113 protein-coding genes (2 of these 113 cut by a window edge) are annotated in these 111,915 nt (G+C 67.4%); 46 read left to right on the top strand and 67 right to left on the bottom strand.

The window, feature by feature from the left end; all coding sequences use genetic code 11:
* The 3 genes from QRN67_RS12720 to orn all read right to left on the bottom strand — a co-directional run.
* Positions 1-631 carry the 5' portion of an NAD/NADP-dependent octopine/nopaline dehydrogenase family protein gene (locus tag QRN67_RS12720; RefSeq protein ID WP_285412054.1) on the bottom strand. 443 nt of this gene lie to the left of the window's left edge, so the window shows 631 of its 1,074 coding nt (coding positions 1-631); it begins with the start codon at positions 629-631; its stop codon lies beyond the left edge, outside the window.
* Positions 632-841: 210 nt separating this feature from the next.
* On the bottom strand, positions 842-2,743 hold the full coding sequence (locus tag QRN67_RS12725) for a DEAD/DEAH box helicase (RefSeq protein WP_285412055.1): 1,902 nt from the start codon (positions 2,741-2,743) through the stop codon (positions 842-844).
* A 248-nt stretch (positions 2,744-2,991) separates the two neighbouring features.
* Positions 2,992-3,588, bottom strand: a complete 597-nt coding sequence (orn, locus tag QRN67_RS12730; RefSeq protein WP_106935248.1) for an oligoribonuclease — start codon at positions 3,586-3,588, stop codon at positions 2,992-2,994.
* A 60-nt stretch (positions 3,589-3,648) separates the two neighbouring features.
* Between orn and QRN67_RS12735 the strand changes: the two genes are divergently transcribed.
* The 3 genes from QRN67_RS12735 to rsgA are packed head-to-tail and all read left to right on the top strand — an operon-like array spanning position 3,649 to position 6,273.
* Positions 3,649-4,908, top strand: a complete 1,260-nt coding sequence (locus QRN67_RS12735; RefSeq protein WP_285412056.1) for a M48 family metallopeptidase — start codon at positions 3,649-3,651, stop codon at positions 4,906-4,908.
* Between the two features lie 33 nt (positions 4,909-4,941).
* Positions 4,942-5,301 (top strand): 4a-hydroxytetrahydrobiopterin dehydratase, encoded by a 360-nt coding sequence (locus QRN67_RS12740; protein WP_285412057.1) that lies wholly within the window; start codon positions 4,942-4,944, stop codon positions 5,299-5,301.
* A gap of 12 nt (positions 5,302-5,313) precedes the next feature.
* The gene (gene rsgA / locus QRN67_RS12745) at positions 5,314-6,273 is read left to right on the top strand and encodes a ribosome small subunit-dependent GTPase A (protein ID WP_081266922.1); all 960 of its coding nucleotides are present in this window, start codon (positions 5,314-5,316) and stop codon (positions 6,271-6,273) included.
* 9 nt (positions 6,274-6,282) lie between these two features.
* On the opposite strand, the gene QRN67_RS12750 is transcribed toward rsgA, so the two are convergent.
* The 8 genes from QRN67_RS12750 to rpsP all read right to left on the bottom strand — a co-directional run bounded on the left by QRN67_RS12750 (position 6,283) and on the right by rpsP (position 12,442).
* Complete coding sequence (locus QRN67_RS12750; RefSeq protein ID WP_285412059.1) at positions 6,283-7,326, bottom strand: hypothetical protein; 1,044 nt, start codon at positions 7,324-7,326, stop codon at positions 6,283-6,285.
* Positions 7,323-8,417 carry a histidinol-phosphate transaminase gene (gene hisC, locus QRN67_RS12755; RefSeq protein WP_285412061.1) on the bottom strand — a complete coding sequence of 365 codons (1,095 nt, stop codon included), beginning with the start codon at positions 8,415-8,417 and terminating at the stop codon, positions 7,323-7,325. The genes QRN67_RS12750 and hisC overlap by 4 nt, the downstream gene beginning before the upstream one ends.
* A gap of 22 nt (positions 8,418-8,439) precedes the next feature.
* Positions 8,440-9,441, bottom strand: coding sequence for a CobD/CbiB family protein (locus QRN67_RS12760; RefSeq protein WP_081266924.1), 1,002 nt, complete (start codon positions 9,439-9,441; stop codon positions 8,440-8,442).
* Positions 9,442-9,471: 30 nt separating this feature from the next.
* Positions 9,472-10,191 carry a CoA pyrophosphatase gene (locus QRN67_RS12765; protein ID WP_285412062.1) on the bottom strand — a complete coding sequence of 240 codons (720 nt, stop codon included), beginning with the start codon at positions 10,189-10,191 and terminating at the stop codon, positions 9,472-9,474.
* A 162-nt stretch (positions 10,192-10,353) separates the two neighbouring features.
* The gene (rplS, locus tag QRN67_RS12770; protein ID WP_081266925.1) at positions 10,354-10,734 is read right to left on the bottom strand and encodes a 50S ribosomal protein L19; all 381 of its coding nucleotides are present in this window, start codon (positions 10,732-10,734) and stop codon (positions 10,354-10,356) included.
* 110 nt (positions 10,735-10,844) lie between these two features.
* Positions 10,845-11,591, bottom strand: a complete 747-nt coding sequence (trmD, locus tag QRN67_RS12775; protein WP_081266926.1) for a tRNA (guanosine(37)-N1)-methyltransferase TrmD — start codon at positions 11,589-11,591, stop codon at positions 10,845-10,847.
* A gap of 16 nt (positions 11,592-11,607) precedes the next feature.
* Positions 11,608-12,162 (bottom strand): ribosome maturation factor RimM, encoded by a 555-nt coding sequence (gene rimM, locus QRN67_RS12780; protein ID WP_285412063.1) that lies wholly within the window; start codon positions 12,160-12,162, stop codon positions 11,608-11,610.
* A gap of 16 nt (positions 12,163-12,178) precedes the next feature.
* Positions 12,179-12,442: a 30S ribosomal protein S16 gene (gene rpsP / locus QRN67_RS12785; RefSeq protein WP_007831311.1), complete on the bottom strand. Its 264-nt coding sequence runs from the start codon at positions 12,440-12,442 to the stop codon at positions 12,179-12,181.
* Between the two features lie 179 nt (positions 12,443-12,621).
* Here rpsP and QRN67_RS12790 point away from each other — a divergent pair, with 179 nt between their 5' ends.
* The gene (locus QRN67_RS12790) at positions 12,622-13,146 is read left to right on the top strand and encodes a GNAT family N-acetyltransferase (protein WP_285412066.1); all 525 of its coding nucleotides are present in this window, start codon (positions 12,622-12,624) and stop codon (positions 13,144-13,146) included.
* A gap of 7 nt (positions 13,147-13,153) precedes the next feature.
* Complete coding sequence (locus tag QRN67_RS12795; protein ID WP_081266929.1) at positions 13,154-13,600, top strand: TM2 domain-containing protein; 447 nt, start codon at positions 13,154-13,156, stop codon at positions 13,598-13,600.
* Positions 13,601-13,619: 19 nt separating this feature from the next.
* Here QRN67_RS12795 and QRN67_RS12800 read toward each other — a convergent pair whose 3' ends face one another.
* From QRN67_RS12800 to hda, 6 genes are all read right to left on the bottom strand, one after another.
* Positions 13,620-14,630: an inorganic phosphate transporter gene (locus tag QRN67_RS12800; RefSeq protein WP_081266930.1), complete on the bottom strand. Its 1,011-nt coding sequence runs from the start codon at positions 14,628-14,630 to the stop codon at positions 13,620-13,622.
* A 14-nt stretch (positions 14,631-14,644) separates the two neighbouring features.
* A complete protein-coding gene (locus QRN67_RS12805) occupies positions 14,645-15,289 on the bottom strand; it encodes a DUF47 domain-containing protein (RefSeq protein WP_081266931.1) in 645 nt (214 codons plus the stop codon).
* 126 nt (positions 15,290-15,415) lie between these two features.
* Positions 15,416-16,024: a trimeric intracellular cation channel family protein gene (locus tag QRN67_RS12810; protein ID WP_285412069.1), complete on the bottom strand. Its 609-nt coding sequence runs from the start codon at positions 16,022-16,024 to the stop codon at positions 15,416-15,418.
* Positions 16,025-16,030: 6 nt separating this feature from the next.
* Positions 16,031-16,678 (bottom strand): 2-amino-4-hydroxy-6-hydroxymethyldihydropteridine diphosphokinase, encoded by a 648-nt coding sequence (folK, locus tag QRN67_RS12815; protein ID WP_350226858.1) that lies wholly within the window; start codon positions 16,676-16,678, stop codon positions 16,031-16,033.
* Positions 16,675-18,315, bottom strand: a complete 1,641-nt coding sequence (gene pcnB, locus QRN67_RS12820) for a polynucleotide adenylyltransferase PcnB (RefSeq protein WP_106935255.1) — start codon at positions 18,313-18,315, stop codon at positions 16,675-16,677. The genes folK and pcnB overlap by 4 nt, the downstream gene beginning before the upstream one ends.
* A 28-nt stretch (positions 18,316-18,343) precedes the next feature.
* A complete protein-coding gene (gene hda / locus QRN67_RS12825) occupies positions 18,344-19,030 on the bottom strand; it encodes a DnaA regulatory inactivator Hda (protein WP_285412070.1) in 687 nt (228 codons plus the stop codon).
* Between the two features lie 141 nt (positions 19,031-19,171).
* Here hda and purM point away from each other — a divergent pair, with 141 nt between their 5' ends.
* The 5 genes from purM (at position 19,172) to QRN67_RS12850 (ending at position 23,631) form a co-directional block, all read left to right on the top strand.
* Positions 19,172-20,212, top strand: a complete 1,041-nt coding sequence (gene purM / locus QRN67_RS12830) for a phosphoribosylformylglycinamidine cyclo-ligase (RefSeq protein ID WP_285412071.1) — start codon at positions 19,172-19,174, stop codon at positions 20,210-20,212.
* Positions 20,213-20,310: 98 nt separating this feature from the next.
* Entirely contained in the window at positions 20,311-21,354 is a 1,044-nt protein-coding gene (locus tag QRN67_RS12835; protein WP_285412292.1) for an AI-2E family transporter, read from the top strand.
* Between the two features lie 128 nt (positions 21,355-21,482).
* On the top strand, positions 21,483-22,043 hold the full coding sequence (locus QRN67_RS12840; RefSeq protein ID WP_285412072.1) for an isochorismatase family protein: 561 nt from the start codon (positions 21,483-21,485) through the stop codon (positions 22,041-22,043).
* Positions 22,040-22,666, top strand: coding sequence for a DJ-1/PfpI family protein (locus QRN67_RS12845; protein WP_285412073.1), 627 nt, complete (start codon positions 22,040-22,042; stop codon positions 22,664-22,666). Before QRN67_RS12840 ends, QRN67_RS12845 begins: the two co-directional genes overlap by 4 nt.
* On the top strand, positions 22,627-23,631 hold the full coding sequence (locus QRN67_RS12850) for a GlxA family transcriptional regulator (RefSeq protein WP_285412075.1): 1,005 nt from the start codon (positions 22,627-22,629) through the stop codon (positions 23,629-23,631). The genes QRN67_RS12845 and QRN67_RS12850 overlap by 40 nt, the downstream gene beginning before the upstream one ends.
* 24 nt (positions 23,632-23,655) lie before the next feature.
* On the opposite strand, the gene QRN67_RS12855 is transcribed toward QRN67_RS12850, so the two are convergent.
* The 5 genes from QRN67_RS12855 to murJ all read right to left on the bottom strand — a co-directional run bounded on the left by QRN67_RS12855 (position 23,656) and on the right by murJ (position 28,424).
* Positions 23,656-24,948: an RNA polymerase sigma factor gene (locus tag QRN67_RS12855; protein WP_503010894.1), complete on the bottom strand. Its 1,293-nt coding sequence runs from the start codon at positions 24,946-24,948 to the stop codon at positions 23,656-23,658.
* Positions 24,949-24,976: 28 nt separating this feature from the next.
* On the bottom strand, positions 24,977-25,408 hold the full coding sequence (locus QRN67_RS12860; RefSeq protein ID WP_081270629.1) for a YciI family protein: 432 nt from the start codon (positions 25,406-25,408) through the stop codon (positions 24,977-24,979).
* 139 nt (positions 25,409-25,547) lie between these two features.
* Entirely contained in the window at positions 25,548-25,976 is a 429-nt protein-coding gene (locus tag QRN67_RS12865) for a bleomycin resistance protein (protein ID WP_081270630.1), read from the bottom strand.
* 1 nt (position 25,977) lies between these two features.
* On the bottom strand, positions 25,978-26,829 hold the full coding sequence (locus tag QRN67_RS12870) for a SirB1 family protein (RefSeq protein ID WP_106935263.1): 852 nt from the start codon (positions 26,827-26,829) through the stop codon (positions 25,978-25,980).
* Between the two features lie 41 nt (positions 26,830-26,870).
* Positions 26,871-28,424, bottom strand: coding sequence for a murein biosynthesis integral membrane protein MurJ (gene murJ / locus QRN67_RS12875; protein ID WP_285412077.1), 1,554 nt, complete (start codon positions 28,422-28,424; stop codon positions 26,871-26,873).
* Between the two features lie 129 nt (positions 28,425-28,553).
* On the opposite strand from murJ, the gene rpsT reads away from it, so the two are divergent.
* The gene (rpsT, locus tag QRN67_RS12880) at positions 28,554-28,868 is read left to right on the top strand and encodes a 30S ribosomal protein S20 (protein WP_007831346.1); all 315 of its coding nucleotides are present in this window, start codon (positions 28,554-28,556) and stop codon (positions 28,866-28,868) included.
* Positions 28,869-29,005: 137 nt separating this feature from the next.
* Here rpsT and QRN67_RS12885 read toward each other — a convergent pair whose 3' ends face one another.
* Positions 29,006-29,335 (bottom strand): DUF3579 domain-containing protein, encoded by a 330-nt coding sequence (locus QRN67_RS12885; protein ID WP_081270633.1) that lies wholly within the window; start codon positions 29,333-29,335, stop codon positions 29,006-29,008.
* 160 nt (positions 29,336-29,495) lie between these two features.
* Between QRN67_RS12885 and QRN67_RS12890 the strand changes: the two genes are divergently transcribed.
* From QRN67_RS12890 to QRN67_RS12925, 8 genes are all read left to right on the top strand, one after another.
* Positions 29,496-30,704, top strand: coding sequence for an aspartate aminotransferase family protein (locus tag QRN67_RS12890; protein WP_081270634.1), 1,209 nt, complete (start codon positions 29,496-29,498; stop codon positions 30,702-30,704).
* A complete protein-coding gene (gene argF / locus QRN67_RS12895; protein ID WP_081270635.1) occupies positions 30,701-31,636 on the top strand; it encodes an ornithine carbamoyltransferase in 936 nt (311 codons plus the stop codon). Before QRN67_RS12890 ends, argF begins: the two co-directional genes overlap by 4 nt.
* Before the next feature lie 28 nt (positions 31,637-31,664).
* Entirely contained in the window at positions 31,665-32,222 is a 558-nt protein-coding gene (locus tag QRN67_RS12900; protein WP_285412079.1) for a hypothetical protein, read from the top strand.
* Positions 32,219-32,533: a YkgJ family cysteine cluster protein gene (locus QRN67_RS12905; protein WP_285412080.1), complete on the top strand. Its 315-nt coding sequence runs from the start codon at positions 32,219-32,221 to the stop codon at positions 32,531-32,533. Before QRN67_RS12900 ends, QRN67_RS12905 begins: the two co-directional genes overlap by 4 nt.
* Positions 32,534-32,611: 78 nt before the next feature.
* A complete protein-coding gene (gene kynB / locus QRN67_RS12910) occupies positions 32,612-33,262 on the top strand; it encodes an arylformamidase (protein WP_081270638.1) in 651 nt (216 codons plus the stop codon).
* 10 nt (positions 33,263-33,272) lie between these two features.
* Entirely contained in the window at positions 33,273-34,550 is a 1,278-nt protein-coding gene (kynU, locus tag QRN67_RS12915; RefSeq protein ID WP_285412081.1) for a kynureninase, read from the top strand.
* Positions 34,547-35,395 carry a tryptophan 2,3-dioxygenase gene (kynA, locus tag QRN67_RS12920; protein WP_285412082.1) on the top strand — a complete coding sequence of 283 codons (849 nt, stop codon included), beginning with the start codon at positions 34,547-34,549 and terminating at the stop codon, positions 35,393-35,395. The genes kynU and kynA overlap by 4 nt, the downstream gene beginning before the upstream one ends.
* Before the next feature lie 103 nt (positions 35,396-35,498).
* Positions 35,499-36,749 carry an SMI1/KNR4 family protein gene (locus QRN67_RS12925; protein ID WP_285412083.1) on the top strand — a complete coding sequence of 417 codons (1,251 nt, stop codon included), beginning with the start codon at positions 35,499-35,501 and terminating at the stop codon, positions 36,747-36,749.
* A gap of 18 nt (positions 36,750-36,767) precedes the next feature.
* On the opposite strand, the gene QRN67_RS12930 is transcribed toward QRN67_RS12925, so the two are convergent.
* The 11 genes from QRN67_RS12930 to QRN67_RS12980 all read right to left on the bottom strand — a co-directional run bounded on the left by QRN67_RS12930 (position 36,768) and on the right by QRN67_RS12980 (position 49,018).
* On the bottom strand, positions 36,768-37,952 hold the full coding sequence (locus QRN67_RS12930; protein ID WP_285412084.1) for an FAD-dependent monooxygenase: 1,185 nt from the start codon (positions 37,950-37,952) through the stop codon (positions 36,768-36,770).
* Positions 37,953-37,957: 5 nt separating this feature from the next.
* Positions 37,958-38,248: a DUF6587 family protein gene (locus tag QRN67_RS12935; protein WP_285412085.1), complete on the bottom strand. Its 291-nt coding sequence runs from the start codon at positions 38,246-38,248 to the stop codon at positions 37,958-37,960.
* Positions 38,249-38,378: 130 nt separating this feature from the next.
* Positions 38,379-40,274 carry a ferrous iron transporter B gene (gene feoB / locus QRN67_RS12940; RefSeq protein ID WP_285412087.1) on the bottom strand — a complete coding sequence of 632 codons (1,896 nt, stop codon included), beginning with the start codon at positions 40,272-40,274 and terminating at the stop codon, positions 38,379-38,381.
* Entirely contained in the window at positions 40,267-40,566 is a 300-nt protein-coding gene (locus tag QRN67_RS12945; RefSeq protein WP_081270644.1) for a FeoA family protein, read from the bottom strand. Before QRN67_RS12945 ends, feoB begins: the two co-directional genes overlap by 8 nt.
* A gap of 204 nt (positions 40,567-40,770) precedes the next feature.
* The gene (gene efeO, locus QRN67_RS12950) at positions 40,771-41,607 is read right to left on the bottom strand and encodes an iron uptake system protein EfeO (RefSeq protein ID WP_106935274.1); all 837 of its coding nucleotides are present in this window, start codon (positions 41,605-41,607) and stop codon (positions 40,771-40,773) included.
* Between the two features lie 52 nt (positions 41,608-41,659).
* A complete protein-coding gene (efeB, locus tag QRN67_RS12955) occupies positions 41,660-42,985 on the bottom strand; it encodes an iron uptake transporter deferrochelatase/peroxidase subunit (protein WP_081270645.1) in 1,326 nt (441 codons plus the stop codon).
* A 19-nt stretch (positions 42,986-43,004) separates the two neighbouring features.
* A complete protein-coding gene (efeO, locus tag QRN67_RS12960) occupies positions 43,005-44,195 on the bottom strand; it encodes an iron uptake system protein EfeO (protein ID WP_285412088.1) in 1,191 nt (396 codons plus the stop codon).
* A gap of 8 nt (positions 44,196-44,203) precedes the next feature.
* Positions 44,204-45,040, bottom strand: coding sequence for an iron uptake transporter permease EfeU (gene efeU, locus QRN67_RS12965; RefSeq protein ID WP_081270647.1), 837 nt, complete (start codon positions 45,038-45,040; stop codon positions 44,204-44,206).
* A gap of 113 nt (positions 45,041-45,153) precedes the next feature.
* Positions 45,154-45,618, bottom strand: a complete 465-nt coding sequence (locus QRN67_RS12970) for a metallophosphoesterase family protein (protein WP_285412089.1) — start codon at positions 45,616-45,618, stop codon at positions 45,154-45,156.
* 4 nt (positions 45,619-45,622) lie between these two features.
* Positions 45,623-48,490 carry an aconitate hydratase gene (locus tag QRN67_RS12975; protein WP_285412090.1) on the bottom strand — a complete coding sequence of 956 codons (2,868 nt, stop codon included), beginning with the start codon at positions 48,488-48,490 and terminating at the stop codon, positions 45,623-45,625.
* Positions 48,491-48,604: 114 nt separating this feature from the next.
* Positions 48,605-49,018 (bottom strand): hypothetical protein, encoded by a 414-nt coding sequence (locus tag QRN67_RS12980; RefSeq protein WP_285412091.1) that lies wholly within the window; start codon positions 49,016-49,018, stop codon positions 48,605-48,607.
* A gap of 120 nt (positions 49,019-49,138) precedes the next feature.
* On the opposite strand from QRN67_RS12980, the gene QRN67_RS12985 reads away from it, so the two are divergent.
* The gene (locus tag QRN67_RS12985) at positions 49,139-50,002 is read left to right on the top strand and encodes a helix-turn-helix domain-containing protein (RefSeq protein ID WP_285412092.1); all 864 of its coding nucleotides are present in this window, start codon (positions 49,139-49,141) and stop codon (positions 50,000-50,002) included.
* On the opposite strand, the gene QRN67_RS12990 is transcribed toward QRN67_RS12985, so the two are convergent.
* The 6 genes from QRN67_RS12990 to QRN67_RS13015 all read right to left on the bottom strand — a co-directional run bounded on the left by QRN67_RS12990 (position 49,890) and on the right by QRN67_RS13015 (position 58,503).
* Positions 49,890-52,166, bottom strand: coding sequence for an acyl-CoA dehydrogenase (locus QRN67_RS12990; RefSeq protein ID WP_285412093.1), 2,277 nt, complete (start codon positions 52,164-52,166; stop codon positions 49,890-49,892). The genes QRN67_RS12985 and QRN67_RS12990 overlap by 113 nt on opposite strands.
* Positions 52,167-52,444: 278 nt before the next feature.
* The gene (locus tag QRN67_RS12995; protein ID WP_081270653.1) at positions 52,445-55,030 is read right to left on the bottom strand and encodes a bifunctional aconitate hydratase 2/2-methylisocitrate dehydratase; all 2,586 of its coding nucleotides are present in this window, start codon (positions 55,028-55,030) and stop codon (positions 52,445-52,447) included.
* An 80-nt stretch (positions 55,031-55,110) separates the two neighbouring features.
* On the bottom strand, positions 55,111-55,683 hold the full coding sequence (locus QRN67_RS13000) for a hypothetical protein (protein WP_106935283.1): 573 nt from the start codon (positions 55,681-55,683) through the stop codon (positions 55,111-55,113).
* 34 nt (positions 55,684-55,717) lie between these two features.
* Entirely contained in the window at positions 55,718-56,716 is a 999-nt protein-coding gene (locus tag QRN67_RS13005; protein WP_285412095.1) for an HpcH/HpaI aldolase/citrate lyase family protein, read from the bottom strand.
* Positions 56,713-57,504 (bottom strand): trans-aconitate 2-methyltransferase, encoded by a 792-nt coding sequence (tam, locus tag QRN67_RS13010; RefSeq protein WP_285412096.1) that lies wholly within the window; start codon positions 57,502-57,504, stop codon positions 56,713-56,715. The genes QRN67_RS13005 and tam overlap by 4 nt, the downstream gene beginning before the upstream one ends.
* Before the next feature lie 12 nt (positions 57,505-57,516).
* Positions 57,517-58,503: a malate dehydrogenase gene (locus tag QRN67_RS13015; protein ID WP_081270657.1), complete on the bottom strand. Its 987-nt coding sequence runs from the start codon at positions 58,501-58,503 to the stop codon at positions 57,517-57,519.
* A gap of 183 nt (positions 58,504-58,686) precedes the next feature.
* Here QRN67_RS13015 and QRN67_RS13020 point away from each other — a divergent pair, with 183 nt between their 5' ends.
* The 18 genes from QRN67_RS13020 to accD all read left to right on the top strand — a co-directional run bounded on the left by QRN67_RS13020 (position 58,687) and on the right by accD (position 78,019).
* A complete protein-coding gene (locus tag QRN67_RS13020) occupies positions 58,687-59,445 on the top strand; it encodes a GntR family transcriptional regulator (protein WP_106935286.1) in 759 nt (252 codons plus the stop codon).
* A gap of 226 nt (positions 59,446-59,671) precedes the next feature.
* Positions 59,672-60,118 (top strand): succinate dehydrogenase, cytochrome b556 subunit, encoded by a 447-nt coding sequence (sdhC, locus tag QRN67_RS13025; RefSeq protein WP_081270659.1) that lies wholly within the window; start codon positions 59,672-59,674, stop codon positions 60,116-60,118.
* Positions 60,119-60,131: 13 nt separating this feature from the next.
* The gene (sdhD, locus tag QRN67_RS13030) at positions 60,132-60,497 is read left to right on the top strand and encodes a succinate dehydrogenase, hydrophobic membrane anchor protein (protein ID WP_081270660.1); all 366 of its coding nucleotides are present in this window, start codon (positions 60,132-60,134) and stop codon (positions 60,495-60,497) included.
* A 7-nt stretch (positions 60,498-60,504) separates the two neighbouring features.
* A complete protein-coding gene (sdhA, locus tag QRN67_RS13035; protein ID WP_081270661.1) occupies positions 60,505-62,313 on the top strand; it encodes a succinate dehydrogenase flavoprotein subunit in 1,809 nt (602 codons plus the stop codon).
* Between the two features lie 16 nt (positions 62,314-62,329).
* Entirely contained in the window at positions 62,330-63,031 is a 702-nt protein-coding gene (locus tag QRN67_RS13040) for a succinate dehydrogenase iron-sulfur subunit (protein ID WP_081270662.1), read from the top strand.
* 31 nt (positions 63,032-63,062) lie between these two features.
* Positions 63,063-63,377, top strand: a complete 315-nt coding sequence (locus tag QRN67_RS13045) for an FAD assembly factor SdhE (protein WP_081270663.1) — start codon at positions 63,063-63,065, stop codon at positions 63,375-63,377.
* Positions 63,378-63,401: 24 nt separating this feature from the next.
* Positions 63,402-64,712, top strand: a complete 1,311-nt coding sequence (gene gltA / locus QRN67_RS13050) for a citrate synthase (RefSeq protein WP_081270664.1) — start codon at positions 63,402-63,404, stop codon at positions 64,710-64,712.
* A gap of 177 nt (positions 64,713-64,889) precedes the next feature.
* Positions 64,890-65,834, top strand: a complete 945-nt coding sequence (locus QRN67_RS13055) for a LysR family transcriptional regulator (RefSeq protein ID WP_285412097.1) — start codon at positions 64,890-64,892, stop codon at positions 65,832-65,834.
* 61 nt (positions 65,835-65,895) lie between these two features.
* The gene (gene leuC / locus QRN67_RS13060) at positions 65,896-67,317 is read left to right on the top strand and encodes a 3-isopropylmalate dehydratase large subunit (protein ID WP_081270666.1); all 1,422 of its coding nucleotides are present in this window, start codon (positions 65,896-65,898) and stop codon (positions 67,315-67,317) included.
* Between the two features lie 24 nt (positions 67,318-67,341).
* The gene (leuD, locus tag QRN67_RS13065; protein WP_081270667.1) at positions 67,342-67,998 is read left to right on the top strand and encodes a 3-isopropylmalate dehydratase small subunit; all 657 of its coding nucleotides are present in this window, start codon (positions 67,342-67,344) and stop codon (positions 67,996-67,998) included.
* 37 nt (positions 67,999-68,035) lie between these two features.
* Positions 68,036-69,124 (top strand): 3-isopropylmalate dehydrogenase, encoded by a 1,089-nt coding sequence (leuB, locus tag QRN67_RS13070; RefSeq protein WP_081270668.1) that lies wholly within the window; start codon positions 68,036-68,038, stop codon positions 69,122-69,124.
* 90 nt (positions 69,125-69,214) lie between these two features.
* The gene (gene asd / locus QRN67_RS13075) at positions 69,215-70,384 is read left to right on the top strand and encodes an aspartate-semialdehyde dehydrogenase (RefSeq protein WP_106935289.1); all 1,170 of its coding nucleotides are present in this window, start codon (positions 69,215-69,217) and stop codon (positions 70,382-70,384) included.
* Between the two features lie 169 nt (positions 70,385-70,553).
* Entirely contained in the window at positions 70,554-73,394 is a 2,841-nt protein-coding gene (locus QRN67_RS13080; RefSeq protein ID WP_285412098.1) for a FimV/HubP family polar landmark protein, read from the top strand.
* A 30-nt stretch (positions 73,395-73,424) separates the two neighbouring features.
* Positions 73,425-74,237 (top strand): tRNA pseudouridine(38-40) synthase TruA, encoded by an 813-nt coding sequence (truA, locus tag QRN67_RS13085; RefSeq protein ID WP_285412099.1) that lies wholly within the window; start codon positions 73,425-73,427, stop codon positions 74,235-74,237.
* On the top strand, positions 74,234-74,941 hold the full coding sequence (locus QRN67_RS13090; protein ID WP_285412100.1) for a phosphoribosylanthranilate isomerase: 708 nt from the start codon (positions 74,234-74,236) through the stop codon (positions 74,939-74,941). Before truA ends, QRN67_RS13090 begins: the two co-directional genes overlap by 4 nt.
* A 48-nt stretch (positions 74,942-74,989) precedes the next feature.
* A complete protein-coding gene (trpB, locus tag QRN67_RS13095) occupies positions 74,990-76,276 on the top strand; it encodes a tryptophan synthase subunit beta (protein ID WP_081271182.1) in 1,287 nt (428 codons plus the stop codon).
* On the top strand, positions 76,276-77,121 hold the full coding sequence (gene trpA / locus QRN67_RS13100; protein WP_285412101.1) for a tryptophan synthase subunit alpha: 846 nt from the start codon (positions 76,276-76,278) through the stop codon (positions 77,119-77,121). Before trpB ends, trpA begins: the two co-directional genes overlap by 1 nt.
* A 25-nt stretch (positions 77,122-77,146) precedes the next feature.
* Positions 77,147-78,019, top strand: coding sequence for an acetyl-CoA carboxylase, carboxyltransferase subunit beta (gene accD, locus QRN67_RS13105; protein ID WP_012746558.1), 873 nt, complete (start codon positions 77,147-77,149; stop codon positions 78,017-78,019).
* A gap of 68 nt (positions 78,020-78,087) precedes the next feature.
* Here the strand turns inward: accD and QRN67_RS13110 are convergent, their stop codons facing one another.
* Positions 78,088-78,648 carry a YggT family protein gene (locus QRN67_RS13110; RefSeq protein WP_081271184.1) on the bottom strand — a complete coding sequence of 187 codons (561 nt, stop codon included), beginning with the start codon at positions 78,646-78,648 and terminating at the stop codon, positions 78,088-78,090.
* Between the two features lie 49 nt (positions 78,649-78,697).
* On the opposite strand from QRN67_RS13110, the gene QRN67_RS13115 reads away from it, so the two are divergent.
* The 4 genes from QRN67_RS13115 (at position 78,698) to QRN67_RS13130 (ending at position 82,833) form a co-directional block, all read left to right on the top strand.
* A complete protein-coding gene (locus QRN67_RS13115; RefSeq protein ID WP_234382732.1) occupies positions 78,698-79,342 on the top strand; it encodes an LON peptidase substrate-binding domain-containing protein in 645 nt (214 codons plus the stop codon).
* 151 nt (positions 79,343-79,493) lie between these two features.
* Complete coding sequence (gene lysS, locus QRN67_RS13120; protein ID WP_285412102.1) at positions 79,494-81,041, top strand: lysine--tRNA ligase; 1,548 nt, start codon at positions 79,494-79,496, stop codon at positions 81,039-81,041.
* Positions 81,042-81,043: 2 nt separating this feature from the next.
* Positions 81,044-82,318, top strand: coding sequence for an Hsp70 family protein (locus QRN67_RS13125; protein ID WP_285412103.1), 1,275 nt, complete (start codon positions 81,044-81,046; stop codon positions 82,316-82,318).
* The gene (locus QRN67_RS13130) at positions 82,318-82,833 is read left to right on the top strand and encodes a YgjP-like metallopeptidase domain-containing protein (protein WP_081271187.1); all 516 of its coding nucleotides are present in this window, start codon (positions 82,318-82,320) and stop codon (positions 82,831-82,833) included. The genes QRN67_RS13125 and QRN67_RS13130 overlap by 1 nt, the downstream gene beginning before the upstream one ends.
* An 18-nt stretch (positions 82,834-82,851) precedes the next feature.
* Here the strand turns inward: QRN67_RS13130 and nagZ are convergent, their stop codons facing one another.
* From nagZ to QRN67_RS13240, 22 genes are all read right to left on the bottom strand, one after another.
* Complete coding sequence (gene nagZ, locus QRN67_RS13135; RefSeq protein WP_285412104.1) at positions 82,852-83,934, bottom strand: beta-N-acetylhexosaminidase; 1,083 nt, start codon at positions 83,932-83,934, stop codon at positions 82,852-82,854.
* Entirely contained in the window at positions 83,931-84,323 is a 393-nt protein-coding gene (acpS, locus tag QRN67_RS13140) for a holo-ACP synthase (RefSeq protein ID WP_081271189.1), read from the bottom strand. Before acpS ends, nagZ begins: the two co-directional genes overlap by 4 nt.
* A 13-nt stretch (positions 84,324-84,336) precedes the next feature.
* Entirely contained in the window at positions 84,337-85,098 is a 762-nt protein-coding gene (locus QRN67_RS13145) for a pyridoxine 5'-phosphate synthase (RefSeq protein ID WP_285412105.1), read from the bottom strand.
* The gene (gene recO, locus QRN67_RS13150) at positions 85,095-85,865 is read right to left on the bottom strand and encodes a DNA repair protein RecO (protein ID WP_081271191.1); all 771 of its coding nucleotides are present in this window, start codon (positions 85,863-85,865) and stop codon (positions 85,095-85,097) included. The genes QRN67_RS13145 and recO overlap by 4 nt, the downstream gene beginning before the upstream one ends.
* Positions 85,866-86,001: 136 nt before the next feature.
* Positions 86,002-86,967, bottom strand: coding sequence for a GTPase Era (gene era / locus QRN67_RS13155; protein ID WP_081271192.1), 966 nt, complete (start codon positions 86,965-86,967; stop codon positions 86,002-86,004).
* A gap of 7 nt (positions 86,968-86,974) precedes the next feature.
* Positions 86,975-87,661 (bottom strand): ribonuclease III, encoded by a 687-nt coding sequence (gene rnc, locus QRN67_RS13160; RefSeq protein WP_081271193.1) that lies wholly within the window; start codon positions 87,659-87,661, stop codon positions 86,975-86,977.
* Between the two features lie 17 nt (positions 87,662-87,678).
* A complete protein-coding gene (locus QRN67_RS13165) occupies positions 87,679-88,047 on the bottom strand; it encodes a DUF4845 domain-containing protein (RefSeq protein ID WP_081271194.1) in 369 nt (122 codons plus the stop codon).
* A gap of 34 nt (positions 88,048-88,081) precedes the next feature.
* Positions 88,082-89,047, bottom strand: a complete 966-nt coding sequence (lepB, locus tag QRN67_RS13170; RefSeq protein ID WP_081271195.1) for a signal peptidase I — start codon at positions 89,045-89,047, stop codon at positions 88,082-88,084.
* 7 nt (positions 89,048-89,054) lie between these two features.
* Positions 89,055-90,866 (bottom strand): translation elongation factor 4, encoded by a 1,812-nt coding sequence (lepA, locus tag QRN67_RS13175; protein ID WP_285412106.1) that lies wholly within the window; start codon positions 90,864-90,866, stop codon positions 89,055-89,057.
* A gap of 523 nt (positions 90,867-91,389) precedes the next feature.
* The gene (locus tag QRN67_RS13180; RefSeq protein WP_285412108.1) at positions 91,390-92,871 is read right to left on the bottom strand and encodes a DegQ family serine endoprotease; all 1,482 of its coding nucleotides are present in this window, start codon (positions 92,869-92,871) and stop codon (positions 91,390-91,392) included.
* Between the two features lie 103 nt (positions 92,872-92,974).
* A complete protein-coding gene (locus QRN67_RS13185; protein WP_503010896.1) occupies positions 92,975-94,075 on the bottom strand; it encodes a MucB/RseB C-terminal domain-containing protein in 1,101 nt (366 codons plus the stop codon).
* Positions 94,076-94,102: 27 nt separating this feature from the next.
* A complete protein-coding gene (locus QRN67_RS13190) occupies positions 94,103-94,780 on the bottom strand; it encodes a sigma-E factor negative regulatory protein (RefSeq protein WP_081271199.1) in 678 nt (225 codons plus the stop codon).
* Between the two features lie 17 nt (positions 94,781-94,797).
* Positions 94,798-95,472, bottom strand: coding sequence for an RNA polymerase sigma factor RpoE (gene rpoE / locus QRN67_RS13195; RefSeq protein WP_081271200.1), 675 nt, complete (start codon positions 95,470-95,472; stop codon positions 94,798-94,800).
* A gap of 10 nt (positions 95,473-95,482) precedes the next feature.
* Positions 95,483-95,965, bottom strand: coding sequence for a hypothetical protein (locus QRN67_RS13200; RefSeq protein WP_285412111.1), 483 nt, complete (start codon positions 95,963-95,965; stop codon positions 95,483-95,485).
* A gap of 13 nt (positions 95,966-95,978) precedes the next feature.
* Positions 95,979-97,223, bottom strand: a complete 1,245-nt coding sequence (gene fabF / locus QRN67_RS13205; RefSeq protein ID WP_081271202.1) for a beta-ketoacyl-ACP synthase II — start codon at positions 97,221-97,223, stop codon at positions 95,979-95,981.
* A gap of 99 nt (positions 97,224-97,322) precedes the next feature.
* Complete coding sequence (gene acpP / locus QRN67_RS13210; RefSeq protein WP_007830471.1) at positions 97,323-97,562, bottom strand: acyl carrier protein; 240 nt, start codon at positions 97,560-97,562, stop codon at positions 97,323-97,325.
* Between the two features lie 99 nt (positions 97,563-97,661).
* Positions 97,662-98,405, bottom strand: coding sequence for a 3-oxoacyl-ACP reductase FabG (gene fabG / locus QRN67_RS13215; protein WP_081271203.1), 744 nt, complete (start codon positions 98,403-98,405; stop codon positions 97,662-97,664).
* A gap of 28 nt (positions 98,406-98,433) precedes the next feature.
* On the bottom strand, positions 98,434-99,387 hold the full coding sequence (gene fabD / locus QRN67_RS13220) for an ACP S-malonyltransferase (RefSeq protein ID WP_106935308.1): 954 nt from the start codon (positions 99,385-99,387) through the stop codon (positions 98,434-98,436).
* A 53-nt stretch (positions 99,388-99,440) separates the two neighbouring features.
* Positions 99,441-100,421, bottom strand: coding sequence for a beta-ketoacyl-ACP synthase III (locus QRN67_RS13225; protein WP_106935309.1), 981 nt, complete (start codon positions 100,419-100,421; stop codon positions 99,441-99,443).
* Positions 100,421-101,518 (bottom strand): phosphate acyltransferase PlsX, encoded by a 1,098-nt coding sequence (plsX, locus tag QRN67_RS13230; RefSeq protein WP_081271206.1) that lies wholly within the window; start codon positions 101,516-101,518, stop codon positions 100,421-100,423. Before plsX ends, QRN67_RS13225 begins: the two co-directional genes overlap by 1 nt.
* Positions 101,519-101,579: 61 nt before the next feature.
* Positions 101,580-101,762 (bottom strand): 50S ribosomal protein L32, encoded by a 183-nt coding sequence (gene rpmF, locus QRN67_RS13235; protein ID WP_007830466.1) that lies wholly within the window; start codon positions 101,760-101,762, stop codon positions 101,580-101,582.
* Positions 101,763-101,908: 146 nt separating this feature from the next.
* Positions 101,909-102,478, bottom strand: a complete 570-nt coding sequence (locus tag QRN67_RS13240; RefSeq protein WP_285412125.1) for a YceD family protein — start codon at positions 102,476-102,478, stop codon at positions 101,909-101,911.
* An 82-nt stretch (positions 102,479-102,560) separates the two neighbouring features.
* Between QRN67_RS13240 and QRN67_RS13245 the strand changes: the two genes are divergently transcribed.
* From QRN67_RS13245 to QRN67_RS13255, 3 genes are read left to right on the top strand one after another with little or no spacing between them, the layout of a single operon-like run.
* A complete protein-coding gene (locus QRN67_RS13245) occupies positions 102,561-103,142 on the top strand; it encodes a Maf family nucleotide pyrophosphatase (RefSeq protein WP_285412126.1) in 582 nt (193 codons plus the stop codon).
* Positions 103,139-103,900 (top strand): SAM-dependent methyltransferase, encoded by a 762-nt coding sequence (locus QRN67_RS13250; RefSeq protein WP_285412127.1) that lies wholly within the window; start codon positions 103,139-103,141, stop codon positions 103,898-103,900. Before QRN67_RS13245 ends, QRN67_RS13250 begins: the two co-directional genes overlap by 4 nt.
* Positions 103,901-103,902: 2 nt before the next feature.
* A complete protein-coding gene (locus QRN67_RS13255; protein ID WP_081271210.1) occupies positions 103,903-105,054 on the top strand; it encodes an MFS transporter in 1,152 nt (383 codons plus the stop codon).
* Between the two features lie 4 nt (positions 105,055-105,058).
* Here the strand turns inward: QRN67_RS13255 and QRN67_RS13260 are convergent, their stop codons facing one another.
* Genes QRN67_RS13260 through QRN67_RS13275 form a run of 4 tightly spaced genes read right to left on the bottom strand, consistent with a single transcriptional unit; the run spans position 105,059 to position 108,231 of the window.
* Positions 105,059-106,075: a S49 family peptidase gene (locus tag QRN67_RS13260; protein ID WP_081271211.1), complete on the bottom strand. Its 1,017-nt coding sequence runs from the start codon at positions 106,073-106,075 to the stop codon at positions 105,059-105,061.
* 1 nt (position 106,076) lies between these two features.
* Entirely contained in the window at positions 106,077-106,445 is a 369-nt protein-coding gene (locus tag QRN67_RS13265) for a Rieske (2Fe-2S) protein (RefSeq protein ID WP_285412130.1), read from the bottom strand.
* A gap of 21 nt (positions 106,446-106,466) precedes the next feature.
* Complete coding sequence (locus tag QRN67_RS13270; protein WP_081271213.1) at positions 106,467-107,138, bottom strand: HAD family hydrolase; 672 nt, start codon at positions 107,136-107,138, stop codon at positions 106,467-106,469.
* Complete coding sequence (locus QRN67_RS13275; RefSeq protein ID WP_081271215.1) at positions 107,131-108,231, bottom strand: RluA family pseudouridine synthase; 1,101 nt, start codon at positions 108,229-108,231, stop codon at positions 107,131-107,133. Before QRN67_RS13275 ends, QRN67_RS13270 begins: the two co-directional genes overlap by 8 nt.
* A gap of 554 nt (positions 108,232-108,785) precedes the next feature.
* Between QRN67_RS13275 and QRN67_RS13280 the strand changes: the two genes are divergently transcribed.
* Positions 108,786-111,915, top strand: partial view of an Rne/Rng family ribonuclease gene (locus QRN67_RS13280; protein ID WP_285412131.1) — the 5' portion only. Its footprint extends 125 nt past the window's final position; only the first 3,130 of its 3,255 coding nucleotides appear in the window; the start codon lies at positions 108,786-108,788; the stop codon falls past the right edge of the window.

Here is a 111,915-nt window from a genome sequence, read left to right on the forward strand (position 1 = left end):
GCTGCAGCGGCGCGGCGTTCATCACCATCAGCGGGGGATGGATGACGGGGCCGGCATTCATGAGCGCGCCCGAAAGCGCGTCGCCGCAGCCGTGCACCGACGGGTAGGCGCGGCGGATCACCTCGATGGCCTGCACCTCCTTGCGGGCCGGATACACGCCCGTGGGCAGCCGGATCGCGCGGATGGTGACGTTGACCTCGCGCTCGCCATGCTTGCGCGCGAGGTACGGCAAGGTGCCGGTCTCGGCCCAGGCGACGTCGGCACGGCTGCCGGCTTCTTTCACCGTCCTGGCCATCACGTAGCTGCCGAAGGTGCCCGGCGGCAGGAACACCACCTGCCCGTCGGCCAAATGCGGGGCCATCGCGAGCGCGATGTCGTGCTGGGCGATGGCGGGCGTGGGGATGACGATGAGCTCGGCGTCCTTCAGCGCCGCGCCGATGTCGGCAGTGGCGAGCGCGATCGGTACTTCGCGTGCGCCTTCGGCATCTTTCAGCGTGATCGCTCCGGCGCGCACCACGGGTTCCAGCGCCGCGGCATCGCGGCGCCACAGGCGCACCTCGTGGCCGGTTTCACACAGGTCGGCGGCGGCCGCATAGGCACCGTGACCACCCCCAAGAATCGCAATTTTCATGTCGAAAGTCGAAAAGCAGGTGTCGATGAACCGGCGGCCGCAGGACGGACCCGGGGAAGCAATGCGCTATTACATTACTTTTCATCGATTCAGGTGTCAATCAAATTCGACGACACCGGGCTGCTCGGAAACCCGAAATGAAAAAGCCCGCGTTCGTGAGAAGCGCGGGCTTTTGGGGCGAAACGGCCGTCAGGCCGTTCGGATGCGGGATCAGCGGGTGGGCTTGAACGCGCGCTTTTGCGCGTCGCGGGGCACGAACACCTTGCCCGGGCCGCCGTGGCCGGCGCCGTTGCCGCGGGGCGCAAAGCCCTCGCGAGGCGCGAAACCTTCGCGGGGAGCGAAATCGCCACGGCCACCGCCGTTGCCGCCGCGCGGGGCGCTGTCACCCCAGCCCGGCTTGCGGCCATAACCGCCGCCGCCGTTGCCTTCGTCACGGCCGCCGCCGAAACCGGCGTTCTGGCCGCCGAAGCCGCCAGTACGCGGGCCCGGAGCGCGCGAACCGCGGTCGTTGAAGCCGCTGGCGCCGGCGTAGTTGCTGTTGCCGCCGCCGAAGCCGCCGGCATTGCCACCACGATGGCCGCCACCGCCGCCACCGAACTTGCGGTCGCGCGAATGGTTGTCACGGCCGCGGCCGCCGAAGTCGCCTTGCGGGCGGGATTGCGGCATGCGCTGTTGCGGCTCCATGCCCGGCACCACTTCCGCCTTGAACTGCTGGCGGCTGTATTGCTCGATGTCCATGATCTTGCGGCGATCGCGGAACTCGGCAAACGTGATGGCCAGGCCATCGCGGCCGGCACGGCCGGTACGGCCGATACGGTGGGTGTAGTCCTCGGCCTTCATCGGCAGGCCGAAGTTGAAGACGTGGGTGATGGTCGGCACGTCGATGCCGCGGGCGGCGACGTCGGTCGCCACCAGGATCTGGACCTGGCCCTGGCGCAGCGCCATCAGGCGGCGGTTGCGCAGACCCTGGCTCAGGGCACCGTGCAGCGCCACGGCGCTGAAGCCTTCTTGCTGCAGGTCGTTGGCGAGGCCGTCGCATTCGACCTGCGTGCTCGCGAACACGATGGCCTGGTTGATGCTGGTGTCACGCAGCCAGTGGTCGAGCAGCTTGCGCTTGTGCTGGGCGTTATCGGCCCAGAACAGCACCTGCTTGATGTTGGCGTGCTTTTCCTGCGGGCTGTCGATGGTCACGCGCTGCGGCTCGCGCATCACGCGGGTGGCCAGTTGCTGGATGCGCGGCGCGAACGTGGCGCTGAACATCATGGTCTGCTGGCGCTCGATGGTGAGCTGGTTGACTTCCGCCAAATCGTCGGCGAAGCCGAGGTCGAGCATGCGGTCGGCTTCGTCGACCACCAGGAACTTGACCTGGTCGAGCTTGATCTGCATCGAGCGCTGCAGGTCGAGCAGGCGGCCCGGCGTGGCGACGACGAGGTCGGCGTTCTGCAGGCGGGCGATCTGGAGCTGGTAGGGCATGCCGCCCACCACGTTGGCGATGCGCAGGCCGCGGCAGTGGCGAACCAGTTCGATGGCGTCATGCGCGACCTGCTGCGCGAGTTCGCGCGTCGGGCACAGGATGAGGGCGCCGGGGGTGGCGGCCTTGAAATGACGGGCGTTGGTCGGGTCCTTGCGCTTCGGCTTCTTCGGCACGGTTTCGCCGCGGGCGGCGGCTTCGGCGGCCAGGCGCTGGAATTCGGCCTTGGCTTCGGCTTCGGCTTCGGCCTGGCGCTTGATCAGCGTGTGCAGCACGGGCAGCAGGAAAGCGGCGGTCTTGCCCGAGCCGGTCTGGCTGGACACCATCAGGTCGACGAAGCGTGCCGATTGGGCGGTGCCTGCCTGCTCGCCCATGGCGATCGGAATGACCTTTTCCTGGACGGTGGTGGGCTGGGTGAAGCCCATGTCGGCCACGGCGGCGATCAGCTCGGGCGCGAGGCCTAGCTTGATGAAGCCGTTGGGCTTGGCGGGCTCTTCGGCCACGGCCGCTTCGGGGGCGGCGGCGTCGAGCGCCTCGAGGATGGGAGCCTCGGAAACAGTGTCCACGGCAGCGGTGAACTCGTTGTGGGTAGCGGATTGCACAGGCGCGAATTCGCCCTGCGCTTCAAAAGCGTCGGTCATGTATGTCAATCTCAAACGCGAGCGCTGCCGTAGGCGGCGCCCCGTTGGTGGTTAAAAACATCAACCATCCAACGACATTCAGCTTCAGGCTTTCGCCTGGGGCTGCGGCCCTTTTTGATCAGCGGATGCGATCGGGCGCGGTGTGCAAGATAGGGAGATGCAAGAGACGCTGGCCGGGCCTGGAACACATGGCCTGATCAGCGAAGCCCGCAATTATGGCACGAATCCGGGTTTTTACCTAATCAAGATCAATCCGCAAGACGAAGGAAGGTTTCGCGGTAGTGCGCGAGTTCCTCGATGGACTCGTGCACGTCGGCCAGGGCGGTGTGCGCCTGCTGCTTCTTGAAGCTGCTGTAGGCCGTGGGCTTCCAGCGCTTGGCCAGTTCCTTCAGCGTGCTGACGTCGAGGTTGCGATAGTGGAAATACGCCTCGAGCTTGGGCATGTACTTGACCAGGAAGCGCCGGTCCTGGCCGATGGTGTTGCCGCACATGGGCGAGCCGCTGCGCGGGATGTACCTGGCGATGAATTCCAGCAATTGCTGCTCGGCGGCGGCTTCGTCGAGCGTCGAGGCCTTGACCTTGTCGATCAGGCCGCTGCGGCCATGGGTGCCCTTGTTCCAGGCATCCATGCCGTCGAGCACGGCGTCGCTCTGGTGGATGACGAGCACGGGGCCGTCGATGCGAGGCGTGAGGTCGGGGCCGGTAACGACCACCGCGATTTCGAGCAGGCGCTCTTTCTCGGGGTCGAGGCCGCTCATTTCACAGTCGAGCCAGACCAGGTTCTGGTCGCTTTTCTTGAGGGTGGGCACTGCGGCCGGGGACGTCGGGTCAAGGGATTCGGGCATCGCAGGATTGTCGTCGAAGGTCTGCGGCCCCAGATAGCGAGGGCTAAACTCGCCGCTCCTATGTCCTATTCGCTCATCTTCACCATTGCTTTCGCGGTTGCGCTGGTTGCGGGGCTGCTCGTGAAGTTCTGGCTCGCCTCCCGGCAGGTGCGCCATGTGGCGCAGCATCGCGGCACCGTGCCGGCCGCTTTCGCGCAAACCATCACCCTCGCCGCCCACCAGAAGGCGGCCGACTACACCATCGCCAAGGCCCGCTTCGGCTTGATCGAAATGGCCTGGGGCACCGCGCTGCTGCTCGGCTGGACGCTGCTCGGCGGGCTCGACGTGCTCAACAAGCTGCTGCTGGCCTGGATCGGCGGCGGCATGGTGCAGCAGCTCGCGCTGCTGGCGGCATTCGCGGCCATCAGCGGGCTGCTGGAACTGCCTTTCACGCTCTGGCAGACCTTCCGGCTCGAGGAGCGCTTCGGCTTCAACAAGATGACCTGGAAGCTCTGGCTGGCCGACACGGTCAAGTCGACGCTGCTGGGCGCGGTGATCGGGCTGCCCATTGCGGCGCTCATTCTGTGGCTCATGGGTGCCGCGGGCCAGCTGTGGTGGCTCTGGGCCTGGGGTGCCTGGATGGGCTTCAACCTGCTGCTGATGCTGATCTATCCGACCTTCATCGCACCGCTGTTCAACAAGTTCAAGCCGCTCGACGACCCCACGCTGAAGGCGCGCGTCACCGCCCTCATGAAGCGCTGCGGCTTTGCCGCCAAGGGCCTGTTCGTGATGGACGGCAGCACGCGCAGCGCGCATGCCAACGCCTACTTCACAGGCTTCGGCGCCAGCAAGCGCGTGGTGTTCTACGACACGCTGCTGCGCCAGCTCAACGCGAGCGAGGTCGAGGCCGTGCTCGCCCACGAGCTCGGCCACTTCAAGCACCGCCATATCGTGAAGCGCCTGATCGCCATGTTCGCGCTGAGCCTGGCCGGCTTCGCGCTGCTGGGCTGGGTGTCGACGCAGGTCTGGTTCTACACCGGCCTGGGCGTGCAGCCCAACATGGCCGCGCCGAACAGCGCACTCGCGCTGCTGCTCTTCATGCTCGCGGTGCCGGTGTTCGGCTTCTTCGTGGCGCCGCTGCCAGCGCGCCTGTCTCGCAAGCACGAGTTCGAGGCCGACGCCTACGCGGTGGCGCAGACCAGCGGCGCCCACCTGTCGGCCGCGCTGCTCAAGCTCTACCAGGACAACGCATCGACGCTCACGCCCGACCCGGTGTTCGTCAGCTTCTACTACTCGCACCCGCCGGCCTCGGAGCGCCTTGCGCGCATGACGGCCGCCTGACCGCCCCCATCACATCATTCAGAAGAAGCCTCCATGAGCAGCATGTTCAAGCCCAAAGACTGGAAGAACCTCCCTCCCCGCAAGGCGCTGAGCGCCACCGAGATCGTCGCCGGCCTCGCGCGCCTGGACGGCTGGAAGCTCACCGGCGACGGCGCCGATGTCGCCATCGAAAAGACCTACACCTTCGCCAATTACTTCGAGACCATCGCCTTCGTGAACGCGCTGGCCATGGTGGCTCATACGCAGGACCACCACCCCGACCTGTCGGTGCACTACAACCGCTGCGTGGTGCGCTTCAACACGCACGACGTGAGCGGCCTGTCCGCCACGGATTTCGACTGCGCGCGCCAGGCCGACGCGCTGGTGGCCGCTCCGGCAGCCGCTGCCGCATGACGGTACCCGCCCTTGGCTAAGCCGGGCCGCCGCGCCGCGCCAGCAGCAGCCGCAACGGCTGCGAAGGCCCTCCAGGACGGCCTCGTCGTCGCCAGCCACGGGCGTCACTGCCTGGTCGAGACGCCCACGGGCGAGCGGCTGATCTGCCATCCGCGCGGCAAGAAGAGCCAGGCCGTGGTCGGCGACCGGGTGCACTGGCAGGCCAGCGAGGACGAAGGCACCATCGAGCAGGTGCTGCCGCGCCGCAACCTGTTCTACCGGCAGGACGAAATCCGCACCAAGTCTTTCGCGGCCAATCTCGACCAGGTGCTGATCCTGATCGCGGCCGAACCGGAATTCTCGGAGCACCAGCTGGCACGCGCGCTGATCGCGGCGGAGGCCGAACGCATCAAGCCGATCATTGCCCTGAACAAGAGCGACCTGGCAGAGCCCTTCGAGCGCGCCTGGACCAAGCTGGCACCCTACCGGCGCATGCACCACGGCGTGCTGCCGCTGTCGCTGAAGGCCTCGGGCGAGGCCGACTACGCCTCGCTGATGAAGCTGTTGGCGGGCAAGTCGACGCTGGTGCTCGGTCCGTCGGGGTCGGGCAAGAGCACGCTGACCAACCTGCTGGTGCCGGGCGCGAGCGTGCTCACCCAGGAGATTTCGCAGGCGCTGAATTCAGGCAAGCACACGACCACCAGCACCACCTGGTACTGGATCGACGAAGCGCGCACCACCGGCCTGATCGACTCGCCGGGCTTCCAGGAATTCGGCCTGAACCACATCGCGCCGATGCAGCTCGCGGGGCTCATGCCCGACATTGCAGAGCACGCGAACGACTGCAAGTTCTACAACTGCACCCATCTGCACGAGCCGGGCTGCGGCGTGATCGCGAATGTGGCATCGGCCGATGGGCAAGGGGCCATCAGCGCGAGCCGCTACAAGATCTACGGCGAACTGTTCGCCGAACTGAGCCAGAAGCGGTACTGAGCCAGCGCCTCAGCCGACCCAGGTCCGGTACGAGTTCCAGGTCGGATCGAAGGCCAGGTCGAGCCTTACCGGCAGTTCCGAGTTCTCCTGGATGGATTGCGCATGCGCAATCGCCGCTTCGGGCTGCGCCACATGGAAGTTGATGGTGCGCACGCCCTCTTCCAGCACGACGTGCGTGCAGCAGCCGTCCTCGTGCGTCTGCAGCAGCGCCGTCAGCTGGTCGCCGAAGAGGCGCGCTTCTTCCAGCTCCTCGCCCGATTCGACCGGCACCGCGGCCGAGAGCCGGTGGCACAGGTCGGCGCGCCCCACCAGCGCGGCGGCGGAGTCGTTGCGCATGACGATCAGCTCTACCTCGCCGCCGTCCTCGGTGTCGCGCGTGGCGCTCAGCGCGGACCATGCATGCTCGCCCACCGGAAACAAGCCGGTGTGGCCGAGCTCCTCGCGCCAGCAGCTGTCGAAAAGCGGCACGAAATCATCGAGCGGCACGCCGTCGAAAGCAGCCTGCTCGCCAGCGTCGACATAGTCGACCGGACCGACCTTGATGGCCGTGTCGTACTCGCCCAGGATGTGGTCGAGCATGATCAGGCTCATGTGGCGGGCTTGGTCCTGCATGTCCATGGGGATGGGCTTGGCAAAGCCGATCTCCAGCGCCACCAGGCCCTTGTATCGCTCGTGCTTGACCAGCACGTCCGCGCTAGAGAGCTCGAAGTCGTCCATGCGGATGCTGAAGCCCTTGCCCATTCGCTGCCGGAAGGCCTCGACCTCCACCCGGGGCAGCGCCGGCGCGCTTTGCACCAGCATCATGACGTCGTCGAAGTCCTCCACCGATCCATGCGCTGTGACCACGAGCGTGAATGCGGGCGAATCACCCGCCACCTCCACCGCAAGCTTCGGAAAGGAGGGCTCCAGCAGCCCGTTCAAGGCTTCCATCAGCTCCCGGCCGGGCAATGCGCGCAGGCTGTCGAGCTGGCTGCTCACGGCTTGCCAGAAGCTGGCGCAGGCGGCTGAGCGCGGGTCGGCGTCGAGGGTCGGCATCGGCAGGGCTTCCTTCATGCGGCGGGGGCCTGGAGGATGTCTTGCAGATGCTGGACCAGCAGGCTGCACTGCTCGCGCGTGCCGATGCTGATGCGCAGGTATTGCGCTACGCGCTGCTGCCTGAAATGCCGCACCAGCACCGCGCGTTCGCGCAGCAGCGCGGCCAGCTCGGCCGCATCGCGCTGCGGATGGCGCGCGAAGACGAAATTGGCCTGCGAAGGCAGCACCTCGAAGCCCAGGTCCTCGAGCTGCAGCGTGAGGCCTTCGCGGGTGTCGATGACCTTGTCGCAGGCGGTGCGAAACGCGGCTTGGTCCTCGAGTGATGCCACCGCGCCGGCCAACGCGAGCCGGTCGATCGGGTACGAATTGAAGCTGTCCTTGACGCGCACCAGGCCGTCGATCAGGTGCGACTGGCCGCATGCGAAGCCGACGCGCAGCCCGGCCAGCGAACGCGACTTGGAAAGCGTCTGCACCACCAGCAGGTTCGGGTACTTGCCGACCAGCGACAGCGCGCTCTCGCCGCCGAAATCGACATAGGCCTCGTCGACAAGCACCACGCGGTCGGGGCACGCCTGCAGCAGCTGCTCGATGCGCGAAAGCGGCAGGCCTATGCCGGTGGGCGCGTTCGGATTGGCGATGACGATGCCACCGCAGCCTTCTCGTGCCCGCGCGGCAAGCAAGTCGATGTCGATGCGCAAGCCCTCGTCGACCGGCTGCAGCTCGCAGGCAATGCCGTAGATCTGCGCGTAGACCTTGTAGAAGCTGTAGCTCACGTCGGGCATCAGCAATGGTTCGGCTTGCTGGAAGAACGCGAAGAACGCATGAGCCAGCACCTCGTCGGAGCCATTGCCCGCGAACACCTGGTCGGCGCGCAGGCCGTGGCGCCGCGCCACGGCCTCGCGCAGCGCGAGCGAGGTCGGGTCGGGGTAGAGCTCCAGGCCGTTCGCCGCGGCACGCTGGATGGCCTCGACGACATCCGGCGAAGGCGGATACGGGTTCTCGTTGGTGTTGAGCTTGACGAGGTTCGCGATGCGCGGCTGCTCGCCGGGCACGTAGGGTTCGAGCGCGCCGATGCGCGGGCTCCAGAAAGCCGGGACTTGGGTGGTCATGAAGGGTTCCTTGCCTGCTGGCTCAGCCGAGCAGGCGCGCGAGGGTGAGCAGTGCCAGCAGCACCATCCACATCACGACCGAACGCCAGACCAGCCCGACGACGCTGCGCAGGTGGCCGGGCTCGGGCTCGCGCCCGGGCGTGCTGCCGCTGTCCGGCGCGCGGCCGTCGGCGATGGTGTCGCCGGCCTGGGCGCGCGACAGCGGGTCGAGCGTTGGAATGGGGCGCAGCGAGCCGCCGCCGAGCCGCACGTTGACCGCGCCGGAGGTGGCAGCCAGGATCACGCCGTCGTTTTCGTTCGGAAAGCGCTGTGCATCGTTGCGCCAGCAATCGATGGCTTCCTCGAAGCTGCCGACCACCGCGAAGCCGAGCGCGGTGATGCGCGCGGGCAGCCAGTCGACGGCATGCCAGGCGCGCTCGGCGGCCTCCTGCACCGCGACGCTCGAGGGCTGCACGGCGGCGCCGTTCTTGTGCGCCCAGTAGCGCGACACGAACTCGCTCATGCGATAGAACACCGCGCCGGCCGGCCCGAGGCCGATGGCCGCAATGATCGAAAACCACGCCAGCACGCCGAACACGTGGCGGTGCGCGGCGATCACCGAATGCTCGATGACGTGGCGCACGATCTCGCTGCGCGGCAGGTCCGCCGCGTCGACACCCTGCCAGTGCGCGAGCAGCGAGCGCGCGAGCGGCTCGTCGCCCTCGTCGAGCGCGTCGCGGATGTCGGTGAAATGGTGGCTGAACTGACGGAAGCCCAGCGTGACGTAGAGCACCGCAATGCTCCACAGCACCGCGAACGGCAGGCCCAGCGTGAGCACCAGCAGCCAGTGCACGCCCAACGCGAGCAGCGTCGGCACGAACACCGCGAGCCCCCATGCGATCCATCCGTGATGGGGCTTGCCCGCGTCGAAGTTGCGGCTGGTCCAGCGGGTCCACGCCAGAACGCTGCCGTACACGGGGTTGTGCGGGCCCAGCGGCCGCACCTGCTCGATCAGCAGCGCGCACAGGATGGCAAAGAAGCTCATCCTTCGATGATAGCGATCCAGCCTGAAGGTTCAGGCCGCGAGAAAGCGATAGAGATTGCGCAGCATGCCGGCCGTCGCGCCCCAGACGAAACGCTCGTCGGGCCCGTCCTGGTAGGGCATCGAATACCACTCGCGCTTGCGGCCGTCGGTTGCGCTCACGGCGTGGCGGCGGTGGTTGGCGGGGTCCATGAGCCACGCAAGCGGCACTTCGAAGGCCTGCGCCACCTCGTAGGGGTTGATGGTGAGTTCGAAGTCGGGCTGCACCAGAGCGACCACGGGCGTGACGATGAACGAGGTCACGGTCGTGTAGGTCGGCAGGCTGCCGAGTACTTCGATGAACTGCGCGGAGAGACCGACCTCCTCCCACGCCTCGCGCAACGCGGCGGCGGAGATGTTGGCGTCTTCCGGATCGACGCGGCCGCCAGGAAACGCGACTTGGCCCGAATGGTTCGACAGGTGCGTGGTGCGCTCGGTGAGCAGCACGGTCGCGCCTCCGGGGCGCTGCACGATCGGCACCAGCACGGCGGCCTGTGCGGGTGCGCGGTCGATCATTCGCGGCTCGCGGCGCAGCTCGGGCGTCCATGCCGGCGGGTTGGCGAAACGCGCGCGCAGGGCCTGCGCCGTCAGTTGCCCCGCCGACACCGCGGGCAAGCCATCACTGCCATCCACGAAAGGCGTCTCGCGCGGGTCGAACTGCTGCAGCGTGGGCGGCACCACGGCATTGACGGGTTCGAGGGGCGCGGATTGCATGGGGACGACGATGTTGGTCAAGAGATGAAGTGACGGAGGACCGGCTGGAGGGAGTAGAGCGTAAAAAGGCGGCGCTGTCTTTCGGGCTGTGTCCCGTGCGGAGCACCAACGCAAAAAGCCGCCAGAACGGCGGCTTTTCTTGCACGACAGGAAGGCGGCTTATTAGGAAGCCGACGCAGCCGTCGACTTGCTCGGCAGCTTTTCCTTGATACGTGCCGAACGGCCGCTGCGGTCGCGCAGGTAGTACAGCTTGGCGCGGCGCACATCGCCACGGCGCTTGACTTCGATGCCGGCGATCAGCGGGCTGTAGGTCTGGAACGTACGTTCCACGCCTTCGCCGCTGGAGATCTTGCGCACGGTGAAGCCGCTGTTGAGGCCACGGTTGCGCTTGGCGATCACGACGCCTTCGTAAGCCTGCACGCGCTTGCGGGTGCCTTCGACGACGTTCACGCTGACGATGACCGTGTCACCGGGCATGAAATCGGGGATGGTCTTGCCGAGGCGGGCGATTTCTTCCTGCTCGAGGGTCTGGATGAGGTTCATGATTTCCTGATGTTCGATCGTGTCGGGCTACACAAAAGGCGCTTTTGGCTTTCACGGAAGAACCGCAAGAAGACCGGGCGCGGCCGGGCAGAGGATCGGGGAGCCCACGATTATAGCTTTTTTTTCAGCGCGGCCTCATCGGCCTTGCCCAGCCGACCGGCGGCGCGGGCGGCCTCGATCAGCTCCGGGCGGCGCTCGGCCGTGATGGCGAGGCGCTGGTCGCGGCGCCAGCGCTCGATCTGCGCATGGTGGCCTGAAAGCAACGGTGCCGGCACGCCCTGCCCGTTCCATTGCTCGGGACGGGTGTAGTGGGGGCAGTCGAGCAGGCCGTCGAGCGCGGGGTTGAAGCTGTCCTGCACATGGCTCGCTTCGTCGCCCAGCACGCCCGGCTGCAGGCGGGCCACGGCGTCGAGCAACGCCATCGCCGCGATCTCGCCGCCGGAGAGTACGAAATCGCCCAGGCTGACCTGATGCGTGATGCGCGCGTCGATGAATCGCTGGTCAATGCCCTCGTAGCGGCCGCAGACCAGCACCGCGCCTTCGCTGGCGGACCAGCGCTCGACGGATTCGTGCCGCAAGGCCTCGCCGATGGGCGAGAACAGCACCACGGGCGCCTGCGCTCCGCGCGCGGCCAGGGCCGCGTCGAGGCAGGCGGCCAGCGGCTCGGCCATCATGACCATGCCGGGCCCGCCGCCGAACGGACGGTCGTCCACGCGCTTGTAGTTGCCCAGCGCATAGTCGCGCGGATTCCAGAGCACCACCTCGACCTGTTTCGATTCGTAGGCGCGGCGCGTCACGCCGCTGGCCAGGAAAGGCGCGAACAGCTCGGGAAACAGGGTGATGACGTCGAAGCGCATGCCGCGCGAGCGCCGATCAGAAATCGGGCTGCCAGTCGACCGTGATGAGCCGGCCGGGCAAGTCGACCTTGTCGACGAAGACGGAAACGAAGGGCACCATGCGCTCGATGGCCTTGCCGTCTTCTTCGGCGGCAAGCACCAGCGTGGTCTGCGGGCCGGTGGCGAGCAGTTCGCGCACCGTGCCGAGCACCACGCCTTCGCGGTTGACCACCGACAGGCCGATCAGGTCGACCCAGTAATACTCGTCGTCGCCGGCGGTGGGAAAGCTGGAGCGCGGCACGAAAACTCGTGCGCCTCGCAGGGCTTCGGCTGCATTGCGGTCGGGCACGTCCTCGGACGTGGCGACGATGCAGTCGGAATGTTCTTTGGCTTCGCGGATCGCAAGCCGGAAAGCGGTGCTCGCAGCGGCTCCGGGAGCCTGCAGGAACCAGCGCTTGGAAGAAAAAAGCGCCTCGGGCTGGGCGCTATGGGGAAGGACCTTGAACCAGCCCTTGATTCCCCATGCATCGGCGATGCGCCCTACTTCGATCGCATCCGCCGGCAATTCGGCGGTTTCGAGTGTGGGCAGCATCGCCGTGCGGGGCGGCTTAGGCCGCCGCCTTGGGAGCTGCCGCGGCAGCTTGCTTGATCAGGCGCAGAACGGTGGGCGAAGCTTGTGCGCCGACGCTCTTCCAGTACGCCAGGCGGTCCTGGGCGATACGGATGCTTTCTTCGTTTTCCTTGGCGGTCGGGTTGTAGAAACCCAGGCGTTCGATGAAACGGCCATCGCGGCGAACGCGCTTGTCCGACACGACGATGTTGAAGAACGGACGGCCTTTGGAGCCGCCGCGGGAGAGTCGAATGACGACCATGATTTATCCTTGGGTGGTCAGCAAGCCTTGTGGATTAAGAAAAGGCCCGCTCACAATGTTCTTCCAGCGTCGAGACACGCGACATGGCCACCCGGCCAGCGACACGCTGAAAAGCCCGCGATTATAGCCCGACACGCGTTTTCTCCGAATTCCGGCCTCGCGCCATCCGTTTTTCGCCCATGCCCCTGACCATCCGCCCCAGCCGCGACGAAGACGTCGCAGCCATCACGGCCATCTACGCCCACCACGTGCTGCACGGCACCGGCACCTTCGAGACGGAGCCGCCCTCCCCGGCCGACATGGCTTCGCGCCGCGCCGACGTGCTGGGCAAGAAACTGCCGTATCTGGTCGCGGAAGAAGATGGCGAAGTGTTGGGTTTTGCCTACTGCAACTGGTTCAAGCCGCGCCCGGCCTACCGTTTTTCAGCCGAAGACTCGATCTACATGTCCGAGTCAGCACGCGGCAAGGGTCTGGGCGCCAAGCTGCTCTCCGCGCTGTCGCAGGCTGCCGAGGCGGCCGGCGTGCGCAAGCTGATCGCGGTGATCGGCGACTCGGCCAACGCGGGCTCCATCGGCGTGCATCGCGGCCAGGGCTTCACGCACGTGGGCGTGCTGAAGGACTGCGGCTGGAAGTTCGGCGAATGGCGCGATGTCGTACTGATGGAAAAAGTGCTCGGCGAAGGCAGCACCACCCGACCCGAGTGAAACCCGCATGAAAAACAAGACAACTGCCGCCTGGCTCACCTTCCTCGGCGGCCCGCTGGGGCTGCACCGCTTCTACCTGCGCGGCATGGGCGACTGGCTAGGCTGGCTGCTGCCCATTCCCACGGCTTTAGGCGTGTACGGCATCGAGCGCGTGCGGATGTACGGCGTGGACGATGGCATCAGCTGGGCGCTGATTCCGCTGCTGGGCTTCACCATCGCCGGCTGCGCGCTGACGGCCATCGTCTACGGCCTCATGACGCCGGAGAAGTGGAATGCCCGCTTCAACGCGAGCGCCGCGGCGGACGCGGCGCCCGGCCGCACGAACTGGTTCACCATCGGCGCGGTGGTGCTGTCGCTCTTCTTCGGCAGCACGATCCTGATGGCAAGCATCGTGTTCAGCTTCCAGCGCTACTTCGAGCACCAGGTCGAAGAGGGGCGAAAGATCTCGCAGTGACTGCGGTGCCGGCAGCCGCTCAGAAAAGCTGCATGCTGATCCAGTAGGCAATCGCCGCCACGAAGGCCGACGCCGGGATCGTGAAGATCCACGCCCACACGATGTTCCCCGCCACGCCCCAGCGCACCGCGCTGGCGCGCTGCGTGGAGCCCACGCCGACGATGGCGCCGGTGATGGTGTGCGTGGTCGACACCGGAATGCCCAGCGCGGTCGCCAGGAACAGCGTGAGCGCGCCGCCCGTTTCCGCGCAGAAGCCGCCCACGGGCTTGAGCTTGGTGATCTTCTGGCCCATCGTCTTCACGATGCGCCAGCCGCCGAACATGGTGCCCAGCGCGATGGCGGCGTAGCAGCTCACGATGGTCCAGGTCGGCGGGTTCGCGTCGCCGGCGTTGGCGTAGCCGGTGGCAATGAGCAGCATCCAGATTATGCCGATGGTCTTCTGCGCGTCGTTGCCGCCGTGGCCCAGGCTGTAGGCACCGGCGGACACGAGCTGCAGCCGGCGGAACCAGCGGTCCACGCGCGACGGCGTGGCGCGGCGGAAGCCCCAGGCCACCACGACCATCATCATCGAACCCAGCAGGAAGCCCAGCAGCGGCGACACGAAGATGAAGGCCACTGTCTTCCAGATGCCAGAGGCCACCAGGCCGCTGGTGCCCGTCTTGGCGATCACGGCGCCCACGATGCCGCCGATCAGCGCGTGCGACGAGCTGCTCGGAATGCCGTAGTACCAGGTCACCAGGTTCCAGCTGATGGCGCCCACGAGCGCGCCGAACACCACGTGCACGTCGACCACGCCCGGCTGGGCGATGCCCTTGCCCACGGTGGCCGCCACGCTCAGGTGGAAGACGAAGATCGCGATCAGGTTGAAGAAGGCCGCGAACACCACGGCCTGCCCCGGCTTGAGCACCCCGGTGGAGACCACCGTCGCAATCGAATTGGCGGCGTCGTGGAACCCGTTCATGAAGTCGAACAGGATCGCAAGCGCGACCAGCACTATCACCACCCAGAGGGCGACCTGAACCGTTGCCATCGGTCGCTACCCGCTCAGGAATTCTCGAGGACGATGCCCTCGATCACGTTGGCCACGTCCTCGCACTTGTCGGTGATCGTCTCCAGCAGCTCGTAGATCGCCTTGAGCTTGATGACCTCGCGCACGTCCGGCTCCTCGCGGAACAGCTTGCTCATGGCGCTGCGCATGACGCGGTCGGCGTCCGATTCGAGGCGGTCGATTTCCTCGCAGGTCTTGAGCGTGGCCTCGGCCACGGCCGGGTCGGCGATCTTGCCGAGGTACTTGACGGCGTCCTTCAGGCGGTCGCAGCACTTCACGCTCAGTGCCGTGAGGCGCACGATCTCGTCGGTCATGTGGCGCACGTCGTACAGCGCCATGGTCTCGGCCGAGTCCTGGATCAGGTCGGCCACGTCGTCCATCGTGTTGATGAGCTTGTGGATCTGCTCGCGGTCGATGGGCGTGATGAATGTCTTGTGGATCAGCCGGTTGACGTCGTGCGTCACGCGGTCGGCGGCGCGCTCGGCGTTGTCGACGTCGCGGTTGTACTGCTCGCGCAGGTGCACGTCGCTGTAGTTGGCGACCAGTTGCTCGAACGCCCTGGCCGCCTCCACGATGCGCTCGGCGTGCTGGTTGAACATCTCGAAGAAATTGCCCTCGCGGGGCAGCAGCTTGCCGAACATGGAAACTCCTGGGGTGCGCCAATCACAATTTCATGACGCCTTCATGAAAAAACCGGCGAAGTTTAACGGGCGCGAGCGTCCAATCCGGTCCGACAGGCTTTTCGAGGCCGACGGAACGCCGGAAATTCAGGCCGGCAAGCGCAGCACCGGCAGGTGCCAGCCGCCATAAATGCCGCCCATGCGAAGCGCCACGATCAGCAGCACACCTGCATGAAAGGCCCAGCGGCGCGGCGTGCCGGCGGCCTGCAGCAGCAGGTAGGCCGCAATGCCCGCGATGGCGGCCGAGCCGTAGATGCCGCTGCTCAGCAGCAGCGGAATGCGGGCGGTGAACACGTCGCGCAGCAGGCCGCCGGCCGCGCCGGTCATGGTGCCGACAAGTATCACGATGACGGCCGGCAGGCGCCTTTCCTCGGCCACCTGCGCGCCGGTGATGACAAACAGGCCGAGCCCCAGTGCGTCGGCAACGGCCAGCGAATGCTCGTGCAGGGGCATCCAGTGCACCCAGGCGATGGTGAACGCCGCCGCGGCCAGGATCATGTAGACATAGCGGGTGTCGCGGATCCAGAACACCGGATGCCGGTCGAGCAGCAGGTCGCGCAGCGTGCCGCCGCCCACCGCGGTGACAGAAGCGATCACCACCACGCCCAGCCGGTCGAGGCCCGCGTGGCCGGCCGCCAATGCCCCACTGACCGCGAAAACCGCCACGCCGGCGAGATCGAGGACGTAGAGCAGCACGGCCGTCTAGACGATGCGCTTGACCACCTGGCCCGTGACGCGCGCCAGCGCCGCGCGCGGCACCTTGTCGGGCGCGATTTCGGCAAGCGGCTTCAGCACGAAGGCGCGCTCCCGCATGCGGGGATGCGGCAGGGTCAGGGTCGGCGTGTCGATCACCGAATTGCCGTGCATCAGCAAGTCGAGGTCGAGCGTGCGCGGCGCATTGGGAAAAGGCCGCTCGCGGCCGGCCTGCGTCTCCAGGCGCTGCAATGCCACCAGGAACTGCTCGGCATCCAGGCCGGTGCGCACGGCCACCACGGCATTGACGAAATCAGGGCCTTCGGCGTCCACCGGCTCGCTGCGATAGAGCGACGAGCGGGCCGTCACCTGGGTTCGCTGCAGCGCGCCGATCGCGGCCATGGCCGCCTTCACGGACGCCTCGGCATCGCCCAGGTTGGCGCCGATGGCGACGAAGGCCTGCACGGTCGGGTAGTCCTCGCGCGGGCCGCGGGGGCTGCGCGTAGGGGCACGGCCGGGCGCGCGGCGAGCGGGCGGCCCGCTCCTGCCGCCGGCTGCCGGCGGCTTGCCCGCAGCGCGCGGCGGCGCGGTCTTCGGCTTGCCGGCCTTGGCCGCCGGGGTTTTCCTGCCGTCCTTCGGCTGGTCGGACGCGCTCATTCGCCTGCGGCGCTGCCGCCGCCCTCACCGCCGCCGCCACCCGCCGGGCGCGGCTTGCGGCGGCGCCGGCGCTTGCGCGGCGCCGCGGCTTCGCCGTCGGGCGGAACGGCACCGGCCTCGACTTCGACCTCGTCGTCCGGCTCCGCATCCTGGCCGCGGCCCTGGTTCTGGGGCGGGTTCTGGCGAGGCGCGGGCTCGTTGCGCAGCTTGGCCGGCGCGGCGGTGTCGCGCACCCGCACGCGCTGGCGAACCTTCTGTTCTTCGCGCACCTGCTCCAGCAGGTCTTGCCGGCGCACGTCGTCGGCAATGCTGAATTCCTGCCACCACTCGGCAATCGCCTCGCTGACCTCACCCACGTCGGCGCGCAGGCGCATGAAGTCGAAGGCGGCGCGAAAACGCGCCTGCTCGACCAGGCTGTAGGGCGTGGAGCCGGTGCGCTTGTCGAAGCGCGGCTGCATCATCCAGATCTCGCGCATGTCGGCAGCCAGCTTGCCGCGGCCGGACACGTCGCCGATGCGGGCGTTGAACACGTCGTCGATGGCGTCCTGCAGCGCCGGGAACGGCGCCTGCGGGCGCTGGCCGCGCTGGCCTTCCTGGCGCTGGGCCCAGCCGTCGCGCACGTCGGCCCACAGCACGCAGGCCAGCAGGAAGCTGGGCGCCACGGGCTTGCCTTCGCCCACGCGGCGATCGGTGTCCTGCAGGGCGGCCTTGACGAAGGGCTGGTCGGCACGCTCGACCACCACGTCGAGCAGCGGGTAGATGCCCTTGGCCAGCCCCAGCTTGTTCAGTTGCTCGACCGTGGCAATTGCATGACCGGTCTGCAACAACTTGAGCATTTCGTCGAACAGGCGACTCTGCGGCACGTCGGCCAGCAGCCTGCTCGACTCGACCAGCGGGGCGGCCGTCTTGGCTTCCATCTTGAAACCCAGGGCCGCGAGCTTGGCCGAGAAGCGAATGGCGCGAATGATGCGCACCGGGTCTTCGCGGTAGCGCGTGGCAGGGTCGCCGATCATGCGCAGCGTGAGCTTCTGGGCGTCCTTGATGCCGTTGTGATAATCGACCACGACCTGGTTGGCCGGGTCGTAGTACATGGCGTTGACGGTGAAGTCGCGGCGCGCCGCGTCTTCTTCCTGCGGGCCCCAGACGTTGTCGCGCAGCACCCGGCCGCTGGCGTCCACCGCATGCTTCATGCTGGCGAGCTCGCCCTTGCTGGTGCGCTCGTTGCCCGCCACCTGCTCGGCGGCGGCGTTGTCCATGTAGGCGCGGAAGGTCGAGACCTCGATCACCTCGTGCTCGCGGCCCCGGCCGTACACCACGTGCACGATGCGAAAGCGCCGCCCGATGATGAAAGCGCGGCGAAACAGCGACTTGACCTGCTCCGGCGTGGCATTGGTGGCCACGTCGAAGTCCTTGGGGCGCAGCCCCAGCAGCAGGTCGCGCACCGCGCCGCCCACCACGTAGGCCTCGAAGCCGGCCTGCTGCAGCGTGGTGACCACGTTCTTGGCGCGTTCGTCGACCAGGGCCGGATCGATCTTGTGAACCTCTGCCGGCACCTCCTGGCGCTTGCCGAAGCGGCTCTTGCCCTGTGCGCCGCCGGCGGTCTTGCCGAGCAGCTTGTCGATGAATTTCTTGATCATTTGTTGGTTGAAAGCCTAGTTCGCTCTTTTATTCGTTCTCGAGCATGGAGCGGATCAGCGGAATGGTGATCGCGCGTTGCGTCTGCAGGGCATAGCCGTCGAGCTGCGAGAGCAGCTCCATCAGGCTGCCGAGGTCGCGGCTGAAGCGGTGCAGCATGTAGTCGAGCACGTCGTCGGACAGCATCACGCCGCGCGCGTCGGCCGCCTGGCGCAGCACCGCGCGGCGTTCGCTTTCGCTCAGCACCTGCAGGTGGAACACATGGCCCCAGCCGAGGCGGGTGCGCAGGTCTTCGCGCAGCGGCAGGTCGGCCGGCGGCAAGGCGCCGGCGGCGACTACGCCGCGCTGCAGGGTCTGGGCGTTCACGAACCAGTTGAAGGCCGCGTGCTGCTGCACCGCGGTGTAGAGGTGGACGTCGTCGAGCAGGACGGCGCCCCAGCGCTCGTCGAACTCGGGCGGCTCCAGCAGGCCGGCGTGCAGCCAGCCCACGCTGGCGCCCTGCTCGCGCAGTGCGACACGCACCGATTCGAGCAGGTGGGTCTTGCCGCTGCCGCCGTCGCCCCACAGATAGGTCGGCACCGGCGAGTGGAGCGCGGGGCCGCCGGCGCCGCCCACCCACACTTGCAGGTGGCGCAGCGCCGCCTCGTTGGGGCCGGCAAAAAAGGCGTCGAAGCTGGGGCCCGTCGCAATGCCGATATCGAGCGCGAGCTGTTTCATCCCGGGAAGGTTCATGGAGGGGGCCGCGAGGGCCCTTAAAATCGTGAGGAATTCTATCGGCCCGGCCAACATGGTTACCGGGGCCGCCTTCCGCTCCCTAGTCCTCGCATCCTTTCGCGTCCTTCCCGACCTCGACCAACCATGACCTCCTCCACGCCCACCCCGCTCAGCTACAAGGACGCAGGTGTCGACATCGATGCCGGCGACGCACTGGTCGACCGCATCAAGCCCCTGGCCAAGAAGACCATGCGCGAAGGCGTGCTGGCCGGCATCGGCGGCTTCGGCGCCCTGTTCGAGGTGCCCAAGCGCTACAAGGAACCGGTGCTGGTCAGCGGCACCGACGGCGTGGGCACCAAGCTCAAGCTGGCGTTCGAATGGAACATGCACGACACCGTCGGCATCGACCTGGTGGCCATGAGCGTCAACGACGTGCTGGTGCAGGGCGCCGAGCCGCTCTTCTTCCTCGACTACTTCGCCTGCGGCAAGCTCGACGTGGACACGGCCGCTGCCGTGGTCGGCGGCATCGCCCGCGGTTGCGAACTCTCGGGTTGCGCGCTGATCGGCGGCGAAACCGCCGAAATGCCCGGCATGTACCCGGCCGGCGAATACGACCTGGCCGGCTTCGCGGTCGGCGCGGTCGAAAAATCGAAGATCCTCACGGGCCAGAACGTCAAGCCCGGCGACGTGGTGCTGGGCCTGGCCTCGGCAGGCGTGCACTCCAACGGTTTCAGCCTGGTGCGCAAGGTGATCGAGCGCGCCGGCGCCGACCTTCCCGCCACGCTGGACGGCAAGCCCTTCCGCGAAGCCGTGATGGAACCCACCCACCTCTACGTGAAGCCGGTGCTCGAAGCGCTGGGCAAGCACCCGATCAAGGCGCTGGCCCACATCACCGGCGGCGGCCTGCTGGAAAACATCCCGCGCGTGCTGCCCGAAGGCACCGCCGCCCACCTCAAGAAGGGCAGCTGGCCGCAGACCGAGCTGTTCGCCTGGCTGCAGAAGGTGGCCGGCATCGACGACATCGAGATGAACCGCACCTTCAACAACGGCATCGGCATGGTCGTGGTCATCGACGCGGCCGAAGCCGCCGCCTGTGCCGCCACGCTTCGCGCCGCCGGCGAGACGGTGCATGAGATCGGCGTGATCGCCCCGCGCGGCGAAGGCGCCCCGGTGGTCGTCGGCTGACCGCCGGCTGCTCCGTCCGATTCCCTGAACAGAGCACGCGACACCCACCGGATGGCCAACAAGCCGCAACCCATCACCCCCGCCGTTGCGACGGCCCCATCCAACGCCCCCCGGCCTCGCGCGGGGTGATCATCGCGAGCTACCTGCTGATGCTGGGCGCGCTCCTGCTGGTGATGTGGGAGCACCTGCTGCCCGGATTGCTGTGCGTGTGCATCGGCTTCCTGGCCACGCGCTGGTTCGCGCGCGTGCTCACGGGCGGCCTGCAGCGCATTCCGCCGCTCGGCAGGCGCCCTGAACGGGCCGGCGGCTGGGCCAACGTGCTCGCCGTGATCCTGGTGCTGGTGGGGCCGATCGCGCTGCTCACGCTGCTGTTGTCGCAGGCCCGCGAATACATCGTCGACGCGCCCGACCAGTACCGCGAGCTGCTCGACTACACGGCGCGCACGGTGCTCGAGCTGCGCTCCAAGCTGCCCGGCGAAATCGCGGCCTACCTGCCCGAGGGCGCGGCCGAGATCCAGCGCGTGATCGCCAACTACCTGCGCGCGCAGGCCGGCTCGCTGGCCATGGCCGGCCGCGCCTGGCTGCACGGGCTGCTCTTTTCCTACGTGGGGCTGATCGTCGGTGCGCTGGCGGCCGTGGCGCATGCCGCGCCGCGCCGCATGCCGCTGGCCGACCAGCTGCACCAGCGCGTGCAGACCTTCGGCGAGGCCTTCGGGCAGATCGTCGCGGCCCAGTTCTGGATTGCCGCCTTCAACACGCTGCTCACGGCCATCTTCCTGCTGTTCGTCATGCCGATGTGGGGCGCGCACCTGCCGTACACGCCGGCGCTCATCACCCTCACCTTCCTCGCAGGGCTGGTGCCGATCGTGGGCAACCTGGTGTGCAACTCGGTGATCACGCTGGTGGGGCTGTCGGTGTCGCCGGTCACGGCGGCGGCCTGCCTGATCTTCCTGATCGTGATCCACAAGGCCGAATACGTCATCAACGCCAAGGTGGTCGGCGCCCGCACGCAGATGAGCGTGTGGGAACTGCTGGCCGTGATGTTCGTGGCCGAGGCGGTCTTCGGCCCGGCCGGGCTGGTGGCGGCGCCGCTGTACTACGCGTACCTGAAGAAAGAGCTGCAGGCGGCTGCGCTGGTCTGACCTGACCACGCGCGCGGTCAGCGATGTCCGGATCTGATCGATCTTGGTCCGGCACCGAGCGGCTCGCCGGCTGGCCGCGCGAAAGAATCGGGGGCATCATCCACTCCGCACCCTTGCGAGCCGCCGCCATGAAAACCTGTCTGATTGTGATCGACGCACAGGAGTCGTTCCGCCATCGCCCCTACTGGAACGAAAGCCTGGCCGCCGCCTACCTGGGCGCCCAGAACGCCCTGATTGAAGGCTGCACAGCCGCCGGCCTGCCGGTCGTGCGGGTCTTCCACACCGACGGGCCCTCGGACGCGAGCAACCCCTTCGCAGTCGAATCCGGCCATGTGCGTCCCATCGCCGGGCTGGCGCATTTCGAGGCCGCCGCCACCTTCACCAAGCACCGCCACAGCGCGCTGGTCAACAGCGGGCTCGACGTGTGGCTCACGCAGAACGGCATCGGCCGGCTGATCGTGAGCGGCATCCGCACCGAGCAGTGCTGCGAAACCACCACCCGCCACGCGTCCGACCTGGGCTGGCAGGTCGACTATGTGACCGACGCCACCCTGACCTTCGACATGGTGCAGCCTGACGGCAGGCCGCTGTCGGCCGCCGACATCAAGGCCCGCACCGCGACCGTGCTGCATGGCCGCTTCGCCACCGTCTGCACCGTGGCGCAGGCGCTGGAACGGGCCGTGGCATGAGCACCCTGCGCGTAGTGATCCTGGCGTTCGACGGCGTGGAAGCGCTCGATTTCGCCGGCCCCTTCGAGGTCTTCACCACCGCAAGCCGCGTCAGCCAGCGGATGCGACCGGGCACTGCCGCGCCCTTCGAGGTGGTCTCGGCCGCCCTGGGCCAGCCGGTGCAGGCGCGCGCCGGCCTGCAACTGCTGGCCAATCACACGCTGGCAGACAGCCCGCAAGCCGACGTGCTGGTCGTTCCCGGCGGCGTGGTCGACGCGCCGCTGGCGAGCCCCGACACCCTGCGCTGGATCGCCCGCAACGCGGCCGGCGCGCAGGTGGTCGCCTCGGTCTGCACCGGCGCCTTCCTGCTGGCCGCCAGCGGCGTGGTCACCAGTGACGCCGTCACCACGCACTGGGAAGACATCGCCGACCTGCGCGCGCAGTTCCCCGCGCTGAACGTGCGCGAAGACCTGCGCTGGGTCGATACCGGGCGCATCGTCAGCTCGGCCGGCATCAGCGCCGGCATCGACATGAGCCTGCACCTCGTGGAGCGCCTGGCCGGCCGCGAACTGGCCGAGCGCACCGCGCGCCAGATGGACTACGCATGGACCCGCAACCCCGCCGGCACCAGCCCATCCGCGTAGTTTTCGTCCTCCTGCCCGGCAGCCTGGTGCTCGACTGGGCCGGCCCGGCCGAGGCGCTGCGCATCGCCAACCAGCGGCTGCGGGCCATGGGCCAGCCCGAGCGCTTCGCGATCGAGTTCGCAAGCCCCCGGCCGACCGCGATGGGTTCGGTCGGCGTCGCGCTTTCCGGACTCGCGCCGCTGCCTGCGCAGTGGGACGGCCCCGGCTGGGTCGTGCTGGTCGGACTGCCCGGCGACACCATCGCCGTCGACACCCCGGAGGCGCAAGACCTGTTGCACTGGCTGCGCGGCCAGCGCTTCGAGCGCGGCGGCCTGGAACTGGTGACGATCTGCGCCGGCGCCGTGCTGGCGGCGCATGCCGGCGCGCTCGCGGGCCGTCGCGCGACCACGCACCATCATCACCTGGGCGAACTGCGCACGGCGGAGCCGCGCTGCGACGTGGTGGCCAACCGGGTGTTCGTGATCGACCCGCCGGTCTACAGCAGCGCGGGCGTGACGACCGGCATCGACCTCGTGCTGCACCGCATCGCAGAACTCTGCGGCGAGGCGCTGGCGGCGCAGGTCGCGCAGACCATGGTGGTGGCGCTGCGGCGCGGCCCGCAAGACCCGGAGCTGTCGCCCTTCCTGGCCTACCGCAACCACCTGCATGCCGCGCTGCACCGCGTGCAGGACGCGGTCAGCGAGCAGCCGCAGGCCGACTGGAGCGTGCCGCGCATGGCAGAGGTGGCACATACGTCGGCACGGCATCTCACGCGGCTTTTCATGGAGCATGCGGGCGTCGCGCCGCTGGCCTATCTGCGCAGGCTGCGGCTGGCGGTGGCGCAGCTCGCGCTGGCTTCCGGCGCCAGCGTCACGCGGGCGGCGGAGCAGTCGGGCTTCGGCTCCGACACGCAATTGCGCCGCGCGTGGCACCAGTTCGGCTTGCCGGGTTCGCCCTCGGAGGCCGGCCAGGCTTTCAAGGCCTGAGCTGCTGCACCCGGCGCCGGGCGTTCACCCGGCCATGCAGGCCCGCGCACGCGCGAGCAGCAACGCACGCTCGCGCGTGTTGCGCGTGAGCGCGGCGGCGCGGTCGAACTCCCTGCGCGCCTCGTCGTGGCGGCCGAGCTTGAACAGCAGGTCGCCGCGCACCGTCGGCAGCAGGTGGTAGCCCTTGAGCGCGGGCTCGTCCATGAGCGCGTCGACCACCTCCAGCCCCGCCGCCGGTCCGAAGGCCATCGACAGCGCGACCGCCCGGTTGAGCTCGACGATGGGCGAAGGCGCGAGTTCGGCCAGCGCGTCGTAGAGCGCGGCGATGCGCGCCCAGTCGGTTTCGTCGGCCGTGCGCGCACGGCCATGGCAGGCGGCAATGGCGGCCTGCAGCGCGTAGGGGCCGAGCGCGCCGCCGAGCGATTCGGCGCGTGCGAGCGCGGCCAGGCCGCGGCGGATCAGCATGTGGTCCCAGCGCGCACGGTTCTGCTCGAGCAGCAACACCGGCTCGCCCGAGGCGCCGACGCGCGCGGCGGTGCGCGAGGCCTGGATTTCCATCAGCGCGACGAGGCCGTGCACTTCCGCCTCCTTGGGCACCAGCTCGGCCAGGATGCGGCCGAGGCGCAGGGCCTCGTCGCACAGCGCGGGGCGCATCCAGTCGTCGCCGGCAGTGGCCGAGTAGCCTTCGTTGAAGATCAGGTAGATCACTTCGAGCACCGAAGCGAGCCGGCCTTCCAGCTCGCGGCGGCGCGGCACCTCGAAGGGCACGCGCGCCTCGGCCAGCGTGCGCTTGGCGCGCACGATGCGCTGCGCCACGGTGGCCTCGGGCACGAGGAACGCGCGGGCGATCTCGTCGGTCGCGAGGCCGCCCATCAGACGCAGCGTGAGCGCCACGCGCGCCTCTGTCGACAGCACCGGGTGGGAGGCGGTGAACACCAGCCGCAGCAGGTCGTCGCCGATGTCGTCGTCCAGCGCCGCATCGACCGCGTCGGCGAAGTCGGCCTGCGCCATTTCGTGCTGCGCATCGAGCTCGCGGCCGATCTCGCCGGCCTTGTGCTCGGCCAGTTGCCGGTGGCGCAGGCGGTCGAGCGCGCGGCGCTTGGCCACGGCGGTGAGCCAGGCGGCGGGGTTGTCGGGCACGCCTTCGCCGGGCCACTGCTCGAGGGCAGAGACAAGCGCGTCCTGCGCCAGTTCTTCGGCCAGGCCCACGTCGCGCACCATGCGCGCGACGGTGGCGATGATCTTCGCGGACTCCATGCGCCACACCGCCTCGACGGTGCGGCGGATGGCACCCTCGCGGCCCTCTTCTGCGGTCACGGCGGCTCCCGCGATGCGCCGGGAGCTGTCAGCCGCCGGTCTTGCCGCGGGCCTCGGTCTCGGCGCGCAGGCGGTCTTCCTGGGCAAGAAGCTCAGGCGTCATGGCGTCGCCGAAGTCGGCGGCCTCGAACACCTGGCGGATCTCGATCTCGCCCTCCTGGAAGGGACTGCGCTTGATCCACTCGATGGCTTCTTCCTTCGACTTCACCTGGAACAGCCAGAAGCCGGCCAGGAGCTCCTTGGTCTCGGCGAAGGGGCCGTCGATGACGGTGCGCTTGGTCGGGCCCTCGCAGCGCACGCGCGCGCCCTTGGAACTGGGGTGCAGGCCCTCGCCGGCCAGCAGCACGCCGGCCTTGACCAGTTCTTCGTTGAACTTGCCCATGGCGGTGAGGATTTCGGTGCTGGGCATCACGCCGGCTTCGGAATCGGCGTTGGCCTTGACCAGAATCATGAATCGCATGTCTTTTCTCCTGAAGTTGATGAGGCTGGGAGCCGCTGGAAACTGCTGCTCCTGTTCACACGTCGGACGAGCGGAAGTCGGATCGACACGGCGGCATCGATCTATCTGTAATTTTGTGTTTCCGGCCCGAGACGGTCAGTCAGGGCAAGGAACTGCAGAAGCGCAGCACATGACCGTCGGGTTCGCGGATCGCGAATTCGCGCAGGCCCCAGGGCTGGGACACCGGCGGTTCGACGACCGTCACGCCGCGTTTCAGGTAAGCCGCATGCAGGCCGTCGATGTCCTTGCCCACGTGGATCACGATTTCGCCGCGCCAGGGCACGGCCCCGCGGGTGTTGCACTGCCACAGCCGCAGGTAGACCGGGTCGCCGTAGCTGCGGTCGCCCTTCTTCACGCGGGCATAGCTGGGCGGTTCGCCGGCGATGAAGTCGAGCTCGAAGCCCAGCACGTCGCGAAACCAGCGCGCGGCGCGCGACACGTCCGACACCGGCAGCACCGGCTGCACGCCGTGGAACTCATGCAGGGTGCCCAGGTCGGGCGCCGGGCTCACACCGGCCTTGGTGTCCATCTCAATTGGCCATGCGGCGCAGGGCGGCGACGCGCTCGGCGATCGCGTCGATGTCCAGGGCGTCTTCGGCCTTCGACAGGTAGGTTTCGAGGTCGCGCACGGCCTGCGTGGTGTTGCCCTGCTCGGCGTGCGCGATGCCGCGGTCGCGGTATTCGCCCCAGGCGCCGGGCAGCAGGGCGATCAACCGGTCCTGCACGGCAATGACGCGCAGCCAGTCTTCCTGCGCGTGGTGCACTTCCTTCAGGTTGCGCAGCATGCGCGCGATGATCTCGCGCGAGCTGGCCGGCTGCAGGTACAGGCCCAGCGGCACATCGAAGTCGCCCACCAGGCCGTTGCTGCGCTTGTAGGGCTCGAGCCGCTCCCCGAGCTCTTCGCGCGACAGCGACTTGCCGGTGAACGGATCGATCACCACCTGCCCCTTGGGCAGCGTCACCTTGAGCATGAAGTGGCCCGGGAAGCCGATGCCCCGCGCCTGCAGGTCCAGGCCCTGAGCCAGTTCCATCCACAGCACCGCCAGCGAAATCGGAATGCCGCGGCGGGTGCGCAGCACGGCGTTCAGGTAGCTGTTGTCGGGGTCGTAGTAGTCGTTGAGATTGCCGCCGAAGTTCAGGTCATTGAAGAAAAACTGGTTCAGCGCGCGCAACCGCGCCAGCGGGGCCGCGTCGGCGGGCAGGCGGCGCTTGAGGCGGGCCAGGAGCTGGTCGACGTCGCCCAGCACCTGCTGCACGTCGAGGTCGGGGTACTCGTCCTGCGCCAGGCTGGCGGCGGCTTCGAGCAGCGGAAAGTGATCGTCGCTGCGGACCAGCGATTCGAAATACTCCAGCGCGGAGGGAACCTGAAAGCTGAACGTCATGTGTCTTTGTAGAGGAGCCCGCCGGGGGCGTCAAGGCGTGTTCAGCGGCGCAGAAAACTGCGCAAGCGAACGCCCGCCGCCGCCAGCACGCCGAAGTACACCACCACGGAAGCGGCGATCAGCGCGGCCAGCAGGCCGATGCGCAGCAGGCGCTGCGCGCGCAGGCCGACCCAGTCGAAATGCGCCGAGCCCCACGCCAGCAGCGCCGCCAGCACCAGCGTGCCCGCCAGCACCTGCAGCGCGAACTTGCCCCAGCCGGGTTCGGGCTTGTAGCTGCCGCGGCGGATCAAGCCGGCCAGCAGCCAGGCCGAATTGACCAGCGCCCCGATGGCGATGGTCAGCGTGAGCGCCGCGTGCTGCAGCACCGGCACCAGGAAGACGTTGAGCACCTGCGTCAGCACCAGCACGCCCACGGCGATGAGCATCGGCGTGCGCGTGTCGTGCTTGGCGTAGTAGCCGGGCGCGAGCACCTTCACGGCCACGATGCCCACGAGGCCGACGCCGTAGCCCATCAGCGCCAGGGTCGTGCGGCCCACGTCCTCGCCGGTGTAGGCGCCATTGTGGAAAAGCACCGCCACAAGGGGCCTGGCAAAAAGCAGCAACGCGATGGCGCAGGGCGCCGAAAGCATGACCACGAGGCGCAGGCCCCAGTCAAGCAGCGACGAATAGCGCGCATCGTCCTTGGCTGCACGGGCGCTGGAGAGCTGCGGCATCAGCACCACGCCGAGCGCGACGCCGAGCATGGCGGTGGGAAATTCCATCAGCCGGTCGGCATTGGTGATCCATGTCACGCTGCCCACCGCGAGGTGCGAGGCGATCTGCGTATTGATGAGCAGCGAGATCTGCGCCACGCTGACCCCCAGCAGCGCGGGCAGCATCAGCCTGAGCACCTTGCGCGTGTTCGGGTCGGTCCACGCGGTGCGCAGCGCCCGCAGGCTCACGCCGATACGCGGCAGCAGCCCGAGCCTGCGCAGCGCCGGGATCTGCAGGGCCAGTTGCAGCACGCCCCCCACCAGCACGCCCACGCACTGCGCGTAGATCGGCTCCACGCCCCAGCGCCGGAAAAGCGGCGCGCCGATCACGATCGACAGGATCAGCGCGATGTTCAGCAGCACCGGCGAAGCCGCCGGCACCGCGAACTTGCGCCAGGTATTGAGAATGCCCCCCGCCAGCGCCACCAGCGACATGAAGCCGATGTACGGGAACATCCAGCGCGTCATGACCACGGCCGAGTCGAAGCCCGGCAACCCGCTTGCCATCGCCCAGACCATCAGGGGCGCACCGACGACGCCGCCCACGCAGACGATGAGCAGCGTCCAGGTCAGCAGCGTGGCGACATGGTCGATCAGCTGACGCGCGCCTTCCTGGCCGTCTTCTGTCTTGCGCGCGGCCAGCACCGGCACGAAAGCCTGGCTGAAGGCGCCTTCGCCGAAGACGCGGCGAAACAGGTTGGGAATGCGGAAGGCGACGTTGAAAGCGTCGGTCAGCGCGCTGACGCCGAAGACCGAGGCGAAAAGCACGTCGCGCACAAGGCCCGTGATCCGCGAAGCGAGAGTCAGCAGGGAGACGGTGGAGGCGGATTTGAGCAGGGACACGGGGGCCGAGTTTAGGCCCCGCCGGCCGCGGGAACGGGCCGATTCGGGCGCGAATTGGGAGAAAGGGCCAACCCGGCCTATAATGGAGGGCTTTGCTGCATCATCCTCAGACACCTAAGGAACTAAATCATGGCATCCGCCAAGCCCAAGAAAAAGAACCCGCGCCTCGCCTCCGGCCGTAAGCGCGTCCGCCAGGACACCAAGCTCAACGCTGCGAACACCTCGCTGCGCTCCAAATACCGTACCGCTGTCAAGAACGTCGAAAAGGCTGTTCTGGCTGGCGACAAGACCAAGGCAAGCGAACTGTTCGCGAAGGCCCAGAGCATCGTCGACACCGTCGCCGACAAGGGCATCTTCCACAAGAACAAGGCCGCCCGCGACAAGAGCCGCCTGTCGGCCAAGGTCAAGGCCCTCGCCCTGGCGCCTGAAAAGGCCGCCGCCTGACACCTGTCAGGCAAGCCCGGACCGGAATTCTCCGGTCCGCCGTTTGATCGGGGTGCGCTGCAGCAAAGTGTAAAAAACCGCCTTCGGGCGGTTTTTTCATGCCTGATCGGCTCGCAAAAAAGAAAAAGGCCTGTCTGTCAGGCCTTCTTGGGGGGGATGGGTGTGTCGGGCACCAGGCAGGCCTCGGCGACCTGCAGGTCGTTGTCTTTCGCGAAGTTCACGCAGAAGTCCCAGGCCATGGGCTCGGCATCGCGCAGCGCGCGGTTCACGACCACGCACTTCACGCCGTTGATGGTCGTCGGCACGCACCAGGGGGAGTAGCTCAGGTAGCTGCCGGGAAAGGCGCCGCCGGGGCGGAAGGAGCTCATCACGCCGGCAAGGCGCTCGGCCCAATCGCTCGGGCGAAAGGTCCGTCCATCCTTGGTGATGCCCTGGATGAAGATTTCTTTGGCTGTGGGGGAAATCATCGTTGAATGAGGCGCCCGAGCAGGTGCTGCGGTGCAACACGCAATTCTATCTGCGCCACTTTTTGCATCCTGAACATGGGGCATTGCTGTAATGCGGAATCCTCAACGAAGCCGTTAAACCGCACGCCTAGAATCCGCGTTCCCTATCTGGAGAACCCGAATGAGCGCTACCGCCCAGCCCACCTCGCCCCACGTCATGAACACCTACGGTCGCCTGCCGATCGCACTGTCGCACGGCCAGGGCTGCCGAGTCTGGGACACCTCGGGCAAGGCCTATATTGACGGCCTCGGCGGCATTGCCGTCAACACCCTGGGCCACAACCACCCCGAGCTGGTGCCCGCCCTGCAGGACCAGCTGACCAAGCTGATCCACAGCTCCAACTACTACCACGTGCCCGGCCAGGAACAGCTGGCCGCCAAGCTGACCGAACTGTCGGGCCTCACCAACGTCTTCTTCTGCTCCACCGGCCTCGAAGCCAACGAAGCCGCCCTGAAGCTGGCCCGCAAGTACGGCCACGACAAGGGCATCGAGCGCCCCGAAATCGTCGTCTACGAAGCCGCCTTCCACGGCCGCAGCATCGCCACGCTGTCGGCCACCGGCAACCCCAAGGTGCAGGCCGGCTTCGGCCCGCTGGTCGAGGGCTTCATCCGCGTGCCGCTGAACGACATCGAGGCGCTGAAGAAGGCCACCGAGGGCAACCCGAACGTGGTCGCCGTGTTCTTCGAGACCATCCAGGGCGAAGGCGGCATCCACCCGATGCGCTGGGAATACCTCAAGCAGGTGCGCGCGCTGTGCGACGAGCGCGACTGGCTCATGATGATCGACGAAGTGCAGTGCGGCATGGGCCGCACCGGCAAGTGGTTCGCCCACCAGTGGGCGGGCATCAAGCCCGACGTGATGCCGCTGGCCAAGGGCCTGGGTTCGGGCGTGCCGATCGGCGCCGTGGTGGCCGGCCCCAAGGCCGCCGGCATCTTCGCCCCCGGCAACCACGGCACCACCTTCGGCGGCAACCCGCTGGCCATGCGCGCCGGCGTCGAGACCATCCGCATCATGGAAGAGCACAAGCTGCTCGAGAACGCCGCCACCGTGGGCGCCCACCTGAAGGCCGCGCTGGAGCGCGAGATCGGCGGCCTGCCGGGCGTGAAGGAAGTGCGCGGCCAGGGCCTGATGCTGGGCATCGAGCTCGACCGCCCCTGCGGCGTGATCCTGAACCGCGCCTGCGACGCCGGCCTGCTGCTGAGCGTGACGGCCGACAAGGTGATCCGCCTAGTGCCGCCGCTCATCCTGACCATCGCCGAGGCCGACGAGATCGTCGCCATCCTCGCGCCCATCGTCAAAGCCTTCCTGTCGGAGCCCGCACCCCAATGACGACCGCCACCGCGAACACGAACATCCGGCACTACCTGCAGTTCGCCGACTTCACGGCCGACGAATACGCCTACCTCTTCGACCGCATGGCGGTCATCAAGAAGAAGTTCAAGACCTACGAGAAGCACCAGCCGCTGGTCGACCGCACGCTGGCCATGATCTTCGAGAAGGCCAGCACCCGCACCCGCGTGAGCTTCGAGGCCGGCATGTACCAGCTCGGCGGCAGCGTGGTCCACCTGACCACCGGCGACAGCCAGCTGGGCCGCGCCGAGCCCATCGAGGACAGCGCCAAGGTCATCAGCCGCATGGTCGACATCGTCATGATCCGCACCTACGAGCAGACCAAGATCGACGCCTTCGCGGCGCACTCGCGCGTGCCGGTCATCAACGGCCTGACCAACGAGTTCCACCCCTGCCAGATCCTGGCGGACATCTTCACGTACATCGAGCACCGCGGTTCCATCCAGGGCAAGACCGTGGCGTGGGTCGGCGACGGCAACAACATGGCCAACACCTGGCTGCAGGCGGCCGAGATCCTGGGCTTCACGGTGCACGTGAGCACGCCCAGCGGCTACGAGGTCGACCAGTCGATCGCCGGCATCCGCTCGGGCGACAGCTACAAGGTCTTCAAGGACCCGATGGAAGCCTGCCGCGGCGCCGACCTCGTCACCACCGACGTCTGGACCAGCATGGGCTACGAAGCCGAGAACGAAGCCCGCCGCAAGGCCTTCGCCGACTGGTGCGTCGACGAGGACATGATGCGCGCCGCCCAGCCCGACGCGCTCTTCATGCACTGCCTGCCCGCCCACCGCGGCGAGGAAGTGCAGGCCGAAGTCATCGACGGCCCGCAGTCGGTGGTGTGGGACGAGGCGGAGAACCGCCTTCATGCCCAGAAGGCGCTGATGGAGTTCCTGCTGCTCGGCAGGCTCTGAGAAGCTTTCGATCCACCGGGGCCCGCGCATGGAGCTGATGACCCGCTACCTTCCGCGCTACCAGTTCGCGGAAGAACACAGCCTCCACGTGCCGGCCTCGCCTGCTCGCGTGCTCGACATGGCGGCCCGGCCCGATGTGGTCGACGACCCGGTCGCCCGCCGCCTGATCTCGCTGCGCGAGTTGCCGAACCGGCTGGCCGGGCGCCTGGGCTTCGCGTCGGCGCTGCAGAACCGGCCGGCATTCAGCCTCGGCGAATTCACCCAGCTCGGCCGAGACGGCGAACGCGAACTCGCTTTCGGCCTCGCGGGCCGCTTCTGGCGGTCGGACTACGGACTGGTCCCGCTCGCCGATGCCCGCGCCTTCGCCGCGCTCGATGCCACGGGCATTGCCAAGCTGGTGCTCAATTTCACCGCCCAGCCCGAGGGCCAGGGCACGCGCCTGACCACCCGCACCCGCGTCTGGTGCGGCGACGATTTGGCACGCCGCCGCTTCACCCCCTACTGGCTGCTGATCCGGCCCGCGAGCGGGCTGATCCGTCGCCGCCTGCTGAGGCGCGTGCACGACGCCGCCCTTCTTGCCCCATGAACCCCTGCCAGCAATGCGGCGCCTGCTGCGCCAGCTACCGCGTCGACTTCAGCGTGCACGAACTCGACGACAACGGCGGCAGGGTGCCGTCCGGCCTTGCCGTCGAGGTGAACGACAGCCTCTGCCGCATGCGCGGCACCGATCACACGCCGATGCGCTGCGCCGCCCTCACCGGCAAGATCGGCGAATCGGTGAGCTGCGGCATCTACGAATGGCGGCCCAATCCGTGCCACGAGCTGCAATCGGGCAGCGACGCCTGCGAGCGCGCGCGGGCCCGCCACGGGCTGCCGGCGCTGTCGTCGCCGCACTGAGCCTGCGCTTCAACTCGTCACGCAGGGTGTTGGAAATAACCGACACCACGACCCCTCGCCCGGCGCTAACTTCGCGCCATGGCTCCATCACATCAGCATCGCATCTGGGACATTTCGCCGCCCGTGCATGAAGGCGCGCCGGTCTTTCCCGGCGACACGCCCTACCAACAGCGCTGGGCCGCGACCATCTCGCCCGGCTGCCCGGTGAACGTCAGCGAGATCAAGCTCTCGCCCCACGTCGGCGCGCACGCCGACGCCCCGCTGCACTACGACCCCGAGGGCCAGGCCATCGGCAACGTCGACCTCACGCCCTTCCTCGGCCCCTGCCGCGTGATCCATGCGATCGACAAGGGCCCTCTGATCGAGTGGGAGCACATCGCACACGCCATCGACAGCCACCTGCCCCAGCGCGTGCTGGTGCGCACCTACGACAGCATGCCGGTCGGCCACTGGGACCCGCAGCTCGCGGCCTATGCGCCCGCCACCGTCGAGCGCCTCGCGGCCATGGGCGTGAAGCTCATCGGCATCGACACCGCCAGCATCGACCCGGCCGACAGCAAGACGCTGGAGAGCCACCAACGCATCCGCCGCCTCGACCTGCGCGTGCTCGAGAACCTCGTGCTCGACGACGTGCCCGAAGGCGACTACGAACTCATCGCGCTGCCGCTGAAGCTGGTCAGCGCCGATGCCTCCCCCGTTCGCGCCGTGCTGCGCGAACTTCCCCGCTGAAACCTCCACCATGACGACACTTGCAGACTGCCGCGCGCTCGACGCGCAAGACCCGCTGCGCGCCCTGCGCGACCAATTCATCGTGCCCGAGGGCGTGCTCTACCTCGACGGCAACTCGCTCGGCGTGATGCCCAAGGCCGCGCCCGCGCGCATCGCCGAAGTCGTGACCAAGGAATGGGGCGAAGGCCTCATCCGCTCCTGGAACACCGCGAGCTGGTTCGACCTGCCGCAGCGCCTGGGCGACAAGGTGGCCCGCCTGATCGGCGCCGCGCCCGGCGAAGTGGTGTGCACCGACAGCACCTCGGTCAACCTCTACAAGGTGCTGTTCGCTGCCCTGTCGCAGCAGAAGGACAGCGGCCGCAAGCTGGTGGTGAGCGAGCGCAGCAACTTCCCGACCGACCTCTATATTGCCGAGTCGCTGTGCCGTGAGCGCGGCTTCACGCTCAAGCTGATCGACGCAAGCGAATTGCCCGGCGTGCTGACCGACGAAGTGGCCGTGCTGATGCTCACGCACGTCAACTACCGCACCGGTGCCATGCACGACATGAAGGCCGTCACCGCCGCCGCGCATGCGGTGGGTGCGCTCACGGTGTGGGACCTCGCGCACAGCGCGGGCGCCGTGCCGGTTGCGCTGAACGACAGCAACGCCGACTACGCCATCGGCTGCGGCTACAAATACCTCAACGGCGGCCCCGGCGCGCCGGCCTTCGCCTGGGTGCACACGAAGCACGCGGGCGCATTCGAGCAGCCGCTGTCCGGCTGGTGGGGCCATGCGGCGCCCTTCGAGTTCACGCCGCACTACCGCCCTGCCCCGGGCGTGGGCCGCTACCTGTGCGGCACGCAGCCGATCATCGCGCTGGCCGGGCTCGAATGCGGGCTCGACACCGTGCTCGCGGCCGAGTCGTTCAACGGCGACCACGGCGCGATGGCCGCGCTGCGCACCAAGTCGCTCGCGCTGACCGACATGTTCATCAGGCTGGTCGAGGAGCGCTGCGCCGGCCACGGCCTCTCGCTGGTCACGCCGCGCGACCATGCCCAGCGAGGCTCACAGGTCTGCCTCAGTCGCGAGGAAGGCGCCTACGCCATCGTGCAGGCACTCATCGCGCGCGGCGTCATCGGCGACTACCGCGCCGGCGACTCGCAGATGCCCGACATCCTGCGCTTCGGCTTCACGCCGCTGTACATCGGCTTCGAGGACGTGTGGAACTCGGTCGAGCATCTGGTGCAGGTGCTCGAGACCGGCGAGTGGCGACGCCCTGAATTCAACCGCAAGAACGCAGTGACATGAGCACCGAACACAGCCCCGAGCGCATCGTCCACGAAGAAAAGGCGCAGCTGGACTTCAGCAAGTCCATGAGCTACGGCGACTACCTGCACCTCGACGAGATCCTCAACGCGCAGCATCCGCTCTCGCCCGCGCACGACGAGATGCTGTTCATCGTGCAGCACCAGACCAGCGAGCTCTGGATGAAGCTCATGCTGCACGAGCTGCGCGCCGCCACCGCCTGCATCGCGGAAGAAAAACTGGCCGACGCCTTCAAGATGCTGGCCCGCGTGAGCCGCATCATGGAACAGCTGGTGAGCGCGTGGACCGTGCTCTCGACCATGACGCCGCCCGAATACACGGCGATGCGCCCCTACCTCGCCAACTCCAGCGGCTTCCAGAGCGCCCAGTACCGCTGCATCGAGTTCGCGCTCGGCAACAAGAACGCCGCCATGCTCAAGCCGCACGCGCACCGCGCCGACCTGCTCGCGCAGGTGGACGCGGCCTACCGCGCGCCTTCGCTGTACGACGAGTCGCTGCGCCTGCTCGCGCGCCACGGCCTGCCCGTGCCCGCCGACCGGCTGGAGCGCGACTGGACGCAGCCCTACGAAATGAGCGACGGCGTGGAGGCGGCATGGCTCACCGTCTACCGCAATCCGCACGATCAATGGGACCTGTACCAGCTCGGCGAGAAGCTCACCGACCTCGAAGACGCATTCCGCCTCTGGCGCTTCCGCCACGTGACGACGGTCGAGCGCGTGATCGGTTTCAAGCGCGGCACCGGCGGCACCGGCGGCGTGAGCTACCTGCGCAAGATGCTCGACGTGGTGCTGTTCCCCGAGATCTGGAAGCTGCGCACGGACCTCTAGATCTGCAGCCTCGCCGTGCAAACGCCCTCATGAGGCCGGGGTGGTCCGGATTGTTCCTTCGGTGCAACGCGCTACAGTTTTGGAAACAACGGAGGCCACCGCCATGCACGACATCCGGTTCACACCCGAAGAGCTTTCCACCCTGCGCGAACACGGCGTCGTGCTTTTCGCCAACCGCGTGATCTTCGACGCGCAGCCGCCGATGCCCCAGGAACGGATTGCCGCCGTGCAGTCGCTGTGCGCGGGGCCGATCCCCGATGGGCTGCTCGCGCTGTGGGAAGTCACCGCGGGCGGGCGGCTCGACTACGACCTGTCGCTCGAGATGAACGGCAACCTCGAAGGCATCAGCTGGACCGAGCTGTTCTGGAACGGCAGCGACGGCTATCACGACCTGCAGGGCTGGATCGACCACGAACTGGAACTGGCGCAGGAAGCCGCCGAAGAAAGCGGCGAACCATGGAGCGGCAAGCTCACGCACCTGCCCTTCGGCGGCTTCGAATACACCGACCGCATCTACGCGGTGGTCGAGCCCGGCGCCGAGCACGGGCAGATCGTTGCATGGAAGAAAGGCCTGCCGCCGGCCTGGACGCATGCGCTGCATGAAGACAGCGTGAACACCGTCGCCTCCGACCTGATGGGCGCCTTCGCTGCGCTGCACCTGGACGAAGACCCGCTGGCCCCCACGAGCGACTATTTCGCGGGGCAGACGCTGCTCGAATACTTGGACGACCGGCACGAGGAACACGGGCTCGACCTCGACCTGATGGACAAGCTGGTCGCCTTCTATTCGCGCGCCGTGGTCGACTGGCGCACGCCCCTGGCCGAAGGCACGCTGCGCCACAAGCCATCGCTCGCACGCGTGGCGCTGCGGCACGCCATCGCGACGGACGACGCCGACATGGTCGCCCAGCTTGCCGCCGCGGGCGTGGGCTTCGACGGGCCGCTGCAAGGCAGTGCGCTTGCGGTCGATGTCGCGGTCGGGAATGGCGCCTTCGCCGCCGCGGCGGCGCTGGTGCGTGCCGGTGCGCCGGTGCCTGCGGACGCGCTGGGCAGCATCGACGGGCAGATCTCGCCCGAACTCACGGCCGCGCTGCTGGCCAACGGTGCGGAGCCCGACGTGGCGGCCATCGTGAAGTGCGCGGCCTGCGGTGCGCCCGCGAGCGCGCACCTGATCGCCGAAGCCTGCGAGCGGGCAGGCATCGACGTGGCACCGGCCTTCGTCGCGGACCGCGATGCGATGCTGCTGGAACTGGAGACCACGCTGGCGCAGATGCAGGACGGCAAGCTGGGCCACTACCTGGGGCAGGAAGGAATCGCCGAGCGCATCGAACACCTGCAGGCGTTCCGGCTCTAGGGCTCCAGGGCTCCAGGGCTACCCGCCGTAGAGCCAGGGCTGGTCGAGCAGCTTCGCGCCCAGCAGGCGCATAGCCATGTCTCGGCCCAGCCGCACCGCGCCGGTCGCGTGGAAGATTTCGCCGTTGCGGCGCGCCCTGGCCTGCACCTGCGCATTGCGCGCCCAGCGCGCCTCGGCATAGCGCGCGAAGGCCGCCGGCACCTCCGCCGCGTCGCCCTCGCCCAGCGCATCGGCCAGCGCCAGCGCATCTTCGATGGCCATGCCCGCGCCCTGCGCGAGGTAGGGAACCATCGGATGCGCGGCGTCGCCCACCAGCGCGACGCGTTCGTGCGCCATGTCGGCTGCGCAGGTCATGGGCGCCCGGTCGCCGAGCGACCACGCGCGCCAGGCGGGCATGGCGTCGAGCAGCGACTGCAGGGTGCCGCAGCTGCGGCCCATGGCCTGCCTGAGCGCGGCGATGCTGCTGGCCTGGTCCCAGTCGCGAGCGTCGCCCGCGGGCGCCGATTCTGCGATCACGACCACGTTGAGCCAGTCGCCGCCGCGCACCGGATACGCCACCGCATGCAGGCGCGGCCCCAGCCACACGTCGACCTGCCGGCGGCGCAGCGCAGCGGGAAGCTTCGCCTGCTCGATCATCGAGCGCCATGCCGTGTGGCCGGTGACGCGGGGCGGCTCCGCGGCCGACGGGGTGTCGAGCTGGCGCCGCACCAGGCTCCAGAGGCCGTCGGCGCCGACGATCGCCTCGCCTTCCCAGGCGCGCGCGTCGGTGCTCGACATGCATACCAGGTCGTCGCTGGTCTCGACCTGCGTGATGCGCGCGGCGGTGACGAGCGTGCCGGTGCCGCGCGCACGCACGGCGTCGAGCAGCAGCCCGTGAAGGTCGGCACGGTGCACGCAGAAGTAAGGGGCGCCATAGCGCTGCTGCATGGCATCGCCGAGCGGCATGCGGGCCAGGTCGGAGCCGCTGTCGGCGCTGTGGACCACGAGCGCATCGGGCCGCGCCGCGATGGCCGCGAGCCCCGGCCCCAGGTCCAGCTGCTGGAGGCGCCGCGTGGCGTTGGGGCCGAGCTGCACGCCGGCGCCGATTTCGCCGAAGACGGCGGCCTGCTCGAAAACGTCGGCCCGGTGCCGATGGCGGGAAAGCGCCAGCGCGGTAGCCAGCCCCCCGATGCCGCCCCCGGCGACGAGGATGTGCGCGGGCATCGGTCTCAGCGGCTTTGCGTGGACGCGCGGGTCGTGGTGGCCTTGTCGGCTTCCGTGGGTTTGAGGGGAGTCTTGGGAGCGCAGCTTCCGCAGCTGTCGCACGAGCCGCAGCCCGATGTCCTGGCGAGGGATGCGGCCAGTTCCCTGGCGCGCTCTTCGTCGACCCAGCCCGCGCGATGCGTGCCGGCCGCGAGCTTCTGCGCGGCACCACGCCGCCAGCCTGCGGGCATCCAGCGCCAGACCGCGTAGAACGCGGCGGCGGCGACGATGAATCCGACGATCAGTTGTTGCGTCATATCTCGAATACTCCAGTCCCCAAGCCTACTCCAGGAATACCGCGGAACCGGCTTTGCCGGGCCGCAGGTATTGCCCCCTGCAAGGGGGTTGGCGGCCACACGAAGTGGGCAAGCCTGGGGGTTTGCTTTTTTACCCTGCTCCGAGTGCCACTGCAACGCGATAGGTGATGAAGCAGGCCATATACGCGAGGGCGAAAAGGTACCCGGCCATGATCCACACGTACTTCCACGAGCCGGTCTCGCGCTTCACCGCGGCGAGCGTCGAAATGCACTGCGGCGCGAACACGTACCAGACCAGCAGCGACAGCGCGGTCGCCAGCGACCAGCTGCCCGCGATCAGCGGTTCCAGCTGGCCCGCCACGTCGTCGCCCGTGGCCGACAGCGCGTACACCGTGCCCAGCGCGCCCACGGCCACTTCGCGCGCGGCCATGCCCGGCACCAGCGCGATCGAGATCTGCCAGTTGAAGCCGATGGGCGCGAAGATGTGCTCCAGCCCGCGGCCGATCATGCCGGCCAGGCTGTACTGGATGGCCGGTCCGGTCGCGCCTTCTGGCGGCGACGGGAAGGTCGAGAGAAACCACAGCAGGATGGTCAGCGTGAGGATGATCGTGCCCACGCGCTGCAGGAAGATCCATGCGCGCTCGTACAGGCCCAGCGCCAGGTTGCGCGGGTTGGGCCAGCGGTAGGCGGGCAGCTCCATCATCAGCGGCGAATGCGCGGTGTTGTCGCGGAAGCGCTTCATCACCCACGCCACGGCCATGGCCGAGACGATGCCGAACACATACAGCGCGAACAGCACCACGCCCTGCAGGTTGAACACCCCGCCCACGGTGCGCGCCGGAATGAAGGCCGCGATGAGCAGCGCATACACCGGCAGCCGCGCCGAACAGGTCATGAGCGGCGCGATCATGATGGTAGTGATGCGGTCGCGCCAGTTGCTGATGGTGCGCGTGGCCATCACGCCCGGAATGGCGCAGGCAAAGCTCGACAGCAGCGGAATGAACGAGCGGCCCGACAGGCCCACGGTGCCCATCACGCGGTCGAGCAGGAAGGCCGCGCGCGGCAGGTAGCCGGAGTCTTCGAGCGCGAGGATGAACAGGAAAAGAATCAGGATCTGCGGCAGGAAGACGATGACGCCGCCCACGCCCGCGATCACGCCGTCGACCAGCAGGCTCTGCAGCATGCCTTCGCCCATGTGCGCCTTGATGAGGCCGCCGAGCGCCTCGGTGCCGGCCTTGATGGCGTCCATCGGCACGTTGGCCCAGCTGAACACCGCCTGGAACATCAGGAACATGGTGACGGCCAGCACCAGCATGCCCCACACGGGGTGCAGCACCAGGCGGTCGATGCGGTCGCTGGTGGCGAGGCTGCCGACCGGCTCCTTCACCGTGAGGCCGAGGATGCGGCGCACCTCGCGCTGCGTGGCCAGCACGTCGTCCAGGCCAGGCGCCTGCCAGGGCTGCGGCGCGGCGGCGGCCACGGGGGCGTCGAGCGCCTCGAGCAGGCCCTGCGCGCCGCCGGTGTGCACGCCGACAGTCTCGATGACCGGCACACCCAGCTCGCGCGAGAGCGCGGCCTTGTCGACCACGATGCCCTGCTTGCGGGCCATGTCGGTCATGTTGAGCGCCACCACCATCGGCAGGCCGAGCCTCCTGGCCTCGAGCACCAGCCGAAGGTTCAGCCGCAGGTTGGTGGCGTCGGTGACGCACACCAGCAGGTCGGGCAGGGCTTCCTTGCTCTGGCCGGTGACGATGTCTCGGGTCACGGCCTCGTCGGCGCTCAGCGCATTCAGGCTGTAGGCGCCCGGCAGGTCGAGCACGAACACGCGCCTGCCCGAGGGCGTGCGCAGCGTGCCTTCCTTGCGCTCGACGGTCACGCCGGCGTAGTTGGCCACCTTCTGGCGGCTGCCGGTGAGCAGGTTGAACAGCGCGGTCTTGCCGCAGTTGGGATTGCCCAGCAAGGCGATGCGGCCCGGCTGCGCGGTGGGCGCAAAGCCGCCGGGGCCCTGGATGACGGCCTCAACCATGGTTGGCAGCCCCCGGCGTCACGTGGATGAGCGCGGCCTCGTGGCGGCGCAGCGCGAAGGTGGTGTGCCCCAGCCGTACGGCCAGCGGCTCGCGCCCGGGAATGCCGCTGGCCACGATGCGCACCGCTTCGCCCGGCACGAAGCCGATTTCGGTCAGGCGCAACACGAGTTCGCGGTCATCCGCGCTCTCGGGGCGCGCCACGTCGATTACGGTGGCCCACTGGTTGTCGGGAAGCTGGTCGAGGTGCAGGACGGCGGATGCCGGCGCTGCGCCGTTGTCTTTGGTGTGCACGGTGAGAGGGCGCCCTGAATATCGGCGCGCCAAGTAAGCAATACCCGAATGCTATCAATTCTCACTCGCGCAAACCTGACCACCCTTCAAAAAGGCGGGGTGCAGCCCAGAAACACCGCGGAACTGGCTATGCCAGGCCGCAGGTGTTGCCCCCGGTAGGGGGAAGGCGAAGCGACACGAAGTGCGCGCAGCCTGGGGGCGAGCCTAGTTCAGCCCGAGCATGCCGCGCAGCTTGGACAGGTCTTCGGCCAGCGTATTGACGCGGCCCGCCAGCAGCTTGCGGTCACGCTCGGTGAGCTTCGAATAGGTTTCGAAGCCGCCGTCGGCCGTCCTGTACTTGGCCAGCGTGTCGAACACCACCTTGAAATTGGCGTCGGTCTTGTCCGAGAAGGCCTTGTTTTCCTTCACGACCAGCGGGCGCAGCAGTTCGACGATCTTGAAAGCGCCCTCGAAATTCGACTGGAAGTCCCACAGGTCGGTGTGGCTGTAGCGGTTTTCCTCGCCGGAGATCTTGGTCGCGGCCACTTCTTCCATCAGCACCGCGGCGCCGCCCACCACCTTCTCGGGCGGGAAAGTCAGCGCACCCAGGCGCTTCTGCAGTTCGAGCACGTCTGCCAGCAGCTTGTCGGCCACCGGGTTGAGCTCCTTGGTGTTCTTCTGCACCCACAGGCCGTATTCGATGCGGTGGAAGCCGCCGAAGGCCGGGTCTTTCTCGGCCTTTTCGTGGTCGTCGGCGCGCGAGTCGATCGCCTTGTCGAGGTCGTTGAACAGCTCGGCCACCGGCTCGATGCGCTCGTAGCTGGTGCGCGTGGGCGCATACAGCTTCTTCGCCTTCTCGATGTCGCCGGCCTTCACCGCGGCGGTGAAGGCGCGCGTGTCCGCGGCCAGCTTGCGCACGTTCTCGGCGACGTAGATCTTGTAGTCGGAGATCGGTCCGACCAGCTCGAGCGGCGACACGGCGGCCTGTGCGCCAAGGGCACAGAGCCCGGCGAAGCCTGCGACGAAAGTGGCGAGGAAGTGGCGGCGGAACTGCACGGTCATGGATCTCCTTGTTCTGGGCAGTGGTGAAAAAACTTGTGGCACCGATGCCGCCTCAGGCGGCCATCAGGCTGCGCCCCAGCCAGTCGTGCTCGTCCCGCACGCCCGGCAGCGTGAAGAAGAAGCCGCCGCCGATCGGCTTGATGTATTCCTCGAGCGGCTCGCCGTCCAGGCGCTTCTGCACCGCGATGAAGCCGTTCTCCAGGTTGGCCTGGTAGCAGATGAACAGCAGCCCCATCTCGAGCTGGCCCGACTTGGTCACGCCGTTCGAATAGTTGAAGGGCCGGCGCAGCATCAGGTTCTTGTCAGAGGCCTTGGTGCGCGGGTTCGCCAGGCGGATGTGCGCGTCCATCGGCGTGGCCTTGCCTTCGGGGTCCTTGGTGTAGTCGGGCACATCGTGCTCGGTCTTGCCGCCGTCCATCGGCGCGCCGGTGGGCTTGAGGCGGCCCATGATGGCCTCCTGCTCCTGCAGCGGCGTGCGGTCCCAGCGCTCCACGAAGTTGCGGATGATGCGCACCGCCTGGTAGCTGCCGCCCACGGCCCAGGCGGGCTCGTCGCCGCCGGGCTGCACCCACACGATGCGGTCCATGAGCTTGTCGTCGGCCGAGTCGGGGTTGGCGGAGCCGTCCCTGAAGCCGAGGAAATTGCGCGCGCTCTCGGCCGGCTTGCCGGGCACCGCCGGAATGGGCGGCACGGTGCCTTCCTGCTTCCAGTGCAGCACCAGCAGGTCGGGCGTGTTCTTGATGATGTCGCGCAGCGCGTGGATGTTGGTGTCAGGCGTGTTGGCGCAGAACTGGATCGACAGGTCGCCGTGGCACAGCGCGGCGTCGAGCGCGTCGTTCGGGTGGCGCTGCATCTGGTTCAGCCGCAGGGGTTTTTTCTTCTCGAGGCCGAAGCGCTCGTCGAACAGCGAAGTGCCGACCGACACCGTCACCGTCAGCCCGTCGGGCTGCACCACGGGCCCGAGGATGCCGGAGCCCGCGGGCGGCAGCCTGGGGTCGGGGTCGGTCTGCGGGCCGCCCTGCGTGAGGAAGGCTATGCGCTCGGTGAGCGTGCGGAACAGCCGCTCCAGGTCGGCGCGGTTCTCGGCCAGCACGTAGAACGACGCGATCATGCCGGCCGTCGGGCGCGGCGTGACGATGCCGGCCTGATGCCTGCCACGAAAGGGCACGCGGTCTTGCGTGTGGGTGCTCTGCGGCGCGTCGGTCACTTGCGCGCCGCTGTCCGGCGAATTGGGCGGGCCGGAAGGCGCGGCGCCAGCACGGGCCGAGGCGGCCAAGCCCGCGAAGGCGACGCCGGCGGCGCCGAGCATGCGGCGGCGGTGCGGTGATTCGGGTCGTCCCTCGGGCGGGACGGCTTCGTTGAACTTCGACTTTTCCATGGGGATGCCTGCTCTCACGTCATTCCAGGCCGAGCGCCGCGTTGACCTTGCCGAGTTCCTCGGCCAGCGCGCGCACGGGTTCGGCCAGTGCCTTTCTTTGCGCCTCGTCCAGCGGCGCGGGCTTGAAGCCCTCGCCATCGCGGTACGGGGCCAGCGCGGCGTCGAAGGCCGCGAAGCGCTCGTCCACGCTCTTCTGCAGCGCGGGCGCCGCCTTTACCAACAGCGGCTGGAGCAGCTCGGCAATCTTCTTCGTGCCTTCGTAGGTGCCTTGCAGGTTGGCGGCTTCGGCGTGGCCGTAGTGGTCTTCGCCGCCGGCGGGCAGGTTGTCGGCCACGCGGCGCAGCAGCTTGGAGGCCGAGCCCGCGAGCCGCTCCGGCGGCATGTTGAGGCCGCGCAGGCGCTCCTTGAGGGTGCCGATGTCGCCCGTGAGCTTCTCGACCATGGGCGCGAGGCCCTTCACGTCGTTCTGGCTGTACAGCGCGTACTCGATGCGATGGAAACCGGTGAAGCCGGGGTCAGCCTCGCGCTTCTCGAAGTAGTCGGCGCGTGCGTTGATGCGGGTGTCGAGGTCGGCGAACAGCTCGGCCATCGGCTCGATGCGCTTGTAGGCCTGGTGCGCCGGCGTGTAGAGCGCCCTCGCCTGCTGCAGGTCGCCGGCCTTCACCGCCTCGGACAGCGCACCCACGGCGTCTTCGAGCGAGCCCGCCTCCAGCCGCAGGAAGGTCTGGTATTCGGCCAGCGCGCCGACGTAGTTGACCAGCGACGGCCGCGCCGCTTCGGCATCGGACGCGGCCGAAGGCGTGACGCGCAGCTTGCCGCGCGGGTTGCTCAGCAGGCCGCAGGTGATGGCGAACTCGCCCGGCTGCAGCTTGACCGTCATGGTCTGCGAGAAGCCGGGCGCGATGTTCTCGCGCTCTTCCACCACCATCACGCCGTCGAGAATTTCCCACTCGAGCGCGCGGTTCGACTTGTTGACGATGGTGAAGGTGGTGCGCCCCGCGGGCACGGTGATCTCGTTGGGGTCGCAGGCGTTGCCCTGGATCGTGACGGTGACGGCGTTGTCGGCCGCCTTGGGCGGCGCCTTGCGGGCCTCGTTCGAGGCATACCAGAAGGCCGCGAGGCCGGCGACCACCAGCAGCGCCGAGCCGGCCACCGCCGCGCGCATCAGTTTCGAGGTGGAGGGCTTGTTGTCGGAGGAGGAAGAAGACATTGCGGGTCTCAGCGGGCGGCGGCCGCGCGTGGCGCCGGCGCGGGGGCCGGACGCAAAAAGAAGAAAAGGGCGACGGCTAAAAAGGCCAGGTAGACGATGACCTCGCCCACCACGGGGGCGGCCTGGTAGCCCAGCAGGCCCGAGAGCACGGCGCCCACCGGGCTGTCCATCGGCAGCTTGTCGCTCATGTCGAACACCACCGTCTGCAGGTGGTTCCACACGCCGCCTTCATGCAGCTTGCGCAGGACGCCGGCCAGCAGGCCCGCGGCCACCAGCAGGATGAAAAGGCCGGTGAAGCGGAAGAAGCGGCGCAGGTCGAGCCGCACGCCACCTGAATAGAGACCCCAGCCAACGACCACCGACACCGCGATGCCGGCCAGCGCGCCCACGGGCGCTTCCCAGCCGCTGCTCTGCTGGAACACGGCCAGCAGGAAGAACACCGACTCCAGCCCTTCCCGCGCCACCGCGAGAAACACCATGCCGATCAGCGCCCAGCCCTGGCCGTCCGCGCCCTTGGCGAGCGCGCTGTCGATGGAGGCCTGCAGCTCGCCCTTGATCGAACGCGCCGCCTTGCGCATCCAGAACACCATCGACGTCAGCATGACCACCGCGATGAGCCCGACCACGCCTTCGAACAGCTCCTGCTGCTTCTGCGGAAACTCCGCCGCGAGCAATTGCAGGCCCGCGCCCGCGAACAGCGAAAGCGCGGCGGCCAGCAGCACGCCGACCCACACCGCCGGCATCAGCGCGCCGCGTCCGCTTTGCTTGAGGTAGCTGGCAACGATGCCGACGATCAGCGCGGCTTCGATGCCTTCGCGCAGCATGATGAGAAAGGGAATGAGCATCGGCTTCTGGATTCAGGGCATGGAGAGCCCAGGAGCCAACGAGCATACCGCATCAAATAAGATCCATTCTCATTTGATGGCTTTGATTACCGAATGGTAATGAAAGCGATGTGTCAGGCGCCGATTTCGTGGATGCGAGCGGTGAGCGCGCCGCCGTCGATCCGCAATTCAGCCAAGGCAACGGGCAGCTTGAAGCGGCGCGGCCCCGCGCTGCCCGGATTGACGTACAGCACGCCGCCCCGCTCCTCGAGCTTCGGCTTGTGCGAATGGCCCGAGACGACCACGCGCACGCCGGCTGCCGCCGGATCGATGCCGAGCTGCGACAGATCGTGGATCGCATACAGCTGCACGCCGCCGAGCTCGACGAGTTCGGTTTCCGCGATGCCGTCGGCCCAGGCTTCGCGGTCGTTGTTGCCGCGTACCACCGTCAGCGGTGCCAGTTCGCGCAGCGCATCGAGGATGCCCGGATCGCCGATGTCGCCGCCATGCACGATGTGGTCGCAGCCCCGGAGGGCCGCGACGGCCTGCGCACGCAGCAGGCCATGGGTGTCGGAGATGAGCCCGACCCGCGTTACCACCGCATCAGGCCGACAGCAGCTGCCGCAGCACGAACGGCAGGATGCCGCCGTGCTTGTAGTAGTCGACCTCGATCGGCGTGTCGATGCGCAGGCGCACCGTCACCTCCTGGTGCGTGCCGTCGGGGCGGTGAACCACCAGCTTCACATCCATCTGCGGCTTGAGTTCGCTGCCGATCACCACGTCGATCTGCTCGTCGCCCGTGAGGCCCAGCGTCTGCCAGGAATCGGCGCCGCGGAACTGCAGCGGCAGCACGCCCATGCCGACCAGGTTGGCGCGGTGGATGCGCTCGAAGCTGCGCGCCACCACGGCCTTGATGCCCAGCAGCTGCGTGCCCTTGGCGGCCCAGTCGCGCGACGAGCCGGTGCCGTACTCTTCGCCGCCGAACACCACGGTGGGCACGCCCTGCTCCATGTACTTCATGGCGGCGTCGTAGATGAACATCTTCTCGTTGCCGGGCTGGAACCGCGTGACGCCGCCCTCTTCCTGCGTGCCGTTGGCGTCCGGCGGAATCATGAGGTTCTTGATGCGCACGTTGGCGAAAGTGCCGCGCATCATCACGTCATGGTTGCCGCGGCGCGAGCCGTAGCTGTTGAAGTCGGCCTTGGCCACGCCGTTGGCCTTCAGCCAGATGCCCGCGGGCGAGCTTTCCTTGATCGAGCCGGCCGGCGAGATGTGGTCGGTGGTGATCGAGTCGCCGAACAGCGCCATGATGCGCGCGCCCTTGAAGCCCGCGTCCGACGCGTGCGGCTTCATCTTGAAGCCCTCGAAGAACGGCGGCTCGGCAATGTAGGTGGACTTGGGCCAGTCGTAGACCTGGCCGTTGGTGCCCTTGATGCTCGTCCAGAACTTGCCCGGATCGGTCTTCACCTTGTCGTAGTTCGCGCGGAACGACTTGGCGTTCATGGCATGGCGCAGGTTGTCGTCGATTTCCTTCGGCGTGGGCCAGATGTCGCCCAGGTACACGTCCTTGCCGCCCTTGCCCTTGCCCACGGGCTGGGTCATCAGGTCGGTCATGACGTTGCCGGCGATGGCGAAGGCCACCACCAGCGGCGGCGAGGCCAGGAAGTTGGCCTTCAGGTTCGGATGGATGCGCGCCTCGAAATTGCGGTTGCCCGACAGCACGGCCGCGCCGATCAGGTCGTTCTTGGTGATGGCTTCGTTGATCTCGGGCGTGAGGTCGCCGGCGTTGCCGATGCAGGTGGTGCAGCCGTAGCCGGCGAGGTAGAAGCCCAGCTTCTCCAGGTACGGCAGCAGGCCGGCCTTCTCGAGGTATTCGGTCACGATGCGCGAGCCGGGGGCCAGCGAGGTCTTGATGTGCGGCTTGACGGTGAGGCCGGCTTCCACCGCCTTCTTCGCCAGCAGGCCGGCGGCCAGCATCACGCTCGGGTTGGACGTGTTGGTGCACGAGGTGATGGCGGCGATCAGCACGTCGCCGTTGCCGATGGTCACTTCGCCCTTGGGCGCCGAAGGGGCGGTGGCGCTCACGTGCGCGGCGGCCTTGGTGGAGCGGTTGGCCACCATCTCGACCACGTCGAGCGGCGCGCCCGCGGGCGGCGACGCCGCCTCGTCATCGCTGCCCTTGGCGGCAGCCAACAGCGGATAGCGCACCTTGAGCTTGTCCGCCGGCTGGTTGAAGCCGTTGGCGTCGTTGGGCTTGCTGTAAAGCTCCGAGAACTTGGTGGACAGGTGGCCCAGGTCGATGCGGTCCTGGGGACGCTTCGGGCCGGCCAGGCTGGGCGACACGGTGCCGAGGTCCAGGCGCACCACCTTGGTGTAGTCGATGTCGCCCGGGGCCGGCATGCCGAACAGGCCCTGCGCCTTGTAGTAGGCCTCGAAGCGCTCGACCTCTTCCTTGGTGCGGCCGGTGCCTTCGAAGTAGGCCACGGTCATTTCGTCGACCGGGAAGAAGCCCATGGTCGCGCCGTATTCGGGCGCCATGTTGCCGATGGTCGCGCGGTCGGGCACGGCGATGGATGCGGCGCCGGGACCGAAGAATTCCACGAACTTGCCCACCACCTTCTCTGCGCGCAGGATGGCGGTGACGTACAGCACCAGGTCGGTGGCGGTGACGCCTTCGCGCAGCTTGCCGGTGAGCTCGAAGCCCACCACGTCGGGCGTCAGCATGTAGACCGGCTGGCCCAGCATGGCGGCCTCGGCCTCGATGCCGCCCACGCCCCAGCCGACCACGCCGATGCCGTTGATCATGGTGGTGTGGCTGTCGGTGCCCACCAGCGAGTCGGGGTAGTAGGTGGGCTTGTCGCCGTCGTCGTACGGGCTCTTGTAGACGCCGCGCGCAAAGTACTCCAGGTTCACCTGGTGCACGATGCCGAAGCCCGGCGGCACCACGCGGAAGGTGTCGAAGGCCTGCATGCCCCACTTCATGAACTGGTAGCGCTCGTTGTTGCGCTGGAATTCCAGCTTCATGTTCAGGTCGAGCGCCTTGGGCGTGCCGTAGTAGTCGACCATCACCGAGTGGTCGACCACCAGGTCGACGGGCACCAGCGGCTCGATGGTCTTGGGCGACTTGCCCAGCTTGGCGGCCACGCTGCGCATGGCGGCCAGGTCGGCCAGCAGCGGCACGCCGGTGAAGTCCTGCAGCACCACGCGGGTGACGACGAAGGGAATTTCGTCGGTGCGCTCGGCGTTGGGCGCCCAGTGGGCCAGCTCTTCGACGTGCTTGGCCGACACCTTCTGGCCGTCGCAATTGCGCAGCACCGATTCGAGCACGATGCGAATGGAAACCGGCAGGCGGTCGACGGTCGGGTATTGCTTGGCCAGCTCCTTCAGGGACCAGTACTTGCCGGACTTGCCGGATGCTGTCTTGAAGGTCTTGAGGGTGGACGCAAAGGCATGCGCCGGTGCTTTGGCCATAGAGGGACTCCTGTTGGTTCGTGGAAGCCTCTCAAAGATAGCAGGGATCGATGTCAGTGGCTGTAGTCGGGGGACTCGGCTCGCCCCCGTTTTTCCGAATGAGCAGCCGGCATTTCAGGCCATGGCCATTCGCGCACCGCCGCGCGTGCGGCGCAGGCCGGTCCATTGCAGTTCGGCCAACACGACCACGCAGGCCGCCTGGGCCAGCACCCATGCCATGCCCAGCGCACTGACCGCGAACACGCCGCTCACCAGCAGCGCGATGCAAGCCGCGGCCCAGCCGAAATTGCCCACGACGACAAGGCCGATCAACCCGCGCGGCGGCGTGCTGCGGCTGGCCATGAAGGCGGCCATTGCCGCATAGGCCAGCAGGAAGACGCCCGTGCCCATGAGCAGCGGCGACGGCAGGCCGGTCAGCCGCGCCAGCGCGTCGGTGAAGGCCACCTGCAGCGCGCCGGTCGCGGCGCACGAGGCGGCATCGGCCCACATGACGTTGGGCAGGAAACGGGGGGATGCGAAGACGGACATGCGGTTCTCCTTGGTGTAGTACCGGGGTGGTACGGCGCCAATGATTCCGGCGGCGGCGCACCGCGTCGATGACCTCCTAGGTCATGGCGCCGCGCCACCACCGCGCCAGAATGCGGCTCCATGAACACCATCCGCTCCCTTTCGTCCAAGGCCGACCGCCCCGGCGCGCGCGACCCGTTCGGCGTCCATCTGCGGCACTGGCGCACCCACCGCCGCCTGAGCCAGCTCGACCTGGCCCAGGAAGCCGAAGTCTCGACCCGCCATCTGAGCTACGTGGAAACCGGCCGCGCCGCGCCCAGCCGAGAAATGGTGCTGCGGCTGGCCGAACGGCTGGAGGTGCCGCTGCGCGAGCGCAATGCGCTGCTGGTGGCGGCGGGCTTCGCGCCGATGTACCGGCAGCGCTCGCTCGACGACCCGGCCATGGCCTCCGCGCGCCGCGCCATCGACCTGGTGCTGAAGGGACACGAGCCCTTTCCCGCGCTGGCCGTGGACCGCCACTGGAACCTGGTCGCGCACAACGCGCTGGTGCCGCTGCTGATGGAAGGCGCCGCGCCCGAACTGCTGAAGCCGCCCATCAACGTGCTGCGGCTGAGCCTGCACCCCGACGGCGTGGCACCGCGCATCGCCAACCTCGCGCAGTGGCGCACCCACCTGCTCGAGCGGCTCCAGCAGCAGATCGCGGCCACCGGCGACGCGGTGCTGCAGTCGCTGCACGACGAACTGGCGGCCTACCCCCCGCCCGCCGTGAGCTACGACGCCCCGGTACTCGACACCGCGCTGTCGGCGGTGGCGGTGCCCTTCCAGGTCGTCATGCCGAGCGGCGTGCTGAGCTTCATCAGCACCATCACGATCTTCGGCACGCCGGTCGACGTCACATTGCAGGAACTCGCGGTGGAGTCGTTCTTTCCGGCCGATGAGCAGACGGCTGCGGCGCTGGTTGCGTTGGCGGCGCAGCTGGCGCAGTCGACGCCCCAGGCGGATTGAGATCGGCCCTGCCGTCCGCGCCGCGCGGCGGGCCTTCGAAGTCGTCCACCTGGATGACCTTGTCGGCGGCCTTCAGGTAGGCCAGAGCCAGTTCGGGATCCGGCGCCGAACTGGCCGCCTCTTCCAGCGAATTCGTGCGGCGCAGCACCTTGTTGAGCGCGGCGGTGGTATCGCCGAGCTGCACCGAAAGCTCCATTGCATGCATCAGGTCGCGCAGGCCGCCGGGCGCGGGCTCGCTGAGGTCGGGCGCCAGTCGCTCGATGATGCGCGGGTTCTTGCGCAGCAGGTCGGCCAGTGCGATCAGCTGCACATCGCGCAGGGGCGCCAGGTGCGCGGTGCGCCGCAGCACCAGCGCGCCGATCACGCGCCGGCCTGCGGTCGGCAGGTTGGCGTACAGGTCGCGCAGGATCTTGCCGGCCTCGTCGAGCTGCAGCCGGATCGCGGCCTGCGCGAACGGCAGCAGCTCGGGCGCCCCGTCGACACGGTAGCGCCAGATGCACGCGCTGGCCATGTACAGGTGCGCGAGCACGTCGCCGAGCCTTGCCGACAGCAGCTCCATGCGCTTGAGCTTGCCGCCGAGCATGCCCATCGCGAGGTCGGCGGTGAGCGCGTACTTGGCACTCATGCGCGCGACCAGCCGTGCCTCCGGCAGCAGATCTTCAGGCGGCTTTCCCAACACCGGCGCACCGAACAGGCTGTGCCAAAGATTGACGGCCACATGCCTGCCATGCGCCATCAGCGCCTTGCCGAGGGCGGTTTCGTCGCCCGCCTGCACTGCGGCCATTTCGTCGAGCACGTGCGGGTGGCAGCGCACCGCGCCCTGCCCGAACACGATGAGCGCGCGCGTGAGGATGTTCGCGCCCTCGACCGTGATCGCGATCGGCGCCTGCCGATAGGCCACGCCGAGCAGGTTGGAAGGGCCCGAGATGATGCCCTTGCCGCCCAGGATGTCCATGCCGTGGTTCACCGCACGCCGCCCCGCCTCGGTCAGCTGCACCTTGAGGATGGCGCTGGCCACACTGGGCCGCTCGCCCTTGTCGAGCGCCGCTGCGGTATAGCGGCGTGCCGCGTCGGTCGCATACAGCTCGGCGGACATCTGCGCCACCAGCCCCGCCACCGCATGGAACTTGCCGACCGGCATGCCGAACTGCTCGCGGATCTGGCCGTAGCCGTCGCTCACGTAGAGCGCGGTCTGCTGCATCGCCGAGCCCAGCGCGGGCAGAGAGATGGCGCGGCCCGCGGCCAGGCACTCCATCAGCATGCGCCAGCCCTGCCCGACCTGCTTCTCGCCGCCGATGATCCAGTCCATCGGCACGAACACCTGCCGGCCGTGAATGGGGCCGTTCATGAAGGCGCTGTCCATGGGGCGATGGCGCCGGCCGATCTCCATGCCCTCGTGCGGCACGGGAATCAGCGCGCAGGTGATGCCCAGGTCGCGCTGGCCCTCGGGCCGGCTCTCGTCCACGGCATGGAAGGCCAGGCCGACCACGGTGGCCACCGGCGCGAGCGTGATGTAGCGCTTGTCGAAATCGACCAGGAAGCCGCGCGTCATGCGGCCTTCGAACTCGCGCTCGACCACCACCCCGCGATCGGGAATCGACGCCGCGTCAGACCCCGCGTAGGGCGAGGTCAGGCCGAAGCACGGCAGCTCGCGGCCATCCGCGAGGCGCGGCAGGTAGTGGTCCTTCTGCGCATCGGTGCCGTAGCGCAGCAGCAGTTCGGCCGGGCCCAGCGAGTTGGGCACCATGACCGTGACGGCCGTGGCGGTGTTGACGGTGGCAATGCGCGTCACCACGGTGGCGTGCGCGAAGTGGCTGAAGCCGAGGCCGCCGAACTCCTCGGGAATGATCATCCCGAAGAAGCGCTTCTCTCGAAGGAAGCGCCACACCTCGGGCGGCAGGTCGCGCGCCTGGTCGATGGCGTGGTCGTCCAGCATGTGGCACAGCGTGCGCACCTCGTTGTCCAGAAAGGCCTGTTCGCGTTCGGTGAGCCGGTTCGGCCCCATGGCCGAGAGCGCGTCGAAATCGGGCCGCCCCGCGAACAACTGGCCCTCGAAGCCGACGGTGCCGGCCTCCAGCGCGGCCCGCTCGGTGTTTCCGAGCGGCGGCAGCGCCTTCGAGAATGGCTTCATGGCCCATCGGCCGATCAGTGTCGCCAGCGGCATGGTGCGTCTCCTTCCGCGACGAACGCGCGCGGATTGACACGATTCTTGAGGCTTGTAACGGGCCGCGCGAGCCGGCCAAGTGCGAAGCCGTCTGTCGGATACGGACGCGCCTGGGCCGATCAGCGAGAACATCGGTCCCATCGAGCAGCACGTCATGGCCGCGGCTGCCCTGCACCGCGATTACTTCCGCTTTCCGCCGATGCGCCCATGAATGGAGCGCGCAAGAAAAAGCCCCGGCTGGCGGGGCTTCTTCAATGGCGCGGGCCGAGCCGCGGAGATCAGGCCGTGACCGAGTCCGCCACGCCCTTGTAGTCTTCGATCTTGTCGAAGTTCAGGTACTGGTAGATCTGCGCGCTGGAGGCGTCGAGCACGCCCGAAGCAGCCATGTATTCCTCGCGCGTCGGGATGCGGCCCAGGCGCGAGCAGATGGCGGCCAGCTCGGCCGAGCCGAGGTACACGTTGGTGTTCTTGCCCAGGCGGTTCGGGAAGTTGCGCGTGCTGGTCGACATGACCGTCGCGCCTTCGCGCACCTGTGCCTGGTTGCCCATGCACAGCGAGCAGCCCGGCATTTCGGTGCGGGCACCGGCATTGCCGAACACGCCATAGTGGCCTTCTTCGGTGAGCTGCTGCGCGTCCATCTTGGTCGGCGGGGCGATCCACAGCTTGACCGGGATGTCGCGCTTGCCTTCGAGCAGCTTCGACGCGGCGCGGAAGTGGCCGATGTTGGTCATGCACGAACCGATGAACACTTCGTCGATCGCGGCACCGGCCACGTCGCTCAGCGTCTTCACGTCGTCAGGGTCGTTCGGGCAAGCCACGATGGGCTCGTGGATCTCGGCCAGGTCGATCTCGATGACGGCGGCGTAGTCGGCGTCGTCGTCGCCCTTGAGCAGTTGCGGGTTCGCGAGCCAGGCTTCCTGCGCGGCGATGCGGCGCTGCAGCGTGCGGGCATCGGCGTAGCCTTCGGCAATCATCCACTTCATCAGCGTGATGTTGCTGTTGATGTACTCGATGATCGGTTCCTTGTTCAGGTGCACCGTGCAGCCGGCGGCCGAGCGTTCGGCCGAGGCGTCGCTCAGCTCGAATGCCTGTTCCACCTTCAGGTCGGGCAGGCCTTCGATCTCGAGGATGCGGCCCGAGAAGATGTTCTTCTTGCCCTTCTTCTCGACCGTCAGCAGGCCGGACTTGATGGCATACAGCGGAATCGCGTTGACCAGGTCGCGCAGCGTGACGCCGGGCTGCATCTTGCCCTTGAAGCGCACGAGCACCGATTCGGGCATGTCCAGCGGCATCACGCCGGTGGCGGCCGCGAAGGCCACGAGGCCGGAGCCCGCGGGGAAGCTGATGCCGATGGGGAAGCGGGTGTGGCTGTCGCCGCCCGTGCCCACGGTGTCGGGCGTCAGCAGGCGGTTGAGCCAGCTGTGGATCACGCCGTCGCCCGGACGCAGCGACACGCCGCCGCGGTTGGCCATGAACTCGGGGAGTTCGTGGTGCATCTTGACGTCGACCTTCTTGGGGTACGCCGCCGTGTGGCAGAACGACTGCATGACGAGGTCGGCCGAGAAGCCCAGGCAGGCCAGGTCCTTCAGTTCGTCGCGCGTCATCGGGCCGGTGGTGTCCTGCGAGCCGACCGAGGTCATCTTGGGTTCGCAGTACGTGCCCGGGCGAACGCCCTGGCCTTCGGGCAGGCCGCAGGCGCGGCCGACCATCTTCTGCGCGAGCGAGAAGCCCTTCTTGGTGTCCACAGGGCTTTGCGGCAGGCGGAACAGCGTGGAAACGGGCAGGCCCAGCGCCTCGCGCGCCTTGGCCGTCAGGCCGCGGCCGATGATCAGCGGAATGCGGCCGCCGGCGCGCACTTCGTCGAACAGCACGTCGCTCTTGACCTGGAATTCGGCGATGACCTTGCCGTCCTTCAGCGCCTTGCCTTCATAGGGGCGCAGCTCGACCACGTCGCCCATGTTCATCTGCGTCACGTCGAGTTCGATCGGCAGCGCGCCCGAGTCTTCCATCGTGTTGTAGAAGATGGGAGCGATCTTGCCGCCGAGGCAGACGCCGCCGAAGCGCTTGTTGGGCACGTAGGGAATGTCTTCGCCGGTGAACCACAGCACCGAGTTGGTGGCGCTCTTGCGCGACGACCCCGTGCCGACCACGTCGCCGGCGTAGGCCACGAGGTGGCCGCGCGCGCGCAGGTCTTCGATGAACTTCACCGGGCCGCGCTTGCCGTCTTCCTCGGGCACGATGCCGGGGCGCGCGTTCTTGTGCATCGCCAGGGCGTGCATCGGGATGTCGGGACGGGTCGTCGCATCGGGTGCGGGCGACAGGTCGTCGGTGTTGATTTCGCCAGCCACCTTGAAGATGCTGACGGTGATGCTCTCGGGCACTTCGGGGCGGCTGGTGAACCATTCGGCATCGGCCCAGCTCTGCAGAACGCCCTTGGCGTTGGCGTTGCCCTTGTCGGCCTTTTCCTTGACGTCGTGGAACTGGTCGAACATCAGCAGGGTCTTCTTCAGGCCCTCTGCCGCCACGGCGCCCACTTCGGCGTCGTCGAGCAGGTCGATCATGGGGCTGATGTTGTAGCCGCCGAGCATGGTGCCGAGCAGTTCGGTCGCGCGGGCGCGCGAAATGAACTCGCTCTTCTCGGTGCCGTGCGCCACGGCCGCGAGGTAGCTCGCCTTGACCTTGGCCGCGTCGTCGACGCCGGCGGGCACGCGATAGGTGAGCAGGTCCAGCAGGAAGGCACCGTCCTTGGCATTCGCGCTCTTGAGGAGCTCGATCGCTTCAGAGGTCTGCTTCGCGCTCAGGGGCAGCGGCGGGATACCGAGCGCGGCGCGTTCGGCAACATGGTCAACGTAGGCTTGCAACATCTTCTTTTCTCCGGAAACTGGTCTTGCGGGAATGCGGTGCGGTCAAGCAAGAGCCGCACCGCACCCCGCGCTCGGTACGCTTACTTCTTCTCGCCGTCGGCGCCGTCGAACAGCGCCTTGGGTGGGTTCTTCTTCATTTCTGCGGCGAAGGCGACCTGGGCTTCGGTCTGGCATTCGTCGGCAAGGCGCAGGCCGGCCTTCTGGTTCATCAGCATCGACTTGTTGCCGAGCTGGAGCCACATGGCGCCGGCACGCGGGTCTTCGAGGCGGATGGCGCCGGTACGGCTTTCGACCGGGTGCATGCGGTACTTCGCGCCCTTGGTGCTGACGGTGAAGAAGCCGGGCTTCTTGTCGTCGGGCGTGACGGTCACGTCGGCGCCGAGTTCGCACTGGGCCTTGCCGATGGACACGCGCTGCGCCACGGCCAGGTCGGCCTCGGAGAGCGTCACGTCGGTGTCGGTGTTGATGGGCGTGACTTCCTCGACGGCCTTGGCGGCCTTGCGGGTGACCTGGTGCTTCTTGGCAGGGGCCTTCGCCGTGCTGGAGGAAGCTGCCTTGGCGGCGGGCTTTGCGGCCGGCTTGGCAGCGTCCTGGGCCATTGCGGCCAGGGGCAGAGCCAGTGCGACAGCTGCAATCAGGGCAATTTTCTTCATGTGTGGGTTTCCTTGAGGCTGGGTTCGGGTGGTTTCAGGAGGCCGCGAGCGCAAACCAGGCTTTCGCCTCGGGGGGCAACGCGCGCCCTGTTGCGTGGGCACGTGTCAGAACCTGCCAGAAATGGCGGTAGCTCGCGCGGTCGTGCAATGTGCCATCAATTTGTGTCGGCGCCCAATTTGCGGCTGCCGCCTTTACAAGGATTTTTGTGGCAATTTGAATCTGTGCCTCGTCGGGCGCGAAGGCTTCGAGGATCGGCCGGATCTGGTTCGGGTGGATGCTCCACATGCGCGTGTAGCCGAATTCGGTGGCCGCCTTGCGGGCTGCCGTGCGCATGGCGTCGGTGTTGTTGAACTCGGTGACCACGCAGTGCGACGGCACCTTGCCGTAGGCGTGCGCGGCCGAAGCGATGGCCAGCTTGGCCCGCACCACCAGCGGATGGCTGAACTGCCCCGCCGCGCCCATGCCGTCGGCGGGAATGGCGCCGGCGTGGGCCGAGACGAAGTCCATCAGGCCGAAGCTCAGCGACTGCACGCGCGGATGCGCGGCGATCTCGAAGGCGTTGTGCACGGCCAGCGGCGACTCGATCAGCACATGCAGCGGCAGCGCGCCGGCGTCGGCCGCCTCGAGCGCGGACACAGCCTGCAACACATCGGCCACCGACTCGACCTTGGGCACCATCAGGTGGCTCAGGCGGTGTCCGGCGCGCCCGGCGATGGTGACCACGTCGCCGGCAAACGCCGGATGATCGACCGGGTGCACGCGCACGCCGACACGCATGCCGGGCCTGGCGGCCAGCGCGAGCTCGGTGACGAGCGCGGCGTGCTCGGCCTCGCCGCCCACGGGGGCGCCGTCCTCGCAGTCGAGGGTGACGTCGAACACGCAGGCGCCGAACTCCTCGGCCATTTCGGCCTGGAGCGCGAGGCTCTTCTTCATGCGCGCTTCGACGCCGCTGTAGTGGTCGCACACGGGCAGCGTCACGACGCCGGCCTGCGCGCCGAGCAGCACCTGGGCGGGGTGCACGGCGTTGGTCATGCGTTGCCGCCCTTCTGCGCGACGAAGAACATGCGCGGGAACGCTAACAGCCGCTTGCCGTCGGTCCTCGGCGGGTAGGCTTCGTTCACGCGTCGTTCGTATTCGGCCAGGTAGCTGGCCTGCAGCGCCGGCTCGAGGCGATCGACGAAAGGCTTCAGCCCCGTGCCGCGCACCCATTCGACGATGGATGCGGCGTCGGCCATGCGGTGCTGGTAGATGGTGTGCCAGACATCGACGTGCACGGCGCGCGGCGCCAGCAGGTCGTAGTAGCCGGCCAGGTCGAGCAGCCGGGTGCGCAGCCTGTCGGCGTCGCCGATGGGCTCGGCCCACGGCGCTTCGGCGGCCACGGCGCGCATCAGCCGGTGCGTGGGCTCCTGGCGGTTGTCGGGCATCTGGACGGCGAGCACGCCGCCCGGGGCCAGCGCGTCGAACAGGCGCGGGATCAGCTTTTCGTGATCGGGCACCCACTGCAGGGACGCGTTGGCATAGATGAGGTCGGGCGCTTCTTCCGGAGAACGCGGCGCCCAGGTCGCGATGTCGCTCAACTCGAAGCGCGCCTGCGGCAGGCGCTCGCGCGCGCTGGCCAGCATGGCTTCGGAGTTGTCGGTCCCGATGACTTGCGCCTTCGGGAACCGGTGAACCAGCAGCTCGGTGGAATTGCCCGGACCGCAGCCGAGGTCGACCACGCGGGCCGCCTCGGTCAGCGGCACCCGCGCCAGGAGTTCCTGTGCGGGGCGGGTGCGCTCGTCCTCGTAGCGACGGTAGAGCGCGGGGTTCCAGTCGAGCATGCTGGGGATGGCTTACAGCAGGTGGGCAACGCCGGCGCGTTCGCCTTCGAGCTCTTCCAGCGTCTTGTTGATGCGTTCCTGGCTGAATGCGTCGATCTCGAGGCCTTCGACCAGCTTGTATTCGCCGTTTTCGCAGGTGACGGGGAAGCCGAACATCACGTCCTTCGGAATGCCGTACTGGCCGTCCGACGGGATGCCCATGGTGACCCACTTGCCGTTGGTGCCCAGGGCCCAGTCGCGCATGTGGTCGATGGCGGCGTTGGCGGCCGAGGCAGCCGACGACAGGCCGCGTGCTTCGATGATGGCCGCGCCGCGCTTGCCGACGGTCGGCAGGAACACGTTGGCGTTCCATTCCTGGTCGTTGATCATCTTGGCGACGCTTTCGCCGTTGATGGTGGCGAAGCGGTAGTCGGCATACATCGTGGGCGAGTGGTTGCCCCACACGGTGAGCTTTTCGATGTCGGCCACGGGCTTGCCGGTCTTGGCGGCGATCTGGCTGGCGGCGCGGTTGTGGTCCAGGCGCAGCATGGCGGTGAAGTTCTTGCGCGGCAGGTCGGGTGCGCTCTTCATGGCGATGTAGGCGTTGGTGTTGGCCGGGTTGCCGACCACGAGCACCTTGACGTTGCGGCTGGCGACGGCGTTGAGAGCCTTGCCTTGCGCCGTGAAGATGGCGCCGTTGACGGCCAGCAGTTCGGCACGTTCCATGCCGGGGCCGCGGGGACGCGAGCCGACCAGCAGTGCGTAGTCGGCGTCCTTGAAGGCGGTCATCGGGTCGCCATGGGCTTCCATGCCGGCCAGCAGCGGGAATGCGCAGTCGTCGAGTTCCATCATCACGCCCTTGAGCGCCTTCTGGGCCTTCTCGTCGGGGATTTCGAGCAGTTGCAGAATGACCGGCTGGTCTTTGCCGAGCATTTCGCCGGATGCGATGCGGAACAACAGGGCGTAACCGATTTGGCCGGCGGCACCGGTGACGGCAACGCGGACGGGTTTTTTGCTCATGGGAAGACTCCAGAAGGTGATGAAACGGTGTCGGCGCTCTCGTGGGGCGCCAGGGTTCTGCGGGGTGAAATACCTTCCCGCAGCGCGAGACCGGCCGCATTTTAAGCCGATTCAATAAGCCCCGTCTTATGTCTTATATAAGATATCCTCGGGGGCACCGCCACGGCGCACCCCACCGCTGCCATGAACACGCCCACAACACTCGACGAGCCCGCGACGCCGTCCTTCAGTCCGCTCTACCAGCAGATCAAGACCCTGATCCTGCAGAGCCTGCAGGCGGGCGAGTGGAAGCCGGGTGAGCCCATCCCCAGCGAGATGGACCTGGCCGTGCGCTATCGGGTGAGCCAGGGCACGGTGCGCAAGGCCATCGACGAGCTCTCGGCCGAAAACCTGGTGGTGCGCCGCCAGGGCAAGGGCACCTTCGTCGCCACGCATGCGGAGCAGCATGTGCAGTACCGCTTCCTCAAGCTCGTGCCCGATGCCGGCGATCCCAGCAGCGAAGGCCCCGCGGTGCGCACCATCGTCGACTGCAAGCGCCTGCGCGCGTCGGCCGACGTGGCCCGCGCCCTCGGCCTGCGCACCGGCGACGCCGTACTGCAGGTGCGCCGCGTGCTGGCCTATGCCGGCGTGCCGACCATCCTCGAAGACCTCTGGCTGCCCGGCACGCCCTTCAAGGGCCTCACGGCCGAGCGGCTGCGCGCGTGGCCGGGGCCGATGTACGCGCTGTTCGAAACCGAGTTCGGCGTGCGCATGGTGCGGGCCGAAGAAAAAATCCGCGCCGTGCTGCCCGATGCCGAACAGGCCGCGCTGCTCGACGTCACGCCGCAGATGCCCCTGCTGAGCGTGGAACGCGTGGCGCACACCTACCATGACATGCCCATGGAATTGCGCCGCGGGCTCTATCGCACCGACACGCACCACTACAGGAACCAGCTGGGCTGACCCCGATGCAGACAAAGGCCGAATCACGGCGCGCCAGCGTGCGCGCGCAACATGCACCGCGTGCTACGAAGTCAATAGCATCCGACTGCAACGGTGCGCTGACTCATGCGCGTCCGCTGCCCGATGGTGCATTGCAATAGAATTTTGCGTTGTTTGCACTTCCGCATAAGAAACAAAAGCGTTCGCTCTCAGAACAAGTCATCCAAGCCACGAAAGCCCTCCCCTCATGACAGAGCTTGCAAATCCTCCCCGGCCACCGCGCCGCGAATTCCGGAACATCAACGCATTCACCGATCTCACGACCTACCGGCTTCCGCCGGCAGGCATCGTGTCGATCCTGCACCGCGTGAGCGGCGTGCTCATGTTCCTGCTGCTGCCGTTCATCATCTGGATGTTCGACACGTCGCTCTCGTCCGACTATTCGTTCGCGAAATTCAAGGGCGCCTTCAACGTCGGCATCGGCTTCGCCCCGGGTTGGTTCTTCAAGCTCGTCGCGCTCGCGCTCATCTGGGCCTACCTGCACCACTTCATCGCCGGCCTGCGCCACCTCTGGATGGACGTGAGCCACTCCGCCGTGACCAAGGAATTCGGCCACACCTCCGCCCTCTTCACGCTGGGCGCGAGCATCATCCTCACGCTGGTGCTGGGCGCCAAGCTGTTCGGCCTGTACTGAGAAGGAGCCAACCATGTCTGTGAACTACGGCTCCAAGCGCATCGTCGTCGGCGCGCACTACGGTCTTCGCGACTGGCTCAGCCAGCGCATCACCGGCGGCCTGATGGCGCTCTTCACGATCGTGCTGCTCGCACAGCTGATCTTCACCCGCGGCCCCATCGGCTACGACCTCTGGGCCGGCATCTTCGCGGCGCAGTGGATGAAGGTGCTGACGTTCTCCGTGATCGTCGCCCTGCTCTACCACGTGTGGGTCGGCATGCGCGACGTGTGGATGGACTACGTCCAGCCCGTCGCCATCCGTCTCGTGCTGCAAATTTTCACCATCGTCTGGCTTGTCGGTTGTGCGGGTTGGGCCATTCAAGTGCTTTGGAAGATCTGACCCCACCATGACCTACACAAAAGAAAAAATCACCAAGCGCAAGTTCGACGTCGTGATCGTCGGTGCCGGCGGCTCCGGCATGCGCGCCTCTCTGCAACTCGCACGTGCCGGCCTCAACGTGGCCGTGCTCTCCAAGGTGTTCCCGACCCGTTCGCACACCGTCGCTGCCCAGGGCGGCGTGGGCGCATCGCTCGGCAACATGAGCGAAGACAACTGGCACTACCACTTCTACGACACGATCAAGGGCTCCGACTGGCTCGGCGACCAGGACGCGATCGAGTTCATGTGCCGCGAAGCACCGAAGGTCGTGTACGAGCTCGAACACTTCGGCATGCCGTTCGACCGCAACCCCGACGGCACCATCTACCAGCGTCCGTTCGGCGGCCACACGGCCAACTACGGCGAGAAGCCCGTGCAGCGCGCCTGCGCCGCGGCCGACCGCACCGGCCACGCGATGCTGCACACGCTCTACCAGAAGAACGTCGAGGCCCGCACCCAGTTCTTCGTCGAATGGATGGCGCTCGACCTCATCCGTGACGACGAAGGCGACGTGGTCGGCGTGACCGCCCTCGAAATGGAAACCGGCGACCTGCACATCCTGCAGGCCAAGACCGTGCTGCTGGCCACCGGCGGCGCGGGCCGCATCTTCCAGGCCTCGACCAACGCCTTCATCAACACCGGCGACGGCCTCGGCATGGCTGCCCGCTCGGGCATCCCGCTGCAGGACATGGAGTTCTGGCAGTTCCACCCGACCGGCGTGGCCGGCGCGGGCGTGCTGCTGACCGAAGGCTGCCGCGGCGAAGGCGCGATCCTGCTGAACAGCAACGGCGAACGCTTCATGGAGCGCTACGCGCCCACGCTGAAGGACCTGGCGCCGCGCGACTTCGTCTCGCGCTCCATGGACCAGGAAATCAAGGAAGGCCGAGGCTGCGGTCCCAACAAGGACTACGTGCTGCTCAAGCTCGACCACCTGGGCGCCGACACCATCCACAAGCGCCTGCCCTCGGTGTATGAAATCGGCGTCAACTTCGCCAACGTCGACATCACGAAGGAACCGATCCCCGTCGTGCCGACCATCCACTACCAGATGGGCGGCATCCCCACCAACATCCACGGCCAGGTCGTGGTGCAGAAGGGCGAGGACAACAGCGCCGTGGTGAACGGCCTCTACGCCGTGGGCGAATGCTCCTGCGTGAGCGTTCACGGCGCCAACCGCCTGGGCACGAACTCGCTGCTCGACCTGCTGGTGTTCGGCCGCGCGGCCGGCAACCACATCGTCGAGTTCAACGACAAGCTCAAGGAACACAAGCCCCTGCCCAACGATGCGGCCGACCGCACGCTGGAGCGCCTGAACCGCCTCGAGTCGACCACCACCGGCGAATACGCCCAGGACGTGGCCGGCGAGATCCGCGCCGTCATGCAGCAGCACGCCGCCGTGTTCCGCAAGCAGGCCTCGATGGACGAAGGCGTGGTCAAGATCGCCGCCGTGCGCGAGCGCGTCAAGGCCATCGGCCTGAAGGACAAGTCGAAGGTGTTCAACACCGCCCGCATCGAAGCGCTGGAAGTCGACAACCTGATCGAAGTGGCGCAGGCCACCATGGTTTCCGCAGCAGCCCGCAAGGAATGCCGCGGCGCGCACACGGTGGAAGACTACGAACGCCCGGCGGACGACCCGGTCGCGCCGCTCGGCCGCGACGACGCCAACTGGATGAAGCATACGCTCTGGTACAGCGAAGACAACCGCCTGTCGTACAAGCCGGTCAAGCTTCAGCCCCTGACGGTCGCCTCGGTGCCCCCGAAGGTCCGGACATTCTAAAAATTAGGAACATACGATGAAGCGCACATTCCAGATCTACCGCTACGACCCGGACAAGGACGCCAAGCCCTACATGCAGACCGTCGAGATCGAACTCGACGGCCATGAGCGCATGCTGCTCGACGCCCTGATGAAGCTCAAGGCGCAGGACCCGACGCTGTCGTTCCGCCGTTCGTGCCGCGAAGGCGTCTGCGGCTCCGACGCGATGAACATCAACGGCAAGAACGGTCTGGCATGCCTGACCAACATGAACACGCTCAAGGGCACCGTCGTGCTCAAGCCGCTGCCGGGCCTGCCCGTCATCCGCGACCTGATCGTGGACATGACGCAGTTCTTCAAGCAGTACAACTCGATCAAGCCGTACCTGCAGAACGACAGCGTGCCGCCCGAAAAGGAGCGCCTGCAGTCGCCCGAAGAGCGCGAAGAGCTCAACGGCCTGTACGAGTGCATCCTGTGCGCGAGTTGCTCCACGAGCTGCCCGAGCTTCTGGTGGAACCCCGACAAGTTCGTGGGCCCGGCCGGCCTGCTGCAGGCCTACCGCTTCATCGCCGACAGCCGTGACGAAGCCACCGCCGAGCGCCTGGACAACCTGGAAGACCCGTACCGCCTGTTCCGCTGCCACACGATCATGAACTGCGTGGACGTGTGCCCGAAGAGCCTGAACCCGACCAAGGCCATCGGCAAGATCAAGGAATTGATGGTGCGCCGCGCCATCTGATCCCTGATCCATATTGCCTAGAGACGCCACCATGCAACCCGCCGCCGACCTCGACCAGCCGCTCAGCGAACGTGCGCTGAGCAAGCTGAAATGGCGCTGCCGGCGCGGACTGCTCGAGAACGACCTGTTCATCGCCCGCTTCTTCGAGCGACACGAATCCCGCATGACCGTGGGTCAGGCGGGAGCGATGGAGACACTGATGGACCTGTCGGACAACGATCTCCTCGACCTCCTTCTGTGCAGAAAGGAGCCCGAGCCCGAATGGGCCGGGGCCGAGGTGGTCGCATTGCTGCAGCTGATGCGCACCGACGGCGCGCAGCGGCCCGCAATTTCTCCTTCGTCCTGAATCCACCTCTGAAAGTAAACCGAAATGAAAGCATCCGATACCAAGGCCACGCTGTCGTTCAGCAACGGCGGCGACAGCGTCGACCTGCCGATCTACAAGGGCACCGTGGGCCCCGACGTGATCGACATCCGCAAGCTGTATGCACAGACCGGCATGTTCACGTACGACCCGGGCTTCATGTCGACCGCCGCCTGCCAGTCGGCCATCACGTACATCGACGGCGACAAGGGCGAACTGCTGTATCGCGGCTACCCCATCGAGCAGCTGGCCACCAACTGCGACTTCCTCGAGACCTGCCACCTGCTGCTGTACGGTGAACTGCCGGACCAGGCCAAGAAGGAAAACTTCACCAAGGTCGTGACGAACCACACCATGGTGAACGAGCAGATGCAGTTCTTCCTGCGCGGCTTCCGCCGTGATGCCCACCCGATGGCCATCATGACCGGCCTCGTGGGCGCCCTGTCGGCCTTCTATCACGACAGCACGGACATCAACAATCCCGAGCACCGCGAGATCGCCGCGATCCGCCTGATCGCGAAGATGCCCACGCTCGTGGCCATGGCCTACAAGTACACGATCGGCCAGCCGTACATGTACCCGAAGAACGACCTGAGCTACGCCGGCAACTTCCTGCACATGATGTTTGCCACGCCGTGCGAGGAGTACAAGGTGAACCCGGTGCTCGAGCGCGCGCTCGACCGCATCTTCATCCTGCACGCAGACCACGAGCAGAACGCCTCCACCTCGACGGTGCGCCTGTGCGGCTCGTCGGGCACGAACCCCTTCGCGGCCATCGCGGCCGGCGTGGCCTGCCTCTGGGGCCCGGCCCACGGCGGCGCCAACGAAGCAGCACTCAACATGCTGTACGACATCCAGAAGGAAGGCGGCGTCGAGAAGATCGGCGAGTTCATCAAGAAGGTCAAGGACAAGAACTCGAACGTCAAGCTCATGGGCTTCGGCCACCGCGTGTACAAGAACTACGACCCGCGCGCCAAGCTGATGCAGGAAACCTGCAACGAAGTGCTGACCGAGCTGGGCCTGGAGCAAGACCCGCTGTTCAAGCTCGCCAAGGAACTGGAAAAGATCGCCCTGGAAGACGAGTACTTCGTGTCGCGCAAGCTGTACCCGAACGTCGACTTCTACTCGGGCATCGTGCAGCGCGCCATCGGCATCCCGGTGCCGCTGTTCACCGCGATCTTCGCGCTGGCCCGCACGGTCGGCTGGATCGCCCAGCTGAACGAAATGATCGGCGACCCCGAGTACAAGATCGGCCGCCCGCGCCAGCTGTTCGAAGGCTCGCCGAAGCGTGACGTGAAGCCGATCTCGGCTCGCTGATCGAGCGCCGCTCGACCTTTGAAAAAGCTGCCTCCGGGCAGCTTTTTTCGTTTGGAGGCCACTGCCGGCCTGCGCTCCTCGCCAGCGGGCACTGAGGTCATCGCATATCACGATGGCTTCAAGGGAAAAACAAGAAGAAAATAGCCAACTCATCGCCAGCCGCGATGCCCAAGCCCCATGAGCACCTCAGAACGCAACTTCGCCCGCCGCATCGACCTCACGTCGCTGCAGCTGTTCGTGGCCGTTTGCGAACTGGGCAGCATCGGCCGCGCGTCGGAGCGCGAGTTCATCGCGGCGTCGGCCATCAGCAAGCGGCTGTCCGACCTCGAAGCCACGCTGGGCACCACCCTGCTCTACCGCCATGCGCGCGGCGTCGACCTCACGCCGGCCGGCGAAAGCCTGCTGCACCATGCGCGCTCGGTGCTCTACAGCCTCGAGAAGATGCAGGGGGAGCTCAGCGAATACGCCGACGGCGTGCGCGGCCATGTTCGGGTGCATGCCAACATCTCTGCCATCGTGCAGTTCCTGCCTGAAGACCTGGGCGTGTTCACGCGGGCGCACGAGGCCATCAAGATCGACCTCGAGGAGCACCTGAGCAGCGAGGTGATCCGCGCAGTGCAGGAAGGCGCGGCCGACCTCGGCGTGTGCCACGTGGCCGGCGGCGCGGGCGAGCTGCAGAGCCTTTCCTACCGGCACGACCGCCTTGCGCTCATCGTGCCCACCGGCCACGTGCTGGCCGCACGAGGCGCCATCGACTTCATCGACTCGCTCGACTTCGACCACGTCGGCCTGCACACCAACAGCTCGATCTACGTCGCCATGCACGAGGCGGCATTGAATGCCGGGCGCAGCATCAAGCTGCGCATCCACGTCACGGGCCTGGACGCCATGTGCCGGATGATCGAGAACGGCCTGGGCATCGGCGTGATGCCGCAGCGCGCCTTCGAGCTGATGCAGAACGGCATCGGCCGCGGCCTGGCGAGCATCGCCCTGAACGACGCGTGGGCGGCACGCGAGATCCGCCTCGTGGCGCGCGATTTCTCCACCCTGCCGGTGGCCGCGCGCTCGCTGGTGAACCACCTGCACGCCGCCGCGGATGCGACAGAACAACTCGCGGCCTGAACCCACATTGCAGCCGCACACACGGACAATCCATTTCCCCACGAAAGACAAAGAGACCGACATGGCACGCACGCTCTACGACAAGATCTGGGACGAACACGTCGTCCACACCGAGGAAGACGGCACCGCGATCCTCTACATCGACCGCCACCTGGTGCATGAAGTCACCAGCCCGCAGGCCTTCGAAGGCCTGCGCGAAGCCGGCCGCAAGCTGTGGCGCATCAGCTCGGTCGTGGCCACGGCCGACCACAACACGCCCACCACGGGCTGGGAGCGCGGCTACGAAGGCATCGCCGACCCGACCAGCAAGGAACAGGTCACCACGCTGGACCACAACATCGCCGAGTTCGGCGCCGCCGCGTTCTTCCCGTTCCTGAGCAAGCGCCAGGGCATCGTGCACGTGATCGGCCCCGAATCGGGCGCGACGCTGCCGGGCATGACTGTCGTCTGCGGCGACTCGCACACCTCCACGCACGGCGCGTTCGGCGCGCTGGCGCACGGCATCGGCACCAGCGAGGTCGAGCACGTCATGGCCACGCAGACGCTGCTGGGCAAGAAGGCGAAGAACATGCTCGTGAAGGTCGAGGGCAAGCTGCCGCTGGGCTGCACGGCCAAGGACATCGTGCTGGCCATCATCGGCAAGATCGGCACCGCCGGCGGCACGGGCTACACCATCGAGTTCGCCGGCTCGGCCATTCGCGACCTGAGCATGGAAGGCCGCATGACGGTCTGCAACATGGCCATCGAGGCCGGTGCGCGCGCCGGGCTGGTAGCGGTCGACGAGAAGACCATCAGCTACGTCAAGGGCCGCCCGCTCGCGCCCACCGGCGTGGAGTGGGAGCAGGCCGTGAGCTACTGGCGCACGCTGCAGTCCGACCCGGGCGCGAAGTTCGATGCGGTGGTGGAGCTCGACGCCACGCAGATCCAGCCGCAGGTCACTTGGGGCACCTCGCCCGAGATGGTGGTCGAGATCAACGGCCGCGTGCCCGATCCCGACAAGGAGAAGGACGCAAGCAAGCGCGGCGCCATCGAGCGCGCGCTGGTCTACATGGGCCTGGAGCCCAACAAGGCCATGAACGACATCTTCATCGACAAGGTGTTCATCGGCTCGTGCACCAACAGCCGCATCGAAGACATGCGCGAAGCCGCCGCCGTGGTCAAGAAGCTGGGCCAGAAGGTCGCGAAGAACGTGAAGCTGGCCATGGTCGTGCCCGGCTCGGGCGTGGTGAAGGAACAGGCCGAGCGCGAAGGCCTCGACGTGATCTTCAAGGCCGCGGGCTTCGAATGGCGCGAGCCCGGCTGCTCGATGTGCCTGGCCATGAACGCCGACCGCCTGGAACCCGGCGAGCGCTGCGCATCGACCAGCAACCGCAACTTCGAAGGCCGCCAGGGCGCCGGCGGCCGCACCCACCTCGTGAGCCCGGCCATGGCCGCCGCCGCCGCCGTGCACGGCCATTTCGTCGACGTGCGCACTTTTGCCTGATCTGGCCTGACCTGGAGACATCACATGCAGAAATTCACCGTGCACAAGGGCCTCGTGGCGCCGATGGACCGCGAGAACGTCGACACCGACGCCATCATTCCCAAGCAGTTCCTCAAGTCGATCAAGAAGACCGGCTTCGGCGTGAATCTGTTCGACGAGTGGCGCTACCTCGATCCGGGCCTGCCCGGCCAGGATCCGGCCAGCCGCAAGCCGAACCCCGACTTCGTGCTCAACCAGCCGCGCTACGCGGGCGCCTCGGTGCTGCTGGCGCGCAAGAACTTCGGCTGCGGCTCGTCGCGCGAACACGCGCCGTGGGCGCTCGACCAGTACGGCTTCCGCGCGATCATCGCGCCGAGCTATGCCGACATCTTCTTCAACAACAGCTTCAAGAACGGCCTGCTGCCGATCGTGCTGTCCGAAGCACAGGTGGGCCAGTTGTTCGACGAGACCTTCGCCTTCCCCGGCTATACGCTGACCATCGACCTGGAGCGCCAGGTGGTGGTGAAGCCCGACGGCCAGGAGTTCGCATTCGACGTGCAGGCCTTCCGCAAGTACTGCCTGATCAACGGGCTGGACGACATCGGCCTCACGCTGCGCCACAAGGACAAGATCAAGGCCTTCGAGGCCGAGCGCCTGGCGCAGAAGCCCTGGCTCGCGCATACGATGCTGGCCAACGCCTGAACGCGTTCCGTTTTCCCATCTTCCACACACGACAAAAATGAAAATCGCAGTTCTCCCGGGTGACGGCATCGGCACCGAAATCGTGGCCGAAGCGGTCAAGGTGCTCGACGTCCTCGACCTGAAGTTCGAGATGGAATCGGCGCTGGTCGGCGGTGCCGCCTACGAGGCGCACGGCCACCCGCTGCCCGAATCGACGCTCAAGCTGGCCAAGGAATCCGACGCGGTGCTGTTCGGCGCCGTCGGCGACTGGAAATACGACAAGCTCGACCGGCCGCTGCGCCCCGAGCAGGCCATCCTGGGGCTGCGCAAGAACCTGGGCCTGTTCGCCAACTTCCGCCCGGCCATCTGCTACGAGGAACTGGTGGGCGCCTCGAGCCTGAAGCCCGAGCTGATCGCCGGCCTGGACATCCTGATCATCCGCGAGCTCACCGGCGACATCTACTTCGGCCAGCCGCGCGGCCGCCGCACGGCCGTCGACGGCCACTTCCCGGGCGCCGAGGAAGCCTTCGACACCATGCGCTATTCTCGCCCCGAGATCGAGCGCATCGCGCGCGTGGCCTTCGAGGCGGCACGCAAGCGCAGCAAGCGCGTGACCAGCGTGGACAAGAACAACGTGCTGGAAACCTCGCAGCTGTGGAAGGACGTGATGCTCGACGTCGCGAAGGAATATCCGGACGTCGAGCTCGACCACATGCTGGTCGACAACGCCGCCATGCAGCTCGTGAAGGCGCCCAAGAAGTTCGACGTGGTGGTCACCGGCAACATGTTCGGCGACATCCTCTCGGACGAGGCCGCGATGCTCACCGGCTCCATCGGCATGCTGCCCTCGGCGTCGCTCAATTCGAGCAACCAGGGCCTGTACGAGCCCAGCCACGGCAGTGCCCCGGACATTGCCGGCAAGGGGGTTGCCAATCCTTTGGCTACAATACTGTCCGCTGCCATGATGCTCCGCTTCTCACTCAACCAAGCCGAGGCTGCCGACCGTATCGAGTCGGCAGTCAAGGTCGTGCTGGCCTCCGGCCTGCGCACGGGTGACATCTGGTCTGAAGGTACGAAGCGCGTCGGCACCCGCGAAATGGGCGACGCGGTCGTTGCAGCAATCACCAAAAAGACGATTACCGGCTAACCGCAGCCCGCTTCGTCACGCCCCTCCCCGGCTCGACGAGTCGGGGGCAAAAAAAGACAACTTTTTCTTTTTTCATAAGGGCAAACTGAAATGGCGAACGCATCTCAACCTCTGGTCGGCCTCGTTGGCTGGCGCGGCATGGTCGGCTCGGTCCTGATGGACCGCATGCAGGCCGAAGGCGACTTCGGTCTGATCGAGCCGATCTTCTTCTCGACCTCCAACGCCGGCGGCAAGGCCCCGGCCATGGCCAAGAACGAGACCGCGCTGAAGGATGCGAACGACATCGAAGCACTGAAGAAGTGCGACATCGTCATCACCTGCCAGGGCGGCGACTACACCAGCGAGGTGTTTCCCAAGCTGCGCGCCGCGGGCTGGAACGGCCACTGGATCGATGCCGCCTCCACCCTGCGCATGAAGGATGACGCCATCATCGTGCTCGACCCGGTGAACCTGCCGGTCATCGAGAACGCGCTGGCCAAGGGCGGCAAGAACTGGATCGGCGGCAACTGCACCGTGAGCTGCATGCTCATGGGCGTGGGCGCCCTCTACAAGGCCGGCCTGGTCGAATGGATGACCAGCATGACCTACCAGGCAGCCTCTGGCGGCGGCGCGCAGCACATGCGCGAACTGCTGACCCAGTTCGGCACCCTGAACGCCGAAGTGCGCGCGCTGCTGGACGACCCGAAGTCGGCCATCCTCGAAATCGACCGCAAGGTGCTGCACAAGCAGCAGAACCTGAGCGCCGCCGAGACCGCCAACTTCGGCGCGCCGCTGGGCGGCTCGCTGATCCCCTGGATCGACAAGGACCTGGGCCTGGGCAAGAGCCAGGACGATGCCGAATGGGGCATGTCCAAGGAAGAATGGAAGGGCGGCGCCGAGACCAACAAGATCCTGGGCCAGGGCGCGGGCTTCGGCACCGCCGCCGTGCCGGTCGACGGCTTCTGCGTGCGCATCGGCGCCATGCGCTGCCATAGCCAGGCGCTGACCTTCAAGCTCAAGAAGAACGTTCCGCTGGCCGACATCGAAGCGATGATCGCCGCCGACAACCCGTGGGCGAAGGTCGTGCCGAACACGCGGGAAGCAACGGTCAAGGACCTCACGCCGGTGGCGGTGACGGGCACCATGAACATTCCGGTCGGCCGCATCCGCAAGCTGGCGATGGGCCCGGAATACGTTGGCGCATTCACCATCGGCGACCAATTGCTGTGGGGCGCCGCTGAACCGCTGCGCCGCATGCTGCGCATCCTGCTCGAAGCCTGATGCGGGGTGCTCAGGGCCTTTTGAAACACAAATTGTTGCCGAAAGGCAACATAAGATGTGATCGTAAGTATGCGCGCACTGGGTAGAAATGGCGCATTGCCTTGTCAGTGCGTAGTGATGGTGCTAACGTCCTCTTACAAATTCTGGGCCTGAGCCGCCCCCTATCAGCATGACAAGACATCTGTTGCCTGCGGCCAGCCCTTCGGCCGCTCGCCCGCATCTGCCATCGAACGGTTGGCGCCTTTCCATTCTGGGCGCCGCGGCCGCCGTGGCTCTGGGCCTCGCCAGCAGCGACGCCAGCGCGTTCGCGCTGGGTCAGCTGAAGGTCCAATCGGCGCTCGGCGAACCGTTGCGCGCCGAGATCGACGTGACCGAGATCGCTGCCAACGAGGCGGACGGCCTGAAGATCAACATCGCCACGGCCGAGGCCTTCAAGAACGCCGGCGTGCCGTACAACCCGGCGCTCAGCGACGTGCGGGCCACCTTGCAACGTCGTGCAGGCGGCCAGTACGTGGTGCGCCTGAGCGGCAACCGCCCTCTCAACGACCCGTTCATCGACCTGCTGCTGGAAGCCAACGGCTCGTCGGGCCGGATCGTGCGCGACTACACCGTGCTGCTCGATCCGCCGGCCACGCGGCAGGCGGCAGCACCGAGCGTGCCGGCAGCCCCGATTGCCCCGCAGATCACGACGCCCGTCGAGCGCCCGGCCGCACGCGCGCGCCGCGAGCGTGCACCGGTGGCCGCAGCGCCCTCGGCTCCCGTCGCTGCGGCGCCCGCGCCGGCAGCCGCCGCTCCGGCAGCTCCCGCCGTTGCCAGCGCCCCCGCCCGTACCGGCGGCGGCGGTGAACAGGTCACGGTGCAGCGCGGCGACACCGCCAGCAAGATCGCCGGCGCCTACAAGCCGGCCGACGTGTCGCTCGACCAGATGCTCGTGGCCCTGCTGGCCGCCAACCCCAATGCCTTCATCGGCGGCAACGTCAACCGCATGCGCGCGGGCGCCGTGCTCGACCTGCCGACCGCCGCCCAGGCAGCAGCCACGCCGGCCGCCGAGGCGCGCCGCACCGTCACGGCGCAGAGCCGCGACTTCGGCTCCTACCGCCAGCGCCTGGCCGAGAATGCGCCGACCTCGAACGTCGCGGCCGCCAGCCGCAATGCCTCGGGCAAGCTGCAGGCCAACGTCGAAGACCGCAACGCCGCGGCCAGCGCACCCGACAAGCTCACCATCTCGCAGGGCAGCGCCTCCACCCGCGCAGCCGACGAAAAAGTCGCACAGGCCCGCCAGGCGCAGGACGCGAGCAACCGCGTCGCAGAGCTGTCGAAGAACATAGAGGATCTGAACAAGCTCAAGAGCAGTACCGGTGCGGCCGCGCCGGCAGCCGCCCCCGCCACGCCGGGCATTCCTGTTCCGGCCCCGTCCACGGCAGCCACGACGGCACCCGCGGCAGCCAGCCCAGCGCCGGCACCGGCCGCGGCACCCACGCCAGCTCCGTCGGCCCCGGCCGCCGCGACGCCAGCCCCTGCTGCCGCTGCAGCCGCTGCACCTGCCGCCGCTGTCGCACCCGCCGCTGCACCTGCGGCAGCCCCCGCCGCCCCCACGCCTGAAGCGACCGCTGCCGCCGCCGCGCCCGCGGCAGCAACCACGCCCGCGGCAACGCCCGCGACCGATGCTGCAGCCACGACGCCTGCCGCCGCCCCTACGGGCGATGCCGCCGCGCCGAAGCCGGCCCCGAAGAAGGTTGTGGCACCGCCACCGCCCCCGCCGGAGCCCACCTTCTTCGAAGAACTGCTGGACAACCCGCTGATGCTGGCCGGCGCCGCGCTGATCGCGCTGCTGGTCGGCTTCCTGCTTTATCGCGTGCTGGGCCGCCGCCGCGAGGAAATGAGCGAAAGCGTGTTCCTCGAGAGCCGCATTCCCAAGGACTCGTTCTTCGGCGCCAGCGGCGGCGAATCGGTCGACACCAAGAACCGTGGCGACTCCACCGTGTCGTCGCTGTCGTACTCGCCGAGCCAGCTCGACGCGGGCGACGTCGACCCCGTGGCCGAAGCCGACGTCTACCTGGCCTACGGCCGCGACCTGCAGGCCGAGGAAATCCTGCGCGAAGCGCTGCGCCTGAACCCCGACCGCACGGCGATCCATCTCAAGCTGCTCGAAATCCATGCCAAGCGGCGCGACGTGCGGGCCTACGAAAGCCTCGCCACCGAAGTGCACAAGTTGACCGGCGGCCTGGGCTCCGAATGGACGCGCGTGGTCGACATGGGCAAGGACCTCGATCCGGGCAACCCGCTGTACGAATCCGGCGCCAGCCGCAGCGGCGGTGGCGCCAGCGCCGCCGAAACGGCCGCCTTCGCCGGCGCCCTGGCCGCAGCCGCCAAGCCGGTGGCTGCGCCTCCCGCTTCGCCGCCGGTGGCTGCCGCTCCGCCCGCCTTCGTTCCGTCGGTGGCACCGCTGGACTTCGACCTCGACCTGACCGCGCCGCCGCCCCCTGCTCCCGCCCCGGCGCCAGCTCCGAGCCATGCGCCGGTCGGCGCCAGCCTGCCGAAGTCGGCCTACGCGCCCGCGCCGACGGCCGCTCGCCCCGCCGCACCGCTGTCGAACGGCCACGCTGCGACGCCCGTCGACCTGGAGAACGACTTCGACACCGCGCCAGGCGCACTGACCGCCCTGACGCCCGACACCCGCCCCTCTTCGCTGAGCGACGCTGAGCACAACACCCGCCCCGCCATGCTGCGCAACTCGCTGCCGGCGGACTCGGGCTTCATCGAGTTCGACATGAGCGCGCTGGCCGGCCTGCCGGCTCGCAGCGCCGAAACGCCCGTGGCACGCCCCACGGTCTCCACGCACGACGATGAGGGCGACGACAGCCCCCACGCCGTCAAGCTGTCCCTCGCACGCGAACTGCAAGCCATCGGCGACGTCGAAGGCGCGCGCTCGCTGGTGGAGGAAGTCGAAGCCGAAAGCGCTGGCGACCTCAAGTCGCAAGCCCGTCAGCTGCTCGCGGAACTGCGCTGAGCGGTTGTCGTTGTTCCTGTTCCTGAATTCGTGAGGCTGGCGCTCGGCATCCGCTACAACGGCCAGGCGTACGAGGGCTGGCAAAGCCAGCGCTCGGGCCGCACGGTGCAGGACAAGCTCGAGGCGGCGCTCTCGAAGTTCGCGGCACAGCCCATCGGCACGCTGTGCGCGGGCCGCACCGACGCCGGCGTGCACGCGCTCATGCAGGTGGTGCATTTCGACACCACCGTCGAGCGCGAACCCTTCTCCTGGATGCGCGGCCCCAACCGCTTCCTGCCCGACGACATCGCGGTGCAATGGGCGCAACCGGTGCCCGATGAGTTCCACTGCCGCGCCAGCGCCCTGGCGCGCCGCTACCTGTACGTGCTCTCGCAGTCGCCGGTGCGGCCCAGCCTGGATGCGGGCCGGGTCGGCTGGTCGATGCATGCGCTCGAAGGCGACGCGATGCGCGCCGCCGCGGCGCTGCTGGTCGGGCGGCACGATTTCAGCTCTTTCCGCGCCTCGGCCTGCCAGGCCCGCTCGCCGGTCAAGGACCTGCGGCGCATCGAAATCACCCGCATCGGCGACGGCGAGCGCTGCCGCTGGCACTTCGAGTTCGAGGCCGACGCGTTCCTGCACCACATGATCCGCAACCTGATGGGCTGCCTCGTGCGCATCGGCCGGGGCGACGAGCCTGTCGAATGGATTTCGCAGGTGCTGGAGGCGCGCAGCCGCAAGGTTGCGGCGCCCACATTCTCGGCGGACGGCCTTTACTTCCTGGGTCCGTTGTACGACGCGAAGTGGGGGCTGCCGGCCGAGGCCACGCTGCAGGCCGGCGGGGCTCCGTATGATGGCCCGCCATGACCTCCCCGAGCGCAGCAGCCACCCGCACCCGCATCAAGATCTGCGGCCTGACCCGTGAGGCCGACGTGGACGCGGCGGTCGAGGCCGGCGCCGACGCCATCGGCTTCGTGCTCTACCCCGGGAGCCCCCGCGCGGTAACGCCGGAACGCGCCGCCGAACTGGCGTCGCGCCTGCCCCCATTCATCACGCCGGTGCTGTTGTTCGTGAACGAAGACCCGTCGACGGTTATCGCGTCGCTCGCCCGCGTGCGGGGCGCCATCGCCCAGTTCCACGGCGAGGAAACGCCCGAACAGTGCGAGGAATCGACCGGCCCGGAGCGCTTTCGTTACATGCGCGCGGCCCGGATTCCCCTGGGGGCTGCCGGAGCCGCCTTCGACCTCGTAAAATACGCGTCCGATTACTCCCACGCCCAGGCCATCCTGCTCGACGCCCATGTCGAAGGTTATGGCGGTGGCGGCAAGGCATTCGATTGGTCACTTCTTCCACCCGCCGTCGACGCTCACCTCGTCTTGAGTGGTGGGCTCACACCTGCAAACGTGAGCGATGGCATTCGCATCCTGCGGACGCGCTGCAAGTCGCTGTCCGTTGATGTGAGCTCGGGCGTCGAAATCGACGGTCCCGGGAACAAGGGCCTCAAGGACGCCGGAAAGATCCGGCAGTTCGTCGCAGCCGTCAGGGCAGCCGACGCGTCCTTCTCAAGTTAGCCGCCGCAGCCGATCGTTGGTCGGGCTGCGGCCCACCGATCGAGAACCATGCAAAGCCAATTCCAGGATTACCAGCAACCCGATGCCACCGGCCATTTCGGCAACTACGGCGGCACCTTCGCGAGCGAAACGCTCACCCACGCGATCAACGAACTGCGCGACGCGTATGCGAAGTTCAAGGACGACCCGGCCTTTCTCGCCGAATTCCACTACGAGCTGAAGCACTTCGTCGGCCGCCCCTCGCCGGTCTACCACGCGGCGCGCACCAGCCGTGAAATGGGCGGCGCGCAGATCTACCTGAAACGCGAAGACCTCAACCACACCGGCGCGCACAAGATCAACAACGTGATCGGCCAGGCGATGCTCGCCCGGCGCATGGGCAAGCCCCGCGTCATCGCCGAGACCGGCGCCGGCCAGCACGGCGTGGCCACGGCCACCATCTGCGCGCGCTACGGCCTCGAATGCGTGGTCTACATGGGCAGCCAGGACGTGAAGCGCCAGAGCCCGAACGTCTACCGCATGAACCTGCTCGGCGCGACCGTGGTGCCCGTCGAATCCGGCAGCAAGACGCTGAAGGACGCGCTCAACGAGGCCATGCGCGACTGGGTCACCAACGTGGAAAACACCTTCTACATCATCGGCACCGTCGCCGGCCCGCACCCCTACCCGACCATGGTGCGCGACTTCCAGAGCGTGATCGGCACCGAGTGCATCGAGCAGATGCCGGCCATGCTGGCCGCCGACGGCATCACCGGCGAGGCCGAGGGCAGGCAGCCCGACGTGGTGGTCGCCTGCGTGGGCGGCGGCAGCAATGCGATGGGCATCTTCCACCCCTACATTCCGTTCGCGGGCACGCGCCTGATCGGCGTGGAGGCGGCGGGCGAAGGGCTCGACAGCGGCAAGCACTCGGCTTCCATCCTGCGTGGCAGCCCCGGCGTGCTGCACGGCAACCGCACCTACCTGCTGCAGAACGAAGACGGCCAGATCACCGAGACCCACAGCATCAGCGCGGGCCTCGACTATCCCGGCGTCGGCCCCGAGCACGCCTACCTGGCGGACATCGGCCGTGCCGAGTACGTCGGCGTCACCGACAAGGAAGCGCTCGACGCCTTCCACTACCTGTGCCGCACGGAAGGCATCATTCCCGCGCTCGAATCCAGCCACGCCGTGGCACATGCGATGAAGCTCGCCAAGACCATGCGCCCGGACCAATCCATCCTGGTGAATCTCTCGGGCCGTGGCGACAAGGACATCGGCACGGTGGCCGACCTGTCGGGCGTCGACTTCTACGACCGCCCCTCGATGCGCGGCCTGAGCGTGAAGGGAGGCAAGTGATGAGCCGCATTGCAGCAACCTTCGCAGCGCTGAAAAAAGACGGCCGCCGCGCCCTCGTGCCGTACGTCACGGCGGGCTTTCCCTTTGCCGACATCACGCCCGAGCTGATGCACGGCATGGTCGAGGCCGGCGCCGACGTGATCGAACTCGGCGTGCCCTTCTCCGACCCGATGGCCGACGGCCCCGTGATCCAGAAGGCCGGCGAGGCCGCGCTGGCGCTGGGCGTCGGCATGAAGCAGGTGCTGGCCATCGTGGCCGCCTTCCGCCAGAAGGACGCGACCACGCCCGTGGTGCTGATGGGCTATGCGAACCCGGTCGAGCGCTACGACCTGGTGCACGGCAAGAAGGCCTTCATCCGCGACGCGGCCGCGGCCGGCGTGGACGGCCTGCTGGTCGTCGACTACCCGCCCGAGGAATGCGAAGCCTTTGCCGCCGACCTCAAGGCCGCCGGCATCGACCTGATCTTCCTGCTCGCCCCCACCAGCACCGACGAGCGCATGGCCCAGGTCGCGCGCATCGCCAGCGGCTACGTCTACTACGTGTCGCTCAAGGGCGTGACGGGCGCCGGCCACCTCGACGCCGAAGCGGTCGGCCAGATGATTCCGCGCATCCGCCAGCACGTGGGCATTCCGGTCGGCGTGGGCTTCGGCATCCGCGACGCCCGCACCGCGCAGGCGGTCGGATCGGCCGCCGACGCGGTCATCATCGGCACCAAGATCATTCAACTCATCGAAGACCAGCCCCGCGACAAGGTCGTGCCGGCCGTGCGTGAATTCCTCGCGGGCATCCGCGAGGCGCTCGACGCGCTGCCCGCCGCGACGGCCAAGAACGCGGCTGGTCGATAATCACCGCCAACACAAGGAGCCCCTGATGAGCTGGCTTGAAAAACTGCTACCCGCCAAGATCGCGCAAACCGACCCGTCCGAGCGCCGCCAGGTGCCCGAGGGCCTGTGGATCAAATGCCCCGCCTGCGAGACCGTTCTGTACAAGACCGACCTCGAGCACAACCAGAACGTCTGCCCGAGCTGCAGCCACCACCATCGCATCGGCGCCCGCGCGCGCTTGGACGCGTTCCTCGATGCCGAGGGCCGCTACGAGGTCGGCCAGGAAGTGCTGCCGGTCGACGCCCTGAAGTTCAAGGACAGCCGCAAGTACCCCGAGCGCCTGAAGGAAGCCCTGGAAAACACCGGCGAGACCGACGCGCTGGTCGTCATGGGCGGCTCGGTGCACAGCATCAGCGTGGTCGTGGCCTGCTTCGAATTCGAATTCATGGGCGGCTCCATGGGCAGCGTGGTCGGCGAGCGCTTCGTGCGCGGCGTCGAGACCGCCATCGAGCAGAAGGTGCCCTTCATCTGCTTCACCGCCACCGGCGGCGCGCGCATGCAGGAAGGCCTGCTTTCGCTGATGCAGATGGCCAAGACCAACGCCGCGCTCACGCGCCTGGCGAAGAAGGGCCTGCCCTACATCAGCGTGCTGACCGACCCGACCATGGGCGGCGTGTCGGCAGGCTTCGCCTTCGTGGGCGACGTGGTGATCGCCGAGCCCAAGGCGCTGATCGGCTTTGCCGGCCCGCGCGTGATCGAATCGACCGTGCGCGTGACGCTGCCCGAAGGCTTCCAGCGCGCCGAGTTCCTGCAGACCAAGGGCGCGATCGACTTCATCAGCGACCGCCGCGAACTGCGCAAGACCATTGCCAGCACGCTGGCGATGCTTCTGCGCCAGCCGGCCGACGCGGTCAGCTGACACAGGCAGGCGTCCAAAACACAAGGGCCCGGGTGCATCGCACCCGGGCCCTTTTCAGTTGGCCTGGTTCAGAACGTCAGCTGATAGGCAAACACCAGCAGGTTGCTCAGCACGATGGCAATCACCTGCAGCACCACGATGGCCGCCAGCGGCGACAGGTCGATGCCGCCGATCAGCGGAATGAAGCGCCGGAATGGCCGCACCAGCGGCTCGGCCAGGCGGGAGATGAGGTCGAGCAGCATCGGCGACGCGCCCGGAATCCACGACAGCACGGCATAGACCACCAGCAGCGCCGTCAGCCCCGAGACCGCCAGCTGCATCAGCCCCACCAGCGAAACCAGCGGCAAGGTCGCGATCCGTCCGAGGTTGCCGATCAGCAGCCAGAGCAGCAGGAACTTCATCAGCACCAGCAGCCACGCCGCGATCAGGCTCGCCAGGTCCCAGCGCTTCACAGGCGGCACGATGCGCCGCAGCGGAAGCACGATCCAGTCGGTGATGGCGAAGATGAAGCGTCCGAGCGGATTGCCGAAAGGCACCCGGTGGTACTGCATGTAAAGGCGCAGCAGGCAGGCGCCGCCGAGCAGGCCGACGATCACGTCGAGAAGGAACGAGGGAATCTGATAGAGCATGAGGCGCAGCCGTGAGCGGAATGCGATGATAGCCACGCAAGGCTCTTCGATGACGACACAACCCCTTTTGCATTCACTGCCATTGTTCCCGCTCGGCACGGTTCTGTTTCCGGGCGGCCTGCTTCCGCTGCGAATCTTCGAGGTGCGCTATCTCGACATGATCGGCAAGTGCCGCAAGGCCGATGCGCCCTTCGGCGTGGTGAGCCTCACCAGCGGCAGCGAAGTGCGCAAGGCCGGCGCCGACACCGAGAGCTTTGCCGGCATCGGCACGCTGGCCATGATCCGCGAGTTCGAGTCGCCGCAAAGCGGCCTGCTGCAGATCGAGTGCATCGGCACGCAGCGATTCCGCGTGCGCCATGCCGAGCTGCAGAAGCACGGGCTCTGGGTGGCCGAGGTCGAGGCGGTGAACGACGACGTCGCGCTGGAGATCCCGGACGACCTCAGGCACACCGCCACCGCGTTGCAGCGGCTGCTCGACACGCTGGAAGAACGGCGCCGCGCGCAAGGCGAATCGGTGCGGCTGCCTATCGGCACACCCTACCGGCTCGACGACTGCGGCTGGGTCGCCAACCGCTGGTGCGAGCTGGTGCCAATGCAGCTGGAGCTGCGCCAGCGGCTGATGGAGCTCGACAGTCCGTTGATGCGGCTGGAGCTGGTGAGCGATCTGCTGGCGCGCACGGGCATCACCGAGTAGGCCGCGCTGAACAGGCATCGCATGGGGCAGCTACATTTTTTGTAGCACTTTGTGCAGGATTGACGGGCATTCAGGAGCGGTCTCGGTTCAAACCCGATGGGCTAAAATGCCAGCCCCGCGCACGCTCCCGGTTGCGCGCCACCCGCCTCCCATGTCCGATCAAAAGACCCCTACGCCTCCCACGCCCGCCGTCGACGAAAACCAGCTCATCGCCGAACGCCGCGAAAAACTCAAGCTGCTGCGCACCGCGCAGGTCGAGGGCAAAGGCGTTGCGTTCCCGAACGACTTCAAGCCCGGCCACCGCGCCGCGGCACTCGTCGAGGCACATGGCGCCACCGAAGCCGAAGTCCTCGAGGCGCAAGCCGTTGCCGTGAGCGTGGCGGGCCGGATGATGCTCAAGCGCGTCATGGGCAAGGCCAGCTTCGCAACGCTGCAGGACGCCACCAGCCGCATCCAGCTCTACGTCACGCGCGACGCGGTGGGCGAAGAGGCCTATGCCGAATTCAAGCGCTGGGACCTGGGCGACATCGTCGGCGCCGAAGGCACGCTGATGAAGACCAAGACCGGCGAGCTGTCGGTCAAGGTCATCCGGCTGCGCCTGCTCACCAAGAGCCTGCGCCCGCTGCCCGACAAGTTCCACGGCATGGCCGACCAGGAACAGAAGTACCGCCAGCGCTATGTCGACCTGATCACCGACGAGTCGGCGCGCGTGCGCTTCACCGCGCGCAGCAAGGCCGTGAGCGCGCTGCGCGAGTTCATGGTGGCCAACGACTTCCTCGAAGTCGAGACGCCCATGCTCCACCCCATTCCGGGCGGCGCCAACGCCAAGCCCTTCAAGACGCACCACAACGCGCTCGACCAGGAAATGTTCCTGCGCATCGCGCCCGAGCTGTACCTCAAGCGCCTGATCGTCGGCGGCTTCGAGCGCGTGTTCGAAATCAACCGGAGCTACCGCAACGAGGGCATCTCGGTGCGGCACAACCCCGAGTTCACGATGATGGAGTTCTACGCGGCCTACTGGAACTACCGCGACCTGATGGACTTCACCGAGACGCTGATCCGCACCATCGCAGACAAGGCCGTGGGCACGCAGCAGCTCACCTACCAGGGCAAGCCGGTCGACCTGACCCAGCCCTTCGAGCGCCTGACGATCCGCGAAGCCATCCTGAAGCACACCGATGCCGAAGGCGTGGCCCAGGGCGTGGACGACACCGCCTGGCTCATCGCCGCCCTGCGCAAGATCGGCCTGAGCGAAGAAAAGGACAAGCTCTCGCAGCGCAGCCTGGCCAGCCTGCAGGTGATGTACTTCGAGGAAACCGTCGAAGAGAAGCTCTGGCAGCCGACCTTCATCATGGAGCACCCGACCGAGATCTCGCCGCTGGCCCGCGCCAACGACGAGCGCCCCGAAGTCACCGAGCGCTTCGAGCTCTACATCACCGGCCGCGAGTTCGGCAACGGCTTCAGCGAGCTGAACGACGCCGAGGACCAGGCCGCGCGCTTCAACGCGCAGGTCGCGGCCAAGGACGGCGGCGACGACGAAGCCATGTACTACGACCACGACTTCGTGCGCGCGCTCGAATACGGCATGCCGCCCACCGGCGGCTGCGGCATCGGCATCGACCGGCTGATGATGCTGCTGACCGATTCGCCGAGCATCCGCGACGTGATCCTGTTCCCCGCCCTGCGCAGGGAATCTTGAGCGTGTCGTCACCGTCGTCGCTGCCGACGATCGGCATCGACTTCGGCACCTCCAACTCCGCCGTGGCCTGCCGGGTCGATGGCGTCGCCCGCCTGCTGCCGATCGAAGGCGCGGCCACCACGCTGCCGACCGCGATCTTCTTCAACTCGGAAGACCGCACCACGCACTTCGGCCGCGATGCCATCGCGCAGTACCTCTCGGGCACCGAAGGCCGGCTGATGCGCTCGCTCAAGAGCCTGCTGGGCAGCGCGCTGATGCAGGAGAAGACCGCCATCTACGACGGTCTCGTGAGCTTCGAGGACATCATCGCGCGCTTCCTGCGCGAGCTGGCAGTGCGTGCCAGCCGCGAGCTGGGCCAGTTGCCCGAGCGCGTCGTGATCGGGCGGCCCGTGCACTTCGTGGACGACGATCCGAAGCGCGACGAGCGCGCCGAGGAAAGCCTGCGCGTCGCGGCGCGTGCGGCGGGCTTCCGCGAAATCGCCTTCCAGCTCGAGCCGATCGCCGCAGCCTTCGACTACGAGCAGCGCATCGCCAAGGAATCGATCGTGCTCATCGTCGACATCGGCGGCGGCACCTCGGACTTCACCGTGGTGCGCGTGGGCCCCGACCGCGCCGCGCGCGAGGACCGCGGCGACGACGTGCTGGCCACCAGCGGCGTGCACATCGGCGGCACCGACTTCGACCAGCGCCTGAACCTTGAGCGCGTGATGCCGCATTTCGGCTTTCGCCACCACGGCCCGCAAGGGCGCGAGGTGCCGAGCAAGGTGTTCTTCGAGCTGTCGTCCTGGCACCTGATCAACTGGCTCTACGCCGCCAAGGCGGTGCGCCAGGCCAAGGAGCTGCGCACCAGCTACAGCGACACGCGGCTGCACGACCGCCTCATGAACGTGCTGGAAGAACGGCACGGCCACCGCATCGCCAGCGCCGTGGAAGCGGCCAAGATCGATGCCTCCGTCACCGATGCGGAAACCGCCATCGACCTCGATTGCGCCGAGCGCGGCCTGGTGGCTTCGCTGTCTCCCGCCGACATGGCGCAACAGCTGGCCGGCCCGCTCGAGAACGTGATCGCCTGCGCCCACGCCTGCGTCAAGCGCGCGGGCCTTCGCAGCGGCGACCTCGACGCGATCTACCTGACCGGCGGCTCGTCCGCCCTGCGGCCGTTCCAGCATGCGCTGCGCAAGAGCTTCGCGGGCGTGAACCTGGTCGAAGGCGACCTGTTCGGCGGTGTCGCCACCGGCCTGGCCTGCGTGGCGCGCACCGGACGCGCGGCACGCTGATGAAATACCTGGCGGGCTATCCGGCACCCCTGCTGGACCAGGTCCGCCAGCTGATGGCCGAAGACCGGCTCGCCGGCCTGCTGCTCAAGCGCTACCCCGAAGGCTCGCACGACATCCAGACCGACCGCGCGCTGTACGGCTACGTGAGCGAGCTCAAGAGCGACTTCATGCGCAAGGCCGAGCCGCTGTCCAAGGTGATGTTCGACAGCAAGCTGCACGTGATACGTAACGCGCTGGGCACGCACACCACCGTGTCCCGCGTGCAGGGCGGCAAGCTCAAGGCCAAGCGCGAGATCCGCGTGGCCAGCCTGTTCAAGGACGTGCCGCTTCCCTGGCTGCGCATGATCGTCGTGCACGAACTCGCCCACATGAAGGAGCGCGAGCACGACAAGGCTTTCTATGCGCTGTGCATGCACATGGAGCCGGAGTACCAGCAGCTCGAATTCGACCTGCGGCTGTACCTGACCCATCTGGAGACGGGCGGGGAACGGCTCTGGCGCCCCCCGGCCGCCTGAAGAAAAAGAGCGCTCGGCTCAGACGGCCGCCAGCAGGCGCAGCGCATCGCGGTGAGTGCGCGACGCGGAAAGCGTGTCCCAGTCGGGCGCGGCCTCTTGCGGCAGCAACGCGAGCCTGCGTGCCTCGCTCGCCGCATCCGGCCGCCATTGCCCGTTGCGCGAAGCCGCCTCGAAGCCATCGAGGAATTGGTCGAGCACCAGTCCGTCGCCGATGCTCTGGTTGCACAGCAGCGCCACGTCGCAGCCCGCCGCCAGCGCCGCCAGCGCGGCGTCGGTGTAGCTCAGCAGTTCGCCGTCGATGTAGCGCCCCGCTTCCATGCTCAGGTCGTCGCTGAAGACCGCGCCGCCGAAGGCGAAGCGCTGGCGCAGCACCGCCTTGAGCCACTTCGACGAGAACCCCGCCGGCCGCTTGTCGACCTTGGGGTAGATCACGTGCGCCGGCATCACGGCGGTGAGCGTGCCGGCCAGCCAGTCGTAGGGCCGCGCGTCGTCGTTCAGGATGTCCTTGAGGCTGCGCTTGTCGACCGGGATCTCGACGTGCGAATCGGCCGTGACGAAGCCGTGCCCCGGAAAATGCTTGCCGCAGTTGCGCATGCCCTTTTGCAGCATGCCGTGCATGACGCTCTTGGCCAGCAGCGCCACCACGCGCGGGTCGCGGTGGAAACTGCGGTCGCCGATCACGCCGCTGCCGCCGTGGTCCAGGTCGAGCACGGGCGCGAAGCTGAAATCGACGCCGCAGGCGCGCAGCTCGGCCGCGAGCACCTGGCCGGCAGCCGTCGCGGCCTGCGTGGCGCGCATGGCGTCGCGCATCCACAGTTCGCCCAGGACGCGCATCGACGGCAGTCGCGTGAAGCCGTCGGTGCGAAAGCGCTGCACGCGGCCGCCTTCGTGGTCGACGCAGATCAGCAGGTCGGGGCGGATCGCCTTGATCTCGGCATTGAGCGCGGTCATCTGCGCCCGGTCCTGCCAATTGCGGGAGAAATGGATCACGCCGCCGACCAGCGGGTTGGCAAGGCGCCGGCGGTCCGCCGCGTCGAGTTCGGTCGCGGCCACGTCGATGATCAGCGGCGCATGGGGGCGAGCAGCAAGCTCGGGGGTCATACCTTCTCCACCACCACGAAGCTCGCGGCGTATTCGTTTTCGTCGGTCACGGTCACGTGGGCCGTGAGCCCTTGTGCCTCGAACCAGTCCTTAAGGCCGCCGTGCAGCACGATGACCGGCTTGCCGCTGGGCAGGTTGGCGATCTCGCACAGGCGCCAGCTCATGGGCATGCGCATGCCCATGCCGATCGCCTTGCTGAAAGCCTCCTTGGCGGAAAAGCGGGTCGCGAGGTAGCTGATGCCGCGCTTGGGCCAGCGCGCGCTGCGGGCCTTCCAGACCGCGAACTCGGCGTCGCTCAGCACCTTGCGGGCGAAACGCTCGCCCTGGCGCTCGAAGGTCGCGGTGATGCGCCGCAGGTCGCAGATGTCGGTGCCAATGCCGTAGATCATTCGGCGCCGGCGCTCATTGCTGCGCCTCGCTGATGCATCGCAGGTAGTCGTGGGTGGTGGCGGCATAGCCGAGTTCGAGGGCGTCGGCCACGAAGGCATGGCCGATCGACACCTCCAGCACGCCGGGCACCGCGCGCAGGAATGCAGTCAGGTTGTCGCGGCTCAGGTCGTGCCCGGCGTTGATGCCCAGGCCCGCGGCATGGGCCGCGCGCGCCGTGTCGGCATAGCGCTGGAGCACGGCCTGCTCGTCGGGCGTACCGCGCGAGGCGGCATAGCCTTCGGTGTAGAGCTCGACGCGGTCGGCGCCCACGGCCTTGACGGCGGCCATCATCTCGGGAATCGGGTCCATGAACAGGCTGACGCGCACGCCCAGCGACTTGGCCTCGGCGATCAGCGGGCGCAGGCGCTCGGCATCGTCGGGGAAGGTCCAGCCGTGGTCGCTGGTCGACTGGGTTTCGCTGTCGGGCACGAAGGTGGCCTGGTGCGGCTTCAGCGTGCGCACGAAGTCCATCAGGTTCTGGAACGGGTTGCCTTCGATGTTGAACTCGATGGCGGGCCAGTCCCTGGCGAGCAGCTCGGACAGGTCGCTCACGTCGTGCGCGCGGATGTGACGGGCATCCGGGCGGGGGTGCACGGTGATGCCCTGCGCCCCGGCGGCCAGGCACGCCTGCGCGGCCTTGACCACGCTCGGGATGCCCAAGTGGCGCGTGTTGCGGACCAGGGCCACCTTGTTGAGGTTGACGGACAGCGAGGTGACGTTGCCTGAGGTGCTCATAGTGCTTGCAGATCTCTCATCATTTGCCGCGTGCGCAGCGTGGACACGCCGCAATGGTAGTTGAGCAAGGCGCGCAGCTGGTTCCGCAGGGCGCTGTTGCTGCCGGCGTTCATGGTGGCCACTTCGCGCAGCGTGGCGGTGAACGGGGCGCGGTCGTCGAGCACCGACTGCAAGGCCTGCCAGTCGGCGCCGGCCAGCGCGGCCTCCTTGCCGTCCGCCTGGCGCAGGCCGGCCTCGGGCACGAGGCTGTAGCGGGTGTCGGCCACGAGCGGCTCCAGCGTCAGGGTCTGGACCTCGAGCGACGGCAGCAGCCCGACCCCGCGCAGCAGCAGCAGTTCGAAGGCGCGCAGCGCGGCCGCATGGGTGGCCGCCTGGGCGCCGGCGTGGTCGCCCGCCAGCACCTGCACCACGCCCGCATAGGCGTCGAACAGCGCTTCGTGAGCATCGTCGCGCGCCAGCAGGCGCAGCAGCAGTTCGTTGACGTAGTAGCCCGACAGCAGCGCCTCGCCGGTCGGCATGACGTGGCCGCCCATCCACTCGGCGCCCTTGAGCGTGCGGATCTCGGCGTCGCCGCCGTAGTTGAGCTGCAGCGGCTGAAGCGGCAGCAGCACGGGCCGGAAATTGGAACTCGGCCGCTTCGCCCCCTTCGCCACCAGCGCGATGCGCCCGTGGTGCCGGGTGAAGACCTCGAGGATCAGGCTCGACTCGCTCCAGTCGTAGCGGTGGAGCACATAAGCCGGTTCGTGCGAAACGCGGTGGGTGGCCATGTCAGTGCGCTAAGGAGCATCGAGGCTTGAGGCCGGCAAACGCCGCGGAACCGGCTTTGCCGGGCCACTGGCGTTGCCCCCTGCAAGGGGGTTGGCGGCTACGCGAAGCGAGCGAGCCTGGGGGTTTGCCTGTCTGTTATTCGTAGCCGAACGAACGGACCCGGGCTTCGTCGTCGGCCCAGCCCGAGCGCACCTTCACCCACAGTTCGAGGAACACCTTGGCATCGGCCAGCTTCTCCAGCTCCACGCGGGTTTCCATGCCGATGCGCTTGATGCGCTCGCCCTTGTCGCCGATCACCATGGCCTTGTGGCCGTCGCGCTCGACCACGATGGTGGCGGCGATGCGCAGCAGGCGCTTCTGGCCCTTCTTCTGGGGCGGCTCTTCCTCGAACTTGTCGATGATGACGGTCGAGGTGTAGGGCAGCTCGTCGCCGGTCAGGCGGAACAGCTTTTCGCGCACCAGTTCGCCCGCGAGGAATTTCTCGCTGCGGTCGGTGAGCTCGTCTTCGTCATAGAACCAGGGCTGCTCCGGCAGGTACTTCTTGCAGATGTCGAACAGGCGCTCGACGTCCTTGGCGTTCTTGGCCGACATCGGCACGAACTCGGCGAAGCTGTGCTTCTCCTGCATGGTCTGCAGCCAGGGCGCGATGTCGCCGCGGCGGTGCACGTTGTCGAGCTTGTTGGCCAGCAGCACCGTCGGGATGCCCTTGCCGAGCAGCTTGAGCACGCGCTCGTCGGCCGGCGTGAAGCTGCCCGCCTCGACCACGAAAAGAATCAGGTCCACGTCGCCGACCGCGCCCTGCACGGTCTTGTTGAGCGACTTGTTCAGCGCGTTGGCATGCAGGGTCTGGAAACCCGGCGTGTCGACGAACACGAACTGCGTGGCGCCCAGCGTGCGCATGCCGGTGATGCGGTGGCGCGTGGTTTGCGCCTTGCGCGAGGTGATGCTGATCTTCTGGCCGACCAGCGCATTGAGCAGCGTCGACTTGCCCACGTTGGGCTTGCCGACGATGGCGATGAGGCCGCAGTGCTGCGGCCCGGTTGCAGGCGCATCGCCTGCGGTGTCTTCGGGTCCCGCTACGGGATTGATAGCATCGTTCATTCTGATTTCACGCGGCGCCGCGTGCCTTGAGCCGGATCAACATGGCGGCCGCGGCAGCCTGCTCGCCGGCGCGGCGCGAGCCGCCGATGCCGCGTTCGCGAAGTCCCAACTCGGGCACCTCGCACTCGACATCGAAAGTCTGCTTGTGCGCCGCGCCCAGTGTGGCGGCCACGCGGTACACCGGCAGCTTCATTTTGTGGCCCTGCAGCCATTCCTGCAATTCGGTCTTCGGATCTTTCGCCGCGGCTTCCATGCGCGGATTGATCTCGACCGCTTCGTAGAGCCGGTGCACCAGCGCCTGGGCAGCCGCGAAACCGGCGTCGAGATAGACCGCGCCGATCAGCGCCTCGAGCGCATCGGCCAGGATCGACGGGCGGTTGGGGCCGCCGGAACGGGCCTCGCCTTCGCCGAGCTTGAGCAGCGGCGACAGCGCCAGCCCGACCGCCAGTCGGTGCAAGGTATCTTGCTTGACCAGGTTGGCGCGCACGCGCGAAAGGTCGCCCTCGGGCAGCGCCGAAAGACGGATGTAGAGCAGGTGGGAAACCGCGAGATTCAGCACCGAGTCGCCGAGAAACTCCAGGCGCTCGTTATGGTCGGCCGAGAAACTGCGGTGCGTGAGCGCGAGCTGGAGCAGCCGCGGATCGGAGAAGGTGTGCTGGAGACGCGCCTGCAGCGCGACAAGGCTGCCGTCCACCTTTTTAAGCGCCGCGTTCAGCGGGTCTCGCCCTTGTATTTGAGCGTCAGGTAGGCCGGGCCGAACAGAGGAATCTCGCGCTCGTAGGCATACGAGACCACCACCTTGTCGCCGACCTTCTTGATGTCCAGGTCCTTGCCGCTGACCGACTTGAAGTCGTCGATGGCTTGCGCGCGGTCGAAGATGGCGCGCACTTCGGGCACGGTCGTGCCTTCCTTGGCCTTGTTGGCGGCCTTGTCGATCGCCTGCCACTCGATCAGAGTCGGAATGACCTGCGCGACGACCACGCCCACGCACGCGAGCACGACCGCGACGAACACCAGCCCGATGAACGAAATGCCGCGCTGTTGCGACGCCCTGCCGGCGACAGACCGATGTGTTCTCATGCCCTCTTACCCCTCGAACGATGCCGATGACGGCTTATTGAAACGGACCGATGCGTCCCAGGTCGCCGAAATTCATCCAGACGAAGAACGCCCGGCCAACGATGTTCTGGTCGGGGACGAAGCCCCAGAAACGCGAATCCGCCGAATTATCGCGGTTGTCGCCCATCATGAAATACTGGCCGGCGGGCACTTTGCAGACCACGCCTTCGACCGAGTAGCGGCAGTTCTCGCGGCCCGGGAAGTCGCTGGCGCCCGGCACGAAGTTGGGTGCCGCGTCGTCGTTGAGGATCTTGTGCTGCTTGCCGCCGAGGTTCTCGGTGAACTGCTTGAGCAGGCGCATCGATTCGCCGTCGAGGTAGTCGGCGTCCGGCGACTTGGACACCGGCTGACCATTGATCATGAGCTTCTTGTTCAGGTAGGACACCTCGTCGCCCGGGATGCCGACCACGCGCTTGATGTAGTCCATGCTGGGCTTGGGCGGGTAGCGGAACACCACCACGTCGCCGCGCGCCAGCGGCGTGCCGTCGGTGATCTTTGTGTTGATCACCGGCAGGCGCAGGCCGTAGGTGAACTTGTTGACCAGGATCAGGTCGCCGGTCAGCAGCGTGGGCATCATCGAGCCCGAAGGAATCTTGAAGGGCTCGTACAGGAACGAGCGCAGCAGGAACACCACCAGGATCACTGGGAAGAGCCCGGCGGTCCAGTCGAGCCACCAGGGCTGCATCAGCAGGCGTTCGCTCGCCTTGGCGTCGGCGGTGTCGACCTGCTTGATGCCCTGCCCGGCCAGCCGCTCGTTGCGCTCGGCCAGCGAGGCTTCGAGCCTGGCGGCGGCCTGCTCGCGCTTCGGCAGGAAATAGAAGCGTTCGGCCAGCCAGTAGAGGCCGGTGACCACCGTCGCCAGGAACAGCAGCAGTGCGAAGTTGCCTTCGATCGCGCCGAAATACCAGGCACCGACATAGCCGGCGAAAACCGCGAGTACCAGGGAGGTGAGGAATGCCATTTTTTGATCAGTCTTCGACTTGCAGAATCGCGAGGAAGGCCTCTTGCGGGACCTCGACGGAGCCGATCTGCTTCATTCTTTTCTTGCCGGCCTTCTGCTTCTCGAGCAGCTTCTTCTTGCGGGAGATGTCGCCGCCGTAGCACTTGGCCAGCACGTTCTTGCGAAGGGCCTTGATTGTCTCACGCGCAATGATGGTGACACCGATGGCCGCCTGGATCGCCACGTCGTACATCTGGCGCGAAATGATCTCGCGCATCTTCGAGACCACCGCCCGGCCGCGGTACTGCGACTGGCTGCGGTGCACGATGATCGACAGCGCGTCGACCTTGTCGCCGTTCAGCAGGATGTCGACCTTCACCACGTCGGACGCGCGGTACTCCTTGAACTCGTAGTCCATGGAGGCGTAGCCGCGGCTCACCGATTTCAGCTTGTCGAAGAAGTCGAGCACGATCTCGCCGAGCGGCATCTCGTAGGTCAGCATGACCTGGCGGCCGTGGTAGGCCATGTTCATCTGCACGCCGCGCTTCTGGTTGGCCAGCGTCATGACGGAGCCGACGTATTCCTGCGGCATGTACAGGTGCACGGTGACGATCGGCTCGCGGATCTCGGCCATGCGGCCGACGTCGGGCATCTTGGACGGGTTCTCGACCATGATCACCTCGCCGTCGTTCTTGACCACCTGGTAGACCACGCTGGGCGCAGTCGTGATCAGGTCCTGGTCGAACTCGCGCTCCAGCCGCTCCTGCACGATTTCCATGTGCAGCAGGCCGAGGAAGCCGCAGCGGAAGCCGAAGCCCAGCGCCTGGCTCACTTCGGGCTCGTAGCGCAGCGACGAATCGTTGAGCTTGAGTTTCTCCAGCGCGTCGCGCAGCGAGTCGTACTCGCTGGCTTCGGTGGGGTACAGGCCCGCGAACACCTGCGGCTGGATTTCCTTGAAGCCGGGCAACGCCTCGGTTGCCGTGGCCGCCGCACCGCCGGTGCCCGGCTTGATCAGCGTGACCGTGTCGCCGACCTTGGCGGCCTGCAGTTCCTTGATGCCCGCGATGATGTAGCCCACCTCGCCCGCCTCGAGCGAAGGCCGCGGCTCGTTGGCCGGTGTGAACACGCCCACGCTGTCGGCGTTGTACATCGCGCCGGACGCCATCATCTTGATGCGCTCGCCCTTCACGAGCCGGCCGTCGACCACGCGCACCAGCATGACGACGCCGACGTACGGGTCGAACCAGCTGTCGACGATCATCGCGCGCAGCGGGCCGTCGGGGTTGCCGCGCGGCGCGGGCATGCGTGCGACGATGGCTTCGAGGATGTCGTCGATGCCGACACCGGTCTTGGCGGAACAAGGAATCGCGTCGGTCGCGTCGATGCCGATCACGTCTTCGATCTCGGTGCGCGCGTTGTCGAGGTCCGCGTTGGGCAGGTCGATCTTGTTGAGCACCGGCACCACTTCGACGCCGAGGTCGAGCGCGGTGTAGCAGTTGGCCACCGTCTGCGCTTCGACACCTTGCGATGCATCGACGACGAGCAGCGCGCCTTCGCATGCGGACAGCGAGCGACTCACTTCATACGAGAAGTCGACGTGGCCCGGCGTATCGATCAGATTGAGGTTGTAGACCTGTCCGTCGCGTGCCTTGTAGTGCAGCGCCGCGGTCTGTGCCTTGATGGTTATCCCACGCTCTTTCTCGATGTCCATCGAGTCGAGCACCTGCGCTTCCATCTCGCGTTCCGCGAGGCCGCCGCAGCGCTGGATCAAACGGTCTGCGAGCGTCGACTTGCCATGGTCGATGTGCGCAATGATCGAAAAATTTCTGATGTGATTCATCAACGGGAACGCTTAAGTACTTGAATTGGCTCGCGCGCAGAGGGCGACAGGCAAGAAAAAAGGGCGCGTCTTCTGGAGACGCGCCCTGAACCAACAAGCAATGGCAACTGCAGTAGTTGGAACTTCATTGTAGGCAAAAAGGGAAGCACGTACATCCGGGAACAGGCTCCAAAGGGGTCGTTGCAGGTCCACAACATCAAAGATATAAACAGGTTATCAACAGGATCGGTGGAGCAGTTACTGAACAACTTGTGGGCGATCTGTGGAGCACCGGTGGACTGCTGTCTGACATCTCGCATCGTGAAGGCCAGCGCACTCCTTATGCGCTGGCCGGCCGTCGAGGGTGCTCTATTCTACCGAAATTCGTTCTTAGGCCTTTTATAAGTTAGTAGGCACAAACAAAATCAGAGGGTTTCGGCCTCCCAGATTTTTTTTGGGGCACGGCGCCAGAACGTCGTAAACACCTCAAAAAAACGGCCCCAAACCCGACTGCCGGGTGGGGCCACTTGACGCCAGCGTCAGATCAGCGTGTGGGGCGGATCAGGGCGTACTGCGCCCAGTCACCGCGGCGGAACAGCACGCTGAGCGCCTTGCTCTTGTCGGCCTTGCCGATGGCGGACTCGAATTCACGCGCGTTCGCGATGTCCGAATTGCCCACGGCCAGGATGATGTCGCCCTCGCGCAGGCCCGCGCGCGCAGCGGCGTCGCTGGCAGCATCGACCTTCACGCCGCCCTTCAGCTTGAGCTCTTTCTTCTGCGCGTCGGTGAGGTCGCTCACGGCAAGGCCGAGCGATTTGGCGGCCGCGGATACCGGTGGCTTGGCCGGCGTTTCGTCTCGGTCGGTCGCGCGCTTGCTGGGCTTGTCGGGTTCGATCTCTGCGATGGTCACGCTGAGGTCGCGCGACGCACCGCGGCGGAACACCGTGAGCGTGCTCTTCGTGCCGGGCTTGGTGTTGCCCACCAGGCGCGGCAGGTCGCTCGGCTTCTCGATGGCCTTGCCGTCGAACTTGGTGATCACGTCACCCGGCTCCACGCCGGCCTTCTCGCCCGGCGATCCGGCCTCGACGCCGCGCACCAGCGCGCCCTGCGCCTTGCCAAGGCCGATGGCCTCGGCCACGTCCTTCGTCACTTGGTCGATCTGCACGCCGATGCGGCCGCGCGACACGCGGCCCGAGGTGCGCAGCTGGTCGCTCACGCGGATCGCCTCGTCGATCGGGATCGAGAACGAGATGCCCATGAAGCCGCCCGAGCGCGAGTAGATCTGGCTGTTGATGCCGACCACCTCGCCGCGCATGTTGATCAGCGGGCCGCCCGAGTTGCCGGGGTTGATGGCCACGTCGGTCTGGATGAACGGCAGGTATTCGCCGGTGTCACGCTGCTTCGCGCTCACGATGCCGGCGGTGACGGTGTTCTCGAGGCCGAACGGCGAGCCGATGGCCATGACCCATTCGCCGACGCGCAGCCTGGAGATGTCGCCCACCTTCACGGCCGGCAGGCCAGTGGCCTCGATCTTGACGACCGCGACGTCGGTGCGCTTGTCGGCGCCCACGATCTTGGCCTTGAACTCGCGCTTGTCGGGCAGCGTGACCAGCACCTCAGAAGCGTCTTCCACCACGTGCGCATTGGTCATCACGTAGCCGTCGGCCGTCAGGATGAAGCCGGAGCCCACGCCGCGGGGGCGCTCCTCTTCCTGCGGTTGCTGCGGCCGGTTCTGGCGCGGGCCCGAACGGGGCGCGCCCGGCAGCGGCTGGCCGAAGAAGCGGCGGAAGAACTCCTGCATCTCCTCGTCCATCTCGCCGTTGCCGGCGCGCGGCGTCACCTTCTCGATGGTGCGGATGTTGACGACGGAGGGACCGACCTGGTCGACCAGGTCGGTGAAATCGGGCAGCGTGCGCGTCTGCGCGTGCACGGGCTCGACAGGCAGGAAGCTGGCGCCTGCCGTGAGCGCAAGCGCGAAAGCCAAAACACCGGAACGAAGCTTGTGTCCCTCGACTTTGAAGATCATCGGTTTTCTTTCAAAAGAGCAGAGCGGCTAAAAAACAAGTGCTATGAGTCTGCGGCACAGGCTTGGTTCAGCGCAACCGGCCTTGCGCGGCAAATGCGTCGAATCAGCGCGTGCGCGCGAGGCTCTGGGCGAACGCGTTGAGTGTCTGCTGCGGCACTTCGCCGACCGCGGTCAGCCACCAGTCGCTGGCGGGTTCCGGCAGGCGCCGGCGGATCGCATTGGTGGCGCCGATGGTCAGCACGCCGTCGCGCGGCGCGCGCGCGGCATCGTAGCGCTCGATGAAGAGCGATACCGAGGCCAGTCCGTCGGAGAAAGTCCACTGGACCGTGGTCGCGTCCTGTTGTTTCTGCTTGCCGCCGCTGTTGTTGTTGCTGCTGCTCTCGCCGCTCGGGGGACGGCGGAAGAAGCTGCGGGGCTTGAATCCGGCCACCGGCGTGCTGAGGGTCCAGCCCTCGTCCTGTGCGCTGGAGCGCTCGAGCTCGAGCTTCTCGATGCGGTAGCCGGAGGTGTTGGCCATCATCTGTGCCAGCGCCTGCGGCTTCACGGGTGCGTCGAGCTGCAGTTCGGAGAACGCCGACTGCTCCACCACGCGCGATTCGCTGTCGATGGTCTGCAGCTTCACCACGAGGCCGGATCGGCGCTCGCTCCAGACGCGGTAGCCGAAGCGCAGCGCGTCGTGCGGCACCAGCTGCACCACGTCGGCGTCGAAGCCCGCCACGCGGTCCTTGCCGATCGCACGCACGTCGTAGAAATCGCTGATCGACGAATCGGGCTTGTCCGGCAGGTTCGGGAAGAGATCGAGGTTCTCCCGCTTCTCGACCTTGACGACCTTCGCTTCCGGCAGGAAGGTCATGACGTTGCGGTTGCGCCGGAAGGTCGAACGCGGCGGTCCCGACAGGGCCTCGATGCGCTCGATCTGGTGCTCGCCGTCGCGCACGTGCCAGATGCGCGCGCTCGACAGGTCGCCGCCCGGCGCCGACACCACGAAAGTGCCCACGTAATTGCGCTGCCGGGCTCCCGTGTGCATGCGCTGCAGCCACTCGGTGACGCTCATTGCCGGCGGCTCGTCCGTCTGCGCCGCGGCCGCGCTCTTGGGATTCACCGCGGCGCCTGAACGAGGCTGCGCGATGGAAACCTGCGCCAGGCAGAAAGCTGCAAACACGAGCACGCAGGCGCGCGCGGAAATCGGCATCTGAACGGTCATTAGGGGCGGGCTGCTAAGGGCGCGCTGTCAGCGCGTGGGTCCCTCGAAAGTGGCATTGCGCAGGAAGCCCGAAGGCATTTGCGAAGCGCCGCCGGCCTGCTGGTGCGCTTCGAGCAGTTGGTCGAGCCGCGGATCGCGCAGCATGACCTGCGGAGCGCCGTTGCCGACGATGACGCGCGTGGGCGTCAGCGTGCCGCCGGCGGGCTGCTGCGGGCCGTTCAGTGCCGCAGCGGCCAGCACCGAATTGACGGCCGGCTGTTGTTGCTGCTGGATCGACGCGAGTTGCGCGCCAGGCTGGGGAATGGCAGCGCCGTTGCCGACCAGCGTCCAGCCGATGGCGGCCACCGCCATCAGCGAGGCGGCACCGGCCACCAGCTTCCAGCGGAACACCGGCTCGTTGGCCGCCTCCGCCCTGCGCTGCAGGGGAAGCGCCACAGGCGCGGCGACTGGCGCCGCCGCGGGAGCGAGCACCACGGGCTCCGCGGCCAGGCGTTGCTGGAAGCGCGCCAGGAAGGCCGAGCTGTCGCTGCACGGCGAATGGGAGCCCGAACGCAGCACGTCGCCCACCACGTGATAGGCCTGCCAGGTCGCGCGCGATTCGCTGTCGGCGCAGATGGCCTCGATCGCCTGCGCGAACGACTCGCCCTGCAAATGACCATCCGCAAGTGCGGACACCTGTTCCCGAACCGTCATCGTCTGATTCATTTCATTCACCTGCTTACTTACCAACGTTTGCCGGACTGGTTGTCCAGCAGCGGCTTGACCCTGGCCGAAATGGCCTCGCGCGCCCGGAAAATTCGCGAACGCACCGTGCCGATAGGGCAATCCATGACCTCGGCGATCTCTTCGTAACTCATGCCCTCGATTTCGCGCAGCGTGACCGCCTGGCGCAACTCGGCGGGGAGTGCTTCCATGGCAGCTTCGACGGCACTGGCGATTTCGTTCGCCGCCAGGACCGATTCGGGGGTTTCGTCGGTGGTTGGTTCGTTTCCGGGACGGTAAGTTTCATCTTCGTCCTCAGAAGAAGACCTCAGGGCGGCTTCGGAAACGGTCGGGTCGCGCTTCATGTCCACCAGCGCCTTCTTGGCGGTGTTGACGGCGATCCGGTAGAGCCAGGTGTAGAACTGGGCTTCTCCGCGGAACTGATGCAGCGCGCGGTAGGCCCGAATGAAGGTTTCCTGCGCGATGTCCTCGATCAGGTCGACATCGCGCACCATGCGTCCGATCAGGCGCTCGATGCGGCGCTGGTACTTGATGACCAGCAGCTCGAACGCCTTCTGGTCGCCCGCGACCGTGCGCTGGACCAGCTGGAAGTCGACCTCGCCCGGACGCGGCGCTTCCGCGGGCGCGTCGGTCAGCCCGGAATCCGGCGGCACTGGCGGCGGAGAAGTGGTCATCGAGAAAGGTTCAGGGAGCGTCGGCAGGAGCCGTCGCACGCCAGGAGTCGCCCGCTGGCTCCGCGGATGGGGGGCGCGAATATACCGCACGGCGTACGTCGCGCCAGCGCTCCGGCATGGCTCGCTGCTCGATCCAGACCCAGTGGCGGGCGCGGCCCGGCTCGGTGAGCCGCAGCAGCATCAGCGACTGGAAATCGAGCGCCGCCAGCACACGCGCGTTGCGCACGCCGCGCGCCGCATCGGCACTCGACAAGGACCACTGAAGGCCATCGAAATGCAGCACGCCGGCGCCGTCGCGCCGCAGGCCGAAACCCGCCGCGACGCCCGCGAAAACGACACTGAGCACCAGCAGCAACTGGCGCCATCCGGCGCTATCGAACACATAGCAGGACGCGCCCGCGCAGCAGGCGCCCAATGCCCACAGGACGACGAGGATCCGGGTTGCGCCGCGTGAGCGCCCCACCGGGTAGTTCACCGACGGTGCGCTGTGCATGACCGAGCAATGCTCAAGCGCGCTTGAACACCAGCGTGCCGTTGGTGCCCCCGAAGCCGAAGTTGTTCTTGACCGCGACGTCGATCTTCAGATCGCGCGCCTCGTTGGCGCAGTAGTCGAGATCGCACTCCGGATCCTGGTTGAAGATGTTGATGGTCGGCGGGCTCTTCTGCTCGTGCAGCGCCAGGACCGTGAACACCGATTCGATGCCGCCCGCGCCGCCCAGCAAGTGGCCGGTCATGGACTTGGTCGAATTGACGACGAGCTTCTTCGCGTGATCGCCGAAGGCCAGCTTGACCGCATTGGTCTCGTTGACGTCGCCGATCTGCGTCGAAGTGCCGTGTGCATTGAGGTATTGCACCTGGTCCGCATTGACGCCCGCATTCGACAGCGCCATGGCCATCGAACGGCGCGGGCCGTCGACGTCGGGTGCCGTCATGTGATACGCGTCGCCGGTCAGGCCGAAGCCCGCGACTTCCGCGTAGATCTTGGCGCCGCGCGCCTTGGCGTGTTCGTACTCCTCAAGCACCAGCACGCCGGCGCCCTCGCCCAGCACGAAGCCGTCGCGGTCCTTGTCCCACGGACGGGAGGCCGTGGCGGGATCGTCGTTGCGGGTGCTCAGCGCGCGAGGCGCGGTGAAGCCGCCGATGCCGAGCGGGGAGATGGTCGACTCGGCGCCGCCGGCGATCATCACGTCGGCATCGCCGTACTCGATCATGCGGGCCGAGGTGCCGATGGCGTGCAAGCCGGTGGTGCAGGCGGTCACGACGGCGATGTTCGGGCCCTTGAAGCCGTACTTGATCGACACGTGGCCGGAGATCATGTTGATGATCGAAGCAGGCACGAAGAACGGCGAAACGCGGCGCGGGCCGCGGTTCATCAGTTCACCGTGCGTTTCCTCGATCATCGGCAGGCCGCCGATGCCGGAGCCGATGTTGCAGCCGATGCGCACGGCCTCTTCATAGGAAAGCGCGTCGCCGGTCGGCAGTCCGCTGTCCTGCACCGCCTGGATGGCGGCGGCCAGACCCAGATGAATGAAGCGGTCCATGTGACGCGCTTCCTTCTCCGAGATGTATTGGGTGATGTCGAAACCCTTGACTTCACCGGCGAACTTGCAAGCGAAGGCGCTTGCATCGAACGCGGTGATGTTCGCAATGCCCGACTTCCCGGCCAACAGGTTGGCCCAGGATTCGGTTGCGGTGTTTCCGACAGGAGCGATGCAACCGAGCCCGGTCACGACGACGCGGCGTTTGGTCATGCCGGCAAACCTTTCTGGAAGCGCTGAACAGTTGCCTGCCGGCGCGTGCGGTTCAAGTAAAAGCCGCCGGCCGCAGTTGCAATCTTGTCAGCTGGCCGATCAGGCCTTTTGATTCTTGGTGGCGTAGTCGACGGCGTTTTGCACCGTGGTGATCTTCTCGGCGTCTTCGTCGGGAATTTCGATGCCGAATTCGTCTTCGAGTGCCATCACGAGTTCGACCGTGTCGAGAGAGTCGGCGCCGAGGTCGGCCACGAAAGCCTTTTCATTCGTCACTTGGGACTCTTCCACGCCGAGTTGCTCGGCGATGATTTTCTTGACACGTGCTTCGATATCGCTCATTTGGTTCCCTCTGAGGGTTGTAGGTAATCGGTGGATTTTAGCCGGGCGCATTGTGGCATTTGCCGCGCACCCGGTACGGGAAAAGGTTGCGCCTTGCGGCTACATGTGCATGCCGCCGTTGACGTGCAGCTCCTGCCCCGTGACGTAGGACGCCTGGGGCGATGCGAGGTAAGCCACCGCATGCGCGATGTCGGCCGGCTTGCCCAGGTGGCCCAGCGGGATCTGCTGGAGCAGCGCCTGTTGCTGGGCTTCGGGCAGGCTGGCCGTCATGTCGGTTTCGATGAAACCGGGTGCGACGCAGTTGACGGTGATGTTGCGGCTGCCGAGCTCGCGGGCTAGCGCGCGGGTCATGCCCGCGACACCGGCCTTGGCGGCCGCGTAGTTGGCCTGGCCGGCATTGCCGGAGGCGCCGACCACGCTGGTGATGCTGATGATGCGGCCGTAGCGCTGCTTCATCATCGGGCGGATCACGGCGCGCGAGAGCGAGAAGACAGCCTTGAGATTGGTGTCTAGCACCGCGTCCCAGTCGCTGTCCTTCATGCGCATGGCGAGCGTGTCGCGCGTGATGCCGGCGTTGTTGACCAGCACGTGGATCGCGCCGTAGGCCTTGACGATCTCGTCGATCAGGGCCTCGACCGCCGCGCCGTCGTTCACGTCGAGCGCACGGCCGCGGCCGTCATAGGCGCTCAGGGCCGAAGTGATCTTGGCCGCGCCCTCGTCGGTGGTGCCGGTGCCCACGACCTTCAGGCCGCGCTGCGCCAGCTCCAGCGCGATGGCTGCGCCGATGCCGCGCGTCGCGCCGGTGACCAGGGCGACTTGCCCTTCGAATTTGGGAATGCTCATAAGAAAAAGTGTCGGGGCCTTGCGCCGGTCAGCCGGCGAGCGATTGTCGGGTGTCCGCGAGCGTGGCCGGGTCGTACACCGACGCGGCTTCCAGATCGGGGGCGATGCGCTTCACCATGCCGGCCAGCACCTTGCCGGGACCGCACTCGATGATGGCGGCTACACCGCGCAGTTTCAAGGCCTGCACGCTCTCTACCCAGCGAACCGGACCGGCGGCCTGGCGCACCAGGGCGTCGCGGATGCGGTCGGCATCGGTTTCGACGGCGACATCGATGTTGTTCAGCACCGGGATCTGCGGCGCAGCCAGCGTGACGGAGGCCAGTTTCTCGCGCAGCGCCTCGGCGGCAGGCTTCATCAGGCTCGAATGGAACGGTGCCGACACCGGCAACAGCAATGCACGCTTGGCACCGTTGGCCTTGAGCAGTTCGCAGGCCTTGTCGACGGCAGCCTTGCTGCCGGCGATCACTGTCTGCATGGGGTCGTTGAAATTCACCGCCTCGACGATTTCGGCGCTGCCCGCACCGAAACTCGCGGTGGCTTCCGCGCAGCCGGCGACCACCTTGCCGGACTCCATGCCTAGCACAGCAGCCATCGCGCCGACGCCCACCGGCACAGCCTGTTGCATCGCTTGCGCGCGGAAGCGCACCAGCGGCGCGGCTTGCGCCAGCGTCAACACGCCGGAAGCGACCAGCGCCGAGTATTCGCCGAGCGAATGGCCGGCCACCACGGCCGGCGTCGCGCCGCCCTCAGCCAGCCAGGCGCGCCAGGCCGCGACACCCGCGACCAGCATCACGGGCTGGGTATTGGTCGTGAGGGCCAGTTCTTCCTTGGGGCCGTTCTTGATCAGCGCGCCAACGTCTTCGCCCAGCGCCTCGGAAGCTTCGCGCAGGGTTTCGACCACGGCCGGATGATCGCCCCAGCCGTCGAGCATGCCGACAGCCTGCGAGCCCTGACCGGGGAAAACAAAAGCAAAGGATTTCATTGTTTATGCGTTGTCTCGCATTGCAGCCGCCCTCTTGGGGACGGCGCAACACACTACAGGTTCAATAGCACCGCGCCCCAGGTGAAGCCGCCGCCCACGCCTTCGAGCATGAGTGTTTCGCCCTTCTTCACCTTGCCAGAACGCACGGCTTCGTCGAGAGCCAGCGGGATCGACGCGGCAGACGTGTTGCCGTGCTCGTTCACCGTGACGATGAGCTTTTCGCGTGGAAGCTTCAGCTTCCTGGCCGTGCCTTCCATGATGCGGATGTTGGCCTGGTGCGGAATCAGCCAGTCGATGTCGGCGTCGGTCTTGCCGGCCTTCGCTAGCGTGGCGCGCGCAGCCTCTTCGAGCACGCGAACCGCGAGCTTGAAGACGGCCTGGCCGTCCATGTGCAGCAAGGGCGTGCCCAGCACGTTGCCGCCGGACACATGCCCGGGCACGCAAAGGATGCCCACGTGCTTGCCGTCCGCGTGCAGGTCGCTGGCCAGGATGCCCGGCTCCTCGCTCGCCTCGAGCACCACCGCGCCCGCGCCGTCGCCGAACAGCACGCAGGTGGTGCGATCGTTGAAGTCGAGGATGCGGGAGAACACTTCAGCGCCCACCACCAGCGCGCAACGCGCGGTGCCGGTGCGGATCATCGCGTCGGCGACGGTCAGCGCGTAGACGAAGCCGCTGCAGACCGCCTGGACGTCGAACGCCGGGCAGCCGGCAATGCCGAGCTTGTGCTGGAGGATGGCGGCCGACGAAGGAAACACCATGTCGGGCGTCGAGGTCGCGACGATGATCAGGTCGACATCGCTGGCCTTGCGTCCGGCAGCTTCGAGAGCGTGCCGGGCGGCCTCGTAGCCGAGATCGCTGCTCGTGACTTCCGGCGCCGCGAAGTGGCGCGCGTGGATGCCGGTGCGCTCGACGATCCACTGATCGGAGGTTTCGATGCCGCGTGTCGCCAATTCCTTGGCGAGATCGTCATTGGTCACGCGGCGTGGAGGCAGGTAGCTGCCGGTGCCGGTAATGCGTGAGTAAGGGGTCGTCATCAAACGTGAAGGGCCGTCGCGTCGACCGGCGCCGCCGGCTCCTGCCGCGCGAGCAAAGGCGCGGCGTGGGCGATGCGGGCCCGCACGCGATCGAGCAGGTTGTTGCGAGCGGCATCATAAGCGCGATCGAGCGCATGTCCGAAAGCCACTTCATCAGCCGAGCCATGGCTCTTGAAAACCAGGCCACGCAGGCCGAGCAAGGCCGCCCCGTTGTAGCGCCGATGATCCAGACGGCTTTTGAAAGCTTTTAGAACCGGATAGGCAACAATTGCAGCCAGTTTGGTGAAGACGCTCCGCGAGAACTCCACGCGAATGAACTCGCCGATCATCGAAGCCACGCCTTCACTGGCTTTCAACGCCACATTTCCGACAAAACCGTCACAAACGACGATGTCGGTCGTGCCCTTGAAAATATCGTTGCCTTCCACGTTGCCGTAGAAGTTGAGATCTTTGGAGTTGGCAGCCGTACGCAGCAGTTGACTGGCTTTTTTGATTGTTTCGCTGCCCTTGATGGCCTCTTCGCCGATATTGAGCAGGCCGACCGAAGGCGCCTCGTTACCGGTAAGCGCCGACACCAGCGCCGAGCCGAGCACGGCGAACTGAAGGAGGTCCTCGGCGTCGCAGTCGACGTTCGCACCGAGGTCGAGCACGGTCGTTGCGCCGCCCTTGGCGTTCGGCAGTTGCGGCGCAATCGCAGGGCGGTCGATGCCGTCGAGGGTCTTGAGCAGATAGCGCGCAATGGCCATCAATGCACCGGTGTTGCCGGCCGACACGGCAGCCTGGGCAGCACCGTCCTTGACCTGCTGGATCGCCACACGCATCGAAGAATCTTTCTTCTTGCGCAGGGCAATTTCGATCGGGTCGTCCATGCCCACAACTTCGCTGGCTGCAACGATGCGGGCACGCGGATGCGCGGCAAAGCCCGCGAGCGCGGCCGGCGCGCCGACCAGCAGCAGCGAGGCCTCGCTGTGCCGCTCGAGAAATGCGCGGCAGGCCGCGAGCGTGACACGCGGCCCATGGTCACCCCCCATGCAATCCACGGCGAGCGTGATTGCGGCGGGCGCAGCAGTGAATTCGGGAGAAGAAGGCGTAGCCATCAAAACAAAGGCCCGACGCTACGGCAGAAGTAGCTTCGGGCCTTGGCCTTGGGATGCGAGATCAGGCTTCGGACTTGTTCTTGAGCACCTGGCGGCCACGGTAGAAACCGTTGGGGCTGATGTGGTGGCGCAGGTGCGTTTCGCCGGTGGTCGGCTCCACGGCGATGCCGGGCACGACCAGCGCATTGTGGGAACGGTGCATGCCGCGCTTGGAAGGCGACTTCTTGTTTTGCTGGACGGCCATGATGGCTCCTGGACTGTTAGGTGAGTGATGGGATGCGGGCTCAAGCGGTGGCAATGAGAAAGGATGGCTGGCATCCCTGGATCTGCATTGCTGCTCACGGCGGCGCGCGCGAAGCCCATGATTATAGCCCAGCCTGAGGAAAAGGGCTACCTGCCCTCTTCCGACCCGTCTTCCGGCTTGCGCGAACGCAACGCTCCGAGCACCGCGAACGGGTTCGGCTTGGCTTCTTCGGCCGCCTTGAAGTCGTCGTCGCTGGAGGAAAGCTGGACGGGCGTGGGGCAGACGTCATGCACGGGCGTGACGGGAATGTCCATGAGCAGTTCGTCTTCGATCAGGGCATGGAGGTCGAAATCGCGGCTCACGACGAGCAGGTCTTCCTCCGATTCCTCGTCTTCCGCCTCGGCCGTGGCCTCGTCGGCCACGAAACGGAACCAGCGATCGACCGTCAATGGCGTCTCGACCGGCGACAGGCAGCGCTGGCAAACCAGCGGGACCGTGGCCTCGGCATCCAGGTGCAGCCAGGGAACGGCCTTGCCGTCGGCGCCGGGGCGCTCTTCCCCGGTGGCTCTCCAATCGACCACCGCATCGGGCGCGGGAACCGCCAGCTCGGCGGTCAGGCGCAGGTAGTTGGGAACCGGGTCGGCGGCTTCCAGGGTGGCGGCGGCCGCGGCAAAGGCGGGCACGTTGAGCCGTTCGGGGGCAAATTCTCTCTTCATCTTCGCCAGTCTAGCGCGCCAGAAGTTTCACCGGCATGGTGCATGCCTGGGGATTCCATGCGACTCACGCACAATCGTCCCCATGCAACGCCCTGTGATTCTTGCCTCGACCTCGCGCTACCGCCGCGAACTGCTCACCCGCCTGCGACTGCCTTTCGAAGTGCAGTCCCCTGAAGTCGACGAAACGCCGTTGCCCGGCGAAACGCCACATGCCCTGGCCATCCGCTTGGCGCTCGAAAAAGCCGACGCCGTCGCTGCCCGCTTTCCCGAAGCCGTGGTCATCGGCTCCGACCAGGTGGCCGATCTCGGCGGCGAAGCGCTTGGCAAGCCCGGCGACCACCAGCGCGCCACGGCGCAACTGCGCCGCATGCGCGGCCAGACGCTGATCTTCCAGACCGCGGTGGCGGTGGTGTGCCGCGCCACCGGCTTCGTCCAGCGCGACATCGCCCCCGTGCGCGTGGTGTTCCGAGACCTCAGCGACGCCGCCATCGAGCAATACCTGCTGGCCGAACAACCCTACGACTGCGCCGGCAGCGCCAAGAGCGAAGGCCTGGGCATCGCGCTGCTGGATGCCATAAACAGCGACGACCCGACCGCGCTGGTCGGCCTGCCGCTGATCCGCACCTGCCGCATGCTGCGCGCCGCGGGGGTCGAACTCCTGTGACGCACGGCAAGCTCTACCTCGTTCCCGCGCCGCTCGATTTCGGCTGCGACACCCAGGCGCCACTGCAGGACGCCCTGCCCCTGGGCACGCTGCAGGCCGCCGCCGGCATCACCCACTGGATCTGCGAGAACGCGAAGTCCGCGCGCGCCTACCTGAAGCGCATCGACGCGGTCACGCCGCTGGCCGCGCCGCTGCAGGCGCAGAACATCCAGGAACTGCCGCGCGAGGTGCACAAGAAGGGCGACCACGCCGGGCAGTTCGACGCCCGCCCCCTGCTCGCCGCCGCACTGGAAGGCCACGATATCGGCCTGCTCAGCGAAGCCGGCATGCCGGCGGTGGCCGACCCCGGTTCCTCGGTGGCGCGCGCCGCGCACGACCTGGGTCTCAGCGTCGTTCCGCTGACCGGCCCGGTCTCGCTGCTGCTCGCACTGGCGGCGAGCGGGCTCAATGGCCAGAACTTCGCCTTCGTCGGCTACCTGCCGCAGGACGCGGGCGAGCGCCAGACGCGCATCCGCGAACTCGAGGCGCTGGCGCTCAAGTCGGGCCAGACGCAGCTCTTCATCGAAACGCCCTATCGCAATGCCGCCCTGCTGCAGGCGCTGATACAGACGCTCCAGCACAACACCCGCCTCGCGGTGGCGCGCGGCCTCACGCTGGCAACGGCTCATGTGCGCAGCGAAACAGTGAAATCCTGGCGCGCCAAGCCGCAGCCCACCACAGACGAACGCCTGCCCGCCGTGTTCGCGATCGGGCGCTGACCATGGTGGCCATCACCGCCGCCACGCGCTGGGCATCGCGCGCGCAATTCTTTTCCGCCGGTTTCATCTTCGCGACCTGGGGCGTGCACGTGCCCACGGTCAAGGCGCACTACGGCATCGACGAAGCGCAACTCGGCCTCGCCATGCTCGCAGCCGGTGCCGGCGCGATGGTCGGCCTGACCAGCGCGGGCCGCTGGATCGGCCGCTACGGCCCGCGCCGCATGGCCGGCGTCTGCGGCTGCATCTATGCGCTGCTGCTGGCCGGGCTGATCGCGATGCCGGGCTATGTGGCGCTGCTGGGCCTGCTGGCGGCCTTCGGCCTCGTGACCAGCGTGTTCGATGTCTCGATCAATACCGAGGCCGCGCAGCTCGAACTGCACGGCGGCACGCCGTTGATGAGCGGCATGCACGGCATGTTCAGCCTGGGCGGCATGGCCGGCGCCGCGAGCGGCAGCGCGGCGCTCGCCGCCGGGCTGGGCGCGCAGGCGCACTTGCTGCTGGTTGCGGCGGCGATGGTGCTGCTCGTGGCCGTGGCCTCGCGGCGCATGCTGCCGCGCCCCGCCACCAGCGGCGCGAGCGGGGCCGACCACGGATTCCTGATGCCGCGCGGCACGCTGGCGGTGCTGGGCGTGCTCGCCGCGCTGGGACTGATCGCCGAAGGCGCCATCTACGACTGGAGCGTGCTCTATATGCAGCAGGAGATCGGCAGCCCGCAGCAGCAGGCCGCGCTGGCCTATGCGAGCTTCTCGGCGGCGATGGCGGCAGCGCGCTTCGGCGGGGACGCGATGCGCGCCCGATTCGCGCCGGCCACGCTGCTGCTGGGCAGCGGCCTGCTCGCCGCGGCTGCCATGACGCTGGTGCTCGTCACCGACATGCCCTGGCTGGCCCTGGTGGGTTTCGCCGGCGTGGGGGTCGGCTTCGCGAACGTGGTGCCGATCCTGTTCTCGGCTTCCGCGAACGTGCCGGGCATCGAGCCCGCGCGCGGCATTGCGTCGGTCTCGGCCGTGGCCTATCTGGGGTTCATGGCAGGCCCCGCTGTGATCGGCCTGCTGGCGCGGGCGACCTCGCTGACCGCCGCGCTCTATGTGGTCGTGGCCTTCGCCGTGGCGCTGGCAGCGTCCGCGCGCCACACCGCCAGCGGCGAAAGCAAATAGAAGCTCAGCGCAGTGCCGGCGCCGTGTGCATCAGGCGCACGGTGGTTTCGGCCATCGAGGCGCCGAACTTCTTGGCCAGCTTCTCGGCCACGTTGTCGCGCCGGGTGTAGTCGATCACCTCGTCGGCCTTGATGACTTCGCGCGCCACGTAGTCGACGTTGCCCAGCTGGTCGGCCAGGCCGTATTCGACGGCCTGCTCGCCGCTCCAGAACAGGCCGCTGAACAGGCCCGGGGTGTCGAGCTTCAGGCGGTCGCCACGGCCGGTCTTGACCACGTTGATGAACTGCGCGTGGATCTGGTTCAGCATGGTCTGCGCATGGGCGCGCTGCGCGTCGCTCATGGGGCTGAACGGGTCGAGGAAGCCCTTGTTCTCGCCGGCCGTCAGCAGGCGGCGCTCGACGCCGACCTTTTCCATCACGCCCGTGAAGCCGAAGCCGTCCATCAGTACGCCGATGCTGCCCACGATGCTGGCCTTGTCGACGTAGATCTTGTCGGTGGCGGCGGCGATGTAGTAGGCGGCCGACGCGCAGGTCTCCTCGACCACGGCATAGACCGGCTTCTTGTACTTGGCCTTCAGGCGCTTGATCTCGTCGTTGATGATGCCGGCCTGCACCGGGCTGCCGCCGGGCGAGTTGATCAGCAGGATCACGCCCTTGGCGCCCTCGTCCTCGAAAGCGGTCTTCATGGCGGCGACCACGAACTCGGCGCTGGCGTCGCCGCCGTTGGCGATCTCGCCCTTGATCTCGACGACCGCCGTGTGGGCCGTGGTCTTGGCGGTGCTGGGCGCGCTGCGCGACAGCGCCAGCCAGGCCAGGAAGATGAAGAAGGCCAGCCACGACAGCCGCACGAAGGTTTTCCAGCGCCGCGTGGCCTTCTGTTCGTTCAGGGAGGCGAAGGCGAGTTTTTCGAGCGTTGCGCGCTCCCATCCGGGGCGCTGCGTGGGATCTTTGGCCATGTTGGTGGGGGTGGCCGGCTCAAATGGCTCGAACCCTGCGGGTTCTGTTCGGTTCGGGTCGGTCATGTCAGAAAGTCAGGGGGTGGAGGTTCCAGTCAGTATGCCAGTGCACTACGCCGTCATGCTCGCTGAGTGCGATCTTCACGAGGCCGCCGCGGCACGGGCCGCCCGCGCATTCGCCGGTGTCGGGCCGGTAGACGGCGCCGTGCGTGGCGCACAGCAGCCACTGCCCGGTATCGTCGAAGAAGCGGTCGGGCTGGAAGTCCATCTCCATCGCCACGTGGCTGCACCGGTTGAGAAACGCATGCGGCCGCCCCTCGAAACGAACCGCGAAGGCCCGGCAGGTTTCGCCGCCATGAATCACGTCGAAAGGCACCGCGAGGCCGCCCTCGACCAGGTCCGAGGCGTTGCAAAGCGGGATGCGTTCTTCACTCATGGAAGCACTCCAGATTGTTGTTCAGGCGTTGCCCAGGAGCCACGCTTCGAGGTCTGCCACCGAGTGCGCGACGTGCAGCGGCTTGAATTCGTCGAAGCTGGCGGGCTCGTGGGCGCCGTAGCTCACGCCCACGCTGGCGCAGCCGGCGTTCTGCGCCAGCTGCAGGTCGTGCGTGGTGTCGCCGATCATCAGGGTGCGCTCGGGCGTGACGTCGAGTTCTTCCATCAGCTCCAGCAGCATGCGCGGGTGCGGCTTGCCGAAGGTTTCGTCGGCGGTGCGTGAGGCTTCGAAGCGGTCACGCAGCGCGACCGACTTCAGCGCCTCGTTCAGGCCGCGGCGCGACTTGCCGGTGGCCACGGCCAGCTTGTGGCCGCGCGCGCGCAATGCATCGAGCATCTGCAGCACGCCGTCGAACAGCACCAGGTCGTCCTGGTGCTGCAGGTAGTGATAGCGGTAGCGCGCTCCCAGCTCGGGATATTTTTCCTTCGGCACGTCGGGCGCCGCGCGAGCCAGCGCCTCGGCCAGCCCCAGGCCGATGACCCAGGCGGCGTCGTTCTCGCTCGGCTTGGCGCCGCCGACGTCGATCACCGCCGCCTGGATGCAGCGCACGATCAGGCGCGTGGAGTCGTAGAGGGTGCCGTCCCAGTCGAAGGCGATCAGGTCGAAACGGGGAGGTCGGGAAGCGTCAGTCATGGGCCGTGGGAGTGGGGTGTTGGGCCATCGCCTCGAGGGCGGCGGGCGGCATCAGCATATTGAGCTCGGGCGGCAGGCCGGCCTGCAGCGCCACGCGTTCTCCGCTGGCCGGATGGTTGAATTGCAGGCGCCAGGCATGCAGGAACATGCGCTTGAGGCCGAGTTTCTGCAGTGCGCGCTGGCGGTCGGATTCGCCGTACTTGTCGTCGCCGGCAATCGGATGGCCCGCCGACGCGAGGTGCACGCGGATCTGGTGGGTGCGCCCGGTCTTGATGGTCACAGCCAGCAATGACACCGGCGCGGCGTCGCCCGGCAGCGTGAGCCGCGCCAGCACGCGCACCAGCGTCACGGCGCGCATCGCGTCCGGATGGTCCTTGGCGACCACGCGCACCCGGCGCTCGCCGGCACCGGCGCCCGAACCGTCGGGCAGCAGGTATTTGGCAAGCGGCGCGTCGAGCACCTTCCTGTTCGCGGGCCAGTCGCCCTCGACCAGCGCCAGGTAGGTCTTGCCGGTCTCGCGCTCGCGGAACTGGTCCTGCAAGGCGACCAGCGCGCTGCGCTTCTTGGCGACCAGCAGGATGCCGGAGGTTTCGCGGTCGAGCCGGTGCACCAATTCCAGGAATTTGGCGCCCGGCCGCGCCGTGCGCAGTTGCTCGATCACGCCGAAGCTCACGCCGCTGCCGCCGTGCACGGCCACGCCGGCCGGCTTGTCGATGGCCAGCACGGCGTCGTCTTCCAGCAGCACCGGGAACTCGCGCGCCGGCGCTGGCGGGGCCGCGCCCTCTTCCGCGCGCGCGGAAATCCGGATCGGCGGCAGCCGCAGCACGTCGCCGGCCTCGATGCGGGTCTCGGCCTGCACACGGCCCTTGTTGATGCGCACCTCACCCGAACGGATGATCCGGTAGACATGCGTCTTGGGCACGCCTTTCAGATGGCGGAACAGGAAATTGTCGAGCCGCTGCCCGGCGGATTCGGCATCGACCGTGAGGAATTTGATGGCGGCATTGGGCGCCGCGGACTCGTCGGAGGCTTTTTGGCCTGCGGGATTTGGAGCAGCCGCGGGGCTCTGCTTCGCACCTATAATGTTTTTCACCAGCGCGGTCATGTAAGTGCTTGATTAGACAGAAGTTTAGTCCACTGCCATCAAATACCCAGGGCGGCGCTGTGAGGTCGATGCCGCTTTGGCGCCGAGCTGCAAACCCCGCGCAATTGCGCAAAGTGGCAGGCCCGGCACCCGAGTCAAGCCGACACCCACGAAACACCGATACGGAATACCCAGCCTGCAGCTGACCAAGCTGCCGGCGGATCGAAGCGAGTCCCTTGTTGTGTTGATGCTGCTGATTCAAATGTGCCTGCACTGGCTGATGCCAGTGGCCTCAGGCATTGGATCGCCCGCAGCGCGCGCCACCATTGCGCAACCGGCTATCAAAAAGATAGCCACTCAACACCGAATCTGGCTCGCGCCCATCCACGCGCCCCCACCCCGACTGTCTTCTTGAGCTAGCGCTCGAGAGGCCTGCTCGCGCCTGGCGCGGCAGTGAACAGCATTCGGGGCCGAAGCGGCAATTCCCTGGTTTCGCGGGCGTCGTCCGTGCATCGTTGGCTCGTCAAGAGCCGGTAGAACGATACATATAAGGACAACGCATCATGAAGCGGATGCTGATCAATGCCACGCAGGCCGAAGAACGCCGCCTGGCCATCGTCGACGGGCAGAAACTGCTCGACTACGAAATCGAAATCGAAGGGCGCGAACAGCGCAAGGGCAACATCTACAAGGCGGTCGTGACCCGCGTCGAGCCCTCGCTCGAAGCCTGTTTCGTCGACTACGGCGAAGACCGCCACGGCTTCCTGCCGTTCAAGGAAATCTCCAAGCAGTATTTCGCCGAAGGCGTGTCGGCCAGCCAGGCCCGCATCCAGGACGCGATCCGCGAAGGCCAGGAACTCACCGTCCAGGTCGAAAAGGAAGAACGCGGCAACAAGGGCGCCGCCCTCACCACCTTCATCTCGCTGGCCGGCCGCTACGTCGTGCTGATGCCGAACAACCCCCGCGGCGGTGGCGTTTCGCGCCGCATCGAGGGCGACGACCGCGCCGAACTCAAGGAGGCGATGGACCAGCTCGAGTACCCGAAGGGCATGAGCATCATCGCGCGCACCGCCGGCATCGGCCGCTCGGCGCCCGAACTCCAGTGGGACCTGAACTACCTGCTCAAGCTCTGGAGCGCCATCGACGGCGCGGCCAAGGGCGGCAAGGGCGCTTTCTTGATCTACCAGGAATCGTCGCTCGTCATCCGCGCCATCCGTGACTATTTCAATCACGACATCGGCGACATCCTGATCGATACCGACGACATCTACGACCAGGCGCAGCAGTTCATGGCGCACGTCATGCCCGAGCATGCCGCCCGCGTGAAGCGCTACCGCGACGACGCAGCGCTGTTCAGCCGCTTCCAGATCGAGCACCAGATCGAGTCGGCCTACGCGCGCACCGTGCAGCTGCCCTCGGGCGGCGCCATCGTGATCGACCACACCGAAGCACTGGTTTCGGTCGACGTGAACTCGGCCCGCGCCATCAAGGGCGGCGACATCGAAGAGACCGCCACTCGCACCAACCTCGAGGCCGCCGACGAAGTGGCCCGCCAGATGCGCCTGCGCGACCTGGGCGGCCTGATCGTCATCGACTTCATCGACATGGACGAGTCGAAGAACCGCCGCGAAGTCGAGAGCCGCCTGCGCGACGCGCTGCGGCAGGACCGCGCCCGCGTGCAGTTCGGCTCGATCAGCAAGTTCGGCCTGATGGAAATGAGCCGCCAGCGCCTGAAGCCGGCACTGTCGGAAGGCTCGTCGATCCCCTGCCCCCGCTGCGGCGGCTCGGGCCACATCCGCGACACCGAATCGAGCGCGCTGCAGATCCTGCGCATCATTCAGGAAGAGTCCATGAAGGACAACACGGCCGCCGTGCATGTGCAGGTGCCCGTGGAAGTCGCATCGTTCCTGCTGAACGAAAAGCGCCCCGAAATCGCCAAGATCGAACTCAAGCAGCGCGTCACCGTGCTGATGGTGCCCAACAAGACGCTCGAAACGCCGAACTACAAGCTCGAGCGCCTGAAGCACGACGATCCGCGCCTCGACCACATCGAAGCCAGCTACAAGATGGCCGACGAGATCGAAGACCCGACCTCCGTCACGCGCCGTTCGCAAGAGCCCACCAACAAGCAGACGCCGGTCATCAAGGGCGTGCTGCCCGATGCACCCGCGCCCGTGGTGCCGCCGAAGCCCGAAGCCGTGCGCGCGCCTGTCGCGGCACCCGCGCCGGTCGCACCGCCCGTGGTCACCGCGCCGGTTCCGGCACAGACCGGCTTCTTCGCCTGGATCAAGAACCTGTTCGGCGGCACGCCGGCCCCCGCTCCGGCGCCGGCGCCCTCCGCGATTCCGGTCGAGGCACCGAAGCCCCGCCGCGACGGCCGCCCCGGCCGCGACGGCGAAGCACGCGGCGGTTCGCGTGACGGCGAACAGCGCCGTGGCGGCCGTGGTGGCGAAGGCCGCGGTGAAGGCCGCAACGCGGAAGGCCGCGGCGAAGGCGGCGGACGTTCGGGTGGTCGCGACGGCGAACGCCGTGGCGGCCGCGGCGGCGAGCGCCGTGAAGGACGCGAAGGCCGTGAAGGCCGCAACAGCAGCGAACTGCGTGCCGACGGCGCCCCGCAGCAACCGCGTGAGCAACGCGAGCCGCGCGAACAGCGCGACCCCCGCGAGCCGCGTGAGGCACGCGCACCGCGCGACGGCGAACAACGCCGCAACGGCCGCGGCGAGCGCCGCGAAGGCGAAGGCCGCGAAGGCCGCAACGCACCGGCGGACGCACTCGACGGCAACCTGAACCTCGAAGCCCAGCAACTGGTCTCGGGCGAAGAAGGCAATGCAGGCGAACGCGCACCGCGCGCCCGCGGCGAACGCCGTGAACGTGGCGAGCGCAACGAGCGTGGCGAACAACGCGGCGAGCGCAACAACAGCGACCGCGCCGAACGCAACGGCGACGCCCAGCAGCCCCGCGGCGAAGCCGCCCTTGCCGGCGAAGAAGCCGTCCAGGGCGAGCGCCAGCCGCGCAACGGCCGCGACGAGCAGCGCGCTCCGCGCGGCGAACGTGGTGCTGAGCGTGGTGAGCGCAACGACGGCCGCCGCGAGCGCCGCAACGACGCGCCTCAGGCCGAAGCCGATGCACGCGGTGCCGAAGCTGCAGCAGCCGACGTCGAGCAGTCCAACGACGGCGGCAACGAGCAGGCACCCCGCCGCGAAGGCGACGAGCGCCGTGGCCGTTCGCGTGACCGTTACGGCCGCGACCGCCGCGAACGCGGTCCGCGCGACGACAGCGAAGCCGCTGCGCAGGCCGCCGAAGTCGCCGTGGCGGAAGCCGCGACGACGACGACCGGCGTGCAGGAAGAAGCCCCGGCGCCCCGCCGCCAGCCGCAGCAGCAACTGCCGATCGCGTCGGAGCAGCAACAGGCCGTCGTGGCCGAAGCCGCCGTCGCTGCACCGGAAGTCCGCGAACCCGCACCCCAGCCGGTGCGCGCCGAGCGCCCGGCGCCGGTCGCTGCCGCGCCCGTGGCTGCTCCGGCGCCCGTCGCCAACGGCCGCGCGCTGCCGAAGGTCCAGCCCTTCGAGCTGCCGCTGGACGAACTCGCGCAGATCGCCCAGAACTCGGGCCTGCAGTGGGTCAACTCCGACGCCGAGCGCATCGCGCAGGCACGCGCCGCCATCGCCGCCGAGCCGAAGCCGGTGCACGTGC

The sequence above is a fragment of the Variovorax sp. efr-133-TYG-130 genome, from assembly GCF_030208835.1.
GTDB lineage: Bacteria > Pseudomonadota > Gammaproteobacteria > Burkholderiales > Burkholderiaceae_C > Variovorax.

Coding starts and splice junctions, on each gene's coding strand:
- QRN67_RS12725 (WP_285412055.1), bottom strand. CDS start 2,743: ATGACCGACGCTTTTGAAGCGCAGGGCGAATTCGCGCCTGTGCAATCC.
- orn (WP_106935248.1), bottom strand. CDS start 3,588: ATGCCCGAATCCCTTGACCCGACGTCCCCGGCCGCAGTGCCCACCCTC.
- QRN67_RS12735 (WP_285412056.1), top strand. CDS start 3,649: ATGTCCTATTCGCTCATCTTCACCATTGCTTTCGCGGTTGCGCTGGTT.
- QRN67_RS12740 (WP_285412057.1), top strand. CDS start 4,942: ATGAGCAGCATGTTCAAGCCCAAAGACTGGAAGAACCTCCCTCCCCGC.
- QRN67_RS12750 (WP_285412059.1), bottom strand. CDS start 7,326: ATGAAGGAAGCCCTGCCGATGCCGACCCTCGACGCCGACCCGCGCTCA.
- hisC (WP_285412061.1), bottom strand. CDS start 8,417: ATGACCACCCAAGTCCCGGCTTTCTGGAGCCCGCGCATCGGCGCGCTC.
- QRN67_RS12760 (WP_081266924.1), bottom strand. CDS start 9,441: ATGAGCTTCTTTGCCATCCTGTGCGCGCTGCTGATCGAGCAGGTGCGG.
- QRN67_RS12765 (WP_285412062.1), bottom strand. CDS start 10,191: ATGCAATCCGCGCCCCTCGAACCCGTCAATGCCGTGGTGCCGCCCACG.
- rplS (WP_081266925.1), bottom strand. CDS start 10,734: ATGAACCTCATCCAGACCCTCGAGCAGGAAGAAATCGCCCGCCTCGGC.
- trmD (WP_081266926.1), bottom strand. CDS start 11,591: ATGCGCTTCGACGTCATCACCCTGTTTCCCGAGCTGTTCGCGCCTTTC.
- rimM (WP_285412063.1), bottom strand. CDS start 12,162: ATGCTGCCCACACTCGAAACCGCCGAATTGCCGGCGGATGCGATCGAA.
- rpsP (WP_007831311.1), bottom strand. CDS start 12,442: ATGGTCGTCATTCGACTCTCCCGCGGCGGCTCCAAAGGCCGTCCGTTC.
- QRN67_RS12790 (WP_285412066.1), top strand. CDS start 12,622: ATGCCCCTGACCATCCGCCCCAGCCGCGACGAAGACGTCGCAGCCATC.
- QRN67_RS12795 (WP_081266929.1), top strand. CDS start 13,154: ATGAAAAACAAGACAACTGCCGCCTGGCTCACCTTCCTCGGCGGCCCG.
- QRN67_RS12800 (WP_081266930.1), bottom strand. CDS start 14,630: ATGGCAACGGTTCAGGTCGCCCTCTGGGTGGTGATAGTGCTGGTCGCG.
- QRN67_RS12805 (WP_081266931.1), bottom strand. CDS start 15,289: ATGTTCGGCAAGCTGCTGCCCCGCGAGGGCAATTTCTTCGAGATGTTC.
- folK (WP_350226858.1), bottom strand. CDS start 16,678: ATGAGCGCGTCCGACCAGCCGAAGGACGGCAGGAAAACCCCGGCGGCC.
- pcnB (WP_106935255.1), bottom strand. CDS start 18,315: ATGATCAAGAAATTCATCGACAAGCTGCTCGGCAAGACCGCCGGCGGC.
- hda (WP_285412070.1), bottom strand. CDS start 19,030: ATGAAACAGCTCGCGCTCGATATCGGCATTGCGACGGGCCCCAGCTTC.
- purM (WP_285412071.1), top strand. CDS start 19,172: ATGACCTCCTCCACGCCCACCCCGCTCAGCTACAAGGACGCAGGTGTC.
- QRN67_RS12840 (WP_285412072.1), top strand. CDS start 21,483: ATGAAAACCTGTCTGATTGTGATCGACGCACAGGAGTCGTTCCGCCAT.
- QRN67_RS12845 (WP_285412073.1), top strand. CDS start 22,040: ATGAGCACCCTGCGCGTAGTGATCCTGGCGTTCGACGGCGTGGAAGCG.
- QRN67_RS12850 (WP_285412075.1), top strand. CDS start 22,627: ATGGACCCGCAACCCCGCCGGCACCAGCCCATCCGCGTAGTTTTCGTC.
- QRN67_RS12860 (WP_081270629.1), bottom strand. CDS start 25,408: ATGCGATTCATGATTCTGGTCAAGGCCAACGCCGATTCCGAAGCCGGC.
- QRN67_RS12865 (WP_081270630.1), bottom strand. CDS start 25,976: ATGGACACCAAGGCCGGTGTGAGCCCGGCGCCCGACCTGGGCACCCTG.
- QRN67_RS12870 (WP_106935263.1), bottom strand. CDS start 26,829: ATGACGTTCAGCTTTCAGGTTCCCTCCGCGCTGGAGTATTTCGAATCG.
- rpsT (WP_007831346.1), top strand. CDS start 28,554: ATGGCATCCGCCAAGCCCAAGAAAAAGAACCCGCGCCTCGCCTCCGGC.
- QRN67_RS12885 (WP_081270633.1), bottom strand. CDS start 29,335: ATGATTTCCCCCACAGCCAAAGAAATCTTCATCCAGGGCATCACCAAG.
- QRN67_RS12890 (WP_081270634.1), top strand. CDS start 29,496: ATGAGCGCTACCGCCCAGCCCACCTCGCCCCACGTCATGAACACCTAC.
- argF (WP_081270635.1), top strand. CDS start 30,701: ATGACGACCGCCACCGCGAACACGAACATCCGGCACTACCTGCAGTTC.
- QRN67_RS12900 (WP_285412079.1), top strand. CDS start 31,665: ATGGAGCTGATGACCCGCTACCTTCCGCGCTACCAGTTCGCGGAAGAA.
- QRN67_RS12905 (WP_285412080.1), top strand. CDS start 32,219: ATGAACCCCTGCCAGCAATGCGGCGCCTGCTGCGCCAGCTACCGCGTC.
- kynB (WP_081270638.1), top strand. CDS start 32,612: ATGGCTCCATCACATCAGCATCGCATCTGGGACATTTCGCCGCCCGTG.
- kynU (WP_285412081.1), top strand. CDS start 33,273: ATGACGACACTTGCAGACTGCCGCGCGCTCGACGCGCAAGACCCGCTG.
- kynA (WP_285412082.1), top strand. CDS start 34,547: ATGAGCACCGAACACAGCCCCGAGCGCATCGTCCACGAAGAAAAGGCG.
- QRN67_RS12925 (WP_285412083.1), top strand. CDS start 35,499: ATGCACGACATCCGGTTCACACCCGAAGAGCTTTCCACCCTGCGCGAA.
- QRN67_RS12930 (WP_285412084.1), bottom strand. CDS start 37,952: ATGCCCGCGCACATCCTCGTCGCCGGGGGCGGCATCGGGGGGCTGGCT.
- QRN67_RS12935 (WP_285412085.1), bottom strand. CDS start 38,248: ATGACGCAACAACTGATCGTCGGATTCATCGTCGCCGCCGCCGCGTTC.
- feoB (WP_285412087.1), bottom strand. CDS start 40,274: ATGGTTGAGGCCGTCATCCAGGGCCCCGGCGGCTTTGCGCCCACCGCG.
- efeO (WP_106935274.1), bottom strand. CDS start 41,607: ATGACCGTGCAGTTCCGCCGCCACTTCCTCGCCACTTTCGTCGCAGGC.
- efeB (WP_081270645.1), bottom strand. CDS start 42,985: ATGGAAAAGTCGAAGTTCAACGAAGCCGTCCCGCCCGAGGGACGACCC.
- efeO (WP_285412088.1), bottom strand. CDS start 44,195: ATGTCTTCTTCCTCCTCCGACAACAAGCCCTCCACCTCGAAACTGATG.
- efeU (WP_081270647.1), bottom strand. CDS start 45,040: ATGCTCATTCCCTTTCTCATCATGCTGCGCGAAGGCATCGAAGCCGCG.
- QRN67_RS12975 (WP_285412090.1), bottom strand. CDS start 48,490: ATGGCCAAAGCACCGGCGCATGCCTTTGCGTCCACCCTCAAGACCTTC.
- QRN67_RS12980 (WP_285412091.1), bottom strand. CDS start 49,018: ATGTCCGTCTTCGCATCCCCCCGTTTCCTGCCCAACGTCATGTGGGCC.
- QRN67_RS12985 (WP_285412092.1), top strand. CDS start 49,139: ATGAACACCATCCGCTCCCTTTCGTCCAAGGCCGACCGCCCCGGCGCG.
- QRN67_RS12990 (WP_285412093.1), bottom strand. CDS start 52,166: ATGCCGCTGGCGACACTGATCGGCCGATGGGCCATGAAGCCATTCTCG.
- QRN67_RS12995 (WP_081270653.1), bottom strand. CDS start 55,030: ATGTTGCAAGCCTACGTTGACCATGTTGCCGAACGCGCCGCGCTCGGT.
- QRN67_RS13000 (WP_106935283.1), bottom strand. CDS start 55,683: ATGAAGAAAATTGCCCTGATTGCAGCTGTCGCACTGGCTCTGCCCCTG.
- QRN67_RS13005 (WP_285412095.1), bottom strand. CDS start 56,716: ATGACCAACGCCGTGCACCCCGCCCAGGTGCTGCTCGGCGCGCAGGCC.
- tam (WP_285412096.1), bottom strand. CDS start 57,504: ATGCTCGACTGGAACCCCGCGCTCTACCGTCGCTACGAGGACGAGCGC.
- QRN67_RS13015 (WP_081270657.1), bottom strand. CDS start 58,503: ATGAGCAAAAAACCCGTCCGCGTTGCCGTCACCGGTGCCGCCGGCCAA.
- QRN67_RS13020 (WP_106935286.1), top strand. CDS start 58,687: ATGAACACGCCCACAACACTCGACGAGCCCGCGACGCCGTCCTTCAGT.
- sdhC (WP_081270659.1), top strand. CDS start 59,672: ATGACAGAGCTTGCAAATCCTCCCCGGCCACCGCGCCGCGAATTCCGG.
- sdhD (WP_081270660.1), top strand. CDS start 60,132: ATGTCTGTGAACTACGGCTCCAAGCGCATCGTCGTCGGCGCGCACTAC.
- sdhA (WP_081270661.1), top strand. CDS start 60,505: ATGACCTACACAAAAGAAAAAATCACCAAGCGCAAGTTCGACGTCGTG.
- QRN67_RS13040 (WP_081270662.1), top strand. CDS start 62,330: ATGAAGCGCACATTCCAGATCTACCGCTACGACCCGGACAAGGACGCC.
- QRN67_RS13045 (WP_081270663.1), top strand. CDS start 63,063: ATGCAACCCGCCGCCGACCTCGACCAGCCGCTCAGCGAACGTGCGCTG.
- gltA (WP_081270664.1), top strand. CDS start 63,402: ATGAAAGCATCCGATACCAAGGCCACGCTGTCGTTCAGCAACGGCGGC.
- QRN67_RS13055 (WP_285412097.1), top strand. CDS start 64,890: ATGAGCACCTCAGAACGCAACTTCGCCCGCCGCATCGACCTCACGTCG.
- leuC (WP_081270666.1), top strand. CDS start 65,896: ATGGCACGCACGCTCTACGACAAGATCTGGGACGAACACGTCGTCCAC.
- leuD (WP_081270667.1), top strand. CDS start 67,342: ATGCAGAAATTCACCGTGCACAAGGGCCTCGTGGCGCCGATGGACCGC.
- leuB (WP_081270668.1), top strand. CDS start 68,036: ATGAAAATCGCAGTTCTCCCGGGTGACGGCATCGGCACCGAAATCGTG.
- asd (WP_106935289.1), top strand. CDS start 69,215: ATGGCGAACGCATCTCAACCTCTGGTCGGCCTCGTTGGCTGGCGCGGC.
- QRN67_RS13080 (WP_285412098.1), top strand. CDS start 70,554: ATGACAAGACATCTGTTGCCTGCGGCCAGCCCTTCGGCCGCTCGCCCG.
- QRN67_RS13090 (WP_285412100.1), top strand. CDS start 74,234: ATGACCTCCCCGAGCGCAGCAGCCACCCGCACCCGCATCAAGATCTGC.
- trpB (WP_081271182.1), top strand. CDS start 74,990: ATGCAAAGCCAATTCCAGGATTACCAGCAACCCGATGCCACCGGCCAT.
- trpA (WP_285412101.1), top strand. CDS start 76,276: ATGAGCCGCATTGCAGCAACCTTCGCAGCGCTGAAAAAAGACGGCCGC.
- accD (WP_012746558.1), top strand. CDS start 77,147: ATGAGCTGGCTTGAAAAACTGCTACCCGCCAAGATCGCGCAAACCGAC.
- QRN67_RS13110 (WP_081271184.1), bottom strand. CDS start 78,648: ATGCTCTATCAGATTCCCTCGTTCCTTCTCGACGTGATCGTCGGCCTG.
- QRN67_RS13115 (WP_234382732.1), top strand. CDS start 78,698: ATGACGACACAACCCCTTTTGCATTCACTGCCATTGTTCCCGCTCGGC.
- lysS (WP_285412102.1), top strand. CDS start 79,494: ATGTCCGATCAAAAGACCCCTACGCCTCCCACGCCCGCCGTCGACGAA.
- QRN67_RS13130 (WP_081271187.1), top strand. CDS start 82,318: ATGAAATACCTGGCGGGCTATCCGGCACCCCTGCTGGACCAGGTCCGC.
- nagZ (WP_285412104.1), bottom strand. CDS start 83,934: ATGACCCCCGAGCTTGCTGCTCGCCCCCATGCGCCGCTGATCATCGAC.
- acpS (WP_081271189.1), bottom strand. CDS start 84,323: ATGATCTACGGCATTGGCACCGACATCTGCGACCTGCGGCGCATCACC.
- QRN67_RS13145 (WP_285412105.1), bottom strand. CDS start 85,098: ATGAGCACCTCAGGCAACGTCACCTCGCTGTCCGTCAACCTCAACAAG.
- recO (WP_081271191.1), bottom strand. CDS start 85,865: ATGGCCACCCACCGCGTTTCGCACGAACCGGCTTATGTGCTCCACCGC.
- era (WP_081271192.1), bottom strand. CDS start 86,967: ATGAACGATGCTATCAATCCCGTAGCGGGACCCGAAGACACCGCAGGC.
- QRN67_RS13165 (WP_081271194.1), bottom strand. CDS start 88,047: ATGAGAACACATCGGTCTGTCGCCGGCAGGGCGTCGCAACAGCGCGGC.
- lepB (WP_081271195.1), bottom strand. CDS start 89,047: ATGGCATTCCTCACCTCCCTGGTACTCGCGGTTTTCGCCGGCTATGTC.
- lepA (WP_285412106.1), bottom strand. CDS start 90,866: ATGAATCACATCAGAAATTTTTCGATCATTGCGCACATCGACCATGGC.
- QRN67_RS13180 (WP_285412108.1), bottom strand. CDS start 92,871: ATGATCTTCAAAGTCGAGGGACACAAGCTTCGTTCCGGTGTTTTGGCT.
- QRN67_RS13185 (WP_503010896.1), bottom strand. CDS start 94,075: ATGACCGTTCAGATGCCGATTTCCGCGCGCGCCTGCGTGCTCGTGTTT.
- QRN67_RS13190 (WP_081271199.1), bottom strand. CDS start 94,780: ATGAATCAGACGATGACGGTTCGGGAACAGGTGTCCGCACTTGCGGAT.
- rpoE (WP_081271200.1), bottom strand. CDS start 95,472: ATGACCACTTCTCCGCCGCCAGTGCCGCCGGATTCCGGGCTGACCGAC.
- QRN67_RS13200 (WP_285412111.1), bottom strand. CDS start 95,965: ATGCACAGCGCACCGTCGGTGAACTACCCGGTGGGGCGCTCACGCGGC.
- fabF (WP_081271202.1), bottom strand. CDS start 97,223: ATGACCAAACGCCGCGTCGTCGTGACCGGGCTCGGTTGCATCGCTCCT.
- acpP (WP_007830471.1), bottom strand. CDS start 97,562: ATGAGCGATATCGAAGCACGTGTCAAGAAAATCATCGCCGAGCAACTC.
- fabG (WP_081271203.1), bottom strand. CDS start 98,405: ATGAGCATTCCCAAATTCGAAGGGCAAGTCGCCCTGGTCACCGGCGCG.
- fabD (WP_106935308.1), bottom strand. CDS start 99,387: ATGAAATCCTTTGCTTTTGTTTTCCCCGGTCAGGGCTCGCAGGCTGTC.
- QRN67_RS13225 (WP_106935309.1), bottom strand. CDS start 100,421: ATGACGACCCCTTACTCACGCATTACCGGCACCGGCAGCTACCTGCCT.
- plsX (WP_081271206.1), bottom strand. CDS start 101,518: ATGGCTACGCCTTCTTCTCCCGAATTCACTGCTGCGCCCGCCGCAATC.
- rpmF (WP_007830466.1), bottom strand. CDS start 101,762: ATGGCCGTCCAGCAAAACAAGAAGTCGCCTTCCAAGCGCGGCATGCAC.
- QRN67_RS13240 (WP_285412125.1), bottom strand. CDS start 102,478: ATGAAGAGAGAATTTGCCCCCGAACGGCTCAACGTGCCCGCCTTTGCC.
- QRN67_RS13245 (WP_285412126.1), top strand. CDS start 102,561: ATGCAACGCCCTGTGATTCTTGCCTCGACCTCGCGCTACCGCCGCGAA.
- QRN67_RS13255 (WP_081271210.1), top strand. CDS start 103,903: ATGGTGGCCATCACCGCCGCCACGCGCTGGGCATCGCGCGCGCAATTC.
- QRN67_RS13260 (WP_081271211.1), bottom strand. CDS start 106,075: ATGACCGACCCGAACCGAACAGAACCCGCAGGGTTCGAGCCATTTGAG.
- QRN67_RS13265 (WP_285412130.1), bottom strand. CDS start 106,445: ATGAGTGAAGAACGCATCCCGCTTTGCAACGCCTCGGACCTGGTCGAG.
- QRN67_RS13270 (WP_081271213.1), bottom strand. CDS start 107,138: ATGACTGACGCTTCCCGACCTCCCCGTTTCGACCTGATCGCCTTCGAC.